Source organism: Polaromonas sp. UC242_47 (genome assembly GCF_044452385.1).
Classification (GTDB): domain Bacteria; phylum Pseudomonadota; class Gammaproteobacteria; order Burkholderiales; family Burkholderiaceae_C; genus Polaromonas.
The window spans coordinates 3549323-3661444 of sequence record NZ_JBIOAO010000001.1 but is presented as its reverse complement, the minus strand read 5'-3'; the positions used below and the strand labels follow the sequence as shown (position 1 = coordinate 3661444).

Genomic DNA, 112122 nt, shown 5'->3' with positions numbered 1-112122 from the left:
CAGAAACAAGGGCGCCAGCTGTGCGCCAGGCATTGGGCGGGATCGCTCCTGAGGGTGCACCGGTGTCTTCTCATCCATCACCCGTCAAAGCGCATTGGCCAGAACAGGATCAACAGCCCCAGCGGTGAGGCGCAGGACTCAGGTGGTTGATGCGATGCTCAGCGGCTTTTTTCCCCGTTCAAGGCATTTGCAAATTCATCGCGTGACAAGAAACCGTCCTTGTTGAGATCGGCTTCATCAAAGTGTTTGGCCACGCCGCGAAAACCGGCGGCTTCCTCGCGGCTGATTTTTCCATCCCGGTTGGCATCAATGAAACCGAAGGCGCGCTCCACATCCTTGGCGGCGTATTTGGGTTCAGCCGCCACCACCGGCACAACAGGTGCGGCGACTTGGGCCTGCGACGCCGGCTCGGCCTGTGGCTGGGCATGGGCGTTCATGGCCAACACGAAGACGGTCAGGGCCAGCAACATGCCGCCTAAGGCACGGTAAACGCGGTAAGGCCTGGTCAGGCGGGAAGGGGAAAGGTGGGCAACAGTCGAAGTCATGGGTTTCTTGATCAGGAAGTTGGTCATCAACACATTGAATGTCGAGATGGGGCAAAAGGCCAGCACACTTGCATGGTGTTTCGCCGCTTTACATACGGGGCGGTGGCGGACACATTTTTTTGCGTAGTGTCAGCGATGTAGATGGGGCTGCCCCCGGTTTTTTCAAGCGCCGGTGCGAGGTCCTCAGCCTGATGTCTGCATCATGCGGGCATAACGCCGCTGCATTTCTTCGGGGCTGATTTCTTCGATGCTGTGGCCCACATTCCAGCGGTGGCCAAACGGGTCGCGAAAGCTGCCTGAACGTTCACCATAAAACTGGTCCTGTGCCGCCATCTCCAGTCTTGCGCCGGCTTGCAGCGCCCGTGCAATCACCGCGTCGCAGTTGTCCACATGCAGGTGCAGCGTCATGCTGGCCGGCGCTGCCGCATCCGGGGCGCGCAGGCCGATTTCCGGATATTCCTCCGACAGCATCAGGGTGCTGCCGTTGAAGTCTAATTCCGCATGGCCCACACGCCCGTCAGGCTCGGTCAGCCGGAACTTCTCCGTGGCGTCAAAAACAGTCTGGTAAAAAGCGATCGCCGGACCTGCCTGTTTGACGTGGAGGTAGGCGAACAATGCATGAACGGCCATGGCAACTCCTCAGGTGAAGAAGGGGGATAAAAACCGCAGTCTAGCGCTGTGGGTCGCCGGGCTTGACAGGCGTTTTTGTTTTTCTGATACTAATCCATGTAGTTAAGTATGTACAGGGCAAGCCCAATGCGGCTTAAACCAGAAAAGGACATCCGAATGACACAGCACCGCGACAGCCGCAAACGCTGGTGGGCCCTGATGGTGCTCTGCCTGGGCGTGTTGATGATTGTGCTCGACACCACCATCGTCAACGTGGCCCTGCCGTCCATCAAAACCGATTTGTCTTTTACCGAGACCTCGCTGGTCTGGGTGGTCAACGCCTACATGCTGACCTTTGGCGGCTTTCTGCTGCTGGGCGGGCGGCTCGGTGATTTGTATGGTCAGCGCCGTTTGTTCCTGGCAGGGCTCACCTTGTTCACCGCCGCCTCGCTGGCCTGCGGCGTTGCCAATTCGCAAGCCATGTTGATCATCGCCCGGGCCGTGCAGGGGCTGGGCGGCGCCGTGGTGTCGGCGATCTCGCTCTCGCTGATCATGAATCTGTTCACCGAGCCGGCCGAACGTGCCAAGGCCATGGGGGTCTACGGTTTTGTTTGTGCCGGCGGCGGCAGCATAGGTGTGTTGCTGGGCGGCCTGCTCACCGATGCCTTCAACTGGCACTGGATTTTTCTGGTCAACTTGCCGATAGGCGCGCTGGTGTTTGTGCTGTGCCTGCTGTTGCTGCCAGGCGGCCGCGGGCAGGCCAGCGGTGCGCGACTGGACGTCTGGGGCGCCATCACCGTGACCAGCGCGTTGATGCTGGCCGTGTACGCCGTGGTCAACGGCAACGAGGCCGGCTGGACCTCGGCGCAAACCCTGGGCCTGCTGGCGGCTGCGGCGGTGTTGCTGGCCGTCTTTCTGCGCATTGAATCCAGGGTGTCCACGCCGCTGGTGCCGCTGGCCCTGTTTCGCCTGCGCAACGTCGCCACTGCCAACATCGTCGGTGTGTTGTGGGCCGCTGCCATGTTTGCCTGGTTTTTTATCTCGGCGCTGTATATGCAACTGGTGCTGGGTTACAGCGCCATGCAGGTCGGTCTCGGCTTCTTGCCGGCCAACCTGATCATGGCGGCCTTTTCGTTAGGCTTGTCGGCCAAAATTGTCATGCGTTTTGGCATACGTATGCCGCTGGCCGTGGGTTTGCTGCTGGCTGCCGTGGGCCTGGCGCTGTTTGCGCGTGCGCCGGTAGGCGGCAGTTTTGTCGTCGATGTTTTGCCCGGCATGTTGCTGCTAGGCCTGGGCGCCGGCATGGCGTTCAACCCGGTGCTGCTGGCCGCCATGAGCGACGTGGCGCCCAGCGAGTCCGGCATCGCCTCGGGCGTGGTCAACACGGCCTTCATGATGGGCGGCGCCTTGGGCCTGGCGGTGCTGGCCAGCCTGGCCGCCGCGCGCAGCAGCAGCCAGCTGGCGGCCGGCGCGCAGGCGCTGGCGGCGCTGAATGCCGGTTACCAGATGGCTTTTGTGGTGGGCGCGGTGTTTGCGGCCACGGCGGCGCTGCTGGGTGCCGTGTTGTTGCGGGCCGGGGCCATGACGGGCGTCAGCCCGCAGGCTGCGGCGGAATAAGGATCAAATCGGCCTCCAGCCCTTATTCCACGGACGCACGCAGCTACTGATTACGTAGCGCAAGCTTGTTCGCGTTGCCAGGCGTCGTCAGGGTGGAGTTGCGCCTCGGCCCAGTCCAGCGCTTTGGCGGCGACCACTTCCCAGCCCGGCTCGGCAATCAGCCAGTGGCTTTTGCCGGGGAAGCTGACGATGTCGGTACGCGCCGGTGAGGGGCGGTATTTGCGATACATGGCCTTGACCATGGACAGCGTGACGGTCCGGTCTTCGGCGCCCGCGATCAACAGCAGCGGTGCACGCTGCGGATTCGCAAAGTTCACGGCGTTGCCTATGCCCAGCGCCGCCTGAAAATAAATCCGTCCCGGCGCTGGCACGATGTGGGCGTCGTAGGCCGCCTGCCGCTCCGAAGGCTTCAGGGCGTTCGCAAACGTGGTGGAAAAACTGGCAAACGACATGCTCAAGATACGGCGCCAGCCGAACCAGGACAGCAGCACCGGCAGCGCCGACCACAGTGCTATCGGGCTGGGCAAGACGCCACGCGGCGGCCCGGGGTCTATGGCGATGCCGGCGGCGCCCAGGCCGCGGTCCAGCAACATCTGCACAATCAGGCCGCCAAAGGAGTGGCCGATCAGAATCGGCGGCTCGGGCAGGGCGCGTACCTGCTGCTCAAAATAATCCACCAGTTGCCCTATCGTCAGCCCGGCCAGTTGTGGATTCGGACTCTCCCGCAACTGCGCCGCCGGCCTGTCCACAAAAGGCCAGGCGGGTGCCACACAGTGATAACCCCGCTCTTCGTAATAGCCGCGAAAGTGAGCCCAGCTCTCACGCGTGACCCAGGCGCCGTGGATCAGGAGTATGGTTTTTGTCATGCGTGTGCTCCTGAAGAAATGAGAACTCGTTCTGGACACTCATCAAGCCATGATGGATGACCGAGACCCGGAATGTCGCCCGGAACCCTATCGCGGTCAATGGCGTGTTGCCGCGGTCTTGTTTGCCAGGACTGAAACTTCAAGCCAAAAAGACATGTAGCCCTTATGTGATGGTCGCAAGCAGCTATGTATTCGATAGCGAATGAGTTCGCCGGTGCTTGCCGCTACGCCTTGTGCCGTCGCTGGGCGCGGCGTCTTCCTACCCGCCGCATGGCCGGACGGCCTCACAATGGGCTTCTCGATTTAGCAACAGGGGGAGCCATGCAGCGTTTCAGCGACAAGGTGGCCATCAGGCCATTTGGTGCTTTTTATGTACACGGCGCCAGGCGCCACACCCTGCTGAAAGGCACAGCATGAAACTTTTTATCATTGCCCGTTCCGAGGCCCTGGAGACCCGCTTCTTTCTGATCCTGCTGGTGGCGGTGTCGCTGGCCTTCTTCTGGGTGCTGCTGCCTTTTTATGGCGCCGTGTTCTGGGGCATGATTCTGGCGCTGCTGTTCAAGCCGCTGTTTCTGCGCCTGCTCAAGACCCTGCGCGGCCGGCGCACCTGGGCCGCCATGGCCACGGTGGCCATCATTCTGGTCTTGGTCATCCTGCCGCTGACCCTGGTCGTCGCCATGCTGGTGCAGGAAGCCGCCGCCCTGTTCCAGCGCATGCAGTCGGGTGAGCTCAATTTCAACGCCTATGTGCAGCAGGCCTACGGCGCCTTGCCCGCCTGGGCCACCAGCGCGCTGGACCGTTTTGGCCTGCGCGACACCGGCCTGATCATGGCGCGGCTGGCGGCCAGCATGTCCAAGGCCAGCCAGTTCATCGCCACGCAGGCCTTGAGCATTGGGCAGAACACCTTTGATCTGGTGGTCAGCTTTTTTATCATGTTGTACCTGCTGTTCTTTTTTCTGCGCGACGGCGCCGACCTGTCGCGGCGCATCCGCGAGGCCGTGCCGCTGGAAGCCGACATCAAGCGCGACCTGGGCCACAAGTTCGTCACCGTGATCCGCGCCACCGTCAAAGGCAATGTGGTGGTGGCGCTGATCCAGGGCGCCTTAGGCGGCTTTATTTTCTGGGCGCTGGACATCCACGCCCCCGTGTTGTGGGGCACGTTGATGGCTTTCTTGTCGCTGCTGCCGGCCGTGGGCGCGGCCCTGGTGTGGGGCCCGGTGGCGATTTACTTTCTGGTCACCGGCGACATCTGGCAAGGCGCGGTGCTCACGGCCTTTGGCGTGTTGGTGATAGGCATGGTCGACAACATCCTGCGCCCGGTGTTGGTCGGCAAAGACACCAAGATGCCTGACTACGTGGTGCTGGTGTCCACCCTGGGCGGCATGGCGCTGTTCGGCCTGAACGGTTTTGTGATCGGGCCGGCGGTGGCGGCGATGTTCATGGCGGGCTGGGGTTCGTTTTCCAGGGCGCGGCAGGAGCAGGCCTTGGAGCTGCCTAAGGGGCCCTGATGCCCAAGTTGCAAGAATTTTAGACCGAACAGGCATCCAGCCCTTATTCCACGGTCGCAGCTAGCTATTAATTCAGGAGTAAATTCGCCCCGGCAAGAACTTGTTTATTGGCTTGGCGCGCTGCCTCCATCGGCGGCGTGTCCTGTTTCCCTAGCCGCGCCAAGCATTTTTTTTGTTACTGTGTTAAAATACAGCCTCTCAACGGCAAGCCCGTTGAAACGCCTGGCCAGGCAAAGCCGATTCTCACGGCGGCACGTCGACAAGAGCTTTCACGACGAGAAAAACAAAGATAGCTCCTGCATGTGAATTGCCGTAACGTGGGCCGCGTAAGTGTCCACGTCCAATTTCAAAAATGCCCGCAGCGCGCGGGCTTTTTAACGTCCCGCCGCTTGCTCCATACAAGCGTTCGCATACGCCACCCGGCGTATAGCCCAATCCCCCTTCGGTCCCCAGAATTGCTTCATCGCTTCGTCAAAGCCCGCTTTTGTGGCTTGTGCGCAGCGACATGCGATTTACCACCTACCGGAGAAGCACCATGCAACGTCGTTTTACCCTCAAGGCGCTGAGCGCCGCCGTCGCCCTGGCCGGCCTGTCCGTGTTGCCAGCCCATGCCCAGTCGGGCGGCACCATCAAGGTGGGCGTGTTGCACAGCCTGTCGGGCACCATGGCCATTTCTGAAACCACCTTGAAAGACACGGTGTTGATGGCGATTGAAGAGATCAACGCCAAGGGCGGCGTGATGGGCAAAAAGCTGGAGCCCGTGGTGGTGGACCCGGCCTCCAACTGGCCGCTGTTTGCCGAAAAAACCAAACAACTGCTGGGCCAGGACAAGGTGGCCGTGATTTTTGGCTGCTGGACCTCGGTCTCGCGCAAGTCGGTGCTGCCGGTGGTCGAGGAAATGAACGGCCTGCTGTTCTACCCCGTGCAGTACGAGGGTGAAGAGTTGTCCAAAAACGTGTTTTACACGGGTGCGGCGCCGAATCAGCAGGCCATTCCTGCCGTCGATTATTTGATGAGCAAGGCCGGCGGCGGCGCCAAACGTTGGGTATTGCTGGGCACCGACTATGTGTACCCGCGCACCACCAACAAGATCCTGCGCGCCTACCTCAAGAGCAAAGGTGTGGCCGACAAGGACATCGACGAGAAATACACGCCCTTTGGCCACAGCGACTACCAGACCATCGTGGCGGATGTGAAGAAGTTCTCGGCCGGCGGCAAAACCGCGGTGGTCTCCACCATCAATGGCGACTCCAACGTGCCTTTCTATAAAGAGTTGGGCAATGCCGGCCTGAAAGCCAAAGACGTGCCGGTTGTCGCCTTCTCGGTCGGTGAGGAAGAGTTGCGCGGTGTGGACACCAAACCGCTGGTCGGTCACCTCGCGGCCTGGAACTACTTCCAGTCGATCAAGAGCCCGGCCAACACCGAGTTCATCAAAAAATGGTCGGCCTACGCCAAGGCCAAAAAGCTCCCGGGCGCGGACAAACCTTTGACCAACGACCCGATGGAAGCAACCTACATCGGCATCAACATGTGGAAGCAGGCGGTTGAAAAAGCCCAATCCACCGATACCGACAAGGTGATTGCCGCCATGGCCGGCCAGACCTTCAATGCACCCTCGGGCATCGTCTCGAAGATGGACGAGAAAAACCATCACCTGCACAAGTCGGTGTTTATCGGTGAGATCAAGGCCGACGGCCAGTTCAACGTGGTGTGGAAGACGCCCGGCCCGGTGAAAGCCAAGCCCTGGAGCCCTTACATCGAAGGCAACGACAAGAAGCCTGACGAACCCGCCAAGGGCGCGACCATCGCAACCAAATAAACAGGGTTGCCACCGCCAGGCCTCGAGTGACCTGGCGGTGCAAGCCGCGCCTGGTTTGCAGAAAACCGGTGCGGCTTTTTTGTGGTCTGGCCCACTTCTTGCACTACTCCGGTGCATGGTTTTTAAAGGAAGTTGCAGCCTGGGCATGCCAACACGCCAGCCGTGGCTGGCAGCTGTGCCCACCCTACAGGTTCTTCTCATGATGATGCGCACATTATTTCTATTTGCGACGCTTTTGATCGCTGCCAGCGTCCACGCCTTGAGCCCGGAAGAGGTCAAAGGCATGGCGCTGGGCGAAACCGAGGCGCGGGTGGCGGCTTTGAGCAAGGCGGCCGCCAAACCTGACGAAAAAACCGTCGCCTTCATCCAGGCGCTGTCAGACGATGCCGTCAAAACCGCCGGCGAGCAGGTGTTTGTGATCAAGGACGACAAGGGGTTCGATCCGATCAGCGGCGCGGCGCTGAAAGTGCCCGACGACGCCGAAGACGTGATCAACAACAACCTGATGCGCGGTGAGCTGGACAACGCACTGGCCGCACTCAAGCTGTTTTCCAAAGACGAGAAGCTGAGGCGCGATGCGATCAAGACCTTGTCCAGCGGCAGCGATGAGTCACGCCTGCCGCTGATTGAAAAAGCCTATGCCGCCGAGACCGTCCCCGCGCTGAAAGCGCAGCTGGAGATGCTGCGCGCCACCATCCTGCTGGACAGCAGCGACAAAAACAGACGCCTGGACGCCGCCGTGCGTTTGTCCGGCAGCAAGCACCCGGCCAGCAAAACCGCGCTGATCGCGCGCCTGGCCACGGAAGAAGACGCCGAGGTCAAAAGCGCGCTGCAGGTGTCGCTGCGTCAGGTTGAGGCCGCGCTGGCCTGGGGCGACAAGCTGGGCGCCGTCTTCAGTGGCATCAGCCTGGGCAGCATCTTGCTGCTGGTGGCGCTGGGCCTGGCCATCACCTACGGCCTGATGGGTGTCATCAACATGGCGCACGGCGAGCTGATGATGATTGGTGCCTACGCCACTTACGTGGTGCAGGGCCTGTTCCAGAAATATTTGCCCGGCCTGTTCGACTGGTATCTGCTGGCGGCGGTGCCGGTGGCTTTTTTGGCGTCGGCGCTGATGGGCGCGGCGCTGGAGCGCGGCGTGATTCGCTTTCTATATGGCCGGCCGCTGGAAACCTTGTTGGCCACCTGGGGCATCAGCCTGATGTTGCAGCAGCTGGTGCGTTCCATCTTCGGCGCGCAAAACGTCGGCGTCGAAAACCCGGTGTGGATGAGCGGCGGCGTGCAGGTGCTGGGCAATCTGTCGCTGCCTTATAACCGGCTGGTGATCATTGGGTTTGCGATTGCCGTGTTGTTGGGCATGGCCTGGCTGATCAGCAAGACAAGGCTGGGCCTGTTTGTGCGTGGTGTCACGCAAAACCGGCCGATTGCCTCGTGTATGGGCGTGAACACGGCGCGTGTGGACACCTATGCGTTTGCACTGGGCTCGGGCATTGCAGGCCTGGCCGGTTGCGCACTGAGCCAGGTTGGCAATGTCGGGCCGGACCTGGGCCAGGGTTACATCGTGGATTCCTTCATGGTGGTGGTGTTGGGTGGCGTGGGCCAGCTGGCCGGCACGGTGTATGCGGCCATGGGCCTGGGCATTCTGAATAAATTTCTCGAAGGCTGGACCGGTGCGGTGCTGGCCAAAATTGCGGTGCTGGTGTTCATCATCATCTTCATCCAGAAGCGGCCGCAAGGCATCTTCGCCATGAAAGGGCGCTCCGCCGAGGCATGACCATGACAACATCCACGCCAACCCTCAACGCGGCCCTGCAAGCTGGGCAGAGCCTTCCCGCGACACGTACGGCACAGGTCGATGTGCCCGTTGTTACCGCGGCCGTCCCACAGCCCGAGGCCGGGGGCACCGTTTCGGCGTCTGTGCGGCTTCCGGCCCAAGGCCCCATGCTCACACGGGCCGGCTGGAGCGCATTTATCGTCGCGCTGCTGGCCGTCTGTGCTGCGGCCCCGGTGCTGAACCTGCTGGTGCCGGAAAGCAGCATGTTCCACATGAGCACCTACGCGGTGGCCTTGCTGGGCAAGATCATGTGTTACGCGATCTGTGCGCTGGCCATGGACCTGATTTGGGGTTACACCGGCATTTTGTCGCTGGGGCACGGCATGTTTTTCGCGCTGGGCGGTTATGTCATGGGCATGTATTTGATGCGCCAGATCGGCCTGGAGGGCAATTACAAAAGCAATCTGCCCGACTTCATGGTGTTCCTGGACTGGAAAGAGCTACCCTGGCACTGGACCTTTAGCGACAGTTTTGTCGCCACCTTGTTCCTGATCGTGCTGGTGCCTGGGCTGGTGGCCTTTGTGTTTGGCTACTTTGCCTTCCGTTCGCGCATCAAGGGGGTGTATTTTTCCATCATCACGCAGGCCATGACCTTTGCCGCCATGCTGCTGTTCTTTCGCAACGAAACCGGCTTTGGCGGCAACAACGGTTTTACCGATTTCAAACGCATTCTGGACATTCCGTTGGCCACACCCAGCATGCGCATGGTGCTGTTTGTGATCACCGGGCTGAGTCTGCTGGCTTTCTTTTTGTTCGCCAAGTGGCTGGTGGGTAGCAAGTTTGGCCGGGTGTTGCAGGCGGTGCGTGATGCTGAAACACGCGTGATGTTTTCGGGCTACAACCCGATTGGCTACAAGCTGACGATCTGGACCCTCTCGGCCGTGATGTGTGGCATCGCCGGCGCCTTGTATGTGCCGCAGGTCGGCATCATCAACCCGAGCGAAATGAGCCCGGCCAACTCGATTGAAATGGCGATCTGGGCCGCCGTGGGTGGCCGTGCCACGCTGATCGGCCCGATTGTGGGTGCCTTCATCGTCAACGGCGCCAAAAGCTGGCTGACCGTGGCTTACCCCGAGTACTGGTTGTATTTTCTGGGCATGTTGTTTATTGCGGTGACGCTGTTTTTACCCAACGGGGTGGTCGGGCTGGTGAAAAAATTCCGGAAAGGTGGTGAGAAATGAGCGACGCCGGACCGCCCCAAGGCGCGAAGGCCCCCTCGGGGGGCAGCGCATTACGCGAAGCGAAAAGCGTGGGGGCCATGCCATGACCCCCGACCTGCTTGAGCAAGGCGCACGCCGCGTTGAAGATCACATGGCGCTGCTGGCGGCCGGAAAAAACAACACGGCATCGGGCGGGCGCAACGCCAGCACGGGCCGCGTCGTTGAGTCCGGCGAAGTCGACACGACGCACGGTCGCATCCTCTACCTGCAAGACGTGAGTGTGAGTTTTGACGGGTTCAAGGCCATCAACAAACTTTCGCTGGACATTGCGCCGGGCGAGTTGCGCTGCATCATTGGTCCGAATGGCGCGGGCAAGACCACGATGATGGACATCATCACGGGGAAGACCCGGCCCGACGAAGGCACGGTGTTTTTCGGCAGCACGATAGACCTGCTGCGTCACACCGAACCGCAGATTGCGCAATTGGGCATAGGCCGCAAGTTTCAGAAACCCACGGTGTTTGAACAACTGACGGTGTTTGAAAACCTGGAGCTCGCCCTCAAAACCGACAAGGGTGTGAAGTCGTCGATGTTCTTCAGGCTGGACTCGGCGCAAAGCGATCGCCTCGCCGACATCCTGGTGACGATTCATCTGGCTGGCAGCGTGAATCGTCTGGCGGGCAATCTGAGTCACGGGCAAAAGCAGTGGCTGGAGATTGGCATGTTGTTGATGCAAGACCCGAAGCTGTTGCTGCTGGACGAACCTGTGGCGGGCATGACCGATGAAGAAACGGCACGCACGGCGGAGTTGTTTTTGACGCTCAAGGGCAAACACTCGTTGATGGTGGTGGAACACGACATGAGTTTCATTAAAACAATTTCCGAGATCGTGACGGTGTTGTGTGAGGGGTCGGTGCTGGCGCAGGGGACGCTGGATCAGGTGCAGGCGGATGAACGGGTGATTGAGGTGTACCTTGGGCGCTGATTCTTTTTGCGTTTGGGACGGGCCTGTTGACGCCTTCGTCGATCTGGCGGTCCGTAGTTTGCAGACAAGCCGGGACTCGCCCCGGCGGGCGACTTACTTTTCTTTGCTTCGCCAAAGAAACCTAAGGAAAAGAAAGGCGACCCGACTGTCTGGGTCCCTCCGCTGCGCTACGGGCAACCTGCGGTGCTCGTCAAAAGCGGGGTCTCGCTCGAACTCGCCTTCGGCTCAGACAATCGCGAGCCCTGATCCGCTTTTGCCTGTGCTCCTCGGCCCAGCCAAACGGGCTTGGAGGAAAAATACGGATGCGGGGAGACGAGGACGCGCCAAGCGCGTCCTCGTCGGACCCCGATCTCTCCCCTCGCTCCCCACCCCTTCTGTCTGCGCCGAGGAGCGGAGGTCCAGCCGGATCCGGGGTCGCCTTTTCTTTGCTTACTTTCTTTTGGCGAAGCAAAAGAAAGTGAGTAGCCGCCGGGCTACCCCCGGCATGCAGGCAAAACACAAGCGATCGATTCACCCCAGCCTGGCGAGAACCCCAAAATGCTGAACGTCAAAAACATCAACCAGTATTACGGCGGCTCCCACATCCTCCGCGACGTGAGCCTGGAAGCCCATCTCGGCAAAGTGAGCGTGCTGCTGGGCCGCAACGGCGTGGGTAAAACCACACTGCTCAAATCACTGATGGGTCTGGTGCCCATCAAGACCGGCAGCATCGAATTTGACGGCAAGCCCATCCAGAACGCCACGCCTTACGCGCGCGCCAGAGCCGGCATAGGTTTTGTGCCGCAGGGGCGCGAGATCTTCGCGCGGCTGACGGTCGAAGAAAATCTGCGCATGGGTCTGGCCTACAAAAGCGCCGGTACGCCGGTGCCCGGCGAGTTATACGAGTTGTTTCCTGTCCTCAAGCAGATGCTGAACCGGCGCGGCGGTGATCTCTCGGGCGGGCAGCAGCAGCAACTGGCAATTGCGCGTGCGCTGGCGGCCCAGCCCAAGCTGCTGATCCTCGACGAACCCACCGAAGGGATTCAGCCCAGCATCATCAAGGACATCGGCCGTGTGATCCGTATGCTGGCAGACCGGGGCGACATGGCCATCTTGTTGGTCGAACAGTATTACGACTTTGCGCAAGAGCTGGCTGACGACTACCTGGTGATGGAGCGCGGCGAATTCATTGCGCGCGGTCAGGGCAAGGACATGGAAGCCAACAAGGTGCGGCAGCTCGTTGCTATCTAGGATGGCGGTCATCCCGGACTTGATCCGGGATCCATGCCACATGAACACCGACGCGTGTGTGCCGGCATGGATGGCGGGTCAAGCCCGCAGCCTTATTTCGAGCGAAAAATAATTTCTTTCATGCGCTGCAGCTTGGGTGACACCACCGGCACCGTCAGCATGGTGCTGGCAATCGCCATCAGCAGCAAGGCCGTGAAGGTTTCGTTGGTGATGATTTGTTTGTCCAGCAGGATGTTGACAAAAATGATCATGATCAGGGCCTTGGTCTGCAACAGCCAGCCGATGATGGAGCTTTCACCCGGTTCCCACTTGAGCACCTTGCCCGCGATGTGAACCCCGATCAGCTTGCCGGCCACGGAGGCCACCAGCAAGACGGCGGCCGCGACAAACACGGCTTCGCCGCCCACCGACCAGTTGGTGCGCAAACCCGTGCTGAGGAAAAACACCGGCATCATCACCAGCAGCACGTGGTGACGCAGCAAGTCCATGTGTTCCTGGTTGAACCACTCGCCGTCCATGATGGCTCCGGCCAGGAAGGCGCCGACCATGTAGTGCAGGCCGGCCCAGTCGGCACCGAAGGCGCAGATGATCAGCCAGATGAGGCCGGCGTACCAGCGGTCGCGTTCGGGCAGCCACACCATGAGTTTGCGAAAGGCATAACTCAAGGCGGCAAAGGCGATCAGGAAGCCGGCCTGCCTGCCGACACGCTCCCAGTCCATCAGGATCAGTGCCAGCACGCCCCAGATCGCAATGTCGTCCAGGCTGGCATAACGCAGGATGCGCTGGCCTATGGGCTGGCGCAGGATGGCGAGTTTTTCCATCAGCAAAATCAGAATGGGCAGCGCGGTGACGGCGCAAGCCATGCCGACCCCCATGACAAACTGCCAGCGCATGCCTTGCGGTCCGACCCAGCCCTCATACATCAGCATGCCGGCAGCGGCCGCGCAGCCCAACACCAGCGGTGTGCCCAGCGCCAGGCCGGCGGTGATGCTGCTTTCGCGCCGGTGCGCCCAGGCTTTTTTCAGGTCCAGCTCGATGCCGGCAATCCAGACAAAGACCATCACCGCCCACCAGGCGATGCCGTTGAGCGACTGCACCACCGGCGCACTGAAGACAAAGGCGTAGTAGTCCGGGTAAATCTTGCCCAGAATGCCTGGGCCCAGCAGGATGCCGGCAATGATTTGCACCACCACCAACGGTGCGTAGTAGTCGGTTTTGAAGACCCGCCAGATCAGGTAGGGGACGGTAAAAATGATCGCCATGGCGATCAGGTAAATCTCGGTCGTGGTCATGGCCGTGTGCATGGCGCTCCCTGTGTTTTTATGGATATGGACGATGCTGCGCGGTGACAGGCCACGCCATCACGCGGGTCCACCCCCAAGATACCATGGTGTCTTGGTTGGGCGTGGCCGGTCCTGAAGGGGTGACAAGCCGGCTAGCGACGTGCTGCCTGGTACAGCGGCATGACGGTGGGCAGCAACGCCTGGATCTGTTGCACGCGGCTGCTGTCGCTGGGGTGGGTGCTTAAAAAGTCAGGCGTGCCGCCCGTGTTGCCGGCAGTGCCCATTTTTTGCCAAAGGCTGACCCCGGCTTGCGGGTTGTAGCCGGCGCGTGCCATCAGCTCCAGGCCGATGCGGTCGGCTTCGGCCTCATGGGCGCGGCTGAAGTTTGTGGCGACCAGTGCTTGATACGCGGTGCCCGTGAGTTGGGCGGTGCCGCTGCCTAGGCCCAGCAACTGCGTGCCGAGACCGATGACGGTTTGCGCGGCGGCGGCTTGCGAAACCTGCTCGCGCGAATGTTCGCGCAGGGCGTGGGCGATTTCATGGCCCATCACCACGGCGATTTCTTCGTCCGTGAGATTGAGCTTGCGCACCAGTCCGGTGTAGAACATGATTTTTCCGCCGGGCATGCAAAAAGCATTGAGCTGATCGCTCTCGATCAGGTTGACCTCCCACTTCCAGCTTGGGGCATCGCCACGAAAGACCGCCGTTTTTGGCTCGAGGCGGGCGGCGACGGCACGCACGCGTGCCAGCATCGCCGCATCAGTGTTGAGCGCGCCTTTGGCGGCCGCCTCCGATGTGAGCTTGGTGTAGGCCTGCACGGCCATCTGGTCGAGCTCCTGCGACGACACCAGCAACAGTTGGGGGCGTGATGCACCCACGGCACCGCCCTCCGTGGTGCTGGTGCAGCCTGACAACAGGCTCAAGGCGATCAAGAGGGGGGCTAGGTGGAAGTTCATAGGGTGGGCTCGCTGGATGAATGATTGCGGCGGCTGTGAGCGCTTATTCTGAGGGGCGTTCGCACTTTGCAAGTAGGCGGGCTGGGGCAATCCGTGTAGGCCGGAATCCCCGGATGGCAAGCGGGGCGCGACATCGGGTTTCTCTGTAGCGGGGGCGGGTGTTTTCACGGGGAAGCGCTGGAGGCTGAGCCTAGAATGAAATCTCCCTTACTTTATGGATTGGAATCAGCATGAGCATCCTCAGCAAAATTTTTGGAAAAATTTTCCCGTCCGCCCAAGCCGCACCCGACCCGTCATCGTCCGCGCTGTCACCAGAGGCCGCTGCCGCAGCGTCGGCCGATACTGCTGCGGCCGCTGCTGCGGCAGTCGCAGCAGCCATGGGTTCTGCAACCATCGCGGTGGTGGACGTGGAAGCCGTGTTGAACGAGATGGCCAGCAACAACCCTGAAAAGCTCAACTGGAAAACATCAATTGTGGACCTGATGAAATTGCTCAAGCTGGACAGCAGCCTGGCTGAGCGCAAGGAGTTGTCGAAAGAGCTGGGCTACACCGGCGACACCAATGACAGCGCAACCATGAACATCTGGCTGCACAAGCAGGTCATGATCAAGCTGGCGGCCAACGGCGGCAAGGTGCCCGCCGACTTGCAGGGCTGATTCTTCAGACGGACCAGATGCGCGGGCTGGGCGCGGCCTGGTCCCAGAAATGCCGGCGCCAGGTCTTCCAGACCTGCCTCAGCAAATCCATCGCCGGCTCCACCAGCGGTGCCAGCACACGTACCACCACCACCTGCGCATCGGGGCTGGTGGCGCCCGCGGTGTTGGTCAGCGGGTGGGCGTCCATGACTTGTCGCGCCAGGTCCAGCGCGAGTTCGCGGCGTTTGCGCTCCAGTTTGCTGCCGGTGACAAAAAACAGGGTGGCGATGCAGCGCTGACCGGCCAGGCCCAGGGGGCTGTTCATCAGCAACAAGTCGTCGGCCCGGATACGCGCACGCTCCAGCCAGACGCCGGGCAATTCGATGTGCTGGCAAAAACTGCCTTGTTCAAAGGGCTGGTTGGCACTGGGCAGGCCGAGCGCGGTGATGTCCCAACCCATCAACTCGGCACCCGGCGCCAGGTCCAGCGTCAAATGATTTTCAGCCAGGCAGCCGCTGTAACACAGGGCTTCCATTGGCAGCCATTCGGCGCGGGCACCGGCCTCCAGCCGCAAGCGGGTGCGCTGCAGGGCGGTTTCCCCCAGTGATTTGTAAAAACGCGTGGCGCCCGGCGTGGTGATCAGGCCGTGGCTGCCGCTTGCCGCGCTGATGGCGATGTCCAGCGTGTCGCCGCCGACCAGGCCGCCCGGTGGGTGCACCAGAACGTTGTGGCAGACCGCGTCGCCTTCCGGGTAGAGGCTTTGCAAGATGCGCAGCGGGCCGTCGTGGCGGAAATGCGCGACGGTTTTGCCGGCCTGTAGGGAGTAGTCGAGGGAGAGAGATGCGTTCCAGGCCATGATTGAGTTTAACTCGGGGTCTGGTGCTGCCATGTCTCTTCGTTGCTATTAATTCAATAGCTGCTTACGACCGTCCTGTCTGGGCTGGAGGTCGATTTTGTTCATAATTACGGCCTGGTGAGGCCTGTGGCTTCTTGGTGGGTGGATGTGCTTCGGGCTTGCCGGGTCTCGGCCCGGCGGCCGACTTACTTTTCTTTGCTTCGCCAAAGAAACCTAAGGAAAAGAAAGGCGACCCCACTGTCTGCGTCCCTGCGCTTCGCTACGGGCAACCTGCAGTGCTCGGGAAAAGCGGGGTCTCGCTCGAACTCGGCTTCGCCTCAGACAATCGCGAGCCCTAATCCGCTTTTCCCTGTGCTCCTCGGCGCAGACAGAAGGGGTGGGGGCAGGATCGGAAACGGATGCGGGGAGACAAGGACGCGCAAGCGCGTCCTTGTCGGATATTTCCAAGAGACCGTCATTCATGCACGCGAGCGCAGCACACATAGCCAAATGAAGTCCCCCTCCATCGCCCAGCGGGGCGACGGAGGGGTTAGGGGTGGGAGTGGGGAGTCAGGCCTACTGCCAGAGGCAGGCCACAAGCGCAGCGTGATGCCGGCAGGCCTGGGAACTCAGGCGGCGGCCGCAACCTGCTTCACGTCCCGTGTTTCTTTCACACGCTCCGCCAGGTGCGCCAGCGCTTCCTGCACCTGGTCCACCAGGATCAGGCACAAGTCACCGGGTTGCAGGCGGGCCAAGGCCGTGTCGATCGCCAGAAACTCGCCGCGGATTTCGTCGATGTGGGTGGTGCGGCTGGCGTTGGCCAGGCCGTCGCGCAGCAGCGCCATGACTTCGCCGTCGGCGCGGCCGCGCTGGGCGGCGTCCTGGTAGAGCAGGACGTCGTCAAAGGCCTTGCCCAGAATCACGGTCTGGTCGCGGATGTCGCTGTCGCGCCGATCGCCGGCACCGCTGATGACCACGCTGCGGCGTTTGCCCGGCATCGCGTCCACGGCGGCCACCAGGGCGCGCATGGCGTCCGGGTTGTGGCCGTAGTCGGCAATCACGGTGGCGCCGCGGTAGTCCATCACGTTGAAGCGACCCGGTGCATTGTGGGAATCGCTGACAAAACTGGCCAGCCCGCTTTTGAGCGTGTCCCAGGTCACACCAACGGCCCAGGCGGCGGCCAGGGCGGCCATCACGTTTTCAACCTGGAAACCGATGCTGCCATTGCGTGTCAGCGGGATGCTGTGCAGCGGCACACGTTCACGCCAGGCGCCTTCGGCGGCGACCAGCGCATTGCCGTCCACATAGACCGTGCGTTTGCCCTGGGCGCGGTGGGTGGCCATCAAGGGGTGGTGCCGGTCGGCGGCAAAAAAGATCACGTTGCCGGGGCAGGTTGGCGCCATGGCGGCGACGATGGGGTCGGCGGCGTTGAGCACCGCATAACCGGTGGGCGCGACGTTTTGCACAATCACGCGTTTGAGCACGGCCAGGTCTTCCACCGTGGTGATGTAGTTCAGGCCCAGGTGGTCGCCGGTGCCGACGTTGGTGACGACGGCGACCTGGCAGCGGTCAAACCCCAGGCCTTCGCGCAACACACCACCACGCGCGACTTCAAACACGGCGGCATCGACGTCGGGATGCGCGAGTACATTGCGTGCGCTTTTCGGGCCGCTGCAGTCGCCGCTGTCGGTCTGCCGGCCGTTGACGTAGACGCCGTCGGTGTTGGTCATGCCGCAGCGCAGGCCGCTGGCAGCCAGCAGGTGGGCAATCAGGCGGGTCACCGTGGTTTTGCCGTTGGTACCGGTCACGGCCACCACGGGCACGCGGCCGTCGTCGCCCGGGGCGAACAACTCGTTGATCATGGCGCCGCCGACGGCCTGACCCTTGCCGTAGGAGGGCGACAGGTGCATGCGCAGGCCGGGCGCGGCATTGACTTCCACCACGCCGCCGTTCTGGGCTTCGAGCGGACGCAACACACTTTCGCAGACCACGTCCACGCCGCAGATGTGCAGGCCGACCATTTGCGCCGCGGCCACCGCGCGGGCGGCGACTTCGGGGTGCACGTCGCCGGTCACATCGGTGGCGGTGCCGCCTGTGCTCAGGTTGGCGTTGTTGCGCAGGATGACGCGGCGGCCACGCGCCGGAATCGATTCGGGCGTGAGCTCCTGCGCAAACAGGCGCGCCACGGCAATGTCGTCAAAGCGGATCTTGGTCAGCGAGGTGGCATGGCCTTCGCCGCGGCGCGGGTCCTGGTTGACGATGTCGACCAGCTCACGCACGGTGTGCAGGCCATCACCCAGCACTTGCGGCGGTTCGCGACGTGAGGCGGCCACCAGTTTGTTGCCAACCACCAGCAGACGGAAGTCGTTGCCGGGCAGGAATTTTTCGACCATCACGGTGCCGTGTTCGGCCGCTGCGCGGAAGGCGACATCGAGGTGCTCACGCGTCACGATGTTGACGGTGACCCCTTTGCCCTGGTTGCCGTCTTGCGGCTTGAGCACCACCGGCAGGCCGATCTGCAAGGCCGCAGCCCAGGCCTCGTCGGCATCGGCGACCGGCCGGCCCATGGGCACTGGCACGCCGGCGGCGAGCAGCAGTTTTTTTGTCAGGTCCTTGTCCTGGGCAATGGACTCGGACACCGCGCTGGTGGCGTCCAGCTCGGCCGCCTGGATGCGGCGCTGGCGCGAGCCCCAGCCGAACTGCACCAGGCTGCCGCGGGTCAGGCGTTTGTAGGGAATGCCGCGTGCGGTGGCCGCATCCACAATGGCGCCGGTGCTGGGGCCCAGGCGTTCGTCTTCATCCAGATCGCGCAGTTGGGCGATGGCGGCATCAACGTCGAAGCCGGTTTCGTTGAGTGCGGCATGCACCAGGGCCTGGGCCAACTCCAGTGCCAGACGGCCGACGGCTTCTTCGCTGTAGGCGACCACGGTCTGGTAAATGCCGTCTTCCAGCGTGGCCGAGGTCTGGCTGAAGGTGACCGGACAGCCGGCGTTGGCCTGCAGCGCCAGGGCGGCCGACTCCAGCACATGGGCCAGCGACACCGGACCGGTGTAGCCACCCGGGCGCAAGGCGCCTATGGCCGGGAACAGCGAGCGCACACGCGGCTCGAAGCCGGGCAGGGCGTCGATGGAACGTTCTGCCTCGGTGCAGGCAACGATGGCTTCGAGCGCCGTGTGGCGGCTCCAGAGGTTGGGACCGCGCAGGGCGCGGATGCGGGAGACTTTCATCAGCGGATCTTTCCGGGCTGGGTTGCGCTGGACTCAAAGGCTTCAATGCCGGCGCCAATCAGGTTGAGCGGAATGCCGAGCGCCCAGGCGGCCGCAATGGCGGCGAGCAGGCTGGCTTCGGCGGTGGGGGCGTGGCGGCCCTGCCAGATGGCGAGTTTGTCCAGGCCCGGCAAAAAGGCTTCGCTGCTGCCGGTGGCCAGCACGACCTGGTCCTGGCGCACAAACACCGCGCGGCCGCCGCTGCCCAGGTGGGCGGTGATGGCGGACAGGGTGGGGTCGGCGGCGTAAAAAATCACCTCGCCGTCACACAGGGCGGCCATCTTGACAATGGCCGGGTGGGCCGCGTTGAGCACGGCCACGCCGTCGGACAGCACCACATCGACTTGCGAACGCATGACCTTGTACATGGGCTCTTCGTCGAAGATGTCGAACTCGGCCAGTGTTTCGGCGCCGTCCAGGTCGGTGACCACGCCGACCTGGCAGCGGTCATAGGCCAGGCCGGTGCGCAAAATGGTGTCGGCGCTGTTTTCAAACACGGCGGCTTGCACCGTGCGGTTGATCAGCAGGCGCTGGCCGGCTTCCCAGTGGGTGCCGTCGCTGGCGTCCAGGCAGCGGCCATCGAGGAACAGGCCGTCGCGGCAGGCCAGGCCGGTGTGTTTGCCCGACAGCTGCAGCAGCCAGGCCACCAGGCGTGCAATCTGGTGGGTGCCGGCCGAGCCGGCCACGCCCACCACCGGGATGCGGCCGCTGTGGGCGCCTTCGGAGGCTTCTGGAAACAGGTGGTCGCAGATCGCGCGGCCGACCGGGCGCGGCGCACCTACCGCTGGTTTGAGGTGCATCAGCAGGCCGGGGCCGGCGTTGACTTCAACTATCGCGCCGCCCTGGGCGTGCAGCGGTTTCGAGATGTCCTGCGCCACCAGGTCGATGCCGGCAATGTCCAGGCCCACGATGCGGGCGGCCAGGGACACGATGTGGTCCACCTCGGGGTGGACCTCGTCGGTGCAGTCGATGGACACATTGCCATTGCGCTGGACCAGCACTTCGCGGCCGGCCGCCGGCACCGAGTCGGGGCCCAGACCCTGGCGCTGCAGCTCCAGCACGATGGCTTCCTCTTCCTCGAGCTTGATCAGGCTGAGGGGGAAATCTTCTTCGTAGCCGCGCCGCGGGTCGGTGTTGAGCTGGCTGTCGATCAGCTCCACCACGGTGGAGCGGCCGTCGCCGCGTATGGTCGAGGTCTGGCCGCGGGCGGCGGCGACCACGCGGCCGCCAACCACCAGCAGGCGGTGTTCGTGGCCGCGGACAAATCGCTCGACCATCACGTTGCTGCCTTGCGGCTCCGCGACGTGGAAGGCGGCCTCGATCTCCTCGCGGGTGTTCAGGTCCATGGACACGCCCCGGCCGTGGTTGCCGTCCGAGGGTTTGACCACCACTGACAGGCCGATTTCCTGGGCGGCTTCCCAGGCGGCTTCGGCCGTTTCAACAATTTCGCCCTCGGGCACCGGGACGCCGCAGGAGGCGAGCAGGCTTTTGGTCAGGTCCTTGTCGCCGGCAATGCCTTCGGCGATGGCGCTGGTGAACTCGGTCTCGGCGGTCCAGATGCGGCGCTGGCTGGCGCCATAACCCAGTTGCACCAGGTTGCCTTCGTTCAAACGAATGTGCGGGATGCGCCTGTCGGTGGCGGCACCGACAATGGACGCGGTGCTGGGGCCGAGGTAACACTGGTCGACCTTGGCGCGCACGCGGCCGACGGCAACTTGCAGATCGCTGTCGCCATATGCTTCGTTGTTGATCGCGGCCATCAGCAGGCGGTGGCCTTCGGCCAGGGCACAGCGGGCGACCTGCTCGTCACGAGCGCGAAAGACCATGCGGTAGACGCCGTGCTGCGAGGTGCTGCGGGTTTGGCCAAAGCCGGTGGGCATGTCGGCCAGGTTCAGCAGCTCGATGACCACATGTTCCAGCACGTGGCCGGCCCAGGTGCCTTCCACCAGGCGCTGGATAAAGCCGCCGCGTTCGCCGACGCCGCAGTGGTGCTCCACCAAGGCCGGCAGCAGGGCCACCAGGCGGTCGCTGAAGCCGGGCAGCAGGTTGGAGGGAAAGTCTTCCAAAGGCCCCAGATCCAGCCAGGTTTCCAGCACAGGCCGGTAAGTCCAGATGTTGGGGCCGCGCAGGTAGTTGATGCGCAGAAGCTTGATGTCGTCCTTTTTGCTCATGTTTTTCTGGATTCAGTCAACCGGCCGGGCCGGGGCGACGTTCTTTTCTGAGAGCGCCCCAAAGGGGCGTTTCTGGTTAATAAAGGCAGGTTTTCTGGTCCGGGCGCTGAATTAGGCATCAGCAGTCTGCCCGGCTTAGGCGAAAATCCTTGTTTCGGCCCTGAAAATTCTCAGGTTACCGGTATTTACGGCTTCCAATTCACAACAATGCAACATTCTCATCCGGTTGACGCCTCCTCCAGCGAGGCTGATCACGTGCAAACAGACTTGCGTGCACAACTCGCAGCCCATGAGAACGTTTTATGTACGGTGCTGGTTGACTTGGATTCGCAACTTCGGTTTTCCCGAGGCTGGCTGGCCCTGAGCGACCAGCGTCTGCTGGCGCTGGATTCGCCAACCGGCCAGTGGCGGAGTTGGCCCCTGCAGGCCGGCGGCGGCCTGTCCCTGCGTCATTTCGACCATGCCGGTGTTGGCACGCTGGAGCTGCACCAGGGCGGCGAAAGGCTGGCCAGCTGGCGTTTTACGCTTGCCGTCAATGTGCAGGTGTTGCGGCTGCAGCGCCTGTTCGAGCAACAAACAACGCCCCGCGAGGCCGCCGGTGCTCTGGCGGGCGGTGATGAGGCTGCCTTGTGCCCCTTGTGTGACGCCGTGTTGCCGCCGGACAGCGACGATTGTTCGGTCTGCGCCCGCGAGTTGCACACCCCGCCGTCCACCTGGGTGTTGTTGCGCCTGTGGCGGTTTGCCCGGCCCTACCGCGGGCAGTTGCTGGCCGGGTTTTTACTGACGCTGGCTTCCACCGCCGCGACCCTGGTGCCGCCGTATCTGACCATCCCGCTGATGGACGATGTCCTGATTCCGTTCCAGAACGGCCAGCAGATCGCGTCCTGGAAGGTGCTGGCGATTCTGGGCGCTTTGCTGGGCGCGGCGCTGCTCGGCTGGGGCCTGAACTGGGCGCGCACTTATTTGCTGGCGCTGGTCTCGGAACGCATAGGCGCCGATTTGCGGACCGCCACCTTTGACCACTTGCTGGAGTTGTCGCTGGATTATTTTGGCGGCAAACGCACGGGCGACCTGATGGCGCGTATTGGCTCGGAAACCGATCGCATCAACGTTTTCCTGTCCTTACATGCGCTGGACTTTGCGACCGACGTGTTGATGATTGTCATGACCGCGGCCATCCTGTTCTCGATCAACCCCTGGTTGGCGCTGGTGACCTTGCTGCCGCTGCCCTTTATCGCCTGGATGATCCACACCGTGCGCGACCGCCTGCGCACCGGTTTTGAAAAAATCGACCGGGTCTGGTCCGAGGTGACCAATGTGCTGGCCGACACCATTCCCGGCATTCGTGTGGTCAAGGCGTTTGCCCAGGAAAAACGCGAAGCCCAGCGTTTTCGCGATGCCAACCGGCACAACCTGCTGGTCAACGACAAACTCAACAAGGTCTGGTCGCTGTTCACGCCCACGGTCTCGCTGCTGACTGAAATCGGCCTGCTGGTGGTCTGGGCCTTTGGTATCTGGCTGGTGTCCAAGCAGCAGATCACGGTCGGCGTGTTGACGGCGTTTATCGCCTACATTGGCCGCTTTTACACCCGGCTGGACTCCATGAGCCGGATTGTTTCTGTGACGCAAAAGGCCGCCGCCGGTGCCAAACGAATTTTCGACATCCTGGACCATGTGTCCAACGTGCCGGAGCCGGCCAACCCGGTGCCCATGGCGCCCATGCAGGGCCGCATCGAGATGAACGGCCTGGGTTTTCGCTATGGCAACCGGGCCGTGATCCGCGGGCTGGACCTGTCCATCCGGCCGGGTGAAATGATAGGCCTGGTTGGCCACAGCGGCTCGGGCAAAAGCACACTGGTCAACCTGATCTGCCGTTTTTACGACGTGACCGACGGCAGTATTAGCGTGGACGGCACCGACATCCGGCGTTTCACCGTGGCCGACTACCGCCGCAACATCGGCCTGGTGTTGCAGGAGCCGTTTTTGTTCTTCGGCACGATTGCCGAAAACATCGCCTATGGCAAACCCGGCGCCAGCCGCAGCGAAATTGTGGCCGCCGCCCGGGCTGCACATGCACACGAATTCATCCTGCGCCTGCCCCAGGGGTACGACTCGCTGGTTGGCGAGCGCGGCCAGGGCCTGTCGGGCGGCGAGCGCCAGCGTATCTCGATTGCGCGCGCGCTGCTGATTGATCCACGCATCCTGATCCTCGACGAAGCCACCTCGTCGGTGGACACCGAGACCGAGAAAGAAATCCAGAAAGCGCTGGACAACCTGGTGCAGGGCCGCACGACGATTGCCATCGCCCACCGCCTGTCCACCCTGCGCAAGGCCGACCGCCTGGTGGTGATGGATCGCGGCCAGGTGGTCGAGGTCGGGCCGCACGACGAACTCATGGCCAAACAGGGCGCCTACTGGCGGCTGTACGAGGCGCAGGCGCGCCAGGTCGACAGCGAAGGCAACCTCGACGCCGAAGAGGGCCGGATTGCACTGGCTACTTCGCAAGTGGCCCACACCGCCCAGCACACCGGCCATGTCTGAAGGACGCCGCATGACTTCCACTGAATTGACAAGCAAATCCCCCCCGGTTTTCCAGCTGGAGCGCCAGGCCTCGGGCCGGCTGCTGCTGACGGACCGCGACGGCGTGCAACACCCGGGCGTGGTGCCGGTGCGGGCTTTTCCGATTGCCGCGCCCGATGAGGGCATTTCCCTGGTGGGCAGCGAGGGCCATGAGCTGGTCTGGCTGGAGCGGCTGGACGGCTTGCCGCCCGAGGTACGCGGCCTGCTCGAAGAAGAACTGGCGCTGCGCGATTTTGTGCCCGAGATCACGCGGCTTCAAAGTGTCTCCAGCTTTGGCACACCCAGCACCTGGACGGTGGAAACCGACCGCGGCGAGACCTCGTTTGTGCTCAAGGGCGAGGAAGACATACGCCGTCTGAGCCGCGAGTCGCTGCTGATCTCCGCCGGCCATGGTGTGCATTTCAGCGTGAAAGACATGGGGGCGCTGGACCGCGGCTCACGGCGTCTGCTGGAGCGTTTTCTCTAGGGGCAAGCGCTGGGTGGCCTCCAGTTGCTATTGATTTGGTAGCTGCTTGCGTCCGTGGAATAAGGGCTAAAGGCCGATTTCTTATAAGAAATCGGCCTTTTTGCTTCTGTCGCGCCTGTTGACGATCTAAAACGAGATTTAGTCGCCCTGTGTGCCGCGGTGCGCCCAGGCGGTGGTGTGTTTCTCGATATAGCTGAACAGCTCATACATGATCATGGCCATGGCTCCTATCACCACCAGGCCTGCAAACGCCAGTGCCATGCGTTGTTGCGATCCGGCGCTGAGCATCAGGTAACCGATGCCGGAATCGCCGGCGGTCATCTCGGCCAGCACCGTGCCGACGAAGGCCAGCGTGATCGCGATCTTGAGCGAACCGTAGAAGTAAGGCATGGAACGCGGCAGGCCGACCTTGACCAGCACGTCCCAGCGTTTGGCGCCCAACACGCGCAACACGTCTTCGAGTTCGGGCTCCAGGGTTGCCAGCCCGGTGGCCATGTTGACGGTGATCGGGAAGAAGGAGATCAGGAAAGCCGTCAGGATGCCGGGCCCGACGCCGATGCCGAACCAGACGATCAGGATGGGCACAATCGCCGCCTTGGGCACGGCGTTGAAGGCCACCAGTAGCGGGTAGACCGCGGCATAGGCCAGGCGTGAGGAGCCGACCAGAAAGCCCAGCATCACGCCGACCACGATGGACAGGCCGAAGCCGACCATGGTGACCCAGAAGGTTTTCCAGGCGGCTTGCGCGATCGGGCCGGAAAACTCAATCATGGACTCGGCAATTTTCAGTGGCGCCGGGAAGATGTATTCCTCGATCTGGAACACCGAACACACCAGCTGCCACAAGGTCACGATGACCAGCAGCAACACAAACGGGGACCAGCGTTCAATCTGTTTTGTGGTCATGGGCATCACTTGGCCTCCAGGGCGGGCGCGGGTATGCCTACCGTACGTATCGCACCGATATGGCTGCGCAGTTCATGGACGATGTCGCCGAAGGCCTGGGTGTAGGTGATCTCCAGGTCACGCGGGCGCGGCAGATCAATTTCCTTGCGCACGACAAAACGCCCGGGGCTTTTGCTCATGACATAGACCGTGTCGGCCAGAAACACCGACTCACGCAGGTCGTGCGTGACCAGGATGACGTTGAATTTTTGCTCGTTCCAGAGGTCGCGCAGAATGCACCACAACTCTTCGCGGGTGAACGCATCGAGCGCGCCGAAAGGCTCGTCGAGCAACAGCATCTTGGGCTCATGAATCAGCGCGCGACAAATACTCACACGCTGCTGCATGCCACCTGACAACTGCCAGGGAAACTTGTCTTCATAACCGCCAAGGCCGACTTTTTGCAAGAGCCGGCGCGCACGTTCTTCAAACTCCTTGCGTTTGGATTTGAGCTGGCTGCGAAAAGGCTCAACAATCTCCAGCGGCAACAACACGTTGTCCACCGTGGTCCGCCAGGGCAGCAGCGAAGGTGCCTGAAAAGCCATGCCTGAAATTTTCAGCGGCCCGGTGACCGGCTGGCCGTCGATCAGGATGCGGCCTTTCGACGGCATTTTCAGGCCGGTCGTGAGTTTCATGAAGGTTGATTTACCGCAACCCGAGGGACCAACGATGGCGATGAACTCACCTTCGCGGACCTTCAGGTCTATGGCTTCGACCGCAAAGTGGTTTTGTGCGAGCAGCTCGTCGTTGTAGGCCAGCCAGACATCGCGAAAGTCAACAAAATGGGCTTCTGGGTTTTCTTGCATTGGTTTCTTGCTTGTCCTGATGTGCACAAGGCAAAGGCCAGCGTGTCTGTTGAACAAGCTGGCCCTGCCTGGGTCTGCCGCGCGCCGGCACGGTGATGCCGGCGCACGGTGAGTGGCTTATTTCTTCGCGGCGGGCAACACGTTCAGTTCTGCGGTGCTGGGCAGGAAGGAGCCGTTCCACACCGCATCGGCGTTGACGCGGGTCTTGGTGTTGAAGGCGTCGGACACCTGCGACGCCATGAGTGTCAGGCGCGGGCCCTTGACCTGGCCAAAACCTTCGGCGCGTGCATCCGGGCTGTTGATCACGGTGTCGATGGCCAGCTGCAGGCGACGTGTTTCAAGCTTGGTGTCTATGATGCCGTCCCTGGCCTTCACGTCGGCGATGGCGGCGGCGGGATTGGCAATGACATCTTTCACACCCTTGGTGAAGGCCTGCAGAAAGGCGCGGATCGCGGCCGGATTTTCCTTAATCAGTTTGGGCGTCGCGATGATCACGTTGCCGTACAGTTTCACGCCGTGGTCGGCATAGGGCATGACCACGATGTCGGCAGTTTTCACGCCGCGGGCTTCGATGTTGAGCAACGAGGTGAAGGTGAAACCGGTGATGGCATCGACATCACCGCGGGCCAGCATGGTTTCGCGCAAAGGCGGGTCCATGGCGGTCCATTGCACATTCGTGATGTTGTTGGCCTTGGCAAAAATCGGGAAAGCGCGGCGGCCGGCGTCAAACACCGGTGCACCGAATTTTTTGCCGCTGAGGTCGGCCACGGTTTTGATGCCGGATTTTTTCAACACCATGACCGAGGCCGGTGTGTTGTTGTAGACCATCATCACGGCGACCGGCTTGTTGGCGGCGTCCGGGTTGTTGGCGTGAAACTCCATCAGTGCGGCGAGGTCGGCAAAACCCATGTCGTAACTGCCCGAGGCCACACGCGTGACGGCGCCGCCCGAGCCATTGCCGGCGTCAATCGTGACGTCGAGTTTGGCGTCCTTGAAATAACCCTTGGCGGCCGGCGTGACAAACAGCGCGGCCGGGCCTTCAAAACGCCAGTCCAGCTGAAACTTGATGGGTGTGTTTTGTGCGTAGGCACTGCCGCAAACGGCGACGGCACCCGCCAGTGCGGCCAGGGTCTTGATGAAAACTCGTTTTGTCATGGGTGCTCCAGATAGAAAATAGTTAGCTGGTCCTGCTAAGCAAAAACGATGCCCGGCCTTTCTGGCGGCGTCATTTGTGAGCCTTATTCTGGGGCAAATCCGGCGAAAAATCGGGCAGACGGCCTCCGTGAATACCCCCGAAATGGTGCGTACTTGGGCGGTTTGATGGGTGAAAAATTAATTCACCAATTGGTGATTAAGGTTGGTTTTGAAAAAGCACGGAAAAAGAGCGGGCCAACAAGGTAGTGGCCAGGTCTCTTTTTTATGCTGTTGTCGATTCGCGACATTCCACCTCCTGGGCTGGAAGCCCGCAACAACACCGCCTCCTGTCATTCTGGAATGCGTCATTTTCTGTTGCCGTTCAGATCAGCACATCTTGTTTTGAAGATGTGTGATGGGTGGTTGTTCTGCGTTGTGCCCTAGGGCTTTCATCGTTGACAGTCTTTGGTGAAATTAATAAAGTGTTTTAACTAACCGTTTGGGTAATTAAATTCACAACACATCACCACCGGAGACAACATGAACAAGCGTTTCTTCCTCAAGAGTTTCTCCCTGGCCGCCGTCGCGCTGGCCGCCGCCATGCCTGCCATGGCGCAGAACTGGAAGCCGTCACGCCCCATCAATCTGATCGTGCCGTGGGCCGCCGGCGGTTCGACCGACCAGGTCACCCGCGTCACAGCCGCTGAACTCGAGAAGGCGCTGGGCCAGACCATCGTTGTCGTCAACCAGCCCGGCGGATCCGGTGCCATCGGCACCAAGAGCGCGCTCGACGCAGCCAAGGACGGCTACACCTGGACAGCCGGCGCCGCCCAGGATTTGGGCACCTACCAGACGCTGGGTTCAGTCAACACCAGCATCAAGGACTGGCACCTGTTCCTGAACGTGGCCAACATCCAGCTGATCGGCGTGAACCCGGGCCGCCCATGGAAAAACGCCAAGGAACTGCTGGACGACATGAAGGCCAGGCCCGGCCAGATCAGCGTCGCCACGGCCGGCGTGACCTCCGCCGCGCATGCCGCCATGGATCAGATCGTCAAGTCCACCGGTATCAAGTACAAGGAAGTTTCGTATGACGGCGGCAACCCCGCCGTGGTGGCCACCGTCGCCGGCGAAGCCGACATGACCACCCAGCTGGCCGTCGAGCAGGCCGACATGATCCGCGGCAAGCGCTTGCGCCCGCTGGCCACCGTGAGCGACAAGCCGCTGGAGCTGGAAGGTTACGGCACCATCCCGCCGCTGTCGCAGACCGTACCGGGCTTCACTGCTCCGGCCAATTACTTCGGTCTCTTCATCCCGAAGGGCGTGCCGGACGACGTGATCAAGACCGTTGAAAAGATCTGGGCCGAGCAGATTGTCAAGAGCGAGGCGCTGAAGAAATACGCCACCAGCCGCGGTGCGCTGTTCCACCCGCTGGCGGGTGAGGCTGCGCAGAAGGCCGTGTTCCCGGCCGTGCAGGCCAATGCCTGGAACCTGCATGGCAGCGGCAAGACCAAGGTCGCGCCCGACACCGTGGGCATCCCCAAGCCCTGATGCACTGATGCATCGCACTGAACCACGCACTGACCGAACCATCGCAAGACAATGACAGCCCCACAGCCGAACCAGCCCGTCGACGCCGACATACACGCCGAAGAAAAGAACATGCCGCCCCGATCGGACTTGAAGGATGCGGCCGGCTGGATGTTGCTTGGCGGCGCGGTGCTGATCGGTTCGCTGCGGATGGACCGGCTGGAATCGCAGCACATTAATCCGTACACGGTACCGGGCCTGTTGACGGGCCTGCTGGGCCTGGCCATGCTGCTGCTGGGCGGGCTGTTGGGGCTGCGCAGCTGGCGGCGTGGCGCATTGAGCCAACCCCTGGCACCACCCACCGCGCTTCAGCGCGAGGAGCGGCGCCGCATCTGGGTGGTCGTGGCGCTGTGCCTGGTCTATGCGGTGGGCCTGGTCGGCCACGGCCTGCCGTTCTGGCTGGCCTCGGCGATCTACGTCACCGGCGCCATCCTCTTGTTGCAACGCCTGAGCGCCGACCCCATGCAGCGCGAGCTGACGCCGCGTGCGTGGCGCAAGGCGCTGGTCATCGGCGTGCTGGCCGCGGTTGTCACGCAACTGGTGTTCCAGGAACTGTTCCTGGTGCGCCTGCCTTAATATTTTCCCCCCGAAGGCTCCCCCATGTTTCAAGGACTGTCTGATCTCGGACACGCCTATCTCAGCTTCATGAACCCGCTGACCCTGGCCTACGGCTTGGGTGGCGCATTTGTCGGTATCGTGATGGGCATCCTGCCCGGCCTGTCGGCCACGCTGTGCATCGCGCTGCTCACCACGCTGACCATCAAGCTGCAGGCCAACGACGCCATCCTGGTGTTGATCTGCTCTTATGTGGGCGCGTTGTACGGCGGCTCGCGCACGGCCATCCTGCTGAACATTCCCGGTACGGCGGCCAACGCCGCGTCCTGCGCGGACGGGTATGCGCTGGCGCAGAAGGGCCAGGCCGGGCGGGCCATCGGCATCGCCACGTCAGGCGCGTTTGTCAGCACGCTGTTTGGCGTGGTGTGCCTCGCGCTGTTCACGCCGCTGCTGGCCGAGGTGGCACTGTCGTTCGGCGCCTTCGAATTTTTCTGGTTGGCGCTGTTCGGCGTCACCATGTCGGGCAGCATCGTCGGCAACGACCCGCTCAAAGGTTGGCTGATGGGCCTGCTGGGCCTGTTCGTTGCGCAGATCGGGCAGGAGAGCCTGTATGCCTACAACCGCTTCACCTTCGACTGGGACGAGTTGTCGGGCGGCATCTCGCTGATCCCCGCACTGGTCGGCGCCTTCGGCATGGCGGAGGTGCTGACCACGCTGGCCGACCCGGTCGAACGCAAAATTGTGGAGATGAAGGACTCCGTGCTGCCGCGCTGGAAAGAGATCATCGAATACCGCTGGACGGTGCTGCGCTCGGGCGTGATCGGTGTGTTCACCGGCCTTCTGCCGGGCGTGGGCGAAGACGCCGGCGCCTGGATGTCTTACGCCGCCGCCAAGGCCGCGAGCAAGGAACCCGAGATGTTCGGCAAGGGGTCCATCGACGGCCTGATGGCTGCCGAGACGGGAGACATGGCCTCCATCCCCGGCCACATCATCCCGTCGCTGGCCCTGGGCATTCCGGGCTCCGCGCCCTCGGCCGTGCTGATGGCCGCGATGATCATCCATGGCATCCAGCCCGGACCGATGTTGATGATCCAGAACCCGCACTTTGTTTATGAGGTCGTGGCCATGACCACGCTGGCCTCCATCACCATCCTGCTGTTCGGCCTGTTTGGCGTGCGGCCGTTGTTGCAGGTGCTGCGCGTGAAGCGCTCCATCCTGATGCCTATCATCTTTTTGCTGTGTACGGTCGGCGCCTTCGCCAGCGCGTCGCGGCTGTTCGATGTCTACGTCATGCTGGCGATCGGCATTGGCGCCTTCTTCTTGCGTCGCCGCGGCTATGAAATGGCGCCGTTTGTGCTGGGCCTGGTGCTTGGTCCTCTGCTGGACAAAAGCTTGCGCCGTGGTCTTGTGCTGTCGGACGGCGACCTGTCGCCGTTCTTCACGCGGCCCATCTGCATCGTGTTTGCAACGGTGACGATCTTCACCATCCTGCTGTACGTCCCCTGGTTCAAGCGCGGTGTCAGGGCCTTGACGGGCAACATTTCGGGAAGCATCAAGGGAGCGTTCTCGCGTGGCACGTGAAGGAAGCTCACGCCGGCTGGTGCAGCCCCGCCTGAAGATCGCGCTGTGCAATGAGGTCTTGGCAAACCTGTCATTTGTGTACCAATGCAAGGCGGCCTCGGCCATGGGTTACGACGGCCTGGAGGTCGCACCGTTCACATTGGCCGCCAATCCGATGGCTATCACCGATGTGCAGGCCGCTGAATTCGCCCGCATCGCGCAGGACCACGGCATCACCATCTTCGGCCTGCACTGGCTGCTGGTCGCGCCCGCGGGCCTGTCTCTTGTCAGCCCGGACGCCACGCTGCGTGAGCGCACCACCGAGGTCATGTGCCGCCTGGTTGAGCTGTGCAAACTGATGGGTGGCAGCTACCTGGTGCATGGCTCGCCTAAGCAGCGCGCCGTGCCGCCCGGCGCCACCATGCCCGAGACGCTGGAGCGGGCGCGCGAATGTCTGGCCAGGGCCGCCGTCATGGCCGAAGCGTGCGACGTGACCTACTGCATCGAGCCGCTATCACAGAGCGAGACCGACGTGCTGAACACCGTCGCACAGGCGGCCCAACTGGTGGACGACATCCATTCGCCGGCTTTCAAGACCATGATCGACTGCAGCGCCGCCGGCCAGTCCGAAGTTGAGTCGGTCAGTGCGCTGATGGAGAAGTGGATGCCCACCGGCCGCATCGGTCATGTGCAGGTGAACGATCCGAACCGGCGCGGGCCGGGGCAGGGCGCCATGCGTTTCAAGCCCATCATGGAGACCCTGCTGCGCATGTGCGCGCAGAAGCACTACAGCGGCATCATCGCCGTGGAGCCGTTCGACTATGTGCCCGACGGCATGGGGTCGGCCGCGCATTCGATAGGGTATTTACGCGGCATCATGCAGTCGCTGGAGAAGGATGCATGAGCGATGCACTGAAATTTTTTGTCCGCGAGATTGATCTGTTCGAGCGCCCCGTCACGCTGCGCATGCCGTTCCGCTTTGGTGTGGTGACCTTGCGCGAAAGCCCGCAGGCGTTTGTGCGCGCACGCGTCGAACTGCCGGACGGCCGCTGGGCCTGGGGCGCCGCCGCCGAGCTGATGGCGCCCAAGTGGTTCGACAAGAACCTGGAACTCAGCAACGAAGACAATTTCAACCAGCTGCGCGATGTGCTGCGCATGGCGCGCGAGGCCTACCTGGGCGATGCATCAGCCGCCACGGCGTTTGGCCACTTCGGGCGGAACTTTGACGGGCACCTGGCTGCTGCATCGGCCAGGGGCTTCAACCCGCTGCTGGCCAGCTACGGCCCGGCGCTGCTGGACCGCGCGGTGCTGGACGGCCTGTGCCGCGCACTGGGCATCTCCTTCTACGACGCCATCACAAAAAACATTCCCGGCATCGGCGGCGGGCGCGGCGCGTCGGAGGGCCTCGGCATCGAGAACTTCATGGCGGGGTTGAAGCCCGCGCCATCCATCGAAGCGCGTCACACCGTCGGTCTGGTGGATGCGATCACGTCTGCCGATATCAGCGAGCCAGTCAACGATGGGTTGCCGGAAACGTTCGAGCAGGTCGTCAAGGTCTACGGCCACCGCTACTTCAAGCTAAAGGTCGGCGGCAAGGTGGATGCCGACCTGGCGCGGCTCACGGCCATCGCCGGCGTGCTGGACACCCAGACACAGCCGTACTTCATCTCGCTGGATGGCAACGAGCAATACAACGACGCGCAAGGCGTGGCCGAACTGCTGGCCGCCATGCGTGCGGCGCCGGCGCTCAGGCGTCTGAACGACGCCATCCTGTTCATCGAACAGCCGATCAACCGCAAGGTCGCGCTGGACGTCGACCTGCGCTCGGTTGACCTGGGCAAGCCGGTGATCATTGACGAGTCCGATGGCGAGCTCGACACCTTTGTTCGGGCGAGGGCCAAGGGGTATGCCGGTGTGTCGTCCAAAACCTGCAAGGGGTTTTACAAGTCCATCCTGAATGCGGCGCGTTGCGCAGCCTGGAACCAAGAGGAGGGCGCGCAGCGTTATTTCATGTCGGCGGAAGACCTGACCACACAGGCCGGCCTGTCGGTTCAGCAAGACCTGGCCCTGGTCAATCTGTTGGGCATCACCCATGTGGAACGCAACGGTCACCACTATGTCAATGGCATGGCGGCCTTGCCAACGGCTGAACAGGCAGACTTCCTGAATGCCCATCCTGATGTGTATGAGCGTTCACATGGGGCGGTGCGCCTGAAAATCAAACAGGGCCGCATCGACCTGCGCTCGCTGGATTGCCACGGTTTTGCCAGCGCGGTTGTGCCGGATTTCTCTGTTATGCAGGCACTGAAAACCTGACTAGACGTCTGGCGCCACCGGGTGACTGGCCATGGCTTCCAGTGCCTTGACCAGCGCCGAGTGGTCGGCCTGCCCATGACCCAGCGCTGCGCAGGATTGCATCAGCTGCGCCGCCATGGCGGTCTGCGGCAAGGCCACGTCCAGGCTGCGTGCGCTTTGCAGGGCCAGGTTCAAATCCTTCTGGTGCAGCGCCAGCCTAAAGCCCGGCTGGAAGCTGCGCTTGATCATGCGTTCGCCGTGCACCTCGAGAATGCGCGAGGACGCAAAACCACCCATCAGCGCCTCGCGTACCCTGGCCGGGTCGGCGCCGGCTTTGGAGGCGAAGACCAGCGCCTCTCCCACGGCGGCGATGTTCAGGGCCACGATGATCTGGTTCGCCACCTTGCAGATTTGCCCATCGCCTATGCCGCCGACCCGGGTGATGTTTTTACCCATCAGCTCGAGCAACGGCTTGATACGTTCGAACGATTTTTCCTCGGCGCCAACCATGATGGTCAGGCTGGCCGCCTTGGCGCCCACTTCACCGCCCGACACCGGTGCGTCCAGGTAGTCACAACCCAGCGCCTGTATTTTTTCGGCAAAGGCCTTGGTGGCGATCGGAGCGATGGAACTGCAGTCGACCACGGTCTTGCGTCGCCCCGCAGGGGCGTGCGCCACGCCTTTCAGGCCTTTCGCGACACCGGTTTCGCCGAACAACACCTTCTCCACATCGGGTGTGTCGGGCAGCATCAGGAAAATGATGTCGGCGCGTTCGGCCACGCCCTGGGCCGTGGTGCACAGGGTGGCGCCGTTGTCGACCAGGTGTGCCGGGACCTTGCTGCGCGTGTGCAGGAACAAGATGTGGCCAGCCTGGAGCAAATGGCTGGCCATGGGCGCACCCATGATGCCCAGGCCGATGAAGCCGAGTTTGAGTCCGGACTTGGTCATGTCGACACCCCAGCCATCCAGCCCAGCCCGTCGGTGGTGTTTGTTTTGGGTTTGTATTCGCAGCCTATCCAGCCGCGGTAGCCTGCAGCATCGATGTGTTGGAACAGCCAGCCGTAGTTGATCTCGCCGGTCCCGGGCTCGTTGCGTCCCGGGTTGTCGGCCAGCTGGATGTGGGCGATGCGGGCCAGGTGTTTGCTGATGGTGCTGGCCAGCTCGCCTTCCATGCGTTGTGCGTGGTAGAGGTCGTATTGCAGGAAGAGGTTGGATGAACCCACTTCGTCCAGGAGGGCCAAGGCCTGGTCGGTACGGGTGAGGAAAAAGCCAGGAATGTCGAAGTGGTTGATAGGCTCGATCAGCAGCCGGATGCCGGCGGCTTCCAGTGCGGGCGCGGCAAAGCGCAGGTTGGCCACCAGGGTGGCATGGGCTTGCTCCCGGCTCACCCCTGACGGAACCTTGCCGGCCAGACAATTGAGCTGCGGGCAGGCCAGTGCTTTGGCGTAGTCGATGGCGCGGGTCACACCTTCGCGGAACTCGGCTACACGTTCGGGGTGGCAGGCGATGCCGCGTTCGCCGGCGGCCCAGTCGCCGGCCGGCAGGTTGTGCAGCACTTGCTTCAATCCGTTGGATGTCAAGGCGGCGCTGAGGTTCTCCTTGTTGTAGTCATAGGGAAACAGGTATTCCACGGCCTCAAAACCAGCGGCGCGTGCGGCTTTGAAACGGTCCATGAAGGGAAGCTCGGTAAAAAGCATGCTGAGGTTGGCGGCGAATTTCGGCATGATGTTTCCTAGTCGAGCATGGCGGCCACGGCGGTGGGCGCATCGGCACGGCTGGCCGCCAGGTCTTCGAACTCGGTGATGTTGTCGATCTCGGTGCCCATGGCGATGTTGGTCACACGCTCCAGGATCACCTCGATGACCACGGGTACCTGGAATTCCTTCATCCAGGCTTCGGCCTGCTGGATCGCCGGTGCGAGTTCTTCCTGCCGGTGCACCCGAATGGCCTTGCAGCCCAGGCCTTCGACGACTTTGAGGTGGTCCACGCCATAGGTCCGGACTGGTTCATCCTGTTCGGTGTTGATGTTGTCAAACCCCAGTTGGACGCAGTAGTCCATCTCGAAGCCGCGTTGAGCCTGGCGAATCAGGCCGAGGTAGGAATTGTTCACCACCATGTGGATGTAGGGCAGCTTGAACTGCGCGCCCACGGCCAGCTCCTCAATCATGAACTGGAAGTCGTAGTCGCCAGACAGCGCCACAATCTTGCGGGTCGGATCGGCGGCACGCACGCCGAGTGCCGCCGGGATGGTCCAGCCCAGCGGGCCGGCCTGGCCGCAATTGATCCAGTGGCGCGGTTTGTAGACGTGCAGAAACTGCGCGCCGGCGATCTGCGACAGGCCTATGGTGCTGATGTAACAGACGTCTTCGCCAAAAGCCCGCGTCATACACTGGTAAACACGCTGCGGCTTCATGGGCACGCTGTCGTAATTGGTCTTGCGCAGCAGGGTGCCTTTGCGGTAGCGGCAGGCCGAGGCCCATTCGCCGCGGTCTTTCAGTTTGCCTTTCTCGGCCCATTCCGTGGCCACCTGCACAAAAAGTTCCAGCGCAGCCTTGGCATCCGAGACGATGCCGAAGTCGGGCGAAAACACGCGGCCTATCTGTGTCGGTTCGATGTCCACGTGGACAAATTTTCGGCCCTTGGTGTAGACCTCGACCGAGCCGGTGTGGCGATTCGCCCAGCGGTTGCCGATGCCGATCACGAAGTCCGAGGCCAGCATGGTGGCGTTGCCGTAACGGTGGCTGGTTTGCAGGCCGCACATACCGGCCATCAGCGTGTGGCTGTCCGGGATGCTGCCCCAGCCCATGAGGGTCGGAATGACCGGAATACCCGTGATCTCGGCAAACTGCACCAGCAGGTCGGAGGCGTCGGCGTTGATGATGCCGCCACCGGCGACGATCAGCGGTTTCTCGGCATCGTTGAGCATGGTCAGCGCTTTTTCGATCTGGGCGCGTGTGGCCGCGGGTTTGTACACCGGCAGCGGCGAATAGGTGTCAATGTCGAATTCAATCTCGCCCATCTGCACGTCGAAGGGCAGGTCGATCAGCACCGGGCCCGGCCGGCCCGAACGCATCACATGAAAGGCCTGCTGGAACACGCGCGGCACCAGTGCCGGTTCGCGCACCGTGACCGCCCATTTGGTCACGGGTTTGGAAATGGCCTCGATGTCCACCGCCTGAAAATCTTCCTTGTGCAGACGTGCGCGGGGCGCCTGGCCGGTGATGCACAAAATCGGAATCGAGTCGGCCTGCGCCGAATACAGGCCGGTGATCATGTCGGTGCCGGCCGGGCCCGAGGTGCCTATACAGACACCGATGTTGCCGGCTGTGGCACGGGTGTAACCCTCGGCCATGTGGGATGCGCCTTCCACGTGGCGGGCCAGGATATGGCTGATCGTGCCCTGCTTGCGCAGCGCCGAATACAGCGGGTTGATGGCCGCGCCCGGAATGCCGAATGCCTGCGTCACGCCTTCTTTTTCCATCACCCAGACGGCGGCCTGGGCGGCTGTCATTTTTGCCATGTCATCTCCTGTAGATAGGCCGACTGTAGGCAGGGCAGCGGCATGGCAGAAGACGGGGCAGGGCCATAAAACCTATTCCTCCATGGAATAAGTGACTATCATCGGCGCATGGATCGCTTACAGGTCATGCACATGTTTGTGCGGGTGGTGGAAACCGGCAGCTTCTCGAAAGCCGCACGGGAGTTCGCCACCACGCAGCCCACGGTCTCCAAGCAGATCGCGGCCACCGAGGAGCGCCTGAACGTGCGGCTACTCAACCGCAACACCCGCGGCGTCAGCCTGACGGAATCGGGTGCCTTGTATTACGAGAAGTGCAAGATCATCGTGCGCGAAACCGAGGAGGCCGACAACATCGTGCGGCTGGGCCAGAGCCAGGCCCAGGGCCTGTTGCGCATAGGCACCTCGGTGGCATTTGGGCGGCGTGTCATCGTGCCGCTGGCGCTGGACTTCATGCAACACCACCCGCAGGTGCAACTGGACTTGAGTTTCGAGGACCGTTACACCGACCTGGTTTTCGCAAGGCCTGGATCTGGCCGTGCGTATGGGCAAACTCGCCGACTCGACGCTGGGCGCGCGTTATCTGGGCATGAATCCCTGGGTCATGGTGGCGGCGCCGCGTTACCTGAAAAAGCAGGGCACGCCGAAAAAACCCAAGGACCTGAGCAGCCACGCCGCGTTGATTTACAGCAGCGTGCTGGGCGACGATGTGTGGCGGCTGCTTTCGCCCAAAGGCGAGCCGGTGACCGTGCCGGTGGCGGGCCGTCTGCGCTCCAACAACCTGTCGGCCGTCTTGGCCGCGGCGCGCAGCGGCCTGGGCATTGCTGCCATGCCGCGGTACGTCGCGGCCGATTCATTGAGCTCCGGCCATGTGCTGGAAGTGCTCAAGGGTTACAGCCTGCCCGAGCAGGAAATCCATGCCGTGTTTCCCTCGCCCAAACGGGTGTCCGGCAAGGTTCAGGCTTTTGTCGCCTACCTGCAGGGGCGGTTTGGCGAACGTTGGTGGGAAACCTTGCCCAAGGCCTGAGGCTACACACTATTCGACGAAGCGGCCCGGCCGCTCTCGCCTGGCGACGTCAATGGGCCTCGGCCTGCCGGGCCGCCTGAATCGCAGCCACCTTGTCTTCCTTCGCGCCGTTGAAGAACAGGTTGAGCGCCACCGCGCTGATCGATGCGAGCAGAATGCCCGACTCGATCAGCGGGTGCAGGCCATGCGGCATCCATTGTTTGAAATTGGGTGCGATCAGCGGGATCATGCCGATGCCGATGGAGATGGCCACGATCAAGGCGTTGAAACGGTTGGCCTTGAAGTCCACGCCCGCGAGAATACGGATGCCGGTGGCCGCCACCATGCCGAACATCACCAGACCGGCGCCGCCCAGCACGACGGTGGGCAGCGACTCGACCAGCGCCGCCATTTTGGGCAGTACGCCCAGCACAATCAGGATGAGGCCGCCGGCCACGCAGACAAAACGGCTGCGCACGCCGGTCACCGCGACCAGCCCGACGTTTTGCGAAAAACTTGTGTAGGGGAAGGTGTTGAAGATGCCGCCAATCAGCGTGCCCAGGCCGTCGGTGCGCAGGCCGCGCGCCAGGTCGGCCTGGCCGACCTGGCGTTCCGTCATTTCGCCGAGCGCCAGGAACATGCCGGTGGACTCGATCATCACGACAATCATCACCAGCGTCATGGTCAGGATCAGCACCGGATCGAACACCGGCAGGCCGAACTGGAAGGGCAGCACCACATCCACCCAGGCCGCCTTGCTGACCTTGTCGAAGTTCATCAGTCCCAGGGCCGCGGCCGCCATCGCGCCCACCACAATGCCCAGCAAGACCGAGATGTTGGCGATAAAACCCTTGGCGTATTTGGCGATCAGCAAAATGGACACCAGCACCAGGGCGGCGATGCCCACGCCGGTCAGGTCGGCGTACTTCGGATTCGGCACGGTGGGCAAAATGCTCAAACCTTTGGGTGTGTTGGGCAGTGCGGAGCCAGGCGAGGTGACGTCGGCCAGCCATTTGAGATGGGCTGGATCAACGATGTTGGGCGCGGTTGGGCCCACCGGGTTGCCGAAAATCCAGTTGATGCCGATGCGCATGAGGCTGATGCCTATGACAGCGATGATGGTGCCCGTGACCACAGGCGGGAAGAAACGCAACATGCGGCTGACCATGGGCGCGATCAGGATGGAGATCACGCCGGCGCCTATGATGGCGCCAAAAATCAGCTGGGCACCCGGCGCGCCCGGGTTGGCATTGGCCATGGCGACCATGGGGGCCACCGATGCAAAGGTCACACCCATCATCACCGGCAGACGGATACCGAACCATTGGGTGGCGCCCAGCGCCTGGATCAGGGTCACGATCCCGCAGCAGAACAGGTCGGCCGAGATCAACATGGCCACCTGCTCGGGGCTGAGTTTCAGGGCTCGGCCGACGATCAGCGGCACGGCCACGGCGCCGGCATACATCACCAACACATGTTGCAGGCCGAGGGCCGTGAGTTTGCCCGCGGGTAACCGTTCGTCGACCGGGTGAACCGAAGAAGTCATGGGTGTCTCCTGTTGTGCACGTTGATGTGCACCAAACTGTATACACTTTTATGGAGAGCCAGTATCGCGGAAAACCCGGAGTTTGCTTTACCCTGGGTCGAGTCTGTTTTGACCGTTATGACGGTAATGGCGGCTTTTTTGCGCTGGCCAAAACCGTGCGAGCAGGCCTGACCTCTGCACAGCTCAATGATTCATTTCGTCAGGACAAACGGAGACGTCCCGGTAACAGGGCCCCGGCTGGGCCTGCGCCGCGTGGAGCCGCCAAGCCGGGTCATGTGCTGTGGATTTCTGACAGCAGATGCTATTTATTCAGTAGCTGTTGACGCCCAAGGGGTAAGGGCTGGCGGCCAATTTGAGCTGAATTTTTTGCTGGCGGGCAGGAACAGCGCCCTGCGAGATGCAGCCATGGATCCCGGATCACGTCCGGGGCGATTTTCACTGAACCGCAGGGGGCTGTTCGCCCAGCAGTTCCAGCAGCGTGCGCGCCACCACCTTGGTCGCGCGGCGCAAGTCTTCCAGCACCAGATGTTCGTCGGCGCGTTTGGCGTTGGACTCCAGCACCGTGCGGGGACCGGCGCCGTAAATCACGCCCGGGATGCCGGCTTCGGCATACAGGCGCACATCGGTGTACAGCGGTGTGCCCATGGCCGGGATCGGCTCACCGAACACGGCTTCCCCGTGTTTCTGGATGGCGTCAACCAGTGGCTGGTTGCCGGGCTGGGGTTTGAGTGCATTGGCCAGCAGCAGGCGTTTGATCTCGACACGCACGCCCAGGCAATCCTTGGCGGCATCGGCAATCACCTTGCGGATCGCGCGCTCGACTTCGGCCGGTTTTTCTTCCGGGATCATGCGGCGGTCCAGCTGGAAAGTCACCTTGCCCGGCACCACGTTGGTGTTGGTGCCGCCTTCGATGCGACCGACGTTCAGGTAAGGGTGGTTGATACCCTCGACCTCGGAGGTGATGTCCTGGTACAGCTCATTCTGCGCATACAGCGCATTGAGGATGTGCACCGCCGCTTGCAGGGCATCGATGCCGGTGTCGGGAATGGCCGCATGTGCCATCTTGCCGTGCACGGTCACGGCCATTTGCAGGCAACCGTTGTGGGCGGTGACCACCTCGTAGCTGAAGCCCGCGGCGATCAGCAGGTCGGGTTGGGTGAGTTTGTGTTTGAGCAGCCAGCCCGGTCCCATCTCGCCGCCGAACTCCTCGTCATAGGTGAAATGCAGCTCTACGTTGCCGTGTAGCGGTACACCCAGCGACTCCAGCGCGCGCACCGCAAAGGTGAAGGTTGCAAAGTCCGACTTGCTGACCGCGGCCGCGCGGCCGTAGATCTTGCCGTCTTCGACCTTGCCGCCAAACGGGTCCTGGGTCCAGCCTTCGCCGGGTGGCACCACGTCGCCGTGGGCGTTGAGCGCAATGGTTTTGCCTTCGCCATAAGGGCGGCGCACGATCAGGTTGGTCAGCGACTCCAGGCCATAGGCCTTGACCTCAACCGGCGGGACCTTGTGTTTTTCCGCTTCAAAGCCGAAGGCCTTGAGCAGTTCGGCCGTACGTTCGGCATGCGGTGCGTTGTTGCCGGGCGGGGTGGGGGTCGGGACACGAATCAGTTCCTGCAGGAAGCGCACCTCCTCGTCGAAGTGGGCGTCCACCCAGGCATCCAGTTTGTCGTGATCAGTCATGGGTTTGGTCCGCAAGTTGGTTCAGGAGATGCTGGAAAGCCTGGACCGCGAGTTCGATGTCATCGCTGGTGGTGCTTTCCAGCGGGTTGTGGCTGATGCCCGAATTCTGGCCGCGTACAAACAACATGGCTTGCGGCATCACTTCATGGAGCTTCATCGCGTCATGACCGGCACCGCTGGGCATGCGGTAGAGCGGAACACCCAGGCTGTCGACCGCGTTTTCCCAATACTGCTGCCAGTCGGTCGCGCTGGGGGCGGCGGCGGCACGCATGGTTTCTTCCGCGGTATGGTAAACGCCGCGGCGCTCACAGATGGCGGCGAGTTCGGCCAGCACATCCTTGACCAGGGCATCGCGCTGTGGATTGGTGGGGGCGCGCAAGTCCAGCGTGAACTGGCAGCGCCCCGGCACCACGTTGATGGAACCGCCGGGCACGGTCCAGATGCCTATGGTGCCGACCGAGTCGCCATCACGGGCCGCACGTTGTTCCACATACAGCGCGAGTTCCGCCACGGCCACCGCGGCATCGCGGCGCCGGTCCATCGGTGTGGTGCCGGCATGGCTGGCCATACCCGTGACTTCACAGACATAACGCACACCGCCGTTGATCGAGGTCACGATGCCCAGGGGGACGTCAAGCTCGTTGAGCACCGGCCCCTGCTCGATGTGGACCTCGACAAAACCCAGGTAATCGGCCGGCTTGCGCTGCAACTGGGCAATTGCTTCCAGCGTGGCCGGCAGGCCGGCGTGTTGCATGGCTTCACGCATGCTCACACCGTCGGTATCTTTCTGGTCCAGCCAGACGGGATTGAACTGGCCGATCAAGGCGCCCGACCCCAGAAAGGTGGCCTTGTAACGCTGGCCTTCTTCTTCGGCAAAAGCAATCACTTCAAAGTCGAAAGGCAGGCGCTTTTTCTGGCGCGACAGTTCGGCCACACAGGCCATGGGTGTGAAGAAACCCAGCCGGCCGTCGTATTTGCCGCCGTTGCGCACGGTGTCGTAATGCGAGCCTGTCATCAGGGTTTTGGCGCCGGGCTGCGCCGCCTTGTAACGCCCGACCACGTTGCCGACGGCGTCGATGAACACCTCGTCAAAGCCGTTGTCCTGCATGGTTTGTTTGATCTGCTGGGCCGCGGCACGGTGTGCATCGGTCAGGTAGGTCACCGTGAGTTGGCCTTTTTCCAGGTAATCCGGGTCGCTGAAGGCGCTGAGTTTTTCCTGCCAGTCCCAGACCTGGTTGCCCAGGCTCGGCTCTATGCCGAACTTGTCGTTGAGCCTGAGTTCTGCGATGCGGTGGATGTTGCGCAGGGCTTCTGCCAGTTCAAAGTCAGGGTGGTTGGCCAGGCGCCGCTCAAAGGTGGCGATGATCTCTTGCCGGGACAGACCGGTGCCGCGCGGGCCACGCACCGCCAGAATGAAGGGAAAACCGAATTTGGCCTGGTAGCTGGTGTTGAGCGCCTGAATCTTGGTCAACTCGTCGGCCGTGCAGTGGGTCAGTCCCGCTTTGCTTTGTTCATTCGTTGACTCTGCTGTCAGCGTGTTGCTGGCCATGGCTTTGCCGGCGAGTTCGGGGTGGGCGCAGATCAGGGTGAGCTGGGCTTCGCGGCCAGCGTCATGAATAAGACGCGCCATCAGGTGTTTGAGTTGCGGCAGCGAGCGGAAGGGGCGTTGCGCAAGCGCGGCAGCGGCGATCCAGGGGGAATGTTCATACAGGCCTTCCAGCCAAGTCGTGGCCTCGGGAAGAGGCGCTGCGTTCAATTGTTCTAAGGTCAAAGTCATGTTCAGTCTTGGTAAGGGTGGACTTGCATCCAGTGACGTGCAATGTCAAGGCGGCGGCAAATCCACACGTGGTCGTGTTGTTGAATGTGGTCGAGAAAACGTTGCAAGGCGACGATGCGGCCGGGGCGGCCCAGCAGGCGGCAGTGCATGCCTATGCTGAGCATTTTCGGCGCATTCAGGCCCTGGGGATCGCCCTCGGTATACAAGGCATCAAAGCTGTCGCGGAGATAGGTGAAAAAATCGTCGGCCTGCGAGAAACCCTGGGGCAGCGCAAAACGCATGTCGTTGGTGTCCAGCGTGTAAGGCACAACCAGGCGTGGCACGGGCGTGCCATCGCTGCGTTCAACCTTCATCCAGAAGGGCAGGTCGTCGCCGTAATAGTCGCTGTCGTAGGCCAGCTGGCCGTCGTCGGCCACCAGGCGCCGCGTGCGCGGGCTGTCGCGGCCGGTGTACCAGCCCAGCGGACGCTGGCCCGTCATCTGCGTGATGATCTCCAGGCCCAGGCGCATGTGTTCGCGTTCGGTCGCTTCATCGACACGTTGGTAATTGATCCAGCGCAGGCCGTGGCAGGCGATCTCATGGCCCAGCTCGACAAAGGCTGCCGTCAGTTCCGGGTGGCGTTGCAAGGCCATGCTGACGCCGAACACCGTCAGTGGCAGTTGGCGCTTTTCAAATTCGCGCAGGAGGCGCCAGACGCCTGCACGCGAGCCGTATTCGTAAATACCTTCCATGCTCAGGTGGCGCTCGGGGTAACTCGGTGGGTTGAACATCTCCGAGAGAAACTGCTCCGAGCCGGCGTCGCCATGCAACACCGAGTTCTCGCCACCTTCCTCGTAGTTCAGCACAAACTGCACGGCGATACGCGCCTGATTCGGCCACTGCGCGTGCGGCGGGGTGCGGCCATAACCGACCATGTCTCGAGGATAGCCCGTGGTTTTTTGTGTGTTCATGACAGCGCCATCGAAATGTCGTTGCTGGGCACCTTGCGGTCGAAGGTCAGGTTTTGCTCCACATGCAGCAGGTGTTCGTCCATCAGTCGCACGGCGCGTTCTTCGTCTTTGGCGGCCAGTGCCTTGACGATTTCGGCGTGTTCGTCGTTGGAGTGTTCGGCCGCGCTACTGGTCTGGTACATCAGGGTGATCAGGGCACAGCGCGAGATCAGCTCGCTGAGCATTTGCGCCAGCACCTCGTTGCCCATCAGTTCGGCCATACGCACATGGAAGTCGCCGAGTAACTCGGTGCGGCCGGCCACGTCTTCCTTGGCCACGGCGGCTTTTTCCTGCGCTACATGTTCCTTGAGTGCGCGGATTTTGGCGGGCGTCACGTCGCGCACAAAAGCGCGTGTCATCTCGGCTTCCAGCATGCGGCGAACCGCAAAAACCTGGCGCGCTTCGTCGGCCGCCGGCGCGGCAACAAAAGCGCCACGTGCCGGCTCCAGCCGGATCAGCCGGTTTTGCGCCAGCTGGAACAAGGCCTGCCGCACCAGCGTGCGTGACACACCAAAATGGTCGGCCAGTTTCTGTTCGGCCAGTTTGGTACCGGGATGCAGGCGGTGGTCAACAATCGCCCGGGTCAATGCTTCAACAATAGAGCTGGTGGCAGAAGATTCCATGCGATGCATGATAGCTGAAGGTGAAAAAGTTGTATACACTTCTGTTTACTACATCTTCCACCAGAAAGAGGCACCCATGGGCCTGAGCACACATGTCCTGGACACCATGCACGGCACACCGGCGGCCGGCATGCATGTCGCGCTGTACACCACCGACGGCGGCCAGGCCAGTCTGGTGAAGTCCTTTGATCTGAACAGCGACGGTCGTAACCCGGATGGTCTGCTCTACGACAACCACAGCCTGCAGCGCGGCACTTACCGGCTGGTATTTGATGTGTCGGCTTATTTCCGGGCACGCGGCGTGAATTTGCCTGAGCCAAACTTCCTGAACCAGGTCAGCCTGGACTTCGGCGTCGCCGACACCAGCCAGCATTACCATGTGCCGCTGCTGGTCAGCCCCTGGAGTTATTCGACTTACCGCGGTAGCTAGGCGTATCGGGGCGGCTTGTCCCTACCAGCCAGGGCCGCGGAACCGGCTCCGCCGGGCCGCAGGCGCAGCGCCCCCTAGTGGGGCAGGGAGTTACACGCAGTGAACGACCGTGGGGGCCAATCAGTCCTGCCCTTCGGTCAGGGTATCCAGCTGGAACTTGCCGCTTTTGTGCCACAGCCAAGTGTCGGTGTAAACCACCTTGCCAAGCCGGACCGGCGCCGGAAACGGGGCGGCGTTGCGGATCATGCGTTCGATTTCGGCCACCACTTCGGGGGCGTGGCGCGGCGCCCGCATCCAGTCGAGGCGGGTGACGGCACCGGCCTGGTTGATTTCAACATTCAGCACGCCGATGGCGTAGAGCAACGGCGGCATCCGGCCCTTGTAGATGCGGTCGCCGTGCAAGCCGTAGATATGCTTGGCGCCGCTTTGACGGTAAGCGCGCGCCGTGGTGGCCGACGAGCTTTGGGGGGAGCCCGTCGCCGGGCCTGTCACGGCTGGTGGCCCGGCCGGTTCCGACGGCGTGGAGGGCACGGCCGGCGTGGGGGCGGTCTTGCAGGCCGAGACGATGGCGCCTGCGGCTGCCGAGAGCAGGGCCAGCAGCCAGAAGCGGCGGGGAGGGAATTCAGACATGCATATCCTTGAGAATTTCGCCAAGTGTTTGTTGCTGCTATTGTGCAGTCTGTTCAGATGCAGACTGTGTAACAGCGACGGGATGGATTGTGCCGAATTATGCGATCAGCGGGCCAGGCAGCGGCGGCCCGCGTCAGAAGGTTTGTACCGTGAGTGATCAGACGGAATTGTTTTTGCAGCAGTTGGCCCACGCGCCGGCCGTGCTGGTGCAGGTGACGGCCACCCAAGGTTCGGTGCCGCGTGAAGCGGGGACCTGGATGGCGGTTTTTGCCGACACCTTGGTAGGCACCATAGGCGGCGGCCACCTGGAGTACCAGGCGATCGCGAGCGCACGTGCACGTTTGCAAGGTGTATCGGGTGTGGCCGAGAGCCGCATCGTGCTGGGCCCCTCGCTGGGGCAATGCTGCGGCGGGGTGGTGCGGCTGCGATTCGAGTCGGTCGCGCCGGCCGACGTGCCGGCCTTGCGTCTGCGGCTACACACACATTTACAGCCTGTTGCCTTGTTTGGCGGCGGCCATGTGGGCCATGCGCTGATCCAGGTGCTGGCGCGCCTGCCCTTTGCCCTGACCTGGATAGACAGCCGCGACGGCATTTTTCCGGACACCTTGCCCGACCGGGTGGCCTGTGAACACTCGGAGCCGGTGCAAGGTGCTGTGCGCAGCCTCGCGCCGCAGTCCCGGGTGTTGATCATGAGTTTCAGCCACGCCGAAGACCTCGATATCCTGGCCGAATGCTTAAAGCGCCAGCGCGTACAGGCCGACTTGCCCTACATCGGCCTGATTGGCAGCAAAACCAAGTGGGCGACTTTTAGGCACCGCCTGCAGGCGCGCGGCTACAGCGACGAGGAATTGGCGCAGGTGACCTGCCCGATAGGCCTGCCCGGCATAAACAGCAAGGAGCCCGAGGTGATTGCGGTCGCGGTGGCGGCACAATTGTTGCTGCAGGCTTCCACGGGAAAACCCTGAATTTCCTTCTTGATCTGGCGTCCATAAGGTGTATACACTTTCGTGGACAGGTCGCAGCGGAGCCATTGTGTTCGCGGCCGAATTTCTGCTCAGAGCGCCCGCAGTGGTGAGCAGGTTTGAAAGTTGAGACATGGAAAGTTACCTCCTCGACTGGGCCAACCTGCTGCTGCGCTGGGTCCACGTCATCACCGCCATCGCCTGGGTCGGCTCTTCGTTTTATTTTGTTTTTCTCGATTCGAGCCTGACACCGCCCGTGGACGAGGACCTCAAAAAGCAGGGGGTCAGCGGCGAACTCTGGGCCGTGCATGGCGGCGGTTTTTATCACCCGGTCAAATTTGCGGTCAAGCCGCCCGAGCTGCCCAAACACCTGCACTGGTTTTACTGGGAAAGTTACAGCACCTGGCTGTCGGGTTTTGCGCTGTTCACCGTGTCTTACCTGTGGAGTGCCGGCACCTACCTGATCGACAAGTCGCTGATGAACTGGTCGTCCGGCGCGGCCATCGGTGTGGCGCTGTCTTTCTTTGTGGTGTTCTGGATGTTGTACGACGGCATCTGCCAGTTGTTCGGCAAGCGCAAAAACGGCGACGCCATTGTGGGCGCCTTGGTGTTGCTGCTGGTCTGCGCGGCGTCCTGGCTGGCCTGCCACTGGTTTGCCGGCCGCGCGGCTTTTCTGCTGGTGGGCGCGATGATTGCCACGGCCATGAGCGCCAATGTGTTTTTCTGGATCATTCCCGGGCAGCGCAAGGTGGTGGCAAGCATCAAGGCCGGCCAGCCGGTGGACCCGGTGCACGGCCAGCGCGGCAAGCAGCGCAGCGTGCACAACACCTATTTCACCTTGCCGGTGTTGTTTGCCATGCTCAGCAACCACTACAGCTTCACCTACGGCCATCCGCAGAACTGGCTGGTGCTGATTGTCATGATGCTGGCCGGTGCGCTGATACGCCAGTTTTTTGTGATGCGCCACGGCTACAAGCTGGGACGCAACCGCAACCCGCTGCCGTATGCGCTGGTGGGCGTGCTGCTGATTCTGGCGGCCATTGTCGGGCTGAAGCCGCCCCTGGCCGTGGCACCGGTCGGAGTCGCTACTAATTCAATAGCTGCTTCCACAGGTGGGACGGGGGCTACAGGCAAAAATGACTATATAAATGTGCAAAAAGTGCTGGAGCAGCGCTGTTACCAGTGCCACGGCGCGCAACTGCAGATGAAAAACGTCAGGCTGGATTCGCCGGCTTTGCTGAGCCAGCATGCACAAGCGGTGTACCAGCAGGTGGTCGTGAGCAAAACCATGCCCCTGAACAACGCCACCGGCATGCTGGATGCCGAACGTGCCCAGCTCAAGGCCTGGTTCGAGGCCGGCGCGAAAACACCCTGAGGCTGGGCCCGCTATGGGCCGCGCGCCTTCTTCGCGTCTGGACGTCTCCGTAATATCGCTAATCGACTTTGCCCCTCCCCCATGCTTCAATTTGGGGAGGCAGCGTATCGCTGTGCTGATTTCATAAAACGGAGACAAGTCCATGATGTGTGTTCCATCCCTCCTCCGCAACCTGGCCCTGGGCAGCACCCTGGCGGCGTCCCTGGCCGCGGTCGCCGCCCCGATTGTGGTGGGACAGGTTGCGCCTTTGTCGGGCCTGGAAGGCACGCAGGCGCGCGCTTATTCCACCGGCCTGCAGCTGGCGCTGACCAAGGCCAACAAGGCTGGCGGCGTGAACGGCCATACCTTCAGCCTGGTGCGCAAGGACGATGGCGGCCGGCCTGAGGACAACCTCGCCGCCACCCAGCAACTGCTCAGCGAACACAAACCGCTGGTGCTGGCAGGTTATTTCGGCGACCGCGTGATTGGCGAGCTGGTGAGTTCCAAACTGCTGGACAAGGAGAAAATTGCGCTGGTGGGTTACCGCGTCAACGAGGTCCGCAGCGAGGCGCCGCTGGTCTACAGCGTTCGGGCCAGCCTGCGCGACGAAATCAACAAAATCACCGAACACCTGGTCACCGTGGGCATCACCCGCATCGGGCTGTTTTACCAGGACGGTCCCGGCGCCGCGCCGCTGATCGCGGCCACCGAAGAGGTGATGAAAAGCAAGGGCGCCAAAGTCACCGCCAAAGGCGCGTACACGCCGGGCACGGCCAAGGTGAGCAACGCGGTGGTGGATGCCTTCATCGCCGCGGCGCCGCAGGCCATCATCATTGTGGCCAGCGGGTCCGCCGCCGCGGCCTTCATCGAAAAATACCGCATGGATGGCGGCACGGCGCAGTTGTTCGCCCACTCCGGCGCGGACATCGAACAGATGTCGCAGCGCCTGGGTGAAGAACAAATGAAAGGGGTGGCCATCACCCAGGTCACGCCCAATCCCTACAAAATTTCAGGGCGGCTGACCAAGGAGTTCAGCGACATCACGGCCAAGACGCCCAACCTGGAGGTGCCGGTGAGTTACGCCATGATGGAAGGGTTTATTGCCGGCTCGGTGATTGTGGAGGCCGTGCGGCGCATGGGCCCCAAGGTCTCGCGTGAAGCTTTTGTGACTGCGCTGGACAACACCGACCTGGACCTGGGCGGCTACAAGGTGGACTTCGATCCCGGCATGCGCTCCGGCTCCCGGTTTGTCGAGTTGAGCATTGTCACCAGCAGCGGTCGCATCCGGCAATAGGTGCTGGCCCACCGGGCGCGCGGCCTTACCAGTTGCTCACCAGGCCCGCAGAACGGGTGGACGATTTTTCGAAATGGTGGGCTAAAAAATCCACAAAGGCCTTGACCCGCGCCGACACCTGGTGCCGTTGCGGGTAGACCGCATGAATGTCGGCCGGCGGCGATTGGTAATTTTCCAGCACCTGACGCAGCCGCCCGCTGCGCAGGTAACGTGCAACATCCCACTCCGCACGCATCACGATGCCGTGCCCCGCTAAGGCCCAGTTGACGGCGATTTCGCCGTCGCTGGTGCTCAGGTTGCCGCGCACCTTCACGGTCTCCGTGCGTTTGCCGGAACTCAGGCGCCAGATGCCATAAGCCTCGCCGCCTTGCCGTATGCCTATGCAGTTGTGTTGCGCCAGGTCTTGCGGCGTTTGGGGCGCGCCGCGTTTGGCGAGGTAGGCCGGTGCCGCGCACAGCAGGCGCCGGTTCGGAGCCAGCTTGCGGGCAATCACCCGGGCATCCGGCGGCTCGCCAAAACGTACACAGACATCGAAAGCATCGTCGCCCACAGGCGGCGGATTCACCGTGAGCTGGAGCTGGATCTGTACCTCCGGATGGAGCTTGGCAAAACCCGAAATCAGCGGGGCGATGTGGCTGCGGCCAAAACCCAGAGTGGCGTTCACACGCAGCAAACCCTCGGGTCCGGCGACGGCGCTGGCGACCAGTTGCTCCATGTCCTCGATCTCGGCGAGGATGCGCCTGGCGTGGGCCAGGTAAATCTCGCCTTCGGGTGTGAGGCTGATACGGCGTGTTGTGCGGTTGAGCAGCAACACGCCCAGGCGGGCTTCCATCTGCGCCAGACGTTTGCTGATGGCCGGCGTGGTCACGTCCAGTTCTCGGGCGGTGGCCGAGAAACTGCCGGAACGCGCCAGCAGACTGAAAAAAGCCATCTCGGAAGGGGCGGAAGCAGGCGTGGCCATTATTAACTCAAAGTGAACAATGGAATAACTTTAGGGGGTCTTGCGGCATCTGGCAATCCGTAAAGTTAGCGCATTGTTTTGACACGAGAAACCCATGAAAACTTACAAGATTGCCTGCATCCCGGGCGATGGCATTGGCAAGGAAGTGGTGCCCGCTGGCCAGCAGGTGCTGGAAACCATCGCCGCCAGCCAAAAAAGCTTTGCCTTCGACTTCAGCTCTTTCGGCTGGGGCGGCGACTGGTACCGCCAGCACGGCGTGATGATGCCGGAAAACGGCCTGGATGCCTTGCGCGGCATGGACGCGATTTTGTTCGGCTCGGCCGGCGACCCGCATATTCCCGACCACATCACCTTGTGGGGTTTGCGCCTGAAGATCTGCCAGGGCTTCGACCAATACGCCAATGTCCGGCCCACACGTATCCTGCCCGGCATCGATGGGCCGCTCAAACGGTGCAAGCCGGAAGACCTGAACTGGGTCATCGTGCGCGAAAACTCCGAAGGGGAATACGCCGGTGTCGGTGGTCGCGTGCACCAGGGTCACCCGATCGAGGTGGCCACCGACATGTCCATCCTGACACGCGCCGGGGTGGAACGCATCATGCGATTTGCCTTCAAACTGGCGCAGTCGCGGCCGCGCAAGTTGCTGACCGTGGTGACCAAATCCAACGCCCAGCGCCACGGCATGGTGATGTGGGACGAGATTGCGCTGCAGATCAGCAAAGAATTTCCGGATGTACGCTGGGACAAGGAACTGGTGGACGCGTGTACGGCGCGCATGGTCAACCGTCCGGCCTCGCTGGACACGCTGGTGGCCACGAATTTACATGCCGATGTTTTGAGCGACCTGGCCGCCGCGCTGGCCGGCAGCCTGGGCATTGCGCCCACCGGCAACATCGACCCCGAGCGCCGTTACCCCTCGATGTTCGAGCCCATCCACGGTTCGGCTTTTGACATCATGGGCCAGGGCCTGGCCAATCCGGTCGGCACCTTCTGGTCGGCGGTGATGTTGCTGGAACACTTGGGCGAACAGGCCGCGGCGCAGCGCCTGATGAACGTCATCGAAGAGATCACGGCCGACCCCGCGCTGCATACCCGCGACCTGGGCGGCAGCGCCACCCTGGCGCAGGTGACCCAGGCCGTGTGTGAACGGATTGCCGGTTTCCGGGAGGAGACACGCCAGGCCGCCTGACAGGCCCCAGAATGTGACAGACCTATAACGACGAAGGAGACAAGACCATGATGAAGCTGATTGCCGCTGTTTGCCTGACCCTGCTCGCGCCCTGGGCGCTGGCACAAAACTGTCCCGACAAAAATCTGCAGTACTGGCAGGCTTTTCCGCCTGGCGGTGAGTCCGACCTGTCGGCGCGGCATCAGCAGATGGTGCTCAAGAAAAAATGCCCGGCCATCGAAACCATTGTCCAGTACAAGGCCGGTGCCGGTGGGGCCTTGATGTGGTCGCAGATGAACCAGCTCGCCCCGGACGGCCTGAACATCGTCGGCGTGAACCTGCCGCACATCGTGTTCCAGCCCATCGAGGGCCAGGTGCAATACAAGACGGCCGATGTGACACCGGTGTTCTGGTTCCACTTCACCCCCGATGCGCTGGTCGTGCCCGAGGCCAGTCCGTACAAAACCTTTGCCGACTTCCTTGCCGCTGCCAAAAAGGACCCCGGCAAGATGAGCCTGGGCGGCTCCGGCCTGAACTCCGCCAACCATGCCTCGCATGAACGGCTGAACGCAGCCTTCGGCATTAAAAGCACCTATGTGCCCTACAAAGGCACGGGCGACATGGCGCTGGCGGTGGTCGGCAACCAGATCGACGGTGCGGTGACCTACACCGCCTTTGCCATCAACAACAAGGGCAAGACACGCGCCCTGGCCGTGGCCATGGAAAAACGCCACCCCTTGTTGCCTGACGTGCCCACCTTCAAGGAACTGGGTGTGGACTGGGTGGACGGCGCCTACCGCGGCATTGGTGTGCCCAAGGCGACACCGCTTGAGACACGCAAAAAACTGTCAGACATGTGGGCCGTGCTCAACAACGACCCCGAGATGAAAGAGCTGGCCGCCAAAAACGGTTTTGAATTGGTCAACGTGGGCCTGGACCAGATGGACGCCTTCATGAAAGACAAAACGCGTCTCTACACCGAAGGTGCACAGCGGCTGGGCTTGGGCAAGAAGTAAAACGAATCGCCCGTGTCGCCTCAGCATGGGCTGGCGACACGGGCAGTTTTTGATGGCGTTCAGACCGGGTTACCAGCAGGTTACGGCGTCACAATACGGGTTGGAGACAACGAATGACCGCACCCAACCCCGCCACCCATCCCCGCGCCTTTCTTGAACATCTTTACCAGGCCGCCGTGCAGCGCGCCTTGCCGCTGCACAACACCGCCGCGTATCTGCCCAAACCGCCCAAGGGCCGGACCATCGTTCTGGGCGCCGGCAAGGCGGGCGGTTCGATGGCGCAGGCGGTCGAAGCCTTGTGGCCGGCCGACGCCCCGCTGGAAGGCCTGGTGGTCACGCGTTACCACCACATTCCGCCACGCCCGGCCGGCTTGCCGCAACGTATCGAGGTGGTCGAAGCCGCTCACCCGGTGCCTGACGCGGCCGGACTGGCGGCCGCGCAACGCATCCTGCAGATGACACAGGGGCTGACCAAAGACGACCTCGTGTTGTGCCTGATCTCGGGCGGTGGTTCGGCTTTGCTGACTTTGCCGGCCGAAGGTCTGAGCCTGGAAGACAAACAAGGCATCAACAAGGCTTTGCTCAACAGCGGCGCCAACATCGGTGAGATGAATTGCGTGCGCAAACACCTGTCGCGCATCAAGGGCGGGCGCCTGGCCGCGGCCTGTGCGCCGGCCACCGTGGTGACTCTGACCATCAGCGACGTGCCGGGTGACGACCCCTCCGTGATTGCCAGCGGCCCGACCGTGCCCGACATCACGACTTGCGCCGATGCGCTGGCCATCCTCCAACGTTACAACATAGCGGTGCCTGCGGCCCTGCTGGCGCAGCTTGAAAGCGGCGCGCTGGAAACGCCCAAACCGGGAGACGCTGCGTTTGCCGGCCATGCCGTGCACCTGATCGCCACGCCTCAACAATCCCTGGAAGCCGCGGCCAAGGCAGCACGTGCGGCGGGGCTGGAAGCGCATATTCTGAGTGACGAAATGGAAGGTGAGTCGCGCGAGGTCGGCAAGGTACATGCAGCGCTGGCGCGTGCCGTGGCGCTCAAGGGCCAGCCCTTTAACAAACCCTGTGTGATTCTGAGCGGTGGTGAAACCACGGTCACGGTGCGGCCGCAGCCGGCAGGCACTGACAAGAAAGAGCGCGGCCGCGGCGGTCGCGCCGGCGAATTTTGCCTGGGGCTGGCGCTGGCGTTGCAGGGCCAGCCCGGCGTCTACGCGCTGGCGGCGGACACCGATGGGATTGACGGCATGGAAGACAACGCCGGTGCGTTTGTTGCGCCCGACACCTTGCAGCGCGCCGCGGCGCAGGGCATGAAGGTGGATCGTTTTCTGGACCGCAACGACGCCTACGGTTATTTCGAGCCGCTGGGTGACCTGGTCGTGACCGGGCCGACCCACACCAATGTCAACGACTTTCGTGCGCTATTGATTTTGTAGCTGCTTGCGTCCGCCGCATAAGGTCGGGAGCCTGATTTTCCTCTGAGCTCAGGCGCTGGGGCCGTTTTTTGCCTTTTTCAGCACAGGCCATGACGGCCTGCGCTAATGTCGCTCAGGCCGGTGGCGCCGATGGCCCGGGCACAAACACATCGGCATGAAAATCCGCAGACGCCAGCCCGCTCTCGGCGGCAGCGGCACGCACGGCCGCCACCATGGGCGGTGAGCCGCAGCAATACACCTCATGGCCGGACAGGTCGGGGCAACAGGCACGCAGCGCCTGGTCCACGCGGCCGGCAAAAGTATCGCCCACGTTGTCTGCTGGGCCTTCGCTGAGCGCCGGCACAAAACGAAAATCCGGCCACTGTTTTTGCCAGCGCGCCACGGCCGGACGCAAATACAGGCCGGCCTGGTCACGTGCGCCCCAGATCAGTGTCACGGGCCGCTGCACGCGGCGTTTGAGCAGGTCGTCCAGGATGGATTTCACCGGTGCAAAACCGGTGCCACCGGCGACAAACACGATGGGCCGGGTCTCGTCCTCGCGCAGCGCCACATGGCCGAAAGGCAATTCGATCTGTAACGTGTCGCCGGGCGCGAGCTGCGCCACCTGCGCACTGAAACGCCCGCCAGCCACATGGCGGATGTGCAGGATCGCGCCATCACTTTCCTGGGGCGGGTTGGCGAAGGAGTAGCTGCGTGTGCTGCCGTCGTCCAGCAAAATTTGCAGGTACTGGCCGGCCTTGAATTTCGCACGCTGGCCCGTCGGTAGCCGCAGCTTCAGCAGCGAGACATCGGGCGCGGCCAGTTCGTTGCTGTGCACCCTGGCCGTGAAGGTCTTGCGCGCGGACGGATCAATTCGCGTCCACGACATGGGCCGCAGCACCAGGTCGCTGGCCGGTGTACACATGCAATACAAGACCTGCTCGGGTGTGCAGCTGTCGTTGCGGATGGCCGCACCGTTGATGCCTGTCACCTCGCCGGCGGCGATCTGGCCGACACAACTGCCGCAAACGCCTTTGCGGCAGGAGTAGGGCAGGTCTATGCCCGCGCGCAGGGCGGCGTCGAGCAGGCTTTGGCCTGGTGCGCAGGCAAAGGCGGCGTCGGCGGCTTCGATGGAAATCTGATGGCTCATGGGGGCAAAGAATTTTTAGTTGGCCACGTTGCCGGACAGGAGGGCGATGGTGCGCAGCAAGGCAGTCGGGTCGGCGATACCGCGACCGGCAATGTCCATGGCGCTGCCGTGGCCCACGCTGGACAACAACACGTCCGCGCCTATGCTCAGGGCGCTGGCCGCGTTGGGCGCCAGCAGCTTGATGGGAATGTGGCCCTGGTCGTGCAACATGGCCACGTACAGGTCGTGCCGGCGCTGCGCGAGCAAGGTGTCGGCGCCGTGTGGACCGTCGATGTGGTAACCCTCGGCGCGCAACTGGGCCACGGCCGGCACCACGGTCTGCAGGTCCTCCAGGCCGAACAAAGTGCCTTCCGAGGCGTGGGGGTTGATGCCAAAAACACCGATACGGGGGGCTTCAACACCAAGCATCGCGCAGGCGCGGGCACCGGCACGTACCGCGCCTTGCACCAGCGCCGGTGTCAAGCGGTTCAGCGCCGTCTGCACACTTTCGTGCAAGGTGACATGCACGATGCGCAGGCCAGCGCCGACCAGCAGCAGAAACACCTGGTCCTCGGCCAGGCCGCAGACACGCGCCACCAGCGACGGGTAACCGCTGAACGGGATGTTGGCCTGGTGAATGGCGGTTTCATGGTGCGGGCAGGCGATGACGGCGTCGAAGTCGCCGGCGCGGCAGGCCTGGATGGCGGCGGTCGCTGAAGCAATCGCCGAGACACCAGCCTCGGGACAGATGCGGCCGGGTTGGGCCGCGTTGTCTGCCAGTGTGCCGGCTTCGACATGCTGGAGCTGTGGCAACAAGGCCAGCAGGCCAGACACCTCGGCAGCACGCGCCAGCACGGCACCGGGCCCGAAGAGCGTGATGCGTTGCCTGTCCTCGTCGCCCAGCGTCTGCAGCGCCTTCAGGGCGATTTCCGGGCCTATGCCGTTGGGGTCGCCCAATGCCAGCGCCAGGCGTTGCGGGGTAGCGCTCACAGCGGCAAGGCCATCAAGGTGTCGGTGACCGTGCTGTCGCAGATGGCGACGCGTTCGGCCAGCAACAGTTGCCCGTCCTGCAGCACAAAACGGTCGCGGTAGACACCGGTGGCAAACACCTCGGTCTGGCCGGTGGCCATGATACGCACCACAAGAAAGGGCGTGCGTGCCTGCGCCGCATCGGCCTGGGCAGACTCCAGCAGGGGCATGCCCAGCAGGTGGCGGTAACGCTGGCGTTCATAAATGTTGGCTTCGCGCAGGGCGGCGATGCGGTCTTCCAGCATGGCGCGCGAGTCCGCATAAACAATGCCGGCGGCCAGACCCTCTTGTTCGTTTTCGAGGTGGGTGATCCGGTAGTGGCAGTCGGAGGTGAAAAAGCCGGGCCACTGCTCCAGGGCATCGCTGTCGATGACATGGGCGTAGGCGGCGTTGAAGGCGCATAAGGCCAGCAAATCGATCATGGGTGTTTCTCTTCTCTGGTGGCGCCTCAGGCGCCCATGTGGTGGCGATAGGCTTTCCAGAAGCCGCGCACCGAGGTTTCCGTGGCTCGGCCTTCGCTGGAGCCGGCATGGTCACCGCCCATCTCGACCACCGCCTCCTTGTCGCTGGCGCCCGCGATGCCGCGTTGCACAAAACCGCCCACGGCGCCGTCTTCCATGGAGATAAAACCCGCCGGGCCGACCAGGTTGGATTGTTTGAGGCGCACCTTGCGTTGTTCGGGTGTGTCGTCGGTGTAGCCGAAGTAGGTCCAGTTCAGCTCGGTGCGGTCCACGTCCTTGGGCAAGACCTGGCGCACGGCCAGGCAGTTCTGGATTTGCTGCAGCACAAAGCCGGGGAAGACCGACAAAATCTGCAGCGTCACGCCGTCGTCGTATTCGGTGAAGCCGGCCAGCAGGCTGGGGTCTTTCAGGCGGTAGCGGTCGTTGTCCGAACGCAGGGCCTGCTCCTTGTAGGAGGAGTCTTTTTCAGCCGAGCTGTCTATCATCGAGAAGCTCACATGGTGGCCGCCTGACTCGTCGACAATCACGCCGCCTTTTTGCGACAGGCGGTTGAGCTCGAAGGTGGTGAAAAACAGGTGCAGCAGGCTGGCGTGGTAGCTGTCCTTGACGTTTTCCACGTACAGCTTCCAGTTGTTGGGCAGGGCCTGGGTGAAGCGGCCAATCACTTCCACCGGTTTGTGCATGACACGTTCGATACGCTGGCAAATCTCTTCGCCTAGGTAGTCCTCGATGTCGGGCACCTCGTCCGAGAAGCTGCCGAACACCAGGCCGCTGAACACAGCGATACGCAGCTTGCGCGGGCCGTGGGCTTCCTTGCAGAAGTCGGGCGGCATGCCGCCCTGGCCCTTGACACCTTTTTCAAAGGCCACACCCGTCAGGTCGCCCTGGCGGTTGTAACTCCAGGCGTGGTAAACACACTGGAAGTTGTCGGCCTTGCCGGATTTTTCCAGCGCGATCAAGGCGCCGCGGTGGGCGCAGCGGTTTTCAAACGCATAAATTTCACCGTCGCCATCACGCACCACCACCACCGGGGTTTCCCCGGCGAAGGTGGTTCGGTAACTGCCGGTCTCGGGCAGCTCGGCGTCCAGGCAGAGGAAGTTCCACACCTTGCCGCGGAAGATGCGTTCCTGCTCCTGGGCCGGCAAGTCCGTGTTGCTGTAAAGCGAGTAAGGAATACGCGTCAGGCCCGCGCTTTTCCAGTGAATGGTCTGTTCTTGCATGGCCGTCTTTACTCCAGCGTCACGTTGGCGCTTTTGATGACCTTGTTCCACTTGTCGGTTTCGGCCTTGATAAAGCGGCCGGTCTGCTCTGGCGACCAGCCGCGGGGCTCGGCGCCCTGTTCGGCGAAGCGTTGTTTCACATCGGGCAGGGCCAGCGCATCGGCGATGGACTTTTGCACGGTGTTGATCGTGGCAGCCGGGGTGTTGGGTGGCGCCACGACGGCGAAGAATGTCACGGCATTCATGGCCGGCAGCTTGTATTCCGCGAAGGTGGGCACCTGCGGCAAGGCCTTGGAGCGTTGTCCGTCGGCCACGGCCAGGATGCGCAACTTGCCGGATTGGTGGAACTGCATGGACGAGCTCAGGTTGTCAAAAAAGATGTCGACCTGGCCGCCTATCAGGTCCACCAGCGCCGGGGCTGTTCCCTTGTAGGGGATGTGGGTCATATCTGTGCCTGTCAGTTGCATGAACATGCTGGCCGTCAGGTGCGAGGTGGAGCCGTTGCCCTGCGAGGCGTAGCTGACCTTGCCGGGATTGGCTTTGACGTAAGCGATGAACTCCGCCAGGTCTTTCACCGGCAGCTTGGGATTGATGGACAAGACGTTGGGGACCGTGGCCACAATCGTGATCGGCGCCCAGCGTGTCGGATCGAACGTCAGCTTGCTGTACAGGTTGTGGTTGATCGCAATCGGGCCGGGTGGCGAGACCAGCAGCGTGCTGCCGTCCGGGTCGGCGCGGTAGACCACCTCGGCACCGATGTTGCCGCCGGCACCGGCGCGGTTTTCCACCAGCACACCGGCGGGAAAATTCGCGCGCATTTTTTCCGCCAGGATGCGCGGCAGGATGTCGGCCGTGCCGCCCGCCGGAAAGGGAACAATCATCTTCAGCGGCTTGCTGGGCTGGGCGAAGGCGCTGCCCACCAGGCAAATACTGGCGAGCAAGGTGGCGCCTATGCGGCGGGTGAGGGTTTGGGACATCTTTGTTATCTCCATGAACATTGCAAGGTGGGTCGCAGTGTGCCCTGTGGCACCGGGGTCAAACAAGCTATATTTGCGTAATGCGCAAAAACAGGCCTGGCGCCTTGATAGAGATCAACCCATGCAAGACAAGAATTTTGTAGCGTCGTTGCAGAAAGGCCTGGACATCCTGACCTGTTTTGGCCGCCGCCATGCCCGGCTGAACGTGTCCGAAGTGGCGCGTTTGACCGGCAATTCACCGGCGTCGGCCCGGCGCTCGCTGCTGACCTTGCAGCAACTCGGTTACCTTGACAGTGACGGCAAATATTTCTGGATGTTGCCGCGCGCCTTGCTGGTGGCCCACGCCTATCTGGCCTCGCGGCCCACGCCGTCGCTGGCCCAGCCCTTGCTGGATGCCTTGTCGGAACGCACGCGCGAATCGGCCTCGCTGGGCACCTTGATGGACGACGATGCCATCATCATCGCGCGTTCAACCGCCAGGCGCAGCCTCAGCACCGGCCTGGGCATAGGCTCGCGGCTGCCGGTGTATTGCTCGGCCATGGGCCGGGTCTTGCTGGCCAGCATGGACCCTGCGGAGGCCGCGCGCCGGGTGCGTGGCATGCTGCGCCCGCAACTCACGCCAGACACGCTGACAGAACCCGCTCAGATTCTGGAACGGGTGGCGCGTTGCCGTGAGGACGGTTATGCCAGCAGCGACGGCGAACTGGAAATCGGTGTGCGCTCCATGGCCGTGCCGGTGAGCGACCGGACCGGCTCTTTTGTGGGTGCCATGAGTATTGCCGTGCGCGCCGAACGCATGACCATGGCCGAGGTCCGCGAGACCTTTTTGCCGGCCTTGTTGCGGGCCAGAACCACCCTGGCCAGCCGCCTGTTTGCGCAGTAGCGGCTCAGGCCGCTACTGTGTCTATGTGAAAAGGGTCTTGATGGCCTCAGGAATCGGCAGCGCCCGGATCGCTTCCGGGTTATCGGTGCGGCGGCCGGCAAAAATCCGCACTTCATCACATTCCATGATGGCCTCCGCGCCGCGCATGATGCGGTAACGCTGCACAAAACTTTTTTCCCGCCATTCGGGGATGGAGGTGTGAATCTCCAGGGTGTCGCCATAGGTGGCGGTACGCAGAAAACGTGAATGGGTGTCCACCAGCGGCGTGCCTATCACGCCCAGCGTTTTTTCGGTTTCCTGCCAGGACGGCACGCCGCACTGCACAAAAAAGTGGCGCGAGGCGGCGTCTATCCAGCGGAAAAAATTGGGGAACCACACAATACGCGCCGGGTCGCAGTCGCCGAATTCGACGCGCACGGTGTGGACAACGGTTTTGGAGGCCGGGGAGTCAGAGTTGGTCATAAACAAAAATCAAGCATCAAGGCACGCCGCCCGCAGGCGGCGTGGGTTCAGGCAGGGTATTGCGTCAGGCTGCCTGCGGCATTGTCCAGCAACATGAACAAGTCATAGTAGGCGATGCTGACCTTGCCGCCTAGGCGGGCTTCGGTCTGGCTTATCCACTCAGCGTCGTGGCCCCTTTTCGCCGCTTCTATCGACGGCCAGATGTACAAACCCATGAGCTGGCTGTTGTCCTGGCTGACCAGGTAGTGCTTGCGCACCAGCTCAGGGTTGGCCTGCCAGCGCGCGACGGTGTCCAGCGCCCCGTTGACGATGTCTTCGCGCGTGCTGCCTGCGGGGGCTGCAAAACTGACAAATTCAGCAATCATGGCGGACCTCAGTCGGCCTTGATGTTGCGCGCCTTGATCAGTGCGCCGAAACGAATGCTGTCAATGGACGCACGTGAGCCGAAGTCGCTGGGCGACATGGGCGCCGGTTCACCTCCGATGGCCATGATGCGTTCGCGCACGGCCGGTGTGGCCAGGATGCGGTTGACCTCGCGGTTGACACGTGTGACCACGTCGGTGGGTGTGCTGGCCGGCGCATACAGACCGAAGTAAGTGTCGGCGTCAAAGCCGCGCAGGCCGGCTTCGTTCAGCGTGGGCACGTCGGGGAACATCGGCGAGCGGCGCGGGCTGCCCACGGCCAGCAGCTTGAGCCGGCCCGAACGCACGTGAGTCAGGCCCACGCCGGGATCCATCCAGAAATCAAACTGGCCGCCGAGCAAATCCTGCAAAGCCGGGCCGCCGCCGCGGTAAGGCACGTGCACGGCAAAGGTGTTGGTTTGCGACTTGAGCATTTCCGCCGCGAGATGGGGTGAGCTGCCGTTGCCCGGCGAGCCGAAAGACAACTTGCCGGGGTTGGCCTTGAGGTAGGTGATGAACTCCTGCACGTTTTTGGCCGGCAGGTCGGGTTTGGTCACCAGGTAGACCAGCACGCGGGCCACCGCCGCCACCGGCTTGATGTCCTTGGCCGGGTCAAAAGGCATACGTGGATACAGGTGCGGGTTGACCGACACCATGCCGCCGGAACTCATGAGCAGGGTGTAGCCGTCGGCCGAGGCCTTGGCCACCGCTTCACCACCTATGTTGCCGTTGGCGCCACCGCGGTTTTCCACAATCACCGGCTGGCCCAGGGCCTCGGACAGCGGCACACCGATGGTGCGCGCCAACTGGTCGGCCGCGCCGCCGGGCGGGAAGTTGACGATGATCTTGACCGGTTTGGCCGGCCAGGTTTGCGCCTGGGCGACAGGCAGCATGCTGCTGGCCGCAAGTGCCAGGGCCAGCAAAACACGGCGTTGAGGTTGGAAGGTTTGTTTCATGGGCTGTCTCCTTTTTTTGGTTTAAAACTGGCGTGATTCAAGTGGCCTTGGCGGCTTTGGGTTTGCGGTGCGGGTTCTCCATCCAGCGTATCGGTTGCGCTTTCACCGGCCGTGCCGGCGCGCCGTGTTGCACCAGGGTCTGGTCCAGCGCCTTGCCGGCTTCGTCCAGCAGCGCGGCGTTACGTGCGGCGGCGATGGCGGCGGCGCGCAACTCGTTCGAGGCAAACGTGGCGCCGACAGCCAGGTGTTCCAGCACATGCATCAGGTTGTCCTTGCCGCGCTCGTTGGTGCTGCCGTACCCCTTGATCAGTCGGCCGCAGAGTGCAATTTCATGGCCCAGTTGCCAGTTCTGCTGCGTACCACGCACGACGCCCGCCAACCATTGTTCGATCAGCGCCTGCTCGGTGGCAAAACGGCTGCCGCGCACGCGCAGCCATTTCAGATTGGCCAGCAGGCGCAGCGACAACATGCCGAACACCGAATGCGTGCCTATCTTGAGCGGCATGGCCCAGGGCGCCTTGCCTTTGGCCACACGTGCACGGTCCCAGCGCGTGACCCGCGCCGCCAGGCCGGCCGGCAGCAGCGCGGCAAACTCCGGTGCGCCGGGTTTGAAATGGTCGTAGACCTGCAGCAAATCGTCGTCGCCGGCCTTGACCTCGCCGCTCACCCGTTGCCAGCGGCTGGCGCTGCTTTTCAAATCGGCCACACGCACGATGTCGTCAAACGCCATCCACAGCGCCAGCCAGCGCGCCATCTCGCGGGTGGTGGCATAACCCTGGGCGGCGGCCGGGTCGGCCTGTTGTTCGGCGCCCAGCACCTGCTGCAGACGTTGCACATACAGGTCGGCGTAGGCGCGGCCCTGGTACTCCAGCATGCGGGCATGGCCCAGCGCCAGCATGTCGTGCACCTCCGCCGGAAAGATGCGAGCCAAATCGGCCTCCAGCCCTTTTACAACGGGCGCAAGTAGCTCCTGATCTGATAGCAGGCTGCTGACCAGGGCAGCCTGCTCGCGCTGCGTGCCGACCTGGCTGAAGGCCCGGTCAAAGCCACGCAGGCTGGCCGCGACCCCTTTGCCGCCGTGTTGGATCACCGTCTCGTAGGCTTGGCGCGGGAAGGGAAACAGGCCGCTGCCGGCGATCGCGCCCAGCATCACGGCGCTGACGATGGTGCCGCAGTCTTTGGCCATTTCGCTCATGTCGAACACATGGTGCTCGCGGCTTTGGGTGCGCAACACGTCGAGCAGCGGTGCGTTGTCGGTGCGACCATCGCCCGGCTCCATGCGTTCGGAGGTGGTGAAGGTGCGGCTGCTGGAGCTGATGAGCAAGGTGCGCAGCGGCGAACTCATGCCGTTGCCGACCTGGCGCGCGGTTTCCAGCAGCTCCGACGACACCAGCATGTCCAGCGCGCCGGGCACGGGGTTCAGGCTGAACACCGGGCGTTTGCCTTGAAGTTCGGGCAGCGGCACCGGAAACACTTCCAGGTAATAGGTGGTGGCGCCTGTGCGTTGCGCCACGCCGGGGATGGAGGTGCTTTGTGCCGCGTAACCGCTGGCCAGTGCGATGTCGACCAACCATTCGGTCAGGACGCCGCCGCCTTCGCCGCCCAGGGCGCAAATCAGCAGGGTGATGGGTTTTTGTTGTGTTTGTGGATTCATGGTGTTCAGGCTGGTTGCATCACTCGGACCAGCGCGCTGCGCACGCTGCCCAGCAGTCGTTCATGCCACTTCGGGTTCTGGATCACTTCCGCGCGGTAAAACGAGGGGCACAAGGTGGCGGCATGGGCGTTGGCGCCGCACAGGCCGCAACCGACACAACCGTCGATCACGGTGGCCACCGGGTCCACCTTCAGCGGGTCCGGGTTATCTTTCAAGGTCAGGGTCGGGCAGCCCGACAGGCGTATGCAGGCATGGTCGCCGTTGCAGATGTCTTCATCAACACCGTATTTCACGCGCACCACCCGTTTGCCTTTTTTCAGCAGACCGGCGAGCCAGGGTTTGATGCGGCGCTGACGTTCGAGCTGGCATTCGCCCTCGGCGACGATGACCTTCAGGCCGTTGAAGTTGGTGGTGAAAGCCTCGTTGAGTGTCTGGCGCATTTCCTCGACGTTGTAGGTGTGCACCGTGCGCAGCCATTGAATGCCCAGGCCTTGCAAGGTGTTTTCAATCGTCTTGTTGGTGTCGGTCAGACTTTGCAACTTGTCGCTGGCGTTGAACTTGGCATCGTCACTGGGGGTGGAAATGATGTCCTGCGTGCCGGTGGCCGAGGTGTAGCCGTTCTTGAAAATCAGCAGCACCGCGTCGTCGCCGTTGAATAACGCCGACTGCACGCCGGTCAACAGGCCGTTGTGCCAGAAACCGCCATCACCCATGATGGACAAGGTGCGGCGCGCCATCATCGGCGAGACGCCGGCGCGGCTGGCCAGGCTCATGCCGTAACCCAAAATGGAATGGCCGAAAGAGAAGGGCGCAAAGGTGCCGAAAGCATGGCAACCAATGTCGGCCGCGATATGTACCGGCCCGACATCCTGCTGCGCGAGTTTCAGCGCCGAGAACACGGGCCGCTCCGGACAGCCAATACAAAAGCCGGGCGGACGTATGGGCAGGGCCTGGTTCAGTTGTTCTGCGATTTGTTTGCCCACCGCGCCGCGACGTTCGGCGTTGCCTTGCAGCCAGCCGGTGGCCGAGGAGGTGTCCACATCGGTGGCATAACGTTGAAGGAAAGTCGCCAGGCCGGCGGCCACCACTTCCACCGAATATTCGCCACCCGAAGGCAACATGTCTTTGCCGTGTAAAGGCGTGTTGATGTCGCGCCGGCGCAAAAAGGTGGCGATCTCGTTTTCAATGTATTCGGGCTGGCCTTCCTCCACCACCAGCACCGCGCATTTGCCCAGTGCAAATTCGGCGACTTGTTCGGGCACCAGCGGGTAGGTCACGTTCAACACCAGGATGGGAATCTCGGTCTGGCCGAAGGCGTCACACAGGCCGAACTGCTGCAGCGCGCGTATCAACGAGTTGTAAATGCCGCCCTGCACGATGATGCCGAGGTCCTTGCGCGGCCCGTCCATCAACTCATTGAGTTGCTGCTCCAGGATGTAGCGGCGCGCGGCCGGGATACGTTCTTCGCTTTTGAGTTTTTCGTGCCGGAAGGTGACAGGCGGGTGCGCCAGTTTGTCGTAGTTGAAGGCAGCGGGTTCTTCCATCGTTTGCCGCGTCGAGATCGCCGGCGGCCGGTTGTCCTTGCATTCAAAACTGCCGCGCACATGGCAGGCGCGTATACGCAGCTCCAGGATGGCCGGCATGTTCGACGCTTCGGAAATGCGAAAACCGTGCTCCACCATGTCGACCATCTTGCCCAGGTCGGGGCGCGGGTCCAGCAGGCACATCGTGGATTTGAGCGCATAAGCGTGGGTGCGTTCCTGGATCACGCTGGCGCCTTCGCCGTAGTCTTCACCGACCACAATCAGCGCGCCACCGGTGACGCCGGGCGAGGACAAATTGGACAGGGCATCGGCCGCCACGTTGGTACCGACGATGGACTTCCAGGTCACGGCGCCGCGCAAGGGGTAATGGATGGACGCGCCCAGCATGGCGGCGGCCGAGGCTTCGTTGGAACAGGCCTCGACGTGCACGCCCAACTCATCCATATAAGGTTTGGCCTGCACCATGACGTCGAGCAGGTGGGAGACCGGTGCGCCCTGGTAGCCGCCTACGTAAGCCACGCCCGACTGGAGCAAGGCTTTGGTGATGGCGAGGATACCCTCGCCGTGGAAAGTTTCGCCCGCGCCCATGCGCAGTGACTCGATTTCCTTGCTGAATGAAACTTCCAAGGCGGTCTCCGTGTTCTGTTTTTGTGGGAAACAAGGAGTTTGGCGCCTGCAGGACTATCCATCAATAAAATAGCGAGACTATCTGGTATTCATTCAATGCATATAAAAGACATAGACCTGAACCTGCTGCGCTTGTTCGACGCGGTTTACCGCACGCGCAACGTCAGCCGTGCGGCCGAACTGATGGACCTGACGCAGCCCGCCGCCAGCCAGGGCCTGACACGTTTGCGCCTGCTGATCAAGGACCCGCTGTTTGTGCGGGCCGGCGGCGGTGTGCAGCCCACACCCAAGGCCGACCGGCTGGCCGACGCGGTGCGCAGCGCCCTGGCCACGCTGGAGCTGGCGCTGAATGAGTCGGCGCAGTTTGAGCCGCTGCAGTCGCGCAAGGTGTTTCGCATCCATATGAGCGACATCGGCGAGGGCCGCTTTTTGCCCGAGCTGATGGTGGCGCTGCGCCGGCTCGCGCCCGGCCTGCGCATCGAGACCACACCGCTGGCCAGCAGCGACATTGCCCAGGCGCTGGACAGCGGCCGTATCGATTTTGCGTTCGGCTTTTTGCCCACGGTGAAGGACACGCAGCGTGTGCAATTGCTCAAGGATCGCTACATCGTGCTGCTGCGCGAAGGTCATCCTTTTATCCGAAAGCGCCGCAGCGGCCAGGCCTTGCTCGACGATTTGCAGCAACTGGAATTTGTCGCGGTGCGCACCCATTCCGACACCTTGCGTATTCTGGCGCTGATGCAACTGGAAGACCGCTTGCGCCTGACGACGGAGCACTTCATGGTGCTGCCCTCGATTGTCAAAGGCACAGACCTGGCGGTGGTGATGCCGCGCAACATCGCGCAGGTGTTTGCCGCAGAAGGCGGTTACGCCATCATCGAGCCGCCGTTTCCGCTGCGCGATTTTTCCGTGTCTCTGCACTGGAGCAAACGTTTTGAAGCCGACCCCGGCAACCGCTGGCTGCGCCAGACCATAGCCGATTTGTTTTCAGAAGGCTGAAGGGTGTGCGCAGTTGTCGAGGCTTGGATGTCGGTCAGTGGTTGCTACTGATTTAATAGCTGCTTGCGACCGTCCATAGGCGGCTGGCGGCTATTTTCTTCATAAGAATGACATCAAGACCGGCCAAGCCGTGCTAGGCTTGCCTGATGTTCAAACGTTTCCCCTCATTTTTGCGCCATGTGGGTCCAGGTGTGGTGACGGGCGCCGCCGATGACGACCCGTCCGGTATTGCCACCTACACGCAGGCCGGCGCGCAGTTTGGCACGGGGCTGCTCTGGACGGTGTTTCTGTCGCTGCCCTTCATGATTGCGATCCAGCTGGTCAGCGCCAGGATTGGCCGCGTGACCGGCAAGGGTGTGGCGGCCAACCTGCGCGAACACACGCCGCGGCCTTTTCTGATGAGCATGGTCTTGCTGCTGGTGATCGCCAACACCATCAACATCGCCGCCGACATCGCGGCCATGGCTGAAGCGCTGCAACTGGTCGTGGGTGGCAGCCGGCATTACCTCGCCATGATGTTTGGCGCGGTGACCGTGTTGCTGCAGGTGTTTGTGCCCTACCGCAAACTGGCGCCCATCCTGAAATGGCTGACGCTGTTTTTGTTTGCCTACGTGATTGCCGTGTTTCTGGTGCAAGTGCCCTGGACCCGGGTGCTATACGACCTGGTGATCCCCAAGCTGCAATGGACATCGGCCTACTGGATGATGATTGTGGCCTTGCTGGGCACGACGATTTCTCCCTACCTGTTTTTCTGGCAGGCCTCGCAGGAGGTGGAAGAATTGCGTTTGAAAGGCCGCGGGCATCGGACCGAAACACAAGTGCGCCATGACTTGCGGCGGGTCAAGCGAGACACCTACCTGGGCATGTTTTTCTCCAACAGCATCGCCTTTTTTGTGATGCTGCTGGGGGCCGTGGTGTTGTACACGGCCGGGATTCACGATGTGACCTCTGCGGCGCAGGCTGCGCAGGCGCTGCGCCCCCTCGCGGGTGACTTTGCCTTTGCCCTGTTTGCCGGCGGCATCATTGCCACCGGTATGCTGGCGGTGCCGGTGCTGGCCTCGTCCGCGGCCTATGCGGTGGCCGAGGCCTTTGGCTGGCCCGAAGGCCTGGCGCGGCAATGGTATGAAGCCAAACGTTTTTACGCCATCATCATTCTCGCCACCCTGGTCGGCACGGGGCTGGGCTTCACGGCCATAGACCCCATGAAAGCGCTGTACTGGAGCGCCGTCATCAATGGGGTGGTGGCCGTGCCCATCATGGCGGGCATGATGCTGTTGGCCGGCAACAAGGCGGTGATGGGCCCCTTCACCTCGGGCTTCAAGACCACCTGGTTTGGTTGGGGCGGGGTGGTAGTGATGGGTTTTGCGGTGCTGATGATGTTCTGGGACCTGCTGGGCCTGTCCTTCTGAGCCGGCCCCAGGCTTCTGTCCGCGGCGCCAACGGTCAGCTTTTTTCGGCCGCCACACGCGCCGCTTCGGCGCGCACTTCCTGCGAATGTTGTCCCAGCACCGGTGCCGCAAAAGGGGCGGGTCCGGGCGTGCGGCCGAAGGCCACCGGCCCCGTGAAGCCGCGGTAGCTTCCGACCACCGGGTGTTCATAGTCGGCGACCAAACCCTGGGCCAGGACCTGCGGGTCGTCGAACATGTCTTCGACCGAACGTGCGGCGGCGCAGGGGACTTCTTCACCAAACACGGCTTCCCATTCCAGGGCGGTGTGGGTTTGCAGCGCCTGGTGCAGCAAAGGCAGGATCTCGTCCTGGTGCTGCGCGCGTTTGCGCACGGTGTCGTAACGGGTATCGTCCGCCAGCGTGGGCAGGCCGATCTTGTTGCACAAGGCGCGCCAGAAATGCGGCGTGTTAGCGGAGATGTAGAGATGGCCTTCACGTGTCGGGTGCAGGCCGGTGATGCCGCCGGAGCGCATGTCGCGCCCGACGTCTTTGGCTTCGTCCTCGGCCCAGACCAGACGTGCCGATTGCATGGCCAGGGCGCTGCGTAACAGCGACACCCCCACGTATTGGCCCCGGCCGCTGCGTTCACGTTCGTACAGCGCCGATGACACCCCGGCAGCGACCAGCGCGGCCGCGTAATAGTCCACCACCGAGCCGTAGACGATTTCGGGCGGGCCGCCGGCCTTGCCCTGCAAGCTGCAGATACCCGTCATCGACTGCAAGACCTGGTCGTACCCGGCTTTTTCGCTCAGCGGCCCGGTGTCCCCATAACCGCTGACCGCGCAATAAACCAGCCGCGGGTTGAGCGCCTGGAGTTGTTCATACCCAATGCCCAGGCGTGGCGCCACGCTGGGGCGGAAGTTGTGCACCAGCACGTCTGCCGTGCGCACCAGCGCCAGCAAGGCCTGCAGGTCCTCGGCCTTTTTGAGGTCCAGCACCACGCCGAGCTTGCTGCGGTTCACGCCCAGAAAGGCGCGGCTTTCAGCCTCCAGCGTGGACGGGTATTTGCGCAGGTTGTCGCCCAGAGGCGGCTCGATTTTGATGACTTCCGCGCCCTGGTCTGCCAGCAGCGTGCAGCCGTAAGGCCCGGCGATGTAGGCGCTCAGGTCCAGCACCCGCAGGCCGCTCAGGGGGCCCGGGCTGCCGGTGCGGGCGGGCAAGGTGGGTGGGGTCGCTGTGTTCATGGGCGGGCCTCGGTCACATCCTGGGGCGCAAGCAGGCCCAGCCGCGTGGCGGTGGCGAGCAGGGCCTCGGCGCGCCGCACAAACGGTGCATCCACCATTTTGCCGTCCACGACGTAAGCGCCCACGCCTTGTAGATCAGCCTGGCGCGCGGCCTCGACCACACGTTGGGCATGGGCGATCTCCTCGTCGCCGGGGCGAAAGGCCGCATTCGCCAGGGCGATCTGGCGGGGATGGATGCAGCTCTTGCCGATGAAGCCGAACTGGCGCGCCTGCTCGGCCTCGGCCAGAAATCCCGCTTCATCACGGATGTCGGCAAACGCCGCGTCATAGGCGAACACACCGGCCTCGCCAGCCGCCATACGCACCGCAAACATGGCCTGGCGCACGGCAGACACATCCCGACGCGCAATGCCCAGCGGTTCGAACAGGTCGCCCAGTCCCAGTTGCAGGCCCACAACACGCGGGTCGGCGGCGGCCAGTTCATGGGAGCAACGCAAGGCGTAAGGGGTTTCGATGTTGACCAGCAAACCAATGGGCGCCGTCACGCCGTTGATCTCTTGCGCCTCGGCCATGGCACGGGAGGCCGCTCGGATGTCATTGGTATCGCGTGGCTTGGGCAGGTTCAGCATATGCACCCCCGCTTGGGTCATGGCCAGGATGTCCTCGGCAAAGTAGGGCGTCTCCGGCGCGTTGATGCGAACAATGATGGTTTTGGTCGAGCCCGATAAGGCGCCCGATAGCAGGAAGTCCCGCAGCGCGAGCCGTGCTTCGGCCTTGCGCGCCGGCGCCACCGAGTCTTCCAGGTCAAAAGACAAGGCATCGGCTTCGCTGGCCAGCGCCTTGGGGAACAGTTCGGGCCGTGAGCCCGGGACAAACAGCTTGCTTCTCATAGGCCGCAAGTCTGGCACCATTGGGCTGAAAAATAAATGCGCCATACATGAGAATTTCTTGTCAGTCGATTGACGAAACATCAACAGACAAGAATCCAGGACTGGCTAGGATGCAGGCTGCAAACCATAAAGGAGACAAACATGCTGTTCCCGTCACGCCGTACCGCCCTGGCCCTCGCCGCCTTGTGCCTGCCCCTGGCCGCTTTCGCGCAAGCCGCACCCTGGCCCAGCAAACCCATCACGCTGGTGGTCGGCAGTGCACCCGGTGGCTCCAATGACACGTTTGCGCGCGCTTTGGGCAAACGCCTGCAGGACGCGCTGGGTCAAACGGTGCTGGTGGAGAACAAGGCCGCCGGCGGCGGCGTGATCGCCAATGCCTATATCGCCAAGGCGCCGCCGGACGGCTACGCCCTGGTGGTGTTGTCGTCCACCTTCACCACGGGCGCGGCCATTCGTACCAACCTGCAGTACGACGCCATCAAGAGTTTCAAACCGGTGGCCATGCTGGCCAAGGGCCCGCTGCTGGTCACGGTGGCGGCCAATTCGCCTTACAAAACCATCGCTGAACTGGTCGCCGGCGCCAAGGCCAATCCGGGCAAGCTCAATTACGGCACTTCCGGGGCCGGCAGCATCAACCACTTCGCGACCGAATTGTTCGTCGACGCTGCCGACATCAAGGTCACACATGTGCCGTACAAAGGCATGGGGCCGGCCACCAACGACTTGTTGGGCGGCCAGATCGAAATCCTGGTGGCGAGTGCGCCGTCCATCCTGTCGCAGATCAAGAACGGCCGTGTGCGCGCGCTGGCCGTGACCACCCCCGTGCGTTCGCCGGTGGCGCCCGAGTTGCCCTCGCTGGAGCAAGCAGGTTACAAGGGCAGCGCGGCCGAACTCTGGTGGGGTGTGTTGGCACCGGCCGGCACACCACAGCCGATTGTGGACAAGCTCAACACCGAGATCAACAAGATTGTCCAGTCAGCCGACATGAAAGACTTCTTCCTGCGGGAAGGTGCAGAACCCGCACCTATGAAACCGGCCGAGTACGAAGCCTTTATCGCGGCGGAAATCGATCGCTGGAAGAAGGTCGCCAAGGCCGCCGACATCAAGCCCGAATAAACGGCCAGACGGCGTCACTCGCGAACGCGCCATGGCTTATTTCGCTGTGGCCGAGTTACGTTGCTTGCGTACGGGTGAACTCTCTGGAGGCAGGGCTTGCGCCTCGCCGCGTTGCTCCAGCGCGACCAGAAAAGCATCCCGTACCGCCAGTTGGCGCCTGTCTTCCGCATCCGCGCTGCGGCATACCAGGGCCACCTGGCGGTGCATGCGGTTGTCGCCCAGCGCCACTTCCCGCACGTCGTAAGCGCGCAGCAATTCCCTGCGCAATTGCGGCACCACCGAAACGCCCAGTCCCGCACCCACCATGGCCACAATGCCCTCAATACTCGGCAACTCGATGGACCGGCGCACACCGGGCGCAATTTTTTCGACGTATTGCGCGGCGACACGGCCTGCGCTCAGCTTGCGTTCCAGGCGTATCCAGTCGTATGTTTTGAGGAAATCCAGCGGCTTGCTGCCGCGCGCATCCACAGGCACCACCATGACAAAGGGGTCGCGGCGCAAGGGGGTCCAGTGCAAACGGCTGGAGCCGCCCGAAGGCGGACGCACCACCACCGCGACATCGATACGCCCGGCTTTTAACTCGTCCAGCAAACTCGCCGTGGAGCCGCGCACGAAATGCAGGGTCAGCGCGGGCGCCGCGGCACGCAAGGCCGCAAACGCGGCGGGCAGAACACTCATTTGCACCGACTCGATGGTGCCCAGCCGGATGCGCCCGCTGACACTGCCCCGCGCGGGCCGGCGCATGGCTTCGATCTCGCCGAGCGCGCGGCGCACGGTGGACGACAACTCCTGCGCAAACGCGGTGGGCCGCGCCTGGCGGGCCGATCGGTCGAACAGCGGCTGGCCGAAATATTCCTCCAGCTGCTTGATCTGCAGGCTCACGGCGCTGGGGGTTAGGTGCACAAACTCGGACGCGGCGACAAAACTGCCGTGGTGCATGACGGCGATCAAGGTGTTGAGGGCTTCGAGTTTCACAAGAATTAATCGTTAATGGACGAACCACGCACAAACATATGGCTATCCCGCATTCTCCATCAGCCCTCAGCCCGCCCGCCAACAGCCGTACGCCGCGCCGCTTGCGCAAAATTCTGTCACTCGACGATTTCGAGGACGCGGCCAGACGCCACCTGCCGGCACCGGTGTTCGGTTATGTGTCGGGTGGCTGCGAAACCGATGCTTCGCTGCACGGCAATCGCACGGCTTTTGCCGACTACGGTTTGGTGCCGCGTGTGTTGCAAGGCGTGTCGCAACGTTCGCAGGCGACCGCGTTGTTTGGCCACACCTGGGCTGCACCCTTCGGCATCGCGCCCATGGGCCTGTGTGCCTTGAGCGCCTACCGCGGCGACCTGGTGCTGGCGCAGGCGGCGGCCGCGGCCAATATCCCGATGCTGGTGAGCGGCACCGGCCTGATCGCGCTGGAAGCTGTCCACCAGGCCAATCCCCAGGCCTGGTTCCAGGCTTACGTGCCGGGCGAGCCGGCGCGTATCGAGGCGCTGATCGCGCGGGTGGCGCAAGCCGGTTACCGCACGCTGGTCATCACGGCGGACACCACCGTGTCCGGCAACCGCGAGAACCAGGTGCGTGTGGGTTTTTCGACCCCGCTGCGTCCGAGCCTGAAGCTGGCCTGGGACGGTTTCACGCGCCCGCGCTGGTTGTGGGGCACGGCGCTGCGCACCTTGCTGCAACACGGCATGCCGCATTTCGAGAACTCCCAGGCCACACGTGGTGCGCCCATCCTGTCACGCAACGTGACGCGCGACTTCGGCGCGCGCGACCACCTGAACTGGGAGCACCTGCGCATGATCCGCGCCTTGTGGAAAGGCCATCTGGTGGTCAAAGGCCTGATGAGTGTGGACGATGCACGTTTGGCGCGCGACTGCGGCGTGGACGGCCTCATCGTGTCCAACCACGGCGGGCGCCAGCTTGATGGCGCTGTTTCACCGCTGCGTGTGTTGCCCGGCATCGTTGAAGCCATGGGTGATCTGCCGGTGATGATGGACAGCGGCATCCGCCGTGGCAACGACGTGCTCAAGGCCATGGCGCTGGGTGCACGTTTTGTTTTTGTCGGGCGGCCCTTTAATTACGCGGCCTCCGTCGCGGGTGAGGCCGGCGTGCAACATGCGATCAAGCTCCTGTCGGAGGAAATCATGCGCAACATGGCGCTGCTGGGCATCAATCGACTGGAGCAGATACGCGATGACCGCGTGGTGCGGCTGAAGGATGGCTAAGCTCAGGCGAAGGGGTATGGAGGCCGCTTCCGATTCATCGCGAGCCTGTTGCAACAGATCGGATAACACGTTCATGGCAGGTGTTGCTTTTCGCTTCCCGCGCTCTGGCGTAAGTTGATCACCGAGTGCAAGATCAGCCCAACTAACGCGACGCAGCGCCAGAACCAAGGGCTGGAGGCTAATCTATAAGGAAAATTGGCCTCCAGCCCTTATGCTTCGGACGCAAGTAGCTATCAAAAACAGAGCGACTTCCAGCCACTGAATCCACTACGGCGTACTGAGCTGTTCGCCAGGGTTCTCAGCCGGAGAACCAGCGCGCCGGCACCGTCACCAGCGCGGGGAAGGCCACCATCAGGAACATCACCGCAAACTCGGCCAGCATGAAGGGGATCACGCCCTTGGTGACATCGTCCATGCTCATGCGCCCCACGCCAGCCACCACGTTGAGCATCGTGCCCACAGGCGGCGTGACCAGGCCGATGGAGTTGTTGATGATGAACAACACGCCAAAATACACCGGGTCTATGCCCGCCGCCTTGATCACCGGCATCAGCACCGGCGTCAGGATCAGGATGGTGGGTGTCATGTCCATCGCCGTGCCCACCAGCATTACCAGCACCATGATGGCCGCCATCAGCAGGATGGGGCTGTCCATGAAGGGCTGCAGCAGGCCAACCACCGTGGCCGGCAGATTGGCCACCGTGATCAGCCAGGCGCTGACCATGGCGGCGGCAATGAGAAACATCACCACCGCGCTGGTTTTGGCCGAACTCACAAACACGCCATACAGCTGCGACAGCTTCAGTTCGCCGTAAATGACGGTGGAGACGAAGAGGGCATAGACGGCCGCGACCACCGCCGCTTCCGTCGGCGTGAAGACCCCCATGCGCAGGCCCACCAGGATGATCACCGGCAGTAGCAGGGCCCAGGTCGCCTCGCGAAAGGCCTTCATGATTTCAGCGCTTGATTTGCGCGGCGGCGGCATGATGTCTTCGCGCCGCACCAGCCAGGCCCAGGTGATCCACAAGGCGCCGCCTATCAGCACGCCAGGCACGATGGCCGCGAGAAACAGCTTGGAGATGGAGACATTGGCAGCCACACCGAAAATCACCAGCCCGATGCTGGGCGGGATCACCGGACCGATCACGCCCACGGAGGCAATCAGGCCGCCGGCACGCACCTTGTTGTGACCGGCTTTCACCATCATCGGCAGCAGCAGCGCCGTGAGGGCCGCAGCGTCGGCCACGGCCGAGCCTGACAGTGCCGACAGCAGGCAGCCGGCCATGATGGTCACGTAACCCAGCCCGCCCTTGACGTGGCCGACCAGCGCCAGCGCCAGATCGACAATGCGGCGCGACAGGCCGCCGACGTTCATCACCTCGCCGGCCAACATGAAGAAGGGCACGGCCAACAGCGGAAAACTGTCGGCGCCGCCGAGCAGGTTTTGCGCCAGGATTTGCGCGTCAAAAAGGTCCAGGTGCCACATCAGCGCCACGCCGCTGCTCAGCAGCGCAAACGCGATCGGAATGCCCAGCGCCATGGCCAGCAGCAGCGAACCGATAAAAATCAGGATGGTCATGGCGTGGCCCGTCCCGGTGCGCCGGCATCGGCCAGCACTTGCTTGAGTTGCATGGCTTCTTCCGATTCCTGCACCATCACCAGTTCGTCTTCGGAAAGCTGGCCTGAGATGATTTTGTACAGGTCCACCAGCAACAGCAGGCCCGCCAGCACCGCAAAAACCAGACCGGCCGAGGAAACGATGGCCATGGACCAGCCCGTGGTGGGCGCGGTCACGTCCCAGTTGATTTTTGTCTGCTCCAGGCTGCCCTTGAACAGCAGCCACACAATGAACAACATCAGCACATGGCCGATCAGCAGGCAGCCACGTTTGCCCCAGGCCGGCAGACGGCCGACCACCATGTCGACACCCAGGTGGCCATGTTCGCGCAGCGCCACGACAGCCCCCAGAAAAGTGCCCCAGATAAAAAGCCAGCGCGAGACTTCTTCTGACACCGTGATGCCGGAGTTGAAGCCGTAACGCAGCACCACGTTGCCAAACACCAGCAGCACCATGATGGCCAGTGCCGCAGCAATCAGAAACTCCAGGCCCTTGCAAAGCCAGTCGATCAGGCGCGTCATGGCCGCGCCTAGTTCGTCGTGGCCTGCCGGGCCAGCGCGGCGATGCCGCGCAAGGCCAGCAGGTAGGACTGCGGCCCCAGGCCCTGGATGGTTCCCTTGACGGCTGGCGAGATGATGGAGTGGCTGCGCCACGTCTCGCGCGCCGCGATATTGGACATGTGCACTTCCAGCACGGGGAAAGGCATGGCCTTGATCGCATCGTGCAACGGCACGCCGTGCTGCGTGAGACCGGCCGGATTCACCAACGCACCCTGCGCGTCATCAATGTGCTGGTGCAGAAAATCGATCAGCGCGCCTTCGTGGTTGGACTGAAGAATCTCCAGCGTCACGTCCAGATCGGCCGCAAGCGCCGTGAGCTGGTCGTTGATCTGCGCCAGCGTGGTGGTGCCGTAGATATGGGGTTCGCGCCGGCCGAACAGGTTCAGGTTCGGCCCATGCAGGACAAGGATTTTCATAGGGTTGCCAAGCTCGTTTTTATTTGCGGACCCGGGCCAGCTCATCGTTGTACAGCTTGACGATGGCCGGCTCGTAACTGGCGGAAAACTTGTCGGTCACAGGCCTGGCGATCTGGCGCATACGTTCCTGCTGCTCGGCGCTGAGTTCGTTGTATTGCATGCCTTTGGCCTGCAGTTCACCGACGGCCTTTTGCGCGGCGGCGCGGCTGACCTGGCGCTGGTAGCCGCGGGCTTCATTGGCGGCTTCGTTCATGATTTTTTTCTCGGTGGCCGAGAGTTTGTCCCAGAACTTCTTGCTGACCAGCACGATGTTGGCTGCGTACACATGGTTGGTGGCGCTGACAAACTTGTTGACCTCGAAAAACTTGTTCGACAAGATCACGGCAAAGGGGTTTTCCTGGCCGTCCACCGCCTTGGCTTCCAGCGCGCCGTACAGCTCGGCGAAAGGCATGGGCACCGGGTTGGCCTTGAAGGCTTTGAAGGTGTCGAGAAACACCGGGTTGGGAATCACGCGGATTTTCAGGCCGTCCAGGTCTTCGGGTTTGGTGATGGGGCGTTTGCTGTTGGTGACGTTGCGAAAGCCCAGGTCCCAGTAGCCGAGTGCGACCAGGCCTTTTTCCGGCAGCTTGGCGATCAGTGCCTGTCCGAGCGGGCCGTCGAGCAAGGCGTCGGCCTGGGCAAAACTGCTGACGGCGAAGGGAAAGTCCACCAGGCCGAATTCCTTGACGATGCCGGCCAGCGAGGTGGTGGCCGGTGCCGACATCTCCTGCACGCCGCCCTGCAGCGCCGACTGCTGCTGCAACTCGTTGCCCAGTTGCGAGGCGGGGAATTCCTGCACCTTGAGCTTGCCGCCGCTTTTGCCGGCCAGCAGTTCGGCAAAACGTTTCACGCCAAAACTGACCGGGTGGTCGGCGTTGTTCAGGTGGCCGAACTTGAGGGTCCGCTCCTGGATGTCCTGCGCCGAAACGGCCGTGGCGACGAGGGAAAGAAAGGTACACGCCAGGGCGCGGCGAAGGGAAGCTTTTTGCATGGTTTTGTCTCCTCGAAAAAAGGGTGCTAGGGTCTTGCGGAATACAATGTAGCAGGAATTGGAATTTGATTCCAGTTCGGAATACTGTTCCTGAAATAGATGATGAAAGACTATCGGAGAATGAAAGCATGAGCAGCACGCTGGAACGTTCCTTCGCCATCCTTGAATACCTGACCGCCTACCCGGAGGGCATGGCCCTGGCCGGCATTGCGCAAGACCTGGACATGCCGCGCAGCGCTTGTCACCGCCTGCTGGTGGAGCTGGTGCGCTGCGGTTATGTGCGCCAGTTACGTGAGCACGGCGACTACGCGCTCACCACCAAGCTGGCGGCGCTGGGCCTGAGTTTTCTGAGCAGTTCGGGCATCGTCGACCTGGCGCAACCGCTGATCGACCGCATGGCGGCAAGCTCGGGGGAACTGGTGCGGCTGGCCATCGTGGATGGTGAACGCCTGACCTTTGTGGCCAAGGCGCAAGGTGCGCGCTCCGGCCTGCGTTACGACCCGGACATGGGCATCGACGTCCGGCTGTCCTGCAGCGCCGGCGGCCATGCCTGGCTGATGACCTTGAGCGACGAGCGGGCCCTGGAGATTGTGTCCATGCAGGGTTTTGGTGATCCCAAACTTTATGGCCCCAAGGCGCCGACCACCATCAAGGCGCTCACCCGTATCCTGCACGAGGACCGCAAACGTGGTTTCAGCCTGATCAACGAAATGTATGCACCCGGCATGACGGCCATGGCCGCGCCTGTACAACGCAAGGGCGAGCCGGCGATCGGTGTCATCACCGTGGCCGGGCCGCTGGTGCGCCTGACCGAGCAACGCATGCTGGAACTGGGCCCCGAGTTGCTGGCGGTGGCAGCCGAGCTGGCGTCGGCCAGTTCCGCCTCACCGCTGTTTGCGCGCAGTGTACTGGCTGGCCGTAGCGCCCCCGCGCTGGAGGCCGTGAGTTCCTGAAAGGGCTAGCGGCGGGGTTCGGGGTGCTTCAGCGCCGCCAGCACATGTTCCGCCGTCGCCGGGGCATCCAGCCGCACCACACCTTCGCGTGCCGCGGCGACCGCCTCTTTCAAGGCCTCCAGCACACTGATGGCCAGCATGAAAGGCGGCTCGCCGACGGCTTTGCTGCCGAAGACGTTGTCTTCGCGGTTAGCCTCCGGCCAGAGATCAATCTTGAAGTGCGCGGGGATGTCGCCGGTGGCCGGAATCTTGTAGGTGCTGGGCGCGTGTGTGGTCAGCAGGCCCTTGTCATTCCACACCAGTTGTTCGGTCGTGAGCCAGCCCATGCCCTGCACAAAACCGCCTTCGATCTGGCCGATATCTATGGCCGGGTTGATGCTGGTGCCGACGTCGTGCAGGATGTCGACTTTCAAGACGCGGCTTTCACCGGTCAGGGTGTCGATGGCGACTTCGCTGCAGGCAGCGCCATAGGCAAAATAATAAAACGGCCGGCCGGTGAGGGTGGTTTTGTCGTAGTGGATTTTCGGCGTGCGGTAAAAACCGTCGCTCCACAACTGGATGCGGTTGGCATAAGCCAGGCGCACCACCTCGGGGAAAGGGCGGCTGTTTTTCGGCGAGTGAATCAAGCCGCCGGAAAAAGTCACGGCACCGGCGCCGCAAGCGTCCAGGCCGGCCACAAACTGCGCCAGGTTGTCACGCACGTTGCGCGCCGCATATTGCGCGGCCCGCGCGTTGAGGTCGGTGCCGGCCGAGGCGGCGGTGGCCGAGGCATTCGGAATTTTGCTGGTGTCGCTGGCCGTGGCCAACACGTCTTCAAACGCCACACCCAATTCATCGGCGACGATTTGGGCCACCTTGGTGTTCAGGCCCTGGCCCATTTCGGTGCCGCCGTGGTTGACCTGCACGCTGCCGTCTGTGTAGACATGTACCAGCGCGCCGGCCTGGTTGAACAAGGTGGCGGTGAAGGAAATGCCGAACTTCACCGGCGTGATGGCGATGCCGCGTTTGATCACCGGGCTCTTGGTGTTCCATGCCGAAATGGCCTCCCGCCGGCGTTGGTAGTGCGCCGTCAGCTCCAGTTTTGATAGCAAAGGTTGGAGGATGTTGTCCTCGACCTTCATCTGGTAATGCGTGATATTTCTCTCGTCCACGCCGTACAGGTTGCGCTTGCGCACATCCAGCGGGTCCAGCTTGAGTTGCCGCGCGATGTCGCCGAGTATGGTTTCAATCAGCACCACACCTTGTGGGCCACCAAAGCCGCGAAAAGCCGTGTTGCTTTGGGTGTTGGTTTTGCAGCGGTAAGACGCAATCTCCACGTCTTCCAGAAAATAGGCGTTGTCGGTGTGGAAAATCGCGCGGTCGGCGACCGGACCACTCAGGTCGGCGCTGAAGCCGCAGTTGGCGGCCATCATCAGTTTCAAACCCGCCAGCCGCCCGGTGTTGTCAAAACCCACGGTGTAGTCGTAGGCAAAGGGGTGACGTTTGCCGGTGACCATGAAGTCGTCGTCGCGGTCCAGCCGCAGCTTGACCGGGCATTTCAGTTTGTGAGCGGCCAGCGCTGCCCACACCGCCAGGTGGCCGGCTTGTGTTTCCTTGCCGCCAAAACCGCCGCCCATGCGCCTGCACTCGACACGCACCGCATGGTTGCTGATGCCCAGCGCATGCGCCACCCAGTGCTGGACCTCGCCCGGGTGCTGGGTGCTGGAATAAATCAGCCATTGCTGCTGCTCTTGCGGCACCACATAGGCCACCTGGCCTTCGAGGTAAAAATGTTCCTGGCCGCCGACTTCGAGCTGACCGCTGAGGGTGTGGGGGGCGGTTTTCAGCGCCTGCGCCGCGTCGCCGCGTTTCACAAACACCGGCGGCAAGACATAACTCTCGGCCTTCAGCGCGTCGCGTACGTTCAGGATGGCCGGCAATTCTTCGATCTGGAGTTTGACTTTGCGCGCAGCGCGGCGCGCCTGCATCACAGATTCAGCGATCACCAGGCCAACCACCTGGCCGATATGTTGCACCGTGTCGGTGGCAAACACCGGCTCGTCGTGCACAAACGTGGCGAGCAGGGGATCACCCGGAATGTCGCGCGCCAGGATCACATCGCGCACGCCGGGCATAGCCAGCGCGGCGCGGGCATCCACGCCCAGCAGCTTGCCGTGTGCGACCGTCGACAAAATCGGCGCGGCGTACAAGGTGCCGCGGATTTCGGGAATGTCGTCGACATAGGTGGCGCTACCCGCGACCTGGGCGCGTGCGCTTTCGTGCGGGTGCGAACGACCGGCGGCGCCGCTGCGCTGAGGTGTGGCGGGTGGCTGGAGCGCGGGGACCGGCGTCAACGCGGGGGACGGGTTGTCGGCGCGGCTGATCGGGCCTTCCTCACGGGGTTTTTCGCGGGCGTTCACGATACTTCCTCTTCCAGCACAAAAGATTCCAGGTTGATTTGTTGCAGGCCCTGGCTTTCCAGCCAGAAACGTTGCAGCAGATTACCCAGCACCTCGCTGCGGTAACTGCTGGAGGCGCGCATGTCGGAGATCGGTGAAAACTCGGCGCGCAGGGTGCTGATGGCTTGTTGCACGGTCCGCAGAGTCCAGGGCTGGCCGCTGAGGGCGGCTTCGGTCTGGCGGGCGCGCACCGGCGTGGCGGCGACACCGCCTGCACCTATCGAGGCGCGGGTGACTTGGCCTTCGCTGATGTGCAGGTTCACCGCCAGGCAGACGGCCGAGATGTCGTCGTCATAACGTTTGGAAATCTTGTAGACCTTGAGTTTTTCTCCCGGGGTCGGCCGCGGCACCTTGATCCAGGCCAGCACCTCGTCCTTGGCCATGAGGTTTTTACGGTAGCCGGTGTACAGCGCTTCCAGCGGCATCTCGCGGTGGCCGCGCTGGCTCATCAGCACGATGTTGGCGCCCAGCGCAATCAGCAGCGGCATGGTGTCACCAATCGGCGAGCCGTTGGCCACGTTGCCGCCCAGGGTGCCGGCGTTGCGCACCGGCAGGCCGGCAAAACGGGCGGCAAACGTACGCAGCTGCGGCCGGTCTTGCACCAGCGCGGCAAAAGCGTCGGCCAGCGGCACGGCCGCGCCTATGGCGATGTGGTGTTCGTAGTCTTCAATCCGGCGCAGCTCCTGCACCTTGCTCACATCCAGCACATTGCCAAACTGCATGTGCATCTTGGTCACCCACAGGCCCACGTCGGTGCAGCCGGCGACAAGCTGGGCCTCGGGCTGTTCGGCACGGGCTTGCAGCAAGGCCGCCAGCGTACGCGGGGATTGATAAGTCGAATTGGCCTCCAGCCCTTGGGGGGCGGGCGCAATCAGCTTCAGTTTTGATAGCAAGTCGGCTTCATCAATACCCACGGGGGGCAGGGTGGCCATCTGCTGCGCGGCGTCCAGAATGGGCCGGTAGCCGGTACAGCGGCAGAGATTGCCCGAGAGTTCTTCCTGCGCCAGTTCACGTGTGATGGTGCGGCCCTGGCAGACATGGTTCTGGTACATGCCAAACAGGCTCATAACAAACCCGGGCGTGCAAAAGCCGCATTGGCTGCCATGACAATCGACCAGCGCTTGTTGGGCCGGATGCAGGCGGCCGTCCGGGGTTGCCAGGTCTTCGACCGTCCACAGCGCCTGCCCGTCCATGGAATGGGCCAGTTTGATACAGCTGTTGATGGCCCGGTAAGACAGGTGATCGCCCTCGGCTTCTCCGACCACCACGGTGCAGGCGCCGCAGTCGCCTTCGCCGCAGCCCTCCTTGGTGCCGGTGCAGGCCAGGTCTTCGCGCAACACCTCCAGCAGCGTGCGGCTGGGTGGTACATTGGCAAGCGAGATCACTTCGCCATTCCTGACAAACTGAATGGTTTTGAGAGGTGATTGAATATCCATTTGTTCGAGCGTACGACTATTTGGCGCGCGTCGGTATACCGATAGGCATATCAGGGAAATGTATAAAAAGGTATGAGCGACCCGGCCTTATTCGACAAGATAGACCTCCATCTCATCAGGGTCTTGAACACCGTGCTGACCGAACGCAGCGTTTCGCGCGCCGCCATCCGCCTGGGCATGTACCAGCCCGCCGTCAGCGCGGCGCTCAAGCGCCTGCGCGAGCTGGCGGGTGACCCGCTGCTGGTGCGTTCCGGCGCCGGCATGGTGCCCACGGACGCCGGCCTGCGCATGATCGAGCCGTCGGCCAGCATTTTGCGGGCCGCCGCCGTGTTGTTCAGCGATGCGCGTGGTTTCGAGCCGGCCACGGCCACCCACAGCTTCAGCCTGGCCGCCAGCGACTACCTGGACCCGCTGTTTTTGCCGCGCCTGGTTGCGCAGATCAAAAACCAGGCGCCGCTGTGCCACATCAATATCCATGCGCTGTCGGGCGAGTCGGACTACCGGACACGCCTGGCTCAGGGCGAGATCGACCTGGTGGTGGGCAACTGGCCGGCGCCGCCCGATGACCTGCACATGGCACGCCTGTTCGGCGACGAGGTGGTCTGCCTGGTGGCCGAGGACCACCCGGCGGTTCGCCGCGGCTGGGACCGCGCCACTTGGCTGGCCGCCGAACACATCGCGCCCACACCCACCCATCCGGGCGCCAAGGGGGTGATTGATGAACAGCTGGACGGGCTGGGCCTGCAGCGCAACATCACGGCGCGTTGCCCGCATTTCGGCCTGATTCCGGCCATGGTGGCGGACAGCCTGCTGGTGCTGACCACGGGGCGGCAGTACTGCGAACGGTATGTCGGCGTGTTACCGGTGAAAATCCTGCCATGCCCTGTCGAATTCCCGCAAATGATGTATTACCAGCTCTGGCACGAGCGCACTCACGCCTCGGCCTCGGCCAAGTGGCTGCGCGAGCGGGTCAAGGCGGTGGCCGCCTCGCTACAAAAATAATAGCTGTTTGCGCCCGATCACTCAGGGCTAGAGGCCTGAAAAGCTTATAAAAATCAATAAAATCGACGAGACAATGACTGTTTCCCCTCTTTCACAAGCCCAGGCTATCGCCGGCGCCGCGCCGCGTCTGCAGTTGACCGGCATCACCAAGGCTTATCCCGCGGTGGTGGCCAACAGCGAGGTCGCCCTGACCGTGTTGCCCGGCGAGATTCACGCCGTGCTGGGCGAAAACGGCGCCGGCAAATCCACCCTGATGAAAATCATCTACGGCGCGGTCAAGCCCGATGCCGGCAGCGTGGCGATTGACGGCCAGACCGTGGTGGTGCGCAACCCGCAGGAGGCGCGGGCCCTGGGCATCAGCATGGTGTTCCAGCATTTCAGCCTGTTCGACACCCTGACCGTGGCCGAAAACGTCTGGCTGGGCCTGGACAAACACCTGAGCCTGGCCGAGGTTTCGCGGCGTATCAGCGCCACCACGCAGGAATACGGCCTGCAGCTGGAGCCGACCCGGCCGGTGCACACCTTGAGTGTGGGCGAACGCCAGCGCGTGGAAATTGTGCGGGCCTTGTTGACCAACCCGCGTTTGTTGATTCTGGATGAGCCGACCTCGGTGCTGACACCGCAGGCGGTGGAGAATCTTTTCGTCACCCTGCGCCAGCTGGCCGAGCGGGGCTGCAGCATTTTGTACATCAGCCACAAGCTGCATGAAATCCGCGCCTTGTGCAGTGCCTGCACGGTGTTGCGCGGCGGCAAGGTCACCGGTGTGTGTGATCCGCGCCAGGAGTCCAATGCCTCGCTGAGCCGCCTGATGATTGGCGCCGAACCGCCGGCGCTGGAGCACCGCGAGCAGGCGCCGGGGGCGACCGTGCTGGAAGTGTGCGACCTGAGCCTGAGCCGCGAAGACCAGTTTGGCGTCGATTTGCAGCACATTGCGCTGACGGTGCGTGCCGGCGAGGTGGTGGGTATTGCCGGTGTCTCCGGTAATGGGCAGAAAGAGCTGCTGTATACGCTCTCGGGTGAAGATACCCGCGCCGCGCCGGGTGCCGTGCAGGTCAAGGGGCAGGGCGTGGGCCGGCTCAATCCGGCGCAACGGCGTGCGTTGGGCCTGCATTTTGTGCCGGAAGAGCGGCTGGGGCGTGGCGCGGTGCCGGCGCTGAGCCTGGCGCACAACCTGCTGCTCACGCGCAAAGACGCGGTGGGCCGCGGCGGCTGGCTGCAACTGCGTGCCTTGCGGGCGCAGGCCAATGCCATCATCCGCCGTTTCCATGTCAAGGCCTCCGGCGACGGCGCGGCGGCGCAATCCTTGTCGGGCGGCAATTTGCAAAAATTTATTGTGGGCCGCGAAATCGCGGCCAATCCGGCCTTGCTCATCGTTTCGCAACCGACCTGGGGCGTGGACGTGGGCGCGGCGGCCCAGATACGCGGCGAAATCCTGAAATTACGCGACAGCGGCTGCGCCGTGCTGGTGGTCAGCGAAGAACTGGAAGAATTGTTCGACCTCTGCGACCGCCTGTATGTGATGGCCAAGGGCCAGATCTCGCCGGCGATGCCGCGCGCCAGCGCCACCGTCGGGCTGGTCGGGCAATGGATGAGTGGGCTCTGGCATGACGCGGCACCCCTGGAAAGCGGGGTGTCCCATGTTCAAGCTTGAAGCCCGGCCCCAGCCCTCGCGCCTGTGGACGTTTGCCTCGCCGGTGCTGGCGCTACTGATCACGGTGCTGATCGGTGTGTTGTTGTTTGCGGCCCTGGGCAAAGACCCGGTGCGCGGCCTGCAGATTTTTTTCTGGGAGCCCATCAAGTCGCCGTATGCGCTGGGCGAACTGATGGTCAAGGCCACCCCGCTCTTGATCATTGCGCTGGGCCTGGCCGTGTGTTTTCGCTCCAACGTCTGGAACATTGGCGCCGAGGGGCAGTTTGTCATAGGCGCTGTGGCCGCGGGCGGTGTGGCCTTGCTGGCCGATAAAACCACCGGCCCCTGGATTGTGCCGGCCATCATTGTGGCCGGCATGTTGGGCGGCATGCTGTGGGCCGGCATCACGGCCTTGTTGCGTGACCGTTTCAACGCCAATGAAATCCTGGTCAGCCTGATGCTGGTCTACGTGGCCGACATGGTGCTGAACTACCTGGTCTTCGGCCCCTGGAAAGACCCCGGCGGCTACAACTTTCCGCAGACCAAAACCTTTGAGGCGGTGACGCAGATTCCGCGCCTGATGTCCGGCTCACGCGTCAGCATTGGCTTGTTGCTGGGCCTGGCGGGTGCGGCGGCGCTGTGGGTTTTCCTGTTTCGCACCTATGCCGGCTTTGCCCAGCAGGTTGGCGGCCTGGCGCCCAGCGCCGCGCGTTATGCGGGCTTTTCCTCGCGCAAGGCCTTGTGGGTGGCGCTGCTGACCTCGGGTGCGGCGGCCGGCCTGGCTGGCGCGCTGGAAGTGGCCGGGCCGATTGGCCAGCTCACGCCGTATGTGCCGGCGGGTTATGGTTTTGCCGCCATCATCGTGGCTTTTGTCGGGCGATTGCACCCGGTGGGCATGGTGTTTTCGGCGGTGTTGATGAGCATGTTTTATATCGGTGGCGAACTGGCGCAGTCGCGTCTGGGCCTGCCCAAGTCGTTGACCGGCGTGTTCCAGGGCCTGCTGCTGTTCAGCCTGCTGGCCTGCGACACCTTGGTGGCCTATCGCCTGACCTACAAGAAAAGAGGGGTGCGCTGATGGAGTCCACCGCATTGCTGCTGGCCGCCACCCTGAGCGCGGGCACCGTGCTGGCGATTGCCGCCTTGGGCCTGCTGATCAACGAAAAAGCCGGCATCGTCAACTTGGGTGCCGAAGGCATGATGCTTTGCGCTGCGCTCGCCGGCTTTGTCACCGTGGTGCACACCGGCAACAGCTGGCTGGGGTTTGCCGCCGGCATGGCCGCCGGCGCCTTGCTGGCCGCGCTATTTGGTGTGCTGGTGATCTGGCTCAACACCAACCAGTACGCGACCGGCCTGGCCTTGAGTTTGTTCGGCGCGGGCTTTTCGGCTTTTGCCGGCATCAAATACGTGCAGGAAAAACTGCCGGAGCAGACGCCGCATGTGATCCCCTGGCTCAGCGACTTGCCCTTTGTGGGGCCGGCCCTGTTTCGTCAGCACCCCATGGTTTACATCGCCATGGGCCTGACCGTGGGCCTGATCTGGTTTTTGTACCGCACGCGTGCCGGGCTGGTGCTGCGCTCGGTCGGCGAAAGCCCGGAGTCGGCCCATGCGCTGGGTTACCCGGTGCGGCGCATCCGCCTGCTCGCCGTGGTGGCCGGCGGCGCCTTGTGTGGCCTGGCCGGTGCTTATGTGTCGGTGGTCTACACGCCCTTGTGGGTCGAGGGCATGATTGCCGGCAAGGGCTGGATTGCGCTGGCGCTGACCACGTTTGCGACCTGGCGTCCGGCGCGGGTGCTACTTGGCGCTTACCTGTTCGGCGGCGTGACCATGTTGCAGTTTCACCTGCAAGGCCTGGGGGTCGATGTGCCGCCCCAGTTCCTGACCATGCTGCCCTATCTGTCCACCATCGTGGTGCTGGTGTTGATCTCGCGCAACCCGCGCTGGATCAGGCTGAACATGCCAACCTCGATTGGCAAACCTTTCTACCCCGGCTCATAATCGGGGCTTTTCGCCCGATACTTAACCGTCGTTACAGGAGATGACATGACAGATCAACAAAAACGTTCATTGCTCAAGCTGGCTGCGCTGTCCGCAGTGGCTTCCGCCGCGCTGATGGGTTGCGGCAAAAAGGAAGAGGCCGCTCCGGCGCCCGCACCAGCGCCTGCAGCGGCTGCACCGGCCAAGGTCGAGCCTTTGAAAATTGCGTTTGCCTACATTGGCCCGGTCGGCGACGGCGGCTGGACGTTTGCGCACGACAATGGCCGCAAGGCCCTGGAAAAAGAATTCGGCGACAAGATCGTCACCAGTTTTGTTGAAAAAGTGCCAGAGTCGGCGGACGCGGAACGTGTGATCCGCGACATGGCCAACCAGGGCAACAAGCTGATTTTCGGCACCACCTTCGGCTACATGGAGCCCATGCTCAAAGTCGCGGCCGACTTCAAGGGCGTGAAGTTCGAACATGCCACCGGCTACAAAACCGCCGAGAACATGCGCACTTATGACAGCCGTACCTACGAAGGCGCGTACATGGCGGGTGTGATCGCCGGCAAGATGAGCAAGACCGGCACCCTGGGTGTGGTCGGCTCGGTGCCAATCCCTGAAGTGATCCGCAACATCAACAGCTTCACGCTGGGCGCGCAGTCGATCAACCCCAAAATCAAGACCAAAGTGGTCTGGGTCAACGACTGGTTCAACCCACCCAAAGAAACCGAAGCCGCCACCGCGCTGATCAACGGTGGCGCCGACGTGTTGTTCCAGAACACCGATTCGTCGGCCGTGCTGCAGACCGCTGAAAAAATGAACAAGCGCGCCTTCGGCTGGGATTCGGACATGACCTCTTACGGTCCCAAGGCCCACCTGGGTTCCGCGGTGATCAACTGGGGCCCGTATTACATCAAGGCCACCAAGGATGCGCTGGAAGGCACCTGGACCACCGGCCAGGCCTGGTGGGGCGTGAAAGAAGGCGCGATTGACCTGGTGTCGATTGCCGCCGACGTGCCGGACGAAACCAAAAAACGCATCGACGAAGTCAAGGCCGGCCTGAAAGACGGTTCCTTCGTGATCTGGAAAGGTCCGATCATGGACAACACCGGCAAAGAGCTGGTGGCCAAGGACGCGGTCGCCGACGACAAGTTTCTCGGTGGCCTGAAGTCGTATGTTCAGGGCGTGGAAGGCAAAGTTCCGGGCAACTGATGCGAGCGCGGCACGGCCGGCAGTCTGATGGCTGCCGACTGGCTGTTTGTTGTGCCCAGGCTGCCTTCGGGCAGCCTTTTTGTTTTTTGGAGCCAAGATGAGTCCTGTGAAACCCGTTTCCCCCGACCGATTGCCCGAGCTGCTGCGCCTGATGCCCAAGGCCGAGCTGCACATTCACATCGAGGGCTCGACTTGAGCCCGAGCTGATTTTTGCGCTGGCGCAGCGCAACGGTGTGGCCATGCCTTACCGCAGCGTGGAAGAGTTGCGCAGCGCCTACGCCTTCACCAACCTGCAGAGTTTTCTGGACATTTATTACGCCGGCGCCAGCGTCTTGCTGAAGGAACAGGATTTTTACGACATGGCGCAGGCTTATCTGCGCAAGGCAGCACACGACAACGTCTTGCATGCCGAGCTGTTTTTCGACCCGCAAACCCATACCGCACGTGGTATCGGCATGGAGACCGTCATCAACGGCCTGCATCGCGCCTGCGTGGATGCCGAGGCCGAGCTGGGCATCAGTGCGACGTTGATCCTGTGTTTTCTGCGCCACCTCTCTGAAGAAGAAGCTTTCGAGACGCTGGAGCAGGCCCTGCCTTACCGCGACAAGTTCATTGGCATCGGACTGGATTCCGGTGAAGTCGGCAACCCGCCCGAAAAGTTTGCCCGCGTGTTTGCGCGCTGCCGCTCCCTGGGTTTTCATCTGGTGGCCCATGCCGGAGAAGAAGGCCCGCCCGAATACATCTGGACCGCGCTGGACTTGCTCAAGGTTCAGCGTATCGACCACGGCGTGCAGGCCATGAAAGACCCGGCACTGATGCGGCGCCTGGCGCAGGACCGTATCGCCCTGACGGTGTGTCCGCTGTCCAACCTCAAGCTTTGTGTGTTTCCCGATCTGGCACAGCACAACCTGCGCCAGTTGCTGGAGGCCGGGCTGGTCGCCACCGTCAACTCTGACGATCCGGCTTATTTCGGTGGCTACATCAATGACAACTTCACGCAGACCTTTGCGGCGACGGGCATGGATGCAGAACACGCTTACACACTGGCGCGCAATAGTTTTGATGCCAGCTTTATCGACGAGACCCGCAAGCGCCGTTATGTCGACCAGCTCAACCAGGTCTTTGAAACTTTCAGCTAAGGCCGGGCGCATATCGGCACGGCGTGTGAGGTCATTGGTTGACTTTATTTTTTGCGACCCTAAACTCGCCGGCATGTACTCCCTGGCCTTCACCCCCTACCACCATGCCGCCTTGGCGTGCCTGCCCTGCGTGGCAGTCGGGGGACCGGGGTGCTGTCCTGCCGTGACGAAGACGGGTTGTCAGTTGACGCCCGGCCATTCTTAAGCCCGGCGGTTAGCTCTTTCTTTTTTGCGCTACTTTCGACCGCCGGGCCCCAAGCCCGCGCGTTAGCGACCCCCGTTTACCGGGACAGGTCGCCTTCGACTGGAGTGCTTCATGCCTGCAACCATCCCTGGCGAGCGCACGCTCGCCGAATCTGAGCACGTTCGCCTGAGCCAGCTGTTGCCACGCTGCCTTTGGTCGCCTGCGCTGACCGAACTTTTGACAACGGCCGACGTGCTACCTGCGAGCGCCATGCCTGCCGATGTTATCACCATGTATTCGCAGGTGGACATCGTGGATGCCCACACCGGGCGCCGGCAAACGCTGACCGTGTGTTACCCCGAGGACGCGGAGCCCAGCGCCGGTTTCATCTCAGCGTTGTCGCCTGTGGGCTGCAGCCTGCTGGGCCAAAAGGCGGGATCGTTCGCGCGCTGGCCTACCCCCAGCGGAGAAGAAGGTGTGGCCGAGATTGTGGCCATCGTCGCGCCGCCTGTTGCGGCTGGCGGCCAGCACCCCTAGCCGCCGCGCTCTCTGCGTTGATCTCTTGGCTCCTTGTCGCTGGCCGACCGGGTGCTTGCCTCCTGTCTTGCGATGGAAAGTAAAACAATGACAATTCAATCGATTCTTGCCTTGACCGATTTTTCGGCGTCCGGCAATCACGCGCTGGAACGCGCGGCCTGGCTCGCGGCCGAACACCGCGCAGCCCTCACCATCATGTATACCGCGCTGGGCGACAAGCCGGATTGCGCCGATGCGGCCCAGCGCCTGGTGTACCAGGCCAGGCAACTGGCAGCGCAGTTTGGTTTGGCCGTGGGCACGGTGGACGCCACCCATCACAGCGCCGAACGTTTGGCGATAGACGCACGCCGCGCGGATTTGCTGGTGCTGGGTCACGCGTACCAGCGCTCCTGGATGTCTTTTCTGAGTGGCCAGCCGGCCCTGCAGTTGATGCGCCTGTGTCATTGCCCGGTTCTTGTCACAAAAAACGAGTCGAACAAACCTTATGGTCGGACGCTGGTGGCGGTGGACTTCACGCCGGCATCCCGGCGCCTGGTTGAGTTGGCCTGCCTGCTTGATGGCAAGGCAGAAGTTGAGCTATTTCACGCGGTGAGCGCACGTGACGAAGCCAAGTTGCGCAGCGCCGAGGCATCGACTCAGGCCGTCAAGGCGTATCGGCAGGCATGTATTTCTTATGCCCAGGGGCGGATTCTGTCGCTGACGGATTCTTTCGATACCCGGAGAAATCGCGTGTTGTCCACCATCGGTCACGGCGACCCGGCGCGTCAGTTGCTGACCCAGCAGCAACACACGGGCGCGGACCTGCTGGTGGTGGGAAAACAGCGGCGCTCGACGCTGATGGATTTTTTCTTCGGGAGTGTGGCGCAGCGTGTGCTGCGCTGGTCCGCCGCCGACCTGCTGGTCGTGCCCCATGATTTTCAGCTGGCCACGAGCGCGATGGCCCCGCGGGGCACAGACGTCGAAGCAGGCCATCACCAGCCGGCATGGCTGGCCAGCAGGCGGAGGGCGTTTTGATGGACACCCGATTTCTCACAAACGAAGAAGCCATGCTGCTGAGCCAGGCCGCCGAACACTGGTTGCGCCTGGGGGATGTGGAGTTAAACCCCGGGGAGCATGTGCTCAAGCTGCTGAGAAGCGCGGCTGTTCGGCCCAAGGCCTGTCCACGGGAAGACATCGCCAGCCTCAACTGGACCTTGAAGCTGGCCTTGCCGGATGACGAGGAGCCTCAGGAGTTGACGCTGGTTTGCCCTGGGGACGCTGACCTCTCCCTGGCCCGTGTGTCCGTGCTCACACTGCTGGGCCTGAGTTTTGTCGGACGTGTGGTGGGTTCTGTGGCGCCACTTCAGTGGGCTGGCGGGCCACCGAAAGTGGTCAGGTTATTGGCCGCCAGGCGCTGCACGGCTCTGGCAGGGCGCCGGGGCCAAACGTTTCGTACCGGCTGAGGCCGACCTCAGAGCCTGGAGTCCTTGTTGATCCACGGGTCCTTGCCGCCTGACGCGGATGGCGGCAAACCGACCACGGTTCTGACCGCCTGCATCAGCGCGTCGGCCTCGAAGGGTTTGGTGACGTAGCCATCGGCGCCGCTGGCCAGACCTTTGATCACGGATTCGCGGGTGGCTTTTCCGGTCAGCATGATGACTGGCACTTTTTTCAGCGCCGGGTGTTGGCGCAGCCTGAGCAGGATGTCAAAGCCGTCGGCGTCCGGCAACATCACGTCCAGCAAAATCAGGTCGGGCACGGGGGACTTGCGAAACTCGGCCACCACCTCGGCCCGGTTGCCCGCCAGCCGCACCTGAAAGCCCTCGAAGGACAGGTAACTCTGGATAAATTTGGCGAGCATGGGTTCGTCTTCCACCACAATCGCCGACAGCATTTCGCCCGGGGCCAGCCTGCGCAGCGGGTCGCGCTGGCGTGCGATGTTCACGTAATAGCCGGCTTTTTTGAGCGAAGCAGCGCCCGAGTCGGCCTCGGCTTCGGCCTGGGGCAGCGACAGGCTGTTCAACTGAATCTTGAACTGTTCGGCAAAAGGATCGATCTCTGCCAGCGCCAGCAAACGCAGGTCCAGCAAACGGCTGAATGTCAGTGTGAAGTCTTCGGGGGGCACCGCCGGCATGCCGGCCCGGATTTGCGAGAGCGTCAGTGCACCGTCTATTCGCACCAGCAGTTCGATCTCAGCCGGCTGCAAGGTGGTGGCACTGCCGCGCAACTCCTGCTGACCCCGGGCGGTAAGCGTGTAAACGTCCTGGTTTTGCATCGTCGCTGGCTTTCTTGGATGAGGGCACTGTTTCGGGGAATTATCTCCCCCTCATGTCCCGGATCACGCCGTCCGTTCGTGCTGTTACGACTTGCAACACTACCCCTTTTGCCCTGGTGACTGATTAAATTCAGTTGTGATGAGGTGCTTGCTTGTTCAACAAAGGAGCACTTACTTCAAAGTGCCTGCCGTATTTGTTACATATTGCAACATGTGTCTGTCGTGAACGGTCCCTGGTTGCCACCGATCATGAAGAGGGACCTGCTTCCAGGTGAGGTGCGCATGAATGCCCCGCGCGGCTTGACGGGACTTTCAGGCTGACAGGACCAGGGTTTGGGAGCGAACCGCTAAAATCAGGGTTCACCCGCATGCCGTCCCGGCGCGCGGGTGGTTTTTTGTACCGGGGCCATGTAGAGGACTACCATGTATAAAAACCTCGTTGCCGCGTTCGCGGCCGCCTGTTTTATTTCTCCCGTTTTTTCCCAAGCACCGGTCGCTACCAAGGCGCCGCTCAAGATCGGCTTTGTGTATGTCGCGCCGGTCACCGACGCTGGTTGGGTGCGCCAGCACGACGACGGCCGCAAGGCGGTCGAGGCGGCACTGGGCGACAAAGTCAAAACCACGTATGTCGAAAATGTCGCCGAAGGCGCCGATGCCGAACGGGTGATTCGCGACCTGGCCCAGCAGGGCAACCAACTGATCTTCACCTCGAGTTTTGGCTACATGGAGCCCACGCTCAAGGTGGCCAGGGACTTTCCGGATGTGAAGTTCGAGTCCATCACCGGCTACAAAACCGCGCCCAATGTGGCGGTGGCCAATGCGCGTTATTACGAAGGCCGTTACCTCGCCGGCATCGCCGCGGGACGGCTCGCCAGCAGCGCCGGTTATGTGGCGGGTTTCCCGATTCCAGAGGTGATCCAGGGCATCAATGCCTTCACCTTGGGCATGCGCTCGGTCAACCCCCAGGCCGAGGTCAAGGTGGTTTGGCTGGGTGCCTGGTTTGATCCACCGCGCGAACGTGAAGCGGCCATGACCTTGTTCAACCAGGGTGTGGAGGTGATGGCTTTTCACACCGCATCGACCGCCGTGATGAGTGCGGCGCAAGAGCGCGGCAAGCTGGCGATTGCCTACCACTCGGACATGCGCAAGGTCGCGCCCGACGCTCAGGTGCTGGCCGTGACTCACCAGTGGGGCGCTTACTACACACGCCGCGCGCAAGCTGTGCTGAGCGGCACCTGGAAGAGCAGCGCGCTGTGGGGTGGTGTCAAGGAAGGCATGATTCGCGTCGACAGCTTTGGCCCCAAAGTGCCGAAAAAAGTGGTGGACGAAGTGCTGGCCCGCCAGCGCGATATCGCTGCGGGCAAGCTCCATCCCTTCAGGGCGCGCACGGCGCTGCTGGACAACGAAGGCCATGAGGTATTGGCCGCCGGCAAGACCTTGAGCGACGAACAAATCCTGGGCATGAACTTCCTGGTGCAGGGCGTTCAAGGCAAATTGAACAAGTAGCCGGAGTCCCCATGAGTTACCAGGTCAAAGAGATTTTTTACACGCTGCAGGGTGAAGGCGCCAACGCGGGCCGCCCTGCGGTTTTCTGTCGTTTTGCCGGCTGCAATTTGTGGACGGGCCGCGAGCAGGACCGCAGCACGGCGGTGTGCCGCTTTTGCGACACGGATTTTGTCGGCACCAATGGCACCCTGGGCGGCAAGTTCAAGGACGCCGAGGCCTTGGCCCGGCAGATAGCCGCGCTCTGGCCCGCTGGGGCTGGCCATCGGTTTGTGGTGATGACAGGCGGCGAGCCGTTGTTGCAACTCGATGCCGCGCTGATAGACGCCTTGCATGCACTGGGTTTTGCCATCGCGGTGGAAAGCAATGGCAGCCTGGCCGCGCCGGCCGGCATCGACTGGTTGTGTATCAGCCCGAAAGCCGGCGCCGCCTGGGTGCAGCGCGAAGGCCAGGAACTGAAGGTGGTGTGGCCTCAGGCCGGGCTGGATCTGGCCGAGCTGGAAGCGGCCCGTTTCACACATCGCTACCTGCAGCCCATGGACAACCCCGAGCGGCAGCGCAACACCGAGGCCTGCATCCAGATGTGTCTGGATAGGCCGGCTTGGCGATTAAGCCTGCAGACCCACAAGATCACCGGCATCCGATGAAATCCGATTCCCGGGCGCAGGGTGTTGTTGCGCGGTGCTCGGAATCCTCATGGACCTCCGTGTCCATTCCGGTTCCTGTGCTCCGTGCGCCTAACCCTGCATCCCGGTAAACGAATTTCAAGAGACAAAAAAGACGCCTAACGACAGACAATCATGAACTACGCCATCAGTCAAAAATTTTTCTTCGACGCGGCGCACACCCTCAGGCGCGAGATCGAGGCTGACAGCAGCTTGCGGATTCACGGCCACACTTACAACGCCGAAGTGTGTCTGGGCGGGCAGCCCGATCCGCTCACCGGCATGGTGGTGGATCTGGGTCTGGTGCGTCGTGAGATCGAGTGGCTGCGGCAGCAACTGGACCACCATTTGCTCGACGATGTGGCCGGCCTGGGCCCGGCCACGCTGGAGAACCTGTGTCGTTTTATTGCCCAGCAGTTGTTGCCGCGTCTGCCCGCGCTGAGTTCGGTACGTGTGTGGCGCGAGTCCATGGGCGACGGCTGTACGCTTTGCCTATAGGGCTTATTCGTCCCGGCTTATAGGCCGGGCCGCTGGGCTGCAGTATTCTTGCAGGCATGAAAGCCTACCGCGCGGCGATTCTTTATTTTTCCGACACGGCGCAAGCCGTGCTGGAAACCGACGGCCTGCTGGTTGTCGGTGCCAATACCCAGGGCCGGCAAGTGGTGCAGGCGGTGGGCGCCTACAGCGAGCTGTTTGGCCGTTACCCCGGTCTGGCGATTGAGCATTTGCCCGGCCGCATCATTGCGCCGGGTTTTGTGGACATGCACATTCATTACCCCCAACTGGACGTGATTGGTTCCCCCGCAGAAGGCCTGTTGCCCTGGCTGGAGAATTACACTTTTCCCCATGAAAAACGTTTCTCCGACCCCGATTACAGCGCGCAGACAGCGGCTTTTTTCATTGAGGAACTGTTACGCCACGGCGTGACGACGGCGCTGGCGTTTGCGAGCTCGCACCCGGCCTCGGTGAACGCGTTGCTGGGCGAGGCGCAGCGGCGCAGCTTGCGCCTGATCGCCGGCAAGGTCTTGATGGACCAGAACGCACCCGACGGCGTGCGCGACGAGACCGAACAAAGCCTGGTCGACACCGAAGCGCTGATCCAACGCTGGCACGGTGTGGACCGGCTGGGGTATGCGATCACGCCGCGTTTTGTGCCCAGCTGCAGTCAAGCCCAGTTGCGCGGGGCGGGCGAACTCGCTGCCAAGTATCCGCAGGTGTGGGTGCAGTCGCACGTGGCCGAGAACAAGGACGAAATCGCCTGGGTGCGCGAACTGTATCCGCAGGCGCGCAGCTACCTGAGTGTGTATGAACAGTTTGGCTTGCTGCGTCCGCGCGCCGTGTACGCGCATTGCATCCATATCGACAACGAAGACCGCGCCTTGCTCAACGGCACCGGCACGGCCGCCGCCATCAGCCCGACCAGCAATCTGTTTCTGGGCAGCGGTTTTTTTGACTACGCGGGCGCCGACCAGGCCGGGTTTTTGTACGGCCTGGCCAGTGACGTGGGCGGCGGCACCAGTTTCAGCCCTTTCCACACCATGCTGGCGGCGTATTACGTGGGGCGGGAAGGGCAGACCAAAACCGGCCTGTCACTCACGCCGCAGCAGTTGTGGTGGCAACACACGGGTGGTGCGGCGCGTGCCTTGGGTTTGGATGGCGTGGTGGGCAACCTGCTGCCAGGCTGCGAAGCCGACTTTGTGGTGCTCAACCCGCAAGCCACGCCGCTGCTGGCGCGCAAGACGGCGCAGGCCAACAGCCTGGACGAGTTGCTGTTTGCGCTGATTGTGTTGGGTGATGAGCGCCTGGTCGAGAAAACCGTGGTTTCGCAGGCGCAAACCGCTTGATGGCCGGTTTCTTAAGGAAAATAGGCCTCCAGCCCTTGGTGGACGGGCGCAAGAAGCTATTAAATCAATAGCGATTGCTCCTGGGCTGCAACGCTAAGTTGAGCGCCGCCACGCCGGCGCTGTCCTTGCTCCTTGTCAGTGGCTGATCATCCAGGGACGTTTGCTCGGGAACGCCTTGTTGCCGTTGGGCGCGGTCACGGTGGCGCCGCGTTTGGCCGTAGAACAACAGCCGCAGCCGGCCGGGTGTTTGAGCCGGGCGTAGCTGCCCGAACTTTTGGGCTCATGGCGAGCACGTTCGTTGGTGTCCATGGCGCGGCGTGTGCCGCCTTCCATCAGCGCCAGGGCCGGGGCGCTGGCCAGGACGCGTGGCGCGGCCCCGCCGCAGCTAGGGCAGGCCGCCTGGTTACGCATGGACACCGAACGCAGCGCGTCGAAGCTGCCGCATTGCGCGCAATCGTAGTCATAGGTCGGCATGGCGTTCCTTGGGATTTAGGTCAGGTCGTGCGACAGCGGCATGTCTATCTTGCCGTCTATGTGTTTGATCGGCCCGGACGCATTCGGGTTGATGTCGAAGTCGAAGATCTGTGTCGGCAGCCACAAGGTCGCGCAGGCATTGGGCACGTCGACCACGCCGCTGATGTGGCCCTGCACTGGCGCCGTGCCGAGAATGGAATAAGCCTGGGCGCCGGAGTAGCCGAATTTTTTCAGGTACTCGATGGCGTTCAGGCAGGCTTGGCGGTAGGCGACGTTGACGTCCAGGTAGTACTGTTTGCCGGTTTCGTCGACCGAGATGCCTTCAAAGATCAGGTAATCGTTGTAGGCCGGCGTGATGACGCTGGGTTTGAAGATCGGGTTCTTGATGCCGTATTTGGCCATGCCGCCCTTGATCAAGGTGACCTTCATGTGCACCCAGCCGGCCATTTCGATGGCGCCGCAAAAAGTGATTTCGCCGTCGCCCTGGCTGAAGTGCAGGTCACCGACCGACAGGCCGGCGCCGTCCACATAGACCGGGAAAAACACCTTGGAGCCGCGCGACAAATCCTTGATGTCGCAGTTGCCACCGTGTTCACGCGGCGGCACGGTGCGTGCGCCTTCGGCGGCGGCCTTGGCGCGCGCTTCGCCGGTCATTTTGCCCATGTGGGCGGTGCCGGCCGAGGGCGGATTGGCCAGGCCGGCGCTCGGGTTGGTATCTATCAGCGCTTGCTCGCGTTCGTTCCACAGGTCCAGCATTTTCTTGTCGGGCAGGCAGCCGATCAGGCCGGGGTGAATCATGCCGGCGAAGTTGACGCCGGGGATGTGGCGCGAGCTGGTGAACATGCCCTTGAAGTCCCAGATCGACTTCTGTGCTTCGGGGAAGTGGTCGGTCAAAAAGCCGCCGCCGTTTTTCTTCGAGAAGAAGCCGTTAAAGCCCCAGAGGCTGTCTTGCTTGGCGCCTATGTCCAGCAGGTCCACCACCAGCAGGTCGCCGGGCTCGGCCCCTTTGACGCCGACCGGGCCGGACAGGTAATGCACCGTGCTCAGGTCGATGTCGCGCACATCGTCGGCACTGTCGTTGTTCTTGATGAAGCCGCCGGTCCAGTCAAAGGTTTCCAGAATGAAGTCGTCGCCCGGGTTGACCCAGCAGGCCATGGGAATGTCCGGGTGCCAGCGGTTGTGGATGTTTTCGTTTTCTGTGGGCGACTTGCTCAGGTCAACCTTGATCAGCGTATCGGTCATGTTTTTGCTCCTGGAGGGGTGGTGATGAAAGGGGAATTCAGACGGAAAGAAACTGCTTGATGCGCGCCGTGTCGGTGTCAGCGCGCGTGCTTTCGTGCACCAGCTGCCCGCCTTCGATGACGAACAGCCGGTCGGCCACGTCCATCGCAAAGCTCAGCACCTGTTCGGACACGATGATGGTGATTTCACGCATCTTGCGGATCTCGTTGAGCGCGCGCGCGATGTCCTTGATGATGGAAGGCTGTATGCCTTCGGTCGGTTCGTCCAGCAGCAACACCTTGGGGTTGGTCACCAGCGCGCGGGCAATCGCCAGTTGCTGCTGCTGGCCACCGGAGAGGTTGCCACCCTTGCGCTTGCGCATGTCAAACAGCACCGGGAACAGCGCATAAATTTCGGCGGGGATTTGTTTGTGGCGCACGTTCTCCAGACCGGTCTGGATGTTTTCCTCGACGGTCAAGGTCGGGAAAATCATGCGGCCTTGCGGCACATAGGCCACACCCTTGGCCACGCGCTGGTAACTCTCGTCCTTGGAGATGTCCTGGCCGTCCACGATGATGCTTCCGGACTTGAGCGGCAGGATGCCTATAAGCGACTTGAACAGCGTGGTCTTGCCCATGCCGTTGCGACCCATGATGGCGACGGTTTCGTTTTTCTTCGCGCTGAAACTGAGGCCGTGTAACGCCTCGCTTTGCCCGTAGCTGACATGAAGCTGGTTGACGTTGAGCATGATGGTTTTCCTTAATGGCCCAGGTAGACGTCGATCACGCGCGGATCGGCCTGTACTTTTTCCATGGACCCTTCGGCCAGGATTTTTCCCTGGTGCATGACGGTCACCTTGTCGGCGATGCGTTTGACAAAGTCCATGTCGTGTTCGATGACAATCATGGCGCGGCCCTTGCAGATGCGTTGCAGCAGTTCGGCCGTGAGTTCGCGCTCGCGCACACTCATGCCGGCAATCGGCTCGTCCAGCATCAAGAGCTCGGGGTCCTGCATCAGCAACATGCCTATCTCCAGCCACTGCTTTTGTCCGTGCGAGAGCAGGCCGGCCTCGGTGTCCAGCTGGCTGTCCAGGCCAATCTCGGCGGCCACCGCCCGCACCTGGCTTTTGACCTCCTCCGTGCGTTTGAAAAAAAGCGCGCCGAACACGCCGCGCCCGCGCGGAAAGGACACCTCCAGGTTCTGGAACACGCTGAGGTTTTCGTAGATCGAAGGCGTCTGGAACTTGCGGCCTATGCCGGCGCGCACGATCTGGTATTCGGGCAAGCGGGTCATCTCGGTGTTTTTGAACTTGATGCGGCCGGCGCTGGCGCGGGTCTTGCCGCAGATCAGGTCCAGCAGCGTGGTTTTGCCGGCGCCGTTGGGGCCTATGATCACGCGCAGCTCGTTCTGGTCCACGTACAGGTTCAGGCTGTCTATGGCCTTGAAACCATCGAAGGACACGGTCAGGTCTTCCACCGCAAGGACAAAATCAGTGTTGCTCATGGTCTTGTTCCGGGTTTATGTTTGCTGGCCACTCAGGCCTGTAGGCAGCGTGGGCGGTTTGGCGGCAACGGCGGGCGGCGCAGGGGGTGGTGCGGAGACGGCTGGCTTGCCGCGAGCCGCAAAACGCCTCGATAGCCAGGGCTTGATATGTTTGTTGTAGACGCCGGCCAGTCCGTCGGGGAAGGCCAGCACCACGCCGAGGAACATGGCGGCCATCAGAAACAGCCAGAGGTCGGGGAAACTTTCGGAAAAATAGGTCTTGCCGAAGTTGACCAGCAGCGCGCCGTAGACCGCGCCTACCAGCGACATGCGCCCGCCGACGGCCGCAAAAATCACCATCTCGATGGACGGCACGATGCCGACCAGCGAGGGCGACATAAAGCCCACCTGCAAGGTGAACATCGCGCCGCCCACGGCCGACAACATGGCCGCCAGGCAGAAGGCAAAGATGCGGAACATGGCGACGTCGTAGCCCGAGAAACGCACGCGGTCTTCCTTGTCGCGCATGGCCAGCAACAGCGTGCCCAGCTTGCTGCGCTGTATCCAGGCGCACAACACGATGGAGGCCAGCAGCAGGCCGCAGGTGAGGAAGTACAAGATGTACTTGGCGCTGTCGGTGCGGGTGTCCCAGCCCATCAGGGTCTTGAGGTCGGTCATGCCGTTGACGCCGCCGGTGTAACCCTGCTGGCCGATGATGAGCACGGTCAGGATCAGCGCCACGGCCTGGGTGATGATGGCGAAGTAGACACCGCCCACACGGCGCTTGAACATGGCGTAGCCGATGAGGAAGGCCAGCAAGGTGGGCACGACCAGGATCAGCAGCAAGGTCAGCGGGAAGGACTGGAAAGGCGTCCACCAGAGCGGCAGCGCGGTGATCTGGTTCCAGTCCATGAAGTCGGGAATGCCCGGGGTGGACTGGATCTTGGTGGTGAGGGGGTCGCTGGCCTCCAGCTTGAGAAACATGGCCATGCCGTAACCGCCCAGGCCGAAAAAGACGCCTTGGCCCAGGCTCAACACGCCGCCGTAACCCCAGAGCATCACCAGGCCCAGGGCCACGAAGGCGTAACTCAGGTATTTGCCGACCAGGTTCAGGCGAAACAGGTCCAGGCTCAGGGGAAAAACCAGCAGCAGAACCAGCGCCAGCAGCAGCACACTGCCCAGGCCGTTTCGTTCTATCCATTGTTTGAGGCGGTTCATGAAAAACTCCGTTTGTCTGGGGTGGGGATCAACATCTCAGCGCCTGACCTTGGAGGCGAACAGCCCCTGCGGGCGCAGCATCAGGATGGTCACGATGGCCATCAGGGTCAGGACCTTGGCCGTGGAGCCGGTCATGAAGAACTCGGCAATCGACTGGGTCTGCGCAATGCCAAAGGCCGAGACCACGGTGCCCAGCAGGCTGGCCGCGCCGCCGAAGGTGACCACCAGGAAGGCGTCGACGATGTAGAGCGAGCCGCTGGTCGGGCCGGTCGAACCTATGGTGGTGAAGGCCGCGCCGGCCACACCGGCGATGCCGCAGCCGATGGCAAAGGTCAGGCGGTCGGTCTTTTTGGTGTTGACGCCGGTGGCATTGGCCATCACGCGGTTGGCGACGGTGGCGCGCACGCGCAGGCCCCAGCGTGATTTGTGCAGCGCGATCAACACGCCGCAGGTCACCACCGCGGTGAGCGCCATCACAAACATGCCGTTGATGGGAATGTCCAGGCCTTCGGCCGGCGCCCAGGAGCCCATCAGCCAGTCGGGCAAGGTCGGGCTGACTTCCTTGGCGCCGAAGGCGGTGCGGAAAATCTGCTGCATGCCCAGCGACAGGCCCCAGGTGGCGAGCAGGGTATCCAGCGGGCGTTTGTAGAGGTGGCGGATAAAGGCCCACTCGGCGAGCCAGCCGGCGGTGAAAGCAAAGAGAAACGCCGCGACGATGGCGAAGGGAAAGTAGGCTTGCACAAAACCGGGCGCGTAGGTCTCGGACAGGTGAGAGAACAGGTAGATGGTGTAAGCGCCTATGGTCATGAACTCGCCATGCGCCATGTTGATGACACCCATCTGGCCAAAAATGATGGCCAGCCCCAAGCCCATGAGCAGCAGCACGGAGAACAGGCTCAGGCCCGCAAAGCCCTGCATCAGGAAGATGTTGTGCATTTCGGAAAGTGTCATGGCGGCTCCGGGTGCGGCTGGCGGGAAAGAGGGGGCAGTGCGTGCGGTAGAAGCCCCTGCCGGCTCGCCACGCCATCAGGCGGGAGCGAGCCGGTCAGGAGCCTGGGTCTTACTGGTAACCCTTGGGGAAAGGATTGGGTTCGATCAGCGCCGGCGACTCGGACACCAGCTTGAACTGGCCGTCGCTCTGCGCCAGACCGATGCGGGCCTTGCTCCACAGGTGGTGGTTGTCATGCACCTTGACGTAACCTTCGGGTGCGGTTTTCAGCTCGATGCCGGCGGAGGCGGCGGCGATTTGTCCACGTCAAAACTGCCGGCCTTCTCGACCGCCGCTTTCCACAACCAGGGGCCGAGGTAGGCGGCCTGGGTCACGTCGCCTATCACCGCGTCCTTGCCGTATTTGGCCTTGAAGGCCGTGACAAAAGCCTTGTTGTTCGGGTTGTCCAGCGACTGGAAATATTTCATGGAGGCGTAAAAGCCGTTCATGTTTTCGCCGCCTATGCCTAACACCTCGTCTTCGGTCACCGAGATGGTCAACAGGAATTGCTTGGCGGCCGTGACGCCAGCGGCTTTGAGTTGTTTGTAGAAAGCCACGTTGGAGCCACCCACCACGGCGATAAAAATGCAATCCGGCTTGGCCACCTTGATCTTGTTGATCAGCGAATTGAAATTGGTGTGACCCAGCGGGTAATACTCTTCGCCGACGACCTTGCTGCCACTCAGGTGGCCTTCAATGTGTTTGCGGCCAATCTTCATCGAGGTGCGCGGCCAGATGTAGTCCGAGCCGACCAGGAAAAAGGTCTTGGCTTTTTTCTCTTTAGCCGCCCAGTCCAGGCCGTAGAGGATTTGCTGCGTGGCTTCCTGGCCGGTGTAAATCACGTTTTTGCTTTGCTCCAGGCCTTCGTAAAAGGTCGGGTAATAAAGCATGCCGTTTTCTTTTTCAAAGATCGGTAACACGGCCTTGCGCGAGGCCGAGGTCCAGCAGCCGAACACGGCGGCGACCTTGTCGTTGACCAGCAGCTTTTTGGACTTCTCGGCGAAGGTGGGCCAGTCGGAGGCGCCGTCTTCCTTGATGACCTTGATCTTGCGGCCCAGCACGCCGCCCATGGCATTGATCTGGTCGATCGCCAATTGCTCGGCCTGGATGGAGCCGGTCTCGGAAATCGCCATGGTGCCGGTGGCGGAGTGCAGCTGGCCCACGGTGACCTCGGTGTCGGTGACGGCCAGTTTGGTCGTGTTGACCTTGGCGGTCGGGAAGGACTGCGCCTGCGCCCAGAGCGGCAAACCCGCCAGGGGCAGGGCGGCGGCCATGCCCTGCACGAGGCGGCGGCGGTTGATGAGGGAAGCGGTATCGCGATCGTCGTTGGACATGCTGGGTTCCTGCGGTTGATGAAAAAGGGAAAGGTTTGAAGGGCTGCGTGGAGTCAGCTGGATCATGTTTGCAAAGGCCTAGCGTCCCAATACGTCAATCAACGTAGTCGCCGGCCTTGTCGCGATGCACCAGAAGCGGGCACACTTCTTGCGAATCCGGCTGCAGGCGGCTGGCAGACCTGCTGCAGCCCTTCGCCGGAGAGCGCCCTTGACCATTGCCACACAAAAAATATTTCGCATACGCCGCGAATACAACGCCTGGGTCGCCGACGAATCGATAGAGGACTACGCCTTGCGCTACACGCCGCGCGGCTTTCGCAAGTGGTCGGAATGGCGCGTGGGTAACACCGCTTTTGGTGCGGTGTCTTTTCTCGCGCTGGAGGCGATTGGCGGTGCGATTGCGCTGAACTACGGCTTCACGAATGCGCTGTGGGCCATCCTGGTGGTCGGGCTGATCACCTTTCTGACTGGCCTGCCCATCAGTTATTACGCGGCCCGTTATGGCGTGGACATGGACTTGTTGACGCGTGGGGCCGGCTTTGGCTACCTGGGTTCGACCCTCACCTCGCTGATCTACGCCAGCTTCACCTTCATCTTTTTCGCGCTGGAGGCGGCCATCATGGCGCTGGCGCTGCAGATGTACCTGGCGATACCGATTGCCTGGTGTTACGTGATCAGCGCCGTGGTGATCGTGCCCCTGGTGGTTCGCGGCATCACGCTGATCTCGCGGCTTCAGATGTGGACGCAGCCGCTGTGGGGTGTGCTGTTGCTGCTGCCTTACCTGGCCGTGCTCTGGAAAAATCCCCAGGCCTTTTTCGACTTCACGGGCCTCGCCGGCCGCAGCTCGGGCAGCAGCGAGTTCGATCCGCTCATGTTTGGTGCGGCGGCGACCGTGGCCTTCTCGCTGGTGGTGCAGGTGGGCGAGCAGGTGGATTTTTTGCGCTTCCTGCCCGAAAAGACCAAGGCCAACCGCAAACGTTGGTGGGCGGCCGTGCTGCTGGCCGGGCCGGGCTGGATAGGGCCGGGCATGCTGAAGATGCTGGGCGGTGCCTTCCTTGCCTTTTTGGTGCTGCAGCAGGAGCTGCCGGCGTCCAGGGCGATGGAGCCGACACAGATGTACCTGGCCGGTTTTGCTTATGTGTTCAGCAACCCGGCCTGGGTGCTGGCGGCGACGGTGATTTTTGTGGTGGTGTCGCAGCTCAAGATCAACCTGACCAATGCTTATGCCGGTTCGCTGGCCTGGTCCAACTTTTTTGCGCGCTTGACACATAGCCATCCCGGCCGCGTGGTGTGGCTGCTGTTCAACGTGACCATCGCGCTGCTGCTGATGACGCTGGATGTTTTTTCCGCGCTTGAAAAAGTGCTGGGGCTGTACGGCAATGTGGCGATTGCCTGGGTCGGCGCGCTGGTGGCCGACCTGGTCATCAACAAGCCGCTGGGCCTGAGCCCCAAAGGCATCGAGTTCAAGCGGGCGCATTTGTACGACATCAACCCTGTGGGCCTGGGGTCCATGCTGCTGGCGGCGGCGGTGGCCGTGTTCGCCTACACCGGCGCCATGGGCCCGCAGGCCGAGGCCTTTTCACCCTTTATTGCGCTGGGTTTGGCATTGCTGTTGTCACCGCTGCTGGCCTGGTTGACCCAGGGGCGCTTCTACATCGCCCGCCAGCCCGAGGCTATGGGCGCGCCCGGCCAGCGGGTTCATTGTCATGTGTGCGAAAACGCCTTCGAAGCCGAAGACATGGCGAGCTGCCCGGCCTACGGCGCACCGATTTGCTCGCTGTGCTGCACGCTGGAGTCGCGCTGCCACGACCGCTGCAAGACAGGCTCGCGCGCGGCCGAGCAGGCCGAACAGTTCCTCGGCATGTTGCTGCCCGGCGCGCTGTCGAGGCGGGTCAACTTTCGTGTGGGCCACTACCTGGTGGTGATGCTGTCGCTGTGCGCGCTGCTGGCCACGGTGATGGGCATGGTGTACACGCAGGAAACGGCCCTGCCTCTTTTCTCCGACCCGGGCGGCCTGTTGCGCTCGGCTTTCGTGAAGGTGTTTGCCATGCTGTTGCTGGTCATCGCCGTCTGCAGCTGGTGGGTGGTGCTGGGCAGCGAAAGCCGGCGCATGGCGCAGGACGAGTCGAACCGGCAGAACCAGTTGCTGTCGCGCGAGATAGCGGCGCACCAGCGCACCGACGCCGCGCTGCAAACCGCCAAGGAACTGGCCGAGTCCGCCAACCAGGCCAAGACGCGTTATGTGACCGGCATGACGCACGAGCTGCGCACGCCGCTCAACAGCATCCTGGGTTATTCGCAAATCCTGCTCAAAAGTGAGGCGCTGGCCCGCATGCCGCGTGAGGCGGTGCAGATCATACAACGCAGCGGCGAGCATTTGCTGCAGCTGGTGGACGGCCTGCTGGACCTGGCCCGCATCGAGGCCGGCCGGTTGCGCCTGGAGCCGATTCCCCTGCCCCTGCCGGACTTCTTGGAGGGGCTGGTCAGCATGGTGCGGCCGCAGGCCGAGGCCAAAGGGGTGGACTTCATCTACACACACAGCGGCCGCATGCCGGCCTGGGTGCAGGCCGATGCCAAACGTCTGCGCCAGATCATCATCAACCTGCTGAGCAATGCGGTGCGTTTCACCGACAGCGGCAGCGTGACCCTGCATGTGGATTGCCGGCGCGAGGTGATCCGCTTCGACGTGGTGGACACCGGCATAGGCATCGCGCCGCAGGACCAGCAGCGCATCTTTTTACCTTTTGAACGCGGCGCCGCGGGTCGCCGCCGGGGTGATCCGGGGACCGGCCTGGGCCTGACCATCACCGGTTTGCTGACCGCCTTGATGGGCGGCGACCTGGCGCTGCAAAGTACGCCGGATAAGGGCAGCACCTTCAGCGTGCGGCTCTACCTGCGCGAGATCGACGACCCCGGCCCGCTGGCCGATCCACCGCAGCAGATCGCCGGCTTCTTCGGCCAACGCAGGACGCTGTTGGTGGTGGACGACCAGCCGGTGCAGCGCCAGATGCTGGCCGGCATGCTCACGCCGCTGGGTTTTGAGATCAAGGAGGCCGCCAGCGGCCAGGAATGCATAGACAGCCTGAAGGACGAGCTTCCGGATGCCATCCTGCTCGACATCAGCATGGATGACATGGACGGCTGGCAGACCGCCACGCAGATACGCCGCCTAGGGTATGAGCGTGTGCCCATCATCGTGGTGTCGGCCAATGTGTTTGAAAACCAACCCTCGCGCTTGAAAGCTGCGGGCTGCCAGGCTTTTGTCGGCAAGCCGGTGCTGGAGTCCGAACTGATGGCCGCGCTGCAGCGCCACCTGGGGCTGGAGTGGGTCACGTCTGTCGTCTCTCCGGTGTTGCAGCCGGCCGGCCCGGCCGATGTACTCCTCTCCATGCCGGAAGAAGCCCGCGCCGGGCTGATCCGGCTGGTGCACCTGGGCCATGTGCATGGCCTGCACCGCCTGCTCGATCGTGTGACGGCGCAAGACCCGGCGCTCGCCGCCAGCTGCGCCCGGCTGCGCGCTTATGTCAGCCGCTGCGAGCTGGAGTTGTTGCTCGACCACCTGACGGAGGGCGTTGATGCTTGAAGACGCCGATGAACAACGCCCGGTGGTGCTGGTGGTGGACGACGCCCCCAGCAGCCTGGGCATGTTGTGCGACACGCTGGAAGGCGAGGGCTACACCGTGCTGGTGGCCAGGGACGGTGACGCTGCCTTGCAGCGCCTGGAGTTGGTGGTGCCTGACGCCATCCTGCTCGATGCCGTCATGCCCGGCCTGTCAGGCTTTGACACCTGCCGGCAGATCAAGGCCAATCCGGCGCTGGCGCATATTCCGGTGATTTTCATGACCGGGCTGTCGGAGACGCCGCACGTGCTCGAAGGTTTTGCCTGTGGCGGTGTGGACTATGTGGTCAAGCCGCTGCGTGCGCCGGAGGTGGTCGCGCGCCTGCACACCCACACCCGCAATGCGCGCATGACCCGGCTGGCGCGCGAGGCCGTGGACGTGGCCGGCTTTGGCGTGTTGCTGGTTGATGCGCGCGGGCGTGTCGCCTGGCGCTCGCCGCAGGCGGCTTTGTGGCTGCAAACGATGGATGGCGAGGCGGCAGACGGGCGTTTGCCCGAGCCGGTGTATGCCGCGCTGGACGGCGATACGGATCAGGTGGTCGTGAGCCTGGCTGGTCTGTCGCTGTCGGTGCGCAACATGGGCCGGGTCGGCATCGGCGAGACCATGTTGCTGCTGGAGCAACGCAGCGCCAACGCCGCAGCGCCCTCGCGCCTGGCCCAGGCCGCCCTGACGCCGCGCGAAACCGAGGTCCTGTCCTGGCTGGCCAAGGGCAAAACCAACCGGGATATCGGCGACATCCTGGGCATGAGCCACCGCACCGTCAACAAACACCTGGAGCACATTTTTGAAAAACTCGGGGTCGAGACCCGCTCGGCCGCCGCGGCACTGGCGAGCGGCCATTTGCGCTGGGCCGGGAAAATACCCTGATTTCCCGATTTTTACAAGAGAAATTGGCCTACAGCCCTTTTTGGACGGTCGCAAACAGCTATTAAATCAGTAGCGATTGGCGAAAGGCTGACTAGCCCCCCGGCTTGCCTACAATCTAGGCAACCTGAGGAATTTCCTGATATGAGCATCAAAAGCGACAAATGGATACGCCACATGGCCGAGACCACCGGCATGATCTCCCCCTTCGAGCCGGGCCAGATCCGCGAGAGCGAAGGCAAAAAAATCATCAGCTACGGCACCAGCAGCTACGGCTACGACATCCGCTGCGCGCCCGAGTTCAAGGTTTTCACCAACATCCACAGCACGGTGGTGGATCCGAAAAACTTCGATGAAAAAAGTTTTGTCGATTTTCACGGCGACAGCTGCATCATCCCGCCCAACAGCTTCGCGCTGGCCCGCACCATGGAGTACTTCCGCATCCCGCGCAATGTGCTGACCATCTGCCTGGGCAAAAGCACGTACGCGCGTTGCGGGATCATCGTCAATGTCACACCCTTCGAGCCCGAATGGGAAGGTTATGTGACGCTGGAGTTTTCCAACACCACGCCGCTACCGGCCCGGATTTATGCGGGTGAGGGCTGTGCCCAGGTCTTGTTTTTTGAAAGCGACAAGGACGATGTCTGCGAAGTCAGCTACAAGGACCGCGGCGGCAAGTACCAGGGGCAGGTGGGGGTGACCTTGCCCAAGGCCTGAGCCGTCGGCTAACGAATGGCCAGTGGCGGACGCTAGCGGGTAGTGTCCGCCATTTCTTTTTGGTGAATCAGCTCAGGGCTTGACGACCTGTGGCTGGCTTGCAAACCCGCTCATGTAGGTGATGGCGTCACCCACTGTGTCGCGCCAGACCGGCCACTCATGGTCGCCGTCGATGACACGAAACTCCACCAGCTTGGGCTGGTACTCGAACAGTTTCTGGAACAGTCCGGCCGAGTGGTAGGCGATGGAGAAGGTGTCGTGGTCACCGCTGTTGATGTACATGGGCACCACCAGCTTGCGGCTTTTGTAGGCTTCCCAACTGGCGGGGTAGTTCAGGCGTTCCCATGAGGCCTGGTCGAATTTTCCGTCCTTCTGGAAGGGCGGCACACGCATGGCCGACGAGTGGGCTGGCGGCGTGGGCGCGTAAATCGCCGGGCTCAAGGCGGCGGCGGAGATGAACAGTTCTGGGTATTTGAAAACGGCGTTCACCGTGCCAAAGCCGCCGGCGGACAGACCGGCGATCATGCGGCCTTCACGCGCCGTGATGGTCCGAAAGCCCGCATCAATGTGCGGAATCAACTCCTTGATGAGTGCGGTTTCGGCCTTGTCCTTGTTGCCGTCCACCCACCAGGTCGTGCCACCGCCCGGCATCACGATGATGGCGGGTTGCACACGGCCTTCCTTGACCAGCTTGTCCATGGTGGCTTGCACCCGGCCCTTGACCAGCCATTCGTTGTGGTCGCCGCCGTTGCCGTGTAACAGGAAAAGAACCGGGTAACGCAGCCGGCCACTTTCATAGCCATCGGGCAGGTAAATGGTGTAACGGTATTCTGCATTCAGGGCCTTCGAGTTGAAGGACCGGCTGGTGACCTCGCCCGCCAGGGAAAATTGTGCCGTGCTGGCCAGCAGTGCCAGCAAGCACCAGCCCAGCAGCTTGCGAATAGATTTGAATGCCACGGTCGTCGTCATCACTGTCTCCTTTGTTGGTGTGATGGCGAGTATCGGGCAATCTGTAGGCGACTTGCCGCGGTCGGGCAAGTTCGCCGCGTATAGGTTTACTTGACCAGCAGAACCGGCACTTCGCTGTCGGTCACCACGCGTTGGGCCACACTGCCCATCACGGCACGGCCCAGCAGGCCGTGGCCATGCGTGCCCATGACGATCAGGTGTGCTTTTTCCCCGCTTGGCCGCCCGCAGGATTTCAACGCTTGGCACACCGACCACGGCCAGGGTTCGAAACGCGATCTTGTGACGTTTGAGGAATTTTTCGATGGGGCTGAGCACCTTTTGTGACTCGTCGGCATGGTAGGCCTTGACGTTGGCCGCACCCAGCATGGTTTTCACGCGTCCGGGCACAGGGGCTTGCACGTTGAGCACGATCACTTCGCCTTCGGGGCCGGCCAGGTCCTCGTGGTTGACGAGGAAGGCCAGGGCTTTTTTGGTGTATTGGCTGCCGTCGGCGGGGAAGAGAATTTTCATGTCGGTGTTCCTTTGTAAAAAAGCGCTTAGTCGTCAATCGCAACAGTTGTCTTTGGGGCGCGGGGTCAGTTTGAGCCAGGTGGTGCGCAGCCCGTGCAGGAGAGGGGCGCCAGATCCTGTCGGCGGGTGCCGCAACTTCTGACATCGATTTTTATCGGTGTCATCTTGCAAGCGGCTTAGCGCAACACCAGCACCGGGATGCTGCTGCGTGTGAGCACATGCTGGGTTTCGCTTCCCAGCAGCAGGCGCTTGATGCCCTTGCGGCCATGTGAGGCCATGACGATGAGCTCGCATTTGTGTTTTTTGGCAGCGGCCAGAATGGATTCGGCCACCAGGTCGGAGCGCGCAATCACGGCCTTGGCTTTCACACCGGCCGCTTGCGCCGCCTGCTGCACGGCGTCCACGATGGCCTGGCCGTCATCCGCCCATTTTTTCTCGATGCGGCTGACGTCTTCGTTCGAGATGGTCACACCGCCTTCGAAATAAGTCACCGGGTAGCGCGGCACGACGTTCAAGGCCACCAGGCTGGCGCCGGTGGCACCGGCTAATTCGATCGCGCTGCGAACCGCTTTTTTCGACAACGTGGAGCCATCGGTGGCGACAAGAATACGTTGGTACATGGCGTTCTCCTCATTCTCCAGTTTACGGGTATTCAGTTTAGGGCCTGGACATCGGCCCCGGCTTGATCCATGTCAAGGGCAGGGGTCGGCGCGCTGGTTAGCCTTGTGCCATGCAAACTGCCAACTTTTCCGCAGGCGTGGGCCCGGCGGCTGCACCCTCTGCGGACAGGGCGCGCTGGGCCGTGCTGGATGATCCCGCGGAATGGACCAGCTTCAGCCGGCCCGTGACCGGCCGGGACGGCTGGTTGGAGTCTTACCTGGCCATTGATGGCATGCACTGTGTGGCCTGTTCGCTCACGGTCGAGCAGGCGCTGGGCGGCTTGCCCGGGGTGGACGCGGTCCAGGTCAATGGGGCGACGGCCACGGCGCGCTTGTTGTGGCAGCCGGGGTGCAGCCGTCCCTCAGACTGGATGGCGGCGCTGCAGCGTGCCGGTTATGCGGCGCTGGCCGCGGGCGACCTGTTGTCGGCCGCGCCGCGCCAGCAGGCCCAGCGTTTGCTCTTGTGGCGCTGGCTGGTGGCGGGGTTTTGCATGATGCAGGTGATGATGTATGCCGTGCCGGCTTATGTGGCTGCGCCCGGCGAGATCACGCCCGACGCGCAGGCCTTGTTGCGCTGGGCCTCCTGGGTGCTGACATTGCCGGTCTTGCCGTTTTCCTGCTGGCCCTTTTTTGCAGCGGCGCTGCGTGACCTGCGCCACCGACGCATAGGCATGGACGTGCCGGTAAGCCTGGGCATCCTCATCGCGTTTGGCGCCAGCACGGCTGCCACCTTCGAGCCGGCCGGGCTGCTGGGTGCGGAGGTCTGGTACGACTCGGTGACCATGTTTGTGTTTTTCCTGCTTTCGGGGCGCCTGCTGGAGCAGCGCCTGCGTGACCGCACGGCGGGCTCGCTGGAAGCGCTGATGCGCAGGCTGCCTGACAGCGTGGAGCGGCAGGACGCGGGCGGCGGGTTCCGGCGTGTGGCGGTGCGCAGTCTGGCTACTGGTGATGTGATTCGCGTGTTGCCGGGTGAGGTGATTCCCGCAGACGGTCGTGTGGCCAGCGGTGAAAGCCGGGTCGACGAAGCCCTGCTGACCGGCGAATCCACACCGCTGCAGCGCGGCCCGGGCAGCGCGGTGATTGCCGGCAGCCACAACCTGAGCGGCCTCTTGCTGGTGCAGGTGGAGCGTGTCGGTCCCGAGACCCGTTATGCCGGCATGGTGGCGCTGATGGAGCAGGCCTCGGTGCAGAAACCGCAGCTGGCGCAGATCGCCGACCGCATTGCCAGCCCTTTCCTGCTGCTGGTGCTGCTGGCCAGTGCGGGCGCCGCCGCCTGGTGGTGGCCGGTGGACCCGGCCCATGCCATCGGTGTGGCCGTGGCCGTGCTGATCGTTACCTGCCCCTGTGCCTTGTCGCTGGCCACGCCGGCCGCAACCCTCGCGGCGGCCGGCACACTGGCGCGTCAGGGCGTGATGGTGCGCCGTCTGCAGGCGCTGGAAGCCTGCGCCGCGGTGGACACCGTGGTCTTCGACAAAACCGGGACGTTGACCGAAGACCGCATGAAGGTGATCTTGGGTACCACGGCGCCCGGCGTGGCCCCGATGGAGGCCGGCGAGCTGGCGGCGGCGCTGGCCCAACATTCCTTGCATCCGGTGTCCCGCGCCGTCGCGGACAGCTTTTCGTCCAGCGACTGGGTCGTGACCGAGGTGACGGAAGTTGCTGGTCGCGGGGTACGGGGCCGGGTGGGCCAAGCCGATGGCAGTGCGCAACGCTGCCTGTTCCTGGGCTCGGCATCATTTTGCCGGGCCCCGGCCACCGACAGGCCGGTGACGGGGCCGCAGGTGCATCTGGCCGATGAAAAGGGCTGGCTGGCTAGTTTCGCGCTCGACGAAACCCTGCGAGCCGATGCTGTTCCCGCGGTGGATGTCCTGCACACGCTGGGCTACCGGGTGCAACTGCTTTCGGGCGATCAGCGCCATGCGGTCAACCGGCTGGCCTGGCGCGCCGGCATCAAGTGGCGTTATGGCGAACGTTCGCCGGAAGGCAAGCTGGACCATGTGCGTCAATTACAGGCGCAAGGCCATGGCGTGGCCATGGTGGGCGACGGCATGAACGATGGGCCGGTGCTGGCCCGGGCGGATGTGTCGGTGGCCATGGGCCAGGCCGTACCGCTGGCACAGGCGAAGTCCGACTTCGTGGTGCTGGGTGGCCAGTTGTCGGCCGTGGCCACTTTGCTGCAACTGGCGCGCCGCACAAAAAGTGTGGTGCGCCAGAACCTGTGCTGGGCTGCTTTGTACAACGCCGTGTGTGTGCCGCTGGCGGTGCTGGGTTTCATGCCGCCCTGGCTGGCGGGGCTGGGCATGGCCGGCAGTTCCCTGCTGGTGGTGTTGAACTCGGCGCGGCTGGCCCGTACACCGGCGACGCACTGACATGGACATTCTCTTTTTACTGATTCCCTTGTCGGTGGTGCTGGCGCTGATGATTATTGCGGCGCTGGGTTGGGCCGTCTGGCGCGGCCAGTTCGAGTCTATGGAACAGGAGGCCGAGCGTATTCTGCAGTCCGATTGATTTGTATCAACTGAGCGCCGTGCCCCGGCGCGGACACTGGGAGCGTCTAGAAAAAGGTGCTCCATGAATCCTCCCTCAACCCCCGCCGCCATTTACCACGACACGGCCGTGCGGCAGTTCGCCATCATGTCCGTGGTCTGGGGCGTGGTCGGCATGCTGGTCGGCGTCATCATCGCCTCGCAGCTGGCCTGGCCCGAACTCAACCTCGGGGTGTCCTGGCTCAGTTACGGCAGGCTGCGGCCGCTGCACACCAATGCGGTGATTTTTGCTTTTGGTGGCTGCGCCCTGATGGCCACCAGCTTTCATGTGGTGCAGCGCACCTGCCAGGT

Annotated in this window: 96 protein-coding genes and 4 pseudogenes (1 of these 100 running past the window's edge); 48 read left to right on the top strand and 52 right to left on the bottom strand. The window is 62.6% G+C overall.

Annotated features, from left to right (window positions below):
* Nucleotides 1-158: 158 nt before the first annotated feature.
* Both ACHMXK_RS17675 and ACHMXK_RS17670 read right to left on the bottom strand, forming a co-directional pair.
* On the bottom strand, nt 159-545 hold the full coding sequence (locus tag ACHMXK_RS17675) for an EF-hand domain-containing protein (protein ID WP_397441834.1): 387 nt from the start codon (nt 543-545) through the stop codon (nt 159-161).
* Nucleotides 546-728: 183 nt separating this feature from the next.
* Complete coding sequence (locus ACHMXK_RS17670; RefSeq protein WP_397441833.1) at nt 729-1175, bottom strand: VOC family protein; 447 nt, start codon at nt 1173-1175, stop codon at nt 729-731.
* A gap of 156 nt (nt 1176-1331) precedes the next feature.
* On the opposite strand from ACHMXK_RS17670, the gene ACHMXK_RS17665 reads away from it, so the two are divergent.
* The gene (locus tag ACHMXK_RS17665) at nt 1332-2771 is read left to right on the top strand and encodes a DHA2 family efflux MFS transporter permease subunit (protein ID WP_397441832.1); all 1440 of its coding nucleotides are present in this window, start codon (nt 1332-1334) and stop codon (nt 2769-2771) included.
* A gap of 50 nt (nt 2772-2821) precedes the next feature.
* Here ACHMXK_RS17665 and ACHMXK_RS17660 read toward each other — a convergent pair whose 3' ends face one another.
* Nucleotides 2822-3637: an alpha/beta hydrolase gene (locus ACHMXK_RS17660; RefSeq protein ID WP_397441831.1), complete on the bottom strand. Its 816-nt coding sequence runs from the start codon at nt 3635-3637 to the stop codon at nt 2822-2824.
* A gap of 413 nt (nt 3638-4050) precedes the next feature.
* On the opposite strand from ACHMXK_RS17660, the gene ACHMXK_RS17655 reads away from it, so the two are divergent.
* The 6 genes from ACHMXK_RS17655 to urtE (ACHMXK_RS17630) all read left to right on the top strand — a co-directional run bounded on the left by ACHMXK_RS17655 (nt 4051) and on the right by urtE (ACHMXK_RS17630) (nt 12173).
* Nucleotides 4051-5145: an AI-2E family transporter gene (locus ACHMXK_RS17655; protein WP_397441830.1), complete on the top strand. Its 1095-nt coding sequence runs from the start codon at nt 4051-4053 to the stop codon at nt 5143-5145.
* A 535-nt stretch (nt 5146-5680) separates the two neighbouring features.
* Nucleotides 5681-6964 (top strand): urea ABC transporter substrate-binding protein, encoded by a 1284-nt coding sequence (urtA, locus tag ACHMXK_RS17650; protein ID WP_397441829.1) that lies wholly within the window; start codon nt 5681-5683, stop codon nt 6962-6964.
* Between the two features lie 202 nt (nt 6965-7166).
* Nucleotides 7167-8738 carry an urea ABC transporter permease subunit UrtB gene (gene urtB, locus ACHMXK_RS17645; protein ID WP_397442554.1) on the top strand — a complete coding sequence of 524 codons (1572 nt, stop codon included), beginning with the start codon at nt 7167-7169 and terminating at the stop codon, nt 8736-8738.
* 167 nt (nt 8739-8905) lie between these two features.
* The gene (urtC, locus tag ACHMXK_RS17640) at nt 8906-9979 is read left to right on the top strand and encodes an urea ABC transporter permease subunit UrtC (protein ID WP_397442553.1); all 1074 of its coding nucleotides are present in this window, start codon (nt 8906-8908) and stop codon (nt 9977-9979) included.
* A gap of 82 nt (nt 9980-10061) precedes the next feature.
* Nucleotides 10062-10943 carry an urea ABC transporter ATP-binding protein UrtD gene (gene urtD, locus ACHMXK_RS17635; protein WP_397441828.1) on the top strand — a complete coding sequence of 294 codons (882 nt, stop codon included), beginning with the start codon at nt 10062-10064 and terminating at the stop codon, nt 10941-10943.
* A gap of 537 nt (nt 10944-11480) precedes the next feature.
* Nucleotides 11481-12173, top strand: coding sequence for an urea ABC transporter ATP-binding subunit UrtE (gene urtE / locus ACHMXK_RS17630; RefSeq protein WP_397441827.1), 693 nt, complete (start codon nt 11481-11483; stop codon nt 12171-12173).
* Between the two features lie 92 nt (nt 12174-12265).
* Here the strand turns inward: urtE (ACHMXK_RS17630) and ACHMXK_RS17625 are convergent, their stop codons facing one another.
* Together ACHMXK_RS17625 and ACHMXK_RS17620 are read right to left on the bottom strand one after the other, a co-directional pair.
* Nucleotides 12266-13477 (bottom strand): cation:proton antiporter, encoded by a 1212-nt coding sequence (locus ACHMXK_RS17625; protein ID WP_397441826.1) that lies wholly within the window; start codon nt 13475-13477, stop codon nt 12266-12268.
* 131 nt (nt 13478-13608) lie between these two features.
* On the bottom strand, nt 13609-14412 hold the full coding sequence (locus ACHMXK_RS17620; RefSeq protein WP_397441825.1) for a M48 family metallopeptidase: 804 nt from the start codon (nt 14410-14412) through the stop codon (nt 13609-13611).
* A 230-nt stretch (nt 14413-14642) separates the two neighbouring features.
* On the opposite strand from ACHMXK_RS17620, the gene ACHMXK_RS17615 reads away from it, so the two are divergent.
* Complete coding sequence (locus ACHMXK_RS17615) at nt 14643-15068, top strand: DUF3597 domain-containing protein (protein WP_397441824.1); 426 nt, start codon at nt 14643-14645, stop codon at nt 15066-15068.
* A gap of 4 nt (nt 15069-15072) precedes the next feature.
* On the opposite strand, the gene ACHMXK_RS17610 is transcribed toward ACHMXK_RS17615, so the two are convergent.
* The 3 genes from ACHMXK_RS17610 to cphA (ACHMXK_RS17600) form a co-directional block, all read right to left on the bottom strand.
* Complete coding sequence (locus tag ACHMXK_RS17610) at nt 15073-15903, bottom strand: urease accessory protein UreD (RefSeq protein ID WP_397441823.1); 831 nt, start codon at nt 15901-15903, stop codon at nt 15073-15075.
* A gap of 608 nt (nt 15904-16511) precedes the next feature.
* On the bottom strand, nt 16512-19109 hold the full coding sequence (gene cphA, locus ACHMXK_RS17605) for a cyanophycin synthetase (protein WP_397441822.1): 2598 nt from the start codon (nt 19107-19109) through the stop codon (nt 16512-16514).
* Nucleotides 19109-21319 (bottom strand): cyanophycin synthetase, encoded by a 2211-nt coding sequence (gene cphA / locus ACHMXK_RS17600; RefSeq protein WP_397441821.1) that lies wholly within the window; start codon nt 21317-21319, stop codon nt 19109-19111. Before cphA (ACHMXK_RS17600) ends, cphA (ACHMXK_RS17605) begins: the two co-directional genes overlap by 1 nt.
* A 207-nt stretch (nt 21320-21526) precedes the next feature.
* Here cphA (ACHMXK_RS17600) and ACHMXK_RS17595 point away from each other — a divergent pair, with 207 nt between their 5' ends.
* Nucleotides 21527-23860, top strand: coding sequence for an ABC transporter ATP-binding protein (locus tag ACHMXK_RS17595; protein WP_397441820.1), 2334 nt, complete (start codon nt 21527-21529; stop codon nt 23858-23860).
* 10 nt (nt 23861-23870) lie between these two features.
* On the top strand, nt 23871-24365 hold the full coding sequence (locus tag ACHMXK_RS17590; protein WP_397441819.1) for a DUF1854 domain-containing protein: 495 nt from the start codon (nt 23871-23873) through the stop codon (nt 24363-24365).
* Nucleotides 24366-24503: 138 nt separating this feature from the next.
* Here ACHMXK_RS17590 and ACHMXK_RS17585 read toward each other — a convergent pair whose 3' ends face one another.
* From ACHMXK_RS17585 to ACHMXK_RS17575, 3 genes are all read right to left on the bottom strand, one after another.
* The gene (locus ACHMXK_RS17585) at nt 24504-25271 is read right to left on the bottom strand and encodes an ABC transporter permease (protein ID WP_397442552.1); all 768 of its coding nucleotides are present in this window, start codon (nt 25269-25271) and stop codon (nt 24504-24506) included.
* Between the two features lie 5 nt (nt 25272-25276).
* A complete protein-coding gene (locus tag ACHMXK_RS17580; protein ID WP_397441818.1) occupies nt 25277-26116 on the bottom strand; it encodes an ABC transporter ATP-binding protein in 840 nt (279 codons plus the stop codon).
* Nucleotides 26117-26233: 117 nt separating this feature from the next.
* Entirely contained in the window at nt 26234-27271 is a 1038-nt protein-coding gene (locus ACHMXK_RS17575; protein ID WP_397441817.1) for an ABC transporter substrate-binding protein, read from the bottom strand.
* 519 nt (nt 27272-27790) lie between these two features.
* Here ACHMXK_RS17575 and ACHMXK_RS17570 point away from each other — a divergent pair.
* From ACHMXK_RS17570 to ACHMXK_RS17550, 5 genes are read left to right on the top strand one after another with little or no spacing between them, the layout of a single operon-like run.
* On the top strand, nt 27791-28801 hold the full coding sequence (locus tag ACHMXK_RS17570) for a tripartite tricarboxylate transporter substrate binding protein (protein ID WP_397441816.1): 1011 nt from the start codon (nt 27791-27793) through the stop codon (nt 28799-28801).
* Between the two features lie 51 nt (nt 28802-28852).
* The gene (locus tag ACHMXK_RS17565; RefSeq protein WP_397441815.1) at nt 28853-29416 is read left to right on the top strand and encodes a tripartite tricarboxylate transporter TctB family protein; all 564 of its coding nucleotides are present in this window, start codon (nt 28853-28855) and stop codon (nt 29414-29416) included.
* A 24-nt stretch (nt 29417-29440) separates the two neighbouring features.
* Nucleotides 29441-30976, top strand: a complete 1536-nt coding sequence (locus ACHMXK_RS17560; protein ID WP_397441814.1) for a tripartite tricarboxylate transporter permease — start codon at nt 29441-29443, stop codon at nt 30974-30976.
* A complete protein-coding gene (locus ACHMXK_RS17555; RefSeq protein WP_397441813.1) occupies nt 30966-31859 on the top strand; it encodes a sugar phosphate isomerase/epimerase family protein in 894 nt (297 codons plus the stop codon). Before ACHMXK_RS17560 ends, ACHMXK_RS17555 begins: the two co-directional genes overlap by 11 nt.
* Nucleotides 31856-33271, top strand: a complete 1416-nt coding sequence (locus ACHMXK_RS17550; protein ID WP_397441812.1) for an enolase C-terminal domain-like protein — start codon at nt 31856-31858, stop codon at nt 33269-33271. The genes ACHMXK_RS17555 and ACHMXK_RS17550 overlap by 4 nt, the downstream gene beginning before the upstream one ends.
* Here the strand turns inward: ACHMXK_RS17550 and ACHMXK_RS17545 are convergent, their stop codons facing one another.
* The 3 genes from ACHMXK_RS17545 to gcl are packed head-to-tail and all read right to left on the bottom strand — an operon-like array spanning nt 33272 to nt 36770.
* On the bottom strand, nt 33272-34198 hold the full coding sequence (locus ACHMXK_RS17545) for a 2-hydroxy-3-oxopropionate reductase (RefSeq protein WP_397441811.1): 927 nt from the start codon (nt 34196-34198) through the stop codon (nt 33272-33274).
* On the bottom strand, nt 34195-34974 hold the full coding sequence (hyi, locus tag ACHMXK_RS17540) for a hydroxypyruvate isomerase (protein ID WP_397441810.1): 780 nt from the start codon (nt 34972-34974) through the stop codon (nt 34195-34197). Before hyi ends, ACHMXK_RS17545 begins: the two co-directional genes overlap by 4 nt.
* A gap of 8 nt (nt 34975-34982) precedes the next feature.
* On the bottom strand, nt 34983-36770 hold the full coding sequence (gene gcl, locus ACHMXK_RS17535) for a glyoxylate carboligase (RefSeq protein ID WP_397441809.1): 1788 nt from the start codon (nt 36768-36770) through the stop codon (nt 34983-34985).
* Nucleotides 36771-36878: 108 nt separating this feature from the next.
* Here gcl and ACHMXK_RS17530 point away from each other — a divergent pair.
* Nucleotides 36879-37794: pseudogene (locus ACHMXK_RS17530) on the top strand (LysR family transcriptional regulator).
* Between the two features lie 49 nt (nt 37795-37843).
* Here ACHMXK_RS17530 and ACHMXK_RS17525 read toward each other — a convergent pair.
* The 5 genes from ACHMXK_RS17525 to ACHMXK_RS17505 all read right to left on the bottom strand — a co-directional run bounded on the left by ACHMXK_RS17525 (nt 37844) and on the right by ACHMXK_RS17505 (nt 44397).
* A complete protein-coding gene (locus ACHMXK_RS17525) occupies nt 37844-39319 on the bottom strand; it encodes a nucleobase:cation symporter-2 family protein (RefSeq protein WP_397441808.1) in 1476 nt (491 codons plus the stop codon).
* Between the two features lie 435 nt (nt 39320-39754).
* On the bottom strand, nt 39755-40999 hold the full coding sequence (locus ACHMXK_RS17520) for a M20 family metallopeptidase (protein WP_397441807.1): 1245 nt from the start codon (nt 40997-40999) through the stop codon (nt 39755-39757).
* Complete coding sequence (gene uraD / locus ACHMXK_RS17515) at nt 40992-42776, bottom strand: 2-oxo-4-hydroxy-4-carboxy-5-ureidoimidazoline decarboxylase (protein WP_397441806.1); 1785 nt, start codon at nt 42774-42776, stop codon at nt 40992-40994. The genes ACHMXK_RS17520 and uraD overlap by 8 nt, the downstream gene beginning before the upstream one ends.
* A gap of 2 nt (nt 42777-42778) precedes the next feature.
* Nucleotides 42779-43726, bottom strand: a complete 948-nt coding sequence (gene puuE, locus ACHMXK_RS17510) for an allantoinase PuuE (RefSeq protein ID WP_397441805.1) — start codon at nt 43724-43726, stop codon at nt 42779-42781.
* Nucleotides 43723-44397, bottom strand: coding sequence for a GntR family transcriptional regulator (locus ACHMXK_RS17505; RefSeq protein WP_397441804.1), 675 nt, complete (start codon nt 44395-44397; stop codon nt 43723-43725). Before ACHMXK_RS17505 ends, puuE begins: the two co-directional genes overlap by 4 nt.
* 67 nt (nt 44398-44464) lie before the next feature.
* Between ACHMXK_RS17505 and uraH the strand changes: the two genes are divergently transcribed.
* Nucleotides 44465-44818, top strand: a complete 354-nt coding sequence (uraH, locus tag ACHMXK_RS17500) for a hydroxyisourate hydrolase (RefSeq protein WP_397441803.1) — start codon at nt 44465-44467, stop codon at nt 44816-44818.
* Between the two features lie 120 nt (nt 44819-44938).
* Here uraH and ACHMXK_RS17495 read toward each other — a convergent pair whose 3' ends face one another.
* Nucleotides 44939-45448: a hypothetical protein gene (locus tag ACHMXK_RS17495; RefSeq protein ID WP_397441802.1), complete on the bottom strand. Its 510-nt coding sequence runs from the start codon at nt 45446-45448 to the stop codon at nt 44939-44941.
* Nucleotides 45449-45597: 149 nt separating this feature from the next.
* Between ACHMXK_RS17495 and xdhC the strand changes: the two genes are divergently transcribed.
* The 3 genes from xdhC to ACHMXK_RS17480 all read left to right on the top strand — a co-directional run bounded on the left by xdhC (nt 45598) and on the right by ACHMXK_RS17480 (nt 49058).
* Nucleotides 45598-46413 (top strand): xanthine dehydrogenase accessory protein XdhC, encoded by an 816-nt coding sequence (xdhC, locus tag ACHMXK_RS17490; protein WP_397441801.1) that lies wholly within the window; start codon nt 45598-45600, stop codon nt 46411-46413.
* A 130-nt stretch (nt 46414-46543) separates the two neighbouring features.
* Entirely contained in the window at nt 46544-47785 is a 1242-nt protein-coding gene (locus ACHMXK_RS17485) for a urate hydroxylase PuuD (protein ID WP_397441800.1), read from the top strand.
* Between the two features lie 145 nt (nt 47786-47930).
* Nucleotides 47931-49058 carry an ABC transporter substrate-binding protein gene (locus ACHMXK_RS17480; protein WP_397441799.1) on the top strand — a complete coding sequence of 376 codons (1128 nt, stop codon included), beginning with the start codon at nt 47931-47933 and terminating at the stop codon, nt 49056-49058.
* A 25-nt stretch (nt 49059-49083) separates the two neighbouring features.
* On the opposite strand, the gene ACHMXK_RS17475 is transcribed toward ACHMXK_RS17480, so the two are convergent.
* Complete coding sequence (locus ACHMXK_RS17475) at nt 49084-50019, bottom strand: LysR family transcriptional regulator (RefSeq protein ID WP_397441798.1); 936 nt, start codon at nt 50017-50019, stop codon at nt 49084-49086.
* A 94-nt stretch (nt 50020-50113) separates the two neighbouring features.
* Here ACHMXK_RS17475 and ACHMXK_RS17470 point away from each other — a divergent pair, with 94 nt between their 5' ends.
* From ACHMXK_RS17470 to ACHMXK_RS17460, 3 genes are all read left to right on the top strand, one after another.
* Nucleotides 50114-51208, top strand: a complete 1095-nt coding sequence (locus ACHMXK_RS17470; protein ID WP_397441797.1) for a tartrate dehydrogenase — start codon at nt 50114-50116, stop codon at nt 51206-51208.
* 47 nt (nt 51209-51255) lie between these two features.
* Nucleotides 51256-52203 (top strand): tripartite tricarboxylate transporter substrate binding protein, encoded by a 948-nt coding sequence (locus ACHMXK_RS17465; RefSeq protein WP_397441796.1) that lies wholly within the window; start codon nt 51256-51258, stop codon nt 52201-52203.
* Between the two features lie 113 nt (nt 52204-52316).
* A complete protein-coding gene (locus ACHMXK_RS17460; RefSeq protein ID WP_397441795.1) occupies nt 52317-53642 on the top strand; it encodes a glycerate kinase in 1326 nt (441 codons plus the stop codon).
* A 112-nt stretch (nt 53643-53754) separates the two neighbouring features.
* Here the strand turns inward: ACHMXK_RS17460 and ACHMXK_RS17455 are convergent, their stop codons facing one another.
* Genes ACHMXK_RS17455 through ACHMXK_RS17435 form a run of 5 tightly spaced genes read right to left on the bottom strand, consistent with a single transcriptional unit; the run spans nt 53755 to nt 58437 of the window.
* Nucleotides 53755-54771: a 2Fe-2S iron-sulfur cluster-binding protein gene (locus ACHMXK_RS17455; RefSeq protein WP_397441794.1), complete on the bottom strand. Its 1017-nt coding sequence runs from the start codon at nt 54769-54771 to the stop codon at nt 53755-53757.
* Between the two features lie 15 nt (nt 54772-54786).
* The gene (locus ACHMXK_RS17450) at nt 54787-55740 is read right to left on the bottom strand and encodes a PdxA family protein (RefSeq protein WP_397441793.1); all 954 of its coding nucleotides are present in this window, start codon (nt 55738-55740) and stop codon (nt 54787-54789) included.
* On the bottom strand, nt 55737-56201 hold the full coding sequence (locus tag ACHMXK_RS17445; protein ID WP_397441792.1) for an aromatic-ring-hydroxylating dioxygenase subunit beta: 465 nt from the start codon (nt 56199-56201) through the stop codon (nt 55737-55739). The genes ACHMXK_RS17450 and ACHMXK_RS17445 overlap by 4 nt, the downstream gene beginning before the upstream one ends.
* Before the next feature lie 26 nt (nt 56202-56227).
* The gene (locus ACHMXK_RS17440; protein ID WP_397441791.1) at nt 56228-57460 is read right to left on the bottom strand and encodes an aromatic ring-hydroxylating dioxygenase subunit alpha; all 1233 of its coding nucleotides are present in this window, start codon (nt 57458-57460) and stop codon (nt 56228-56230) included.
* A gap of 8 nt (nt 57461-57468) precedes the next feature.
* A complete protein-coding gene (locus ACHMXK_RS17435; RefSeq protein WP_397441790.1) occupies nt 57469-58437 on the bottom strand; it encodes a Bug family tripartite tricarboxylate transporter substrate binding protein in 969 nt (322 codons plus the stop codon).
* A gap of 121 nt (nt 58438-58558) precedes the next feature.
* Here ACHMXK_RS17435 and ACHMXK_RS17430 point away from each other — a divergent pair, with 121 nt between their 5' ends.
* Nucleotides 58559-59320, top strand: coding sequence for an IclR family transcriptional regulator C-terminal domain-containing protein (locus tag ACHMXK_RS17430; RefSeq protein WP_397441789.1), 762 nt, complete (start codon nt 58559-58561; stop codon nt 59318-59320).
* A gap of 21 nt (nt 59321-59341) precedes the next feature.
* Here the strand turns inward: ACHMXK_RS17430 and ACHMXK_RS17425 are convergent, their stop codons facing one another.
* From ACHMXK_RS17425 to ACHMXK_RS17405, 5 genes are read right to left on the bottom strand one after another with little or no spacing between them, the layout of a single operon-like run.
* Entirely contained in the window at nt 59342-59782 is a 441-nt protein-coding gene (locus ACHMXK_RS17425; RefSeq protein WP_397441788.1) for an acyl-CoA thioesterase, read from the bottom strand.
* A gap of 47 nt (nt 59783-59829) precedes the next feature.
* Nucleotides 59830-60147 (bottom strand): hypothetical protein, encoded by a 318-nt coding sequence (locus tag ACHMXK_RS17420; RefSeq protein ID WP_397441787.1) that lies wholly within the window; start codon nt 60145-60147, stop codon nt 59830-59832.
* 8 nt (nt 60148-60155) lie between these two features.
* The gene (locus ACHMXK_RS17415; RefSeq protein ID WP_397441786.1) at nt 60156-61139 is read right to left on the bottom strand and encodes a Bug family tripartite tricarboxylate transporter substrate binding protein; all 984 of its coding nucleotides are present in this window, start codon (nt 61137-61139) and stop codon (nt 60156-60158) included.
* 37 nt (nt 61140-61176) lie between these two features.
* Nucleotides 61177-62793, bottom strand: a complete 1617-nt coding sequence (locus ACHMXK_RS17410) for an indolepyruvate oxidoreductase subunit beta family protein (RefSeq protein WP_397441785.1) — start codon at nt 62791-62793, stop codon at nt 61177-61179.
* Between the two features lie 5 nt (nt 62794-62798).
* Nucleotides 62799-64964 carry a thiamine pyrophosphate-dependent enzyme gene (locus tag ACHMXK_RS17405; RefSeq protein ID WP_397441784.1) on the bottom strand — a complete coding sequence of 722 codons (2166 nt, stop codon included), beginning with the start codon at nt 64962-64964 and terminating at the stop codon, nt 62799-62801.
* A 96-nt stretch (nt 64965-65060) separates the two neighbouring features.
* Here ACHMXK_RS17405 and ACHMXK_RS17400 point away from each other — a divergent pair, with 96 nt between their 5' ends.
* Both ACHMXK_RS17400 and ACHMXK_RS17395 read left to right on the top strand, forming a co-directional pair.
* On the top strand, nt 65061-65963 hold the full coding sequence (locus tag ACHMXK_RS17400; protein ID WP_397441783.1) for a LysR family transcriptional regulator: 903 nt from the start codon (nt 65061-65063) through the stop codon (nt 65961-65963).
* Nucleotides 65964-66109: 146 nt separating this feature from the next.
* The gene (locus tag ACHMXK_RS17395; RefSeq protein WP_397441782.1) at nt 66110-67372 is read left to right on the top strand and encodes an NRAMP family divalent metal transporter; all 1263 of its coding nucleotides are present in this window, start codon (nt 66110-66112) and stop codon (nt 67370-67372) included.
* 34 nt (nt 67373-67406) lie between these two features.
* On the opposite strand, the gene ACHMXK_RS17390 is transcribed toward ACHMXK_RS17395, so the two are convergent.
* Entirely contained in the window at nt 67407-68594 is a 1188-nt protein-coding gene (locus ACHMXK_RS17390; protein ID WP_397441781.1) for a CaiB/BaiF CoA transferase family protein, read from the bottom strand.
* Nucleotides 68591-69484, bottom strand: a complete 894-nt coding sequence (locus ACHMXK_RS17385) for an HpcH/HpaI aldolase/citrate lyase family protein (protein ID WP_397441780.1) — start codon at nt 69482-69484, stop codon at nt 68591-68593. The genes ACHMXK_RS17390 and ACHMXK_RS17385 overlap by 4 nt, the downstream gene beginning before the upstream one ends.
* Before the next feature lie 141 nt (nt 69485-69625).
* Here ACHMXK_RS17385 and ACHMXK_RS17380 point away from each other — a divergent pair, with 141 nt between their 5' ends.
* On the top strand, nt 69626-70600 hold the full coding sequence (locus ACHMXK_RS17380; protein WP_397441779.1) for a Bug family tripartite tricarboxylate transporter substrate binding protein: 975 nt from the start codon (nt 69626-69628) through the stop codon (nt 70598-70600).
* Between the two features lie 36 nt (nt 70601-70636).
* Here ACHMXK_RS17380 and ACHMXK_RS17375 read toward each other — a convergent pair whose 3' ends face one another.
* Complete coding sequence (locus tag ACHMXK_RS17375; RefSeq protein WP_397441778.1) at nt 70637-71578, bottom strand: LysR family transcriptional regulator; 942 nt, start codon at nt 71576-71578, stop codon at nt 70637-70639.
* Nucleotides 71579-71616: 38 nt separating this feature from the next.
* Here ACHMXK_RS17375 and ACHMXK_RS17370 point away from each other — a divergent pair, with 38 nt between their 5' ends.
* Nucleotides 71617-72831 (top strand): alpha-hydroxy acid oxidase, encoded by a 1215-nt coding sequence (locus tag ACHMXK_RS17370; protein ID WP_397441777.1) that lies wholly within the window; start codon nt 71617-71619, stop codon nt 72829-72831.
* A 298-nt stretch (nt 72832-73129) separates the two neighbouring features.
* On the opposite strand, the gene ACHMXK_RS17365 is transcribed toward ACHMXK_RS17370, so the two are convergent.
* Genes ACHMXK_RS17365 through ACHMXK_RS17350 form a run of 4 tightly spaced genes read right to left on the bottom strand, consistent with a single transcriptional unit; the run spans nt 73130 to nt 76455 of the window.
* Nucleotides 73130-74410, bottom strand: a complete 1281-nt coding sequence (locus tag ACHMXK_RS17365) for a TRAP transporter large permease subunit (protein ID WP_397441776.1) — start codon at nt 74408-74410, stop codon at nt 73130-73132.
* Entirely contained in the window at nt 74407-74970 is a 564-nt protein-coding gene (locus ACHMXK_RS17360; RefSeq protein ID WP_397441775.1) for a TRAP transporter small permease, read from the bottom strand. Before ACHMXK_RS17360 ends, ACHMXK_RS17365 begins: the two co-directional genes overlap by 4 nt.
* 8 nt (nt 74971-74978) lie before the next feature.
* A complete protein-coding gene (locus ACHMXK_RS17355) occupies nt 74979-75425 on the bottom strand; it encodes a type II 3-dehydroquinate dehydratase (protein ID WP_397441774.1) in 447 nt (148 codons plus the stop codon).
* A 19-nt stretch (nt 75426-75444) separates the two neighbouring features.
* Nucleotides 75445-76455 carry a TRAP transporter substrate-binding protein gene (locus ACHMXK_RS17350; protein WP_397441773.1) on the bottom strand — a complete coding sequence of 337 codons (1011 nt, stop codon included), beginning with the start codon at nt 76453-76455 and terminating at the stop codon, nt 75445-75447.
* A gap of 128 nt (nt 76456-76583) precedes the next feature.
* Here ACHMXK_RS17350 and ACHMXK_RS17345 point away from each other — a divergent pair, with 128 nt between their 5' ends.
* Nucleotides 76584-77408, top strand: coding sequence for an IclR family transcriptional regulator (locus tag ACHMXK_RS17345; protein WP_397441772.1), 825 nt, complete (start codon nt 76584-76586; stop codon nt 77406-77408).
* Nucleotides 77409-77413: 5 nt separating this feature from the next.
* Here the strand turns inward: ACHMXK_RS17345 and xdhB are convergent, their stop codons facing one another.
* Both xdhB and xdhA read right to left on the bottom strand, forming a co-directional pair.
* Nucleotides 77414-79807, bottom strand: coding sequence for a xanthine dehydrogenase molybdopterin binding subunit (xdhB, locus tag ACHMXK_RS17340; protein ID WP_397441771.1), 2394 nt, complete (start codon nt 79805-79807; stop codon nt 77414-77416).
* A complete protein-coding gene (xdhA, locus tag ACHMXK_RS17335) occupies nt 79804-81282 on the bottom strand; it encodes a xanthine dehydrogenase small subunit (RefSeq protein WP_397441770.1) in 1479 nt (492 codons plus the stop codon). The genes xdhB and xdhA overlap by 4 nt, the downstream gene beginning before the upstream one ends.
* A 72-nt stretch (nt 81283-81354) precedes the next feature.
* Here xdhA and ACHMXK_RS17330 point away from each other — a divergent pair, with 72 nt between their 5' ends.
* The 9 genes and pseudogenes from ACHMXK_RS17330 to ACHMXK_RS17290 all read left to right on the top strand — a co-directional run bounded on the left by ACHMXK_RS17330 (nt 81355) and on the right by ACHMXK_RS17290 (nt 90405).
* Complete coding sequence (locus ACHMXK_RS17330; protein ID WP_397441769.1) at nt 81355-82284, top strand: LysR family transcriptional regulator; 930 nt, start codon at nt 81355-81357, stop codon at nt 82282-82284.
* A gap of 73 nt (nt 82285-82357) precedes the next feature.
* Nucleotides 82358-83935 carry an ABC transporter ATP-binding protein gene (locus ACHMXK_RS17325; protein WP_397441768.1) on the top strand — a complete coding sequence of 526 codons (1578 nt, stop codon included), beginning with the start codon at nt 82358-82360 and terminating at the stop codon, nt 83933-83935.
* Nucleotides 83922-84989, top strand: coding sequence for an ABC transporter permease (locus tag ACHMXK_RS17320; RefSeq protein WP_397441767.1), 1068 nt, complete (start codon nt 83922-83924; stop codon nt 84987-84989). Before ACHMXK_RS17325 ends, ACHMXK_RS17320 begins: the two co-directional genes overlap by 14 nt.
* Nucleotides 84989-85909: an ABC transporter permease gene (locus ACHMXK_RS17315; RefSeq protein WP_397441766.1), complete on the top strand. Its 921-nt coding sequence runs from the start codon at nt 84989-84991 to the stop codon at nt 85907-85909. The genes ACHMXK_RS17320 and ACHMXK_RS17315 overlap by 1 nt, the downstream gene beginning before the upstream one ends.
* Nucleotides 85910-85954: 45 nt before the next feature.
* The gene (locus ACHMXK_RS17310; protein ID WP_397441765.1) at nt 85955-87103 is read left to right on the top strand and encodes a BMP family ABC transporter substrate-binding protein; all 1149 of its coding nucleotides are present in this window, start codon (nt 85955-85957) and stop codon (nt 87101-87103) included.
* A 97-nt stretch (nt 87104-87200) separates the two neighbouring features.
* Nucleotides 87201-88242: pseudogene (locus ACHMXK_RS17305) on the top strand (adenosine deaminase).
* A 454-nt stretch (nt 88243-88696) separates the two neighbouring features.
* Nucleotides 88697-88963 carry a GreA/GreB family elongation factor gene (locus ACHMXK_RS17300; protein ID WP_397441764.1) on the top strand — a complete coding sequence of 89 codons (267 nt, stop codon included), beginning with the start codon at nt 88697-88699 and terminating at the stop codon, nt 88961-88963.
* 87 nt (nt 88964-89050) lie between these two features.
* On the top strand, nt 89051-89977 hold the full coding sequence (locus ACHMXK_RS17295) for a universal stress protein (protein WP_397441763.1): 927 nt from the start codon (nt 89051-89053) through the stop codon (nt 89975-89977).
* Nucleotides 89977-90405 carry a hypothetical protein gene (locus ACHMXK_RS17290; protein WP_397441762.1) on the top strand — a complete coding sequence of 143 codons (429 nt, stop codon included), beginning with the start codon at nt 89977-89979 and terminating at the stop codon, nt 90403-90405. The genes ACHMXK_RS17295 and ACHMXK_RS17290 overlap by 1 nt, the downstream gene beginning before the upstream one ends.
* Nucleotides 90406-90413: 8 nt before the next feature.
* On the opposite strand, the gene ACHMXK_RS17285 is transcribed toward ACHMXK_RS17290, so the two are convergent.
* Nucleotides 90414-91217: a response regulator transcription factor gene (locus tag ACHMXK_RS17285; protein ID WP_397441761.1), complete on the bottom strand. Its 804-nt coding sequence runs from the start codon at nt 91215-91217 to the stop codon at nt 90414-90416.
* A gap of 423 nt (nt 91218-91640) precedes the next feature.
* On the opposite strand from ACHMXK_RS17285, the gene ACHMXK_RS17280 reads away from it, so the two are divergent.
* The 4 genes from ACHMXK_RS17280 (at nt 91641) to guaD (ending at nt 95229) form a co-directional block, all read left to right on the top strand.
* The gene (locus tag ACHMXK_RS17280; protein WP_397441760.1) at nt 91641-92723 is read left to right on the top strand and encodes a BMP family ABC transporter substrate-binding protein; all 1083 of its coding nucleotides are present in this window, start codon (nt 91641-91643) and stop codon (nt 92721-92723) included.
* An 11-nt stretch (nt 92724-92734) separates the two neighbouring features.
* Entirely contained in the window at nt 92735-93367 is a 633-nt protein-coding gene (gene queE, locus ACHMXK_RS17275) for a 7-carboxy-7-deazaguanine synthase (protein ID WP_397441759.1), read from the top strand.
* Nucleotides 93368-93520: 153 nt separating this feature from the next.
* Entirely contained in the window at nt 93521-93883 is a 363-nt protein-coding gene (locus ACHMXK_RS17270) for a 6-pyruvoyl trahydropterin synthase family protein (protein ID WP_397441758.1), read from the top strand.
* 56 nt (nt 93884-93939) lie between these two features.
* On the top strand, nt 93940-95229 hold the full coding sequence (gene guaD, locus ACHMXK_RS17265) for a guanine deaminase (protein WP_397441757.1): 1290 nt from the start codon (nt 93940-93942) through the stop codon (nt 95227-95229).
* Nucleotides 95230-95364: 135 nt separating this feature from the next.
* Here guaD and ACHMXK_RS17260 read toward each other — a convergent pair whose 3' ends face one another.
* The 7 genes and pseudogenes from ACHMXK_RS17260 to urtA (ACHMXK_RS17230) all read right to left on the bottom strand — a co-directional run bounded on the left by ACHMXK_RS17260 (nt 95365) and on the right by urtA (ACHMXK_RS17230) (nt 101886).
* Nucleotides 95365-95703 carry a zinc ribbon domain-containing protein gene (locus ACHMXK_RS17260; RefSeq protein ID WP_397441756.1) on the bottom strand — a complete coding sequence of 113 codons (339 nt, stop codon included), beginning with the start codon at nt 95701-95703 and terminating at the stop codon, nt 95365-95367.
* A gap of 15 nt (nt 95704-95718) precedes the next feature.
* Nucleotides 95719-96945 (bottom strand): formamidase, encoded by a 1227-nt coding sequence (gene fmdA, locus ACHMXK_RS17255; RefSeq protein WP_397441755.1) that lies wholly within the window; start codon nt 96943-96945, stop codon nt 95719-95721.
* 37 nt (nt 96946-96982) lie between these two features.
* Nucleotides 96983-97672, bottom strand: coding sequence for an urea ABC transporter ATP-binding subunit UrtE (gene urtE / locus ACHMXK_RS17250; RefSeq protein WP_397441754.1), 690 nt, complete (start codon nt 97670-97672; stop codon nt 96983-96985).
* Between the two features lie 11 nt (nt 97673-97683).
* Complete coding sequence (gene urtD, locus ACHMXK_RS17245; protein ID WP_397441753.1) at nt 97684-98427, bottom strand: urea ABC transporter ATP-binding protein UrtD; 744 nt, start codon at nt 98425-98427, stop codon at nt 97684-97686.
* Between the two features lie 15 nt (nt 98428-98442).
* On the bottom strand, nt 98443-99624 hold the full coding sequence (urtC, locus tag ACHMXK_RS17240) for an urea ABC transporter permease subunit UrtC (protein ID WP_397441752.1): 1182 nt from the start codon (nt 99622-99624) through the stop codon (nt 98443-98445).
* A gap of 36 nt (nt 99625-99660) precedes the next feature.
* The gene (gene urtB / locus ACHMXK_RS17235; protein WP_397441751.1) at nt 99661-100575 is read right to left on the bottom strand and encodes an urea ABC transporter permease subunit UrtB; all 915 of its coding nucleotides are present in this window, start codon (nt 100573-100575) and stop codon (nt 99661-99663) included.
* Between the two features lie 109 nt (nt 100576-100684).
* Nucleotides 100685-101886, bottom strand: a pseudogene (gene urtA / locus ACHMXK_RS17230) (urea ABC transporter substrate-binding protein).
* Nucleotides 101887-102154: 268 nt separating this feature from the next.
* Between urtA (ACHMXK_RS17230) and ACHMXK_RS17225 the strand changes: the two are divergent.
* From ACHMXK_RS17225 to dcd, 3 genes are all read left to right on the top strand, one after another.
* Nucleotides 102155-105529, top strand: a complete 3375-nt coding sequence (locus ACHMXK_RS17225; RefSeq protein WP_397441750.1) for an ATP-binding protein — start codon at nt 102155-102157, stop codon at nt 105527-105529.
* Nucleotides 105522-106433, top strand: coding sequence for a response regulator (locus ACHMXK_RS17220; RefSeq protein WP_397441749.1), 912 nt, complete (start codon nt 105522-105524; stop codon nt 106431-106433). The genes ACHMXK_RS17225 and ACHMXK_RS17220 overlap by 8 nt, the downstream gene beginning before the upstream one ends.
* Before the next feature lie 141 nt (nt 106434-106574).
* Nucleotides 106575-107147, top strand: a complete 573-nt coding sequence (gene dcd / locus ACHMXK_RS17215) for a dCTP deaminase (RefSeq protein ID WP_091999328.1) — start codon at nt 106575-106577, stop codon at nt 107145-107147.
* A gap of 72 nt (nt 107148-107219) precedes the next feature.
* On the opposite strand, the gene ACHMXK_RS17210 is transcribed toward dcd, so the two are convergent.
* From ACHMXK_RS17210 to ACHMXK_RS17195, 4 genes and pseudogenes are all read right to left on the bottom strand, one after another.
* Nucleotides 107220-108116, bottom strand: a complete 897-nt coding sequence (locus ACHMXK_RS17210) for an alpha/beta hydrolase (protein ID WP_397442550.1) — start codon at nt 108114-108116, stop codon at nt 107220-107222.
* 86 nt (nt 108117-108202) lie between these two features.
* Complete coding sequence (locus tag ACHMXK_RS17205; RefSeq protein WP_397442549.1) at nt 108203-108304, bottom strand: universal stress protein; 102 nt, start codon at nt 108302-108304, stop codon at nt 108203-108205.
* A gap of 82 nt (nt 108305-108386) precedes the next feature.
* A pseudogene (locus ACHMXK_RS17200) lies at nt 108387-108626 on the bottom strand (universal stress protein); the annotation flags it as partial.
* A gap of 176 nt (nt 108627-108802) precedes the next feature.
* Nucleotides 108803-109246, bottom strand: a complete 444-nt coding sequence (locus ACHMXK_RS17195) for a universal stress protein (protein WP_397441748.1) — start codon at nt 109244-109246, stop codon at nt 108803-108805.
* A gap of 110 nt (nt 109247-109356) precedes the next feature.
* Here ACHMXK_RS17195 and ACHMXK_RS17190 point away from each other — a divergent pair, with 110 nt between their 5' ends.
* The 3 genes from ACHMXK_RS17190 to ccoN form a co-directional block, all read left to right on the top strand.
* Nucleotides 109357-111654: a heavy metal translocating P-type ATPase gene (locus ACHMXK_RS17190; RefSeq protein WP_397441747.1), complete on the top strand. Its 2298-nt coding sequence runs from the start codon at nt 109357-109359 to the stop codon at nt 111652-111654.
* A gap of 1 nt (nt 111655) precedes the next feature.
* Nucleotides 111656-111793: a cbb3-type cytochrome oxidase assembly protein CcoS gene (gene ccoS, locus ACHMXK_RS17185; protein ID WP_397441746.1), complete on the top strand. Its 138-nt coding sequence runs from the start codon at nt 111656-111658 to the stop codon at nt 111791-111793.
* Between the two features lie 63 nt (nt 111794-111856).
* A protein-coding gene (ccoN, locus tag ACHMXK_RS17180) for a cytochrome-c oxidase, cbb3-type subunit I (RefSeq protein WP_397441745.1) crosses the window boundary here: on the top strand, nt 111857-112122 show its 5' end (the start). 1174 nt of this gene lie beyond the right edge of the window; the window shows 266 of its 1440 coding nt (coding positions 1-266); the start codon lies at nt 111857-111859; the stop codon falls past the right edge of the window.

Excerpts from the sequence above, each read along its gene's own strand:
- cphA (WP_397441821.1), bottom strand. The coding sequence starts at position 21,319 with ATGAGCAAAAAGGACGACATCAAGCTTCTGCGCATCAACTACCTGCGC.
- xdhA (WP_397441770.1), bottom strand. The coding sequence starts at position 81,282 with ATGGATATTCAATCACCTCTCAAAACCATTCAGTTTGTCAGGAATGGC.
- ACHMXK_RS17525 (WP_397441808.1), bottom strand. The coding sequence starts at position 39,319 with ATGACTTCTTCGGTTCACCCGGTCGACGAACGGTTACCCGCGGGCAAA.
- ACHMXK_RS17295 (WP_397441763.1), top strand. The coding sequence starts at position 89,051 with ATGACAATTCAATCGATTCTTGCCTTGACCGATTTTTCGGCGTCCGGC.
- urtA (WP_397441829.1), top strand. The coding sequence starts at position 5,681 with ATGCAACGTCGTTTTACCCTCAAGGCGCTGAGCGCCGCCGTCGCCCTG.
- ACHMXK_RS17320 (WP_397441767.1), top strand. The coding sequence starts at position 83,922 with ATGTTCAAGCTTGAAGCCCGGCCCCAGCCCTCGCGCCTGTGGACGTTT.
- ACHMXK_RS17310 (WP_397441765.1), top strand. The coding sequence starts at position 85,955 with ATGACAGATCAACAAAAACGTTCATTGCTCAAGCTGGCTGCGCTGTCC.
- ACHMXK_RS17195 (WP_397441748.1), bottom strand. The coding sequence starts at position 109,246 with ATGTACCAACGTATTCTTGTCGCCACCGATGGCTCCACGTTGTCGAAA.
- urtD (WP_397441828.1), top strand. The coding sequence starts at position 10,062 with ATGACCCCCGACCTGCTTGAGCAAGGCGCACGCCGCGTTGAAGATCAC.
- ACHMXK_RS17610 (WP_397441823.1), bottom strand. The coding sequence starts at position 15,903 with ATGGCCTGGAACGCATCTCTCTCCCTCGACTACTCCCTACAGGCCGGC.
- urtB (WP_397442554.1), top strand. The coding sequence starts at position 7,167 with ATGATGCGCACATTATTTCTATTTGCGACGCTTTTGATCGCTGCCAGC.
- ACHMXK_RS17470 (WP_397441797.1), top strand. The coding sequence starts at position 50,114 with ATGAAAACTTACAAGATTGCCTGCATCCCGGGCGATGGCATTGGCAAG.
- urtE (WP_397441754.1), bottom strand. The coding sequence starts at position 97,672 with ATGCTCAACGTCAACCAGCTTCATGTCAGCTACGGGCAAAGCGAGGCG.
- ACHMXK_RS17420 (WP_397441787.1), bottom strand. The coding sequence starts at position 60,147 with ATGATTGCTGAATTTGTCAGTTTTGCAGCCCCCGCAGGCAGCACGCGC.
- ACHMXK_RS17615 (WP_397441824.1), top strand. The coding sequence starts at position 14,643 with ATGAGCATCCTCAGCAAAATTTTTGGAAAAATTTTCCCGTCCGCCCAA.
- hyi (WP_397441810.1), bottom strand. The coding sequence starts at position 34,974 with ATGCCGAAATTCGCCGCCAACCTCAGCATGCTTTTTACCGAGCTTCCC.
- ACHMXK_RS17595 (WP_397441820.1), top strand. The coding sequence starts at position 21,527 with ATGCAACATTCTCATCCGGTTGACGCCTCCTCCAGCGAGGCTGATCAC.
- ACHMXK_RS17485 (WP_397441800.1), top strand. The coding sequence starts at position 46,544 with ATGGAAAGTTACCTCCTCGACTGGGCCAACCTGCTGCTGCGCTGGGTC.
- ACHMXK_RS17280 (WP_397441760.1), top strand. The coding sequence starts at position 91,641 with ATGTATAAAAACCTCGTTGCCGCGTTCGCGGCCGCCTGTTTTATTTCT.
- ACHMXK_RS17210 (WP_397442550.1), bottom strand. The coding sequence starts at position 108,116 with ATGACGACGACCGTGGCATTCAAATCTATTCGCAAGCTGCTGGGCTGG.
- ACHMXK_RS17520 (WP_397441807.1), bottom strand. The coding sequence starts at position 40,999 with ATGACTGATCACGACAAACTGGATGCCTGGGTGGACGCCCACTTCGAC.
- urtE (WP_397441827.1), top strand. The coding sequence starts at position 11,481 with ATGCTGAACGTCAAAAACATCAACCAGTATTACGGCGGCTCCCACATC.
- ACHMXK_RS17300 (WP_397441764.1), top strand. The coding sequence starts at position 88,697 with ATGCCTGCCGATGTTATCACCATGTATTCGCAGGTGGACATCGTGGAT.
- ACHMXK_RS17495 (WP_397441802.1), bottom strand. The coding sequence starts at position 45,448 with ATGTCTGAATTCCCTCCCCGCCGCTTCTGGCTGCTGGCCCTGCTCTCG.
- ACHMXK_RS17400 (WP_397441783.1), top strand. The coding sequence starts at position 65,061 with ATGCATATAAAAGACATAGACCTGAACCTGCTGCGCTTGTTCGACGCG.
- ACHMXK_RS17620 (WP_397441825.1), bottom strand. The coding sequence starts at position 14,412 with ATGAACTTCCACCTAGCCCCCCTCTTGATCGCCTTGAGCCTGTTGTCA.
- ACHMXK_RS17670 (WP_397441833.1), bottom strand. The coding sequence starts at position 1,175 with ATGGCCGTTCATGCATTGTTCGCCTACCTCCACGTCAAACAGGCAGGT.
- ACHMXK_RS17285 (WP_397441761.1), bottom strand. The coding sequence starts at position 91,217 with ATGCAAAACCAGGACGTTTACACGCTTACCGCCCGGGGTCAGCAGGAG.
- cphA (WP_397441822.1), bottom strand. The coding sequence starts at position 19,109 with ATGAAAGTCTCCCGCATCCGCGCCCTGCGCGGTCCCAACCTCTGGAGC.
- ACHMXK_RS17570 (WP_397441816.1), top strand. The coding sequence starts at position 27,791 with ATGAACAAGCGTTTCTTCCTCAAGAGTTTCTCCCTGGCCGCCGTCGCG.
- ACHMXK_RS17360 (WP_397441775.1), bottom strand. The coding sequence starts at position 74,970 with ATGACGCGCCTGATCGACTGGCTTTGCAAGGGCCTGGAGTTTCTGATT.
- ACHMXK_RS17460 (WP_397441795.1), top strand. The coding sequence starts at position 52,317 with ATGACCGCACCCAACCCCGCCACCCATCCCCGCGCCTTTCTTGAACAT.
- ACHMXK_RS17385 (WP_397441780.1), bottom strand. The coding sequence starts at position 69,484 with ATGAGAAGCAAGCTGTTTGTCCCGGGCTCACGGCCCGAACTGTTCCCC.
- ACHMXK_RS17545 (WP_397441811.1), bottom strand. The coding sequence starts at position 34,198 with ATGACCAAGTCCGGACTCAAACTCGGCTTCATCGGCCTGGGCATCATG.
- ACHMXK_RS17455 (WP_397441794.1), bottom strand. The coding sequence starts at position 54,771 with ATGAGCCATCAGATTTCCATCGAAGCCGCCGACGCCGCCTTTGCCTGC.
- ACHMXK_RS17350 (WP_397441773.1), bottom strand. The coding sequence starts at position 76,455 with ATGCAAAAAGCTTCCCTTCGCCGCGCCCTGGCGTGTACCTTTCTTTCC.
- ACHMXK_RS17430 (WP_397441789.1), top strand. The coding sequence starts at position 58,559 with ATGCAAGACAAGAATTTTGTAGCGTCGTTGCAGAAAGGCCTGGACATC.
- dcd (WP_091999328.1), top strand. The coding sequence starts at position 106,575 with ATGAGCATCAAAAGCGACAAATGGATACGCCACATGGCCGAGACCACC.
- ACHMXK_RS17415 (WP_397441786.1), bottom strand. The coding sequence starts at position 61,139 with ATGAAACAAACCTTCCAACCTCAACGCCGTGTTTTGCTGGCCCTGGCA.
- ACHMXK_RS17475 (WP_397441798.1), bottom strand. The coding sequence starts at position 50,019 with ATGGCCACGCCTGCTTCCGCCCCTTCCGAGATGGCTTTTTTCAGTCTG.
- ACHMXK_RS17260 (WP_397441756.1), bottom strand. The coding sequence starts at position 95,703 with ATGCCGACCTATGACTACGATTGCGCGCAATGCGGCAGCTTCGACGCG.
- ACHMXK_RS17390 (WP_397441781.1), bottom strand. The coding sequence starts at position 68,594 with ATGAACACAGCGACCCCACCCACCTTGCCCGCCCGCACCGGCAGCCCG.
- ACHMXK_RS17675 (WP_397441834.1), bottom strand. The coding sequence starts at position 545 with ATGACTTCGACTGTTGCCCACCTTTCCCCTTCCCGCCTGACCAGGCCT.
- ACHMXK_RS17435 (WP_397441790.1), bottom strand. The coding sequence starts at position 58,437 with ATGTCCCAAACCCTCACCCGCCGCATAGGCGCCACCTTGCTCGCCAGT.
- ACHMXK_RS17440 (WP_397441791.1), bottom strand. The coding sequence starts at position 57,460 with ATGCAAGAACAGACCATTCACTGGAAAAGCGCGGGCCTGACGCGTATT.
- ACHMXK_RS17220 (WP_397441749.1), top strand. The coding sequence starts at position 105,522 with ATGCTTGAAGACGCCGATGAACAACGCCCGGTGGTGCTGGTGGTGGAC.
- ACHMXK_RS17625 (WP_397441826.1), bottom strand. The coding sequence starts at position 13,477 with ATGCACACGGCCATGACCACGACCGAGATTTACCTGATCGCCATGGCG.
- ACHMXK_RS17465 (WP_397441796.1), top strand. The coding sequence starts at position 51,256 with ATGATGAAGCTGATTGCCGCTGTTTGCCTGACCCTGCTCGCGCCCTGG.
- ACHMXK_RS17290 (WP_397441762.1), top strand. The coding sequence starts at position 89,977 with ATGGACACCCGATTTCTCACAAACGAAGAAGCCATGCTGCTGAGCCAG.
- ACHMXK_RS17270 (WP_397441758.1), top strand. The coding sequence starts at position 93,521 with ATGAACTACGCCATCAGTCAAAAATTTTTCTTCGACGCGGCGCACACC.
- ACHMXK_RS17665 (WP_397441832.1), top strand. The coding sequence starts at position 1,332 with ATGACACAGCACCGCGACAGCCGCAAACGCTGGTGGGCCCTGATGGTG.
- guaD (WP_397441757.1), top strand. The coding sequence starts at position 93,940 with ATGAAAGCCTACCGCGCGGCGATTCTTTATTTTTCCGACACGGCGCAA.
- ACHMXK_RS17190 (WP_397441747.1), top strand. The coding sequence starts at position 109,357 with ATGCAAACTGCCAACTTTTCCGCAGGCGTGGGCCCGGCGGCTGCACCC.
- ACHMXK_RS17560 (WP_397441814.1), top strand. The coding sequence starts at position 29,441 with ATGTTTCAAGGACTGTCTGATCTCGGACACGCCTATCTCAGCTTCATG.
- ACHMXK_RS17590 (WP_397441819.1), top strand. The coding sequence starts at position 23,871 with ATGACTTCCACTGAATTGACAAGCAAATCCCCCCCGGTTTTCCAGCTG.
- ACHMXK_RS17505 (WP_397441804.1), bottom strand. The coding sequence starts at position 44,397 with ATGCATCGCATGGAATCTTCTGCCACCAGCTCTATTGTTGAAGCATTG.
- ACHMXK_RS17585 (WP_397442552.1), bottom strand. The coding sequence starts at position 25,271 with ATGACCACAAAACAGATTGAACGCTGGTCCCCGTTTGTGTTGCTGCTG.
- urtD (WP_397441753.1), bottom strand. The coding sequence starts at position 98,427 with ATGAGCAACACTGATTTTGTCCTTGCGGTGGAAGACCTGACCGTGTCC.
- ACHMXK_RS17355 (WP_397441774.1), bottom strand. The coding sequence starts at position 75,425 with ATGAAAATCCTTGTCCTGCATGGGCCGAACCTGAACCTGTTCGGCCGG.
- ACHMXK_RS17580 (WP_397441818.1), bottom strand. The coding sequence starts at position 26,116 with ATGCAAGAAAACCCAGAAGCCCATTTTGTTGACTTTCGCGATGTCTGG.
- ACHMXK_RS17315 (WP_397441766.1), top strand. The coding sequence starts at position 84,989 with ATGGAGTCCACCGCATTGCTGCTGGCCGCCACCCTGAGCGCGGGCACC.
- ACHMXK_RS17345 (WP_397441772.1), top strand. The coding sequence starts at position 76,584 with ATGAGCAGCACGCTGGAACGTTCCTTCGCCATCCTTGAATACCTGACC.
- ACHMXK_RS17480 (WP_397441799.1), top strand. The coding sequence starts at position 47,931 with ATGTGTGTTCCATCCCTCCTCCGCAACCTGGCCCTGGGCAGCACCCTG.
- ACHMXK_RS17575 (WP_397441817.1), bottom strand. The coding sequence starts at position 27,271 with ATGACAAAACGAGTTTTCATCAAGACCCTGGCCGCACTGGCGGGTGCC.
- ACHMXK_RS17330 (WP_397441769.1), top strand. The coding sequence starts at position 81,355 with ATGAGCGACCCGGCCTTATTCGACAAGATAGACCTCCATCTCATCAGG.
- ACHMXK_RS17655 (WP_397441830.1), top strand. The coding sequence starts at position 4,051 with ATGAAACTTTTTATCATTGCCCGTTCCGAGGCCCTGGAGACCCGCTTC.
- ACHMXK_RS17325 (WP_397441768.1), top strand. The coding sequence starts at position 82,358 with ATGACTGTTTCCCCTCTTTCACAAGCCCAGGCTATCGCCGGCGCCGCG.
- ACHMXK_RS17365 (WP_397441776.1), bottom strand. The coding sequence starts at position 74,410 with ATGACCATCCTGATTTTTATCGGTTCGCTGCTGCTGGCCATGGCGCTG.
- uraH (WP_397441803.1), top strand. The coding sequence starts at position 44,465 with ATGGGCCTGAGCACACATGTCCTGGACACCATGCACGGCACACCGGCG.
- puuE (WP_397441805.1), bottom strand. The coding sequence starts at position 43,726 with ATGAACACACAAAAAACCACGGGCTATCCTCGAGACATGGTCGGTTAT.
- fmdA (WP_397441755.1), bottom strand. The coding sequence starts at position 96,945 with ATGACCGATACGCTGATCAAGGTTGACCTGAGCAAGTCGCCCACAGAA.
- ccoS (WP_397441746.1), top strand. The coding sequence starts at position 111,656 with ATGGACATTCTCTTTTTACTGATTCCCTTGTCGGTGGTGCTGGCGCTG.
- ACHMXK_RS17380 (WP_397441779.1), top strand. The coding sequence starts at position 69,626 with ATGCTGTTCCCGTCACGCCGTACCGCCCTGGCCCTCGCCGCCTTGTGC.
- urtB (WP_397441751.1), bottom strand. The coding sequence starts at position 100,575 with ATGACACTTTCCGAAATGCACAACATCTTCCTGATGCAGGGCTTTGCG.
- queE (WP_397441759.1), top strand. The coding sequence starts at position 92,735 with ATGAGTTACCAGGTCAAAGAGATTTTTTACACGCTGCAGGGTGAAGGC.
- uraD (WP_397441806.1), bottom strand. The coding sequence starts at position 42,776 with ATGACTTTGACCTTAGAACAATTGAACGCAGCGCCTCTTCCCGAGGCC.
- ACHMXK_RS17565 (WP_397441815.1), top strand. The coding sequence starts at position 28,853 with ATGACAGCCCCACAGCCGAACCAGCCCGTCGACGCCGACATACACGCC.
- gcl (WP_397441809.1), bottom strand. The coding sequence starts at position 36,770 with ATGGCAAAAATGACAGCCGCCCAGGCCGCCGTCTGGGTGATGGAAAAA.
- urtC (WP_397442553.1), top strand. The coding sequence starts at position 8,906 with ATGCTCACACGGGCCGGCTGGAGCGCATTTATCGTCGCGCTGCTGGCC.
- urtC (WP_397441752.1), bottom strand. The coding sequence starts at position 99,624 with ATGAACCGCCTCAAACAATGGATAGAACGAAACGGCCTGGGCAGTGTG.
- ACHMXK_RS17370 (WP_397441777.1), top strand. The coding sequence starts at position 71,617 with ATGGCTATCCCGCATTCTCCATCAGCCCTCAGCCCGCCCGCCAACAGC.
- ACHMXK_RS17205 (WP_397442549.1), bottom strand. The coding sequence starts at position 108,304 with ATGGGCACGCATGGCCACGGCCTGCTGGGCCGTGCCGTGATGGGCAGT.
- ACHMXK_RS17395 (WP_397441782.1), top strand. The coding sequence starts at position 66,110 with ATGTTCAAACGTTTCCCCTCATTTTTGCGCCATGTGGGTCCAGGTGTG.
- ACHMXK_RS17445 (WP_397441792.1), bottom strand. The coding sequence starts at position 56,201 with ATGATCGATTTGCTGGCCTTATGCGCCTTCAACGCCGCCTACGCCCAT.
- ACHMXK_RS17660 (WP_397441831.1), bottom strand. The coding sequence starts at position 3,637 with ATGACAAAAACCATACTCCTGATCCACGGCGCCTGGGTCACGCGTGAG.
- ACHMXK_RS17550 (WP_397441812.1), top strand. The coding sequence starts at position 31,856 with ATGAGCGATGCACTGAAATTTTTTGTCCGCGAGATTGATCTGTTCGAG.
- ACHMXK_RS17410 (WP_397441785.1), bottom strand. The coding sequence starts at position 62,793 with ATGAATCCACAAACACAACAAAAACCCATCACCCTGCTGATTTGCGCC.
- ACHMXK_RS17425 (WP_397441788.1), bottom strand. The coding sequence starts at position 59,782 with ATGACCAACTCTGACTCCCCGGCCTCCAAAACCGTTGTCCACACCGTG.